The sequence below is a fragment of the Streptomyces sp. NPDC104313 genome, assembly GCF_055583985.1.
In genome coordinates this window covers 1-112,980 of record NZ_JBVJMW010000019.1, presented here as the reverse complement: position 1 = coordinate 112,980, position 112,980 = coordinate 1, and the positions used below count along the sequence as shown (strand labels likewise).

Here is a 112,980-nt window from a genome sequence, read left to right as displayed (position 1 = left end):
AAGTTCATCCAGCTCGCCCCACCCCCCGAGGGCACCGCACACGGGTCGCTCGCCGCCGACGGCCGCATCCCGCACTCCCGCACCAACCGGAACCCGGAGGTCGAAGAGGTATTCGGGGCCCTGTCCCTGCTCCTCAACGGCGGCGGCGTCAACCAGCTCAAGACCATCACCACCGAACTCAACAAGGCGCTCGCCGGGCAGGAACCGCAGATCCGCTCCATGCTCAACCGGGTCGACATCCTCGTGACCAACCTGGACGACAACAAGGGCGACATCACCAAGGCCCTGGACGGCGTCAACCGCCTCGCCGCCACCCTCGCCACCCGTGAGCAGGACGTCGGCACGGTCCTCACCGGGCTCAGCCCCGGACTCAAGGTCCTGGAGAAGCAGCGCGGCTCGCTGCTGACCATGCTGCGCTCCCTCGACACCCTCTCCACCGTGGCCGTCGACACGATCAACCGGAGCAAAGCCGACATGATCGCCGACCTCAAGGCGCTCGCCCCGACCCTCAAGGCGCTCGCCGACTCCGGCCAGGACCTGCCCGACTCCCTCCAGGTGCTGCTGACCTACCCCTTCACGGACGAGGTGCTGCGCGGCGTCAAGGGCGACTACCTCAACGTCTACCTGGATGTGACGGCCCTGCCCGGTACGCAGATCATCCCCGCGCTCACCCCGGACCCTCCCGGGATCCCGCTGCCCCCGGCCGAGGGTGAGGGCGCGGCGGCCCGGGGCGCGCTGCCCCTGCCGCTGCCGGCCGTGCCGGGAACGCCGACGCCCGACGCCTCCGGGACGTCGAGGTCCACCGCGCCGGGGGCCTCGAACCCCGCGAAGGGGGCGACACCGTGATCACCCTCGCCATCCGGCTGAAGAACCTCGCCTTCCTCGTCATCGCCGCTCTGGTCCTCGGCTACCTGGGCGTGCGGTACGCCGATCTCGGCCACTACGTCGGACTGCGCAGCTACTACACCGTCACGGTCCAACTGCCGCAGACGGGAGGCCTGTACACCCACTCCAACGTCACCTACCGGGGCGTCTCGGTGGGCCGTGTCGGCCCCATCGAGCTGACCGGGGACGGGGTCGAGGCCGAACTGCGGATCGAGAACGACGCGCCGCCGATACCGGACGGCCTCACCGCCGTCGTCGCGAACCTCTCGGCGGTCGGCGAGCAGTACGTCGATCTGCGGCCGACCCGCAAGGACGGGCCCTTCCTGGGCAACGGCTCGGTCATCGACGAGGCCGACACCACCATCCCCGCACCCCCCACCGACGTCCTCACCAGCGTCGACGACCTGGCCGGCTCCGTGGACCTGGAGAGCCTGCGGACCGTCGTCGAGGAGTTCGGGGCCGCCTTCGAGGGGCGCGGCGACGACCTCCAGGTCCTGCTGGACACCGGAGGCGACTTCATCGAAACCGCCGACAGGGCCTTGCCGGTCACCACCCGGCTGATGGCCGACGGCGAGCGTGTCCTGCGCACCCAGGCCGAACAGGGACAGGCGCTCAAGGGCTTCGCCTCGGGGGCCAGGGAACTGGCCGCCGAACTCAAGGGATCCGACGCCGACCTGCGCCGCCTCATCGCGACCACCCCGGACGCCGCCGTCCAGATCAGCGGACTGCTGCGCGACCTCGACCCCGCCTTCGGCGTCGTCGTCGCCAACCTCCTCACCACGTCACAGGTGGCCGTCACCCGCCAACGCGGCCTGGAGGAACTCCTCGTGAAGCTGCCCGCCGTCGCCGCCGCCGGAGCGAGCGCGGTCGACGACGACGGCGCCCGGTTCGGGATGTCCGTCACCTTCTTCGAACCACTGCCCTGCACCGCCGGCTACGGCGGCACGGTCTATCGCAACGGCCTCAACACCTCCGCCGGGCCAGCCGTGAACACCGCCGCCCGCTGCACGTCCTCGCCCGGTACCGGCATCAACGTCCGGGGCAGCGCCAACGCCCCCGAGGGCGGTGCGGTGCCGAAGCCGGCCGTTCCGGGCTCGATGAAGCTGCCCGGAGCCATGGACGCCGGGTCCGCGACCGCACGGCCGCCGGCCGAGGGTATGGCCGGGCTGCTGGGTCTGGGAGGCGGCGCATGAACCCCCGCACCCGGCGCATGAACCCCCGCACCCGGCGCTTGGGCGGCTGGGCCGTCCTGCTCGTCGCCGCCCTGGTCTGCGGTCTGGGGGCCTGGTCGTACGGGCAGGCGCGCGGCGACCGCACCCTGTCCTACGCGAAGGCCCGCGACACGGCCCTGGCCGAGGGCAGAGCGCACCTCGCGACGCTGAACAGCCTGGACGGCGAGAGAGCCAAGCGGGTGGACGACGGGTTACGGGCCTGGCTGGACTCCTCCACGGGGCCGCTGCACGACCAGCTGGAGCGGACCCGTGAAGCCGACGCGAAGTCCCTGACGACCGCGGGCGACACGGCCCGGGGCAAGGTCACGTCGGCGGCGCTGACCGCACTGGACGAGCGCACGGGCACGGCGGAGCTGATCGCCACCGTGGACGTCGAGGTCACCCCGCGCTCCGGCGCGGCCGGCACCCAGCGCAAGCGGTTCGGGGCGACTCTCGCCCGTACGGCCGACGGCTGGAAGGTCAAGGCGCTCACAGCGATCGGGACGGGCGGCGGCCGATGAGACCGCGGGGAGGAACGACCACGGTGAACAGCACGGCCACGGACGACGTGACCGACGTGTCGGACCCGACGGACGCCACGGCGGAGAAGGCCGCGACGGCGGAGGCGGCAGCGACGGACCTGAGAGATGCCGTGGACGGGGCCCGCCGCCGGTGGCCGCGCGTCCTAGGGGCGCTTCTGGCGGTCGCCCTGATCGCCACGGGCGGCGCCCTGTACGCCGAGGGACGCCATCTGCGGGACACCCCGGCCACGGCGAACCTCGCGCTCACCGACGCGGAGGAGACCGCCCGCGTCGCCGGCGACGTCAGCGGCGCGCTCGGGAAGATCTTCAGTTACGGTCCCGGTGCCACCGCCGTCACCAGGGCGGCGGCGAAAGAGGTCCTGGCGGGCAAGGCGCTGAAGCAGTACGCGGCGCTGTTCGGCCAGGTCGAACGACAGTCCGCCGACCAGAAGCTGACGCTCACCACCGAAGTCGTCCGGGCCGGGGTGACCCGGCTGACGCGTGACAGCGCCCACCTCCTGGTCTTCCTCGACCAGGTGTACGAGCGCCGGGGCCGCGCTCCCACCACCGCCTCCGCACAGCTCACGGTGACCGCGGAACTGCGCGACGGGCGTTGGTGGATCGTCGAGATCGGCTCCACATGACGGCGGGCCGCCGGCGATGGCGCACCGGTCCGGTTCGGCAGGCAGGGGAGAGGCAGCACATGGCACGGCAGCGGACGGCACGACAGGACACGGCGCAGCGGGACACGACACAGGAGGGCCCGGCACAGCGCGACACGGCACAGGAGGGCCCGGTGTCGGCGGGGAGGGTACGAGCGGGAACGAGGAACCCGCTGGTGATCGTCGCGCTGGCCCTGGCGGTGTGCGCGGCCGGAGCGGCCGGCTGGGGCGGCTGGCTGCGCTACGAGGCCACGCACGACGAGGCGGCGTCCTTCGCGCGGACCCGGGACGACGCGTTGGCGGCGGGCGAACAGGCGGTGCAGAACATGAACACCCTGGACCACCGATCGCTGGAGAAGGGGCTCGACAGCTGGGAGCAGTCCACCACCGGCGATCTGCACCGCCAGCTCGTCGAAGGCCGGGACGCGTTCGCCGGGCAGATCGCCGAGGCGAAGACGGTGAGCACGGCCGAGGTCCTCTCCGGCGCGGTGACCGAGCTGGACCAACGGGCGGGCCGCGCAGGGGTGATGGTGGCGCTGAGGGTCACCGTGACCGCACCGAAGGGTGAACCGGCGGTGAAGGAGAGCCGGTTGCTCGGGAGCCTCACCCGTACCGCCGAGGGGTGGAAGCTCAGCGCGCTGGGCCAGGCGCCCGTCGGCGGCACGGGCGGCTGACCTCCGCCCCCGCATCCGCCCGTACCGCCTGCCCCGCACGTCCCGGAGAGGACCCCGCCCATGTCGACGACCCGCCACCTCGTGAACCGCCGCCGCCGGCTGGCCACGGCGCCGCCGCGTACGCCGGGGGCCGAGACGGAGCCGGCCTCCGAACAGGCCACCGCCACCTCTGTCGCCGCCGATACGGAACCGCGGGCGGCGACAGGTACGACAACCGATCCCGATGCCCACACCGACCCCGACACCGCTCCCGAGGCCCCGGCGGACGCTCCCCGTGACAAGCCGTCCCGTCTGCGCGTCGGACTCCCCGCCGTGTTGTGCGCCCTCACCGTCCTCCTCGGATCCTTCGCCGCCTGGGCGTTCACCTCGGCCGACGGCCTCCGCGAGGAACCGGCTCGGCAGAACACCGCGCTCACCGACATCGGCCGGACCAGTGAGGTGAAGGGCCGGATCAGCGAGGCGGTCGGCGCGGTGTTCTCGTACGACTACGCCTCGCCCACCCGGTCCGACCGCGCCGCGAGCACCTATCTGACCGGCCGGGCCGTGCGGCAGCACCAGGACATGCTCGCCGGCGTACGGGAGCAGGCGCCGCGGCAGAAGCTCGTCCTGACCACCACCGTGACCGGGAGCGGGGTCGAGTTCCTCGACGGCGACCGCGCCCGGCTGCTGATCTTCGCCGACCAGAGCAACACCCGTACCGGCAAGGACGAGGAGACGACGTACGCGGCGGCCATGTTCGCCGTGGACGCCATCCGCCGAGGAGACACCTGGCTGATCGCCGCCATCGACACGTTCACCCGCTGAGCCCCGGAGAGGGGAGCCCAGATGAGCTTCAACCGCACGGTGCGCCGTCGGCTCACCGGCACCGCCACCGCCGTCGCCGCGATGACCGCGCTCACCGCGTCCCAGGCCCCTGGGTTCGCGCTTCCCGAGCTCCGGCAGGGGACGGCGGCGGCGTCGGACGATGTCGTGTGGAGCGAGGTGCCGGGTGACGACGCCTACCACACCGAATTGCCTCCGCTGCGGTCCCCGAAGCCGCCCGCGCCCCTGAAGCCCGGGGCGAAGCCCGATCCGCTCCTGGCCCGTGCCTGGTCCCAGGCGGGCATTCCGGCGACCGTGCTGGCCGCCTACCGCAAGGCCGAGAGCGCGGTCGGCCGCGGCGACCCGGGCTGCGGGCTGCCGTGGCACCTGCTCGCGGCGATCGGCAAGGTCGAGTCGGGCCAGGCGTCCGGCGGGCGGGTCGACGCCCGCGGGACGACGCTCACCCCGATCCTCGGCCCCGCGCTCGACGGGAAGGGCTTCGCCCTGATCCGGGACACCGACGACGGGGCGTACGACGGCGACCGCGCCTACGACCGGGCCGTGGGGCCGATGCAGTTCATCCCCTCGACCTGGGCTGTCTGGGGTGCGGACGGCAACGGCGACGGGCGTCGGGACCCGAACAACATCTACGACGCGGCGCTCGCCGCCGGGCGCTACCTCTGCGCCGGGTCCCGCGATCTGACCCGCCGTGCCGACCTGGACCGGGCGATTCTCAGCTACAACCAGTCCGACACCTATCTGCGGACCGTGCTGTCCTGGCTGGAGTTCTACCGCGGCGGCAGCCACCCGGTCGCCGACGGCGAGGGCGTCTTCCCCGTCGGCCCCGGCCCCGGCGGGAAGACCCCGCCCAGGGCCCCGGTCGGCGGGCCCGGCGCGCCGGGGCGGCCCGGCGAGGGCGACGGAGGCGTCGTCGTCGGCCCGCAGCCCACCCGGCCGCCGAGTCCGAAGCCCACACCCCCTCCCACGGGCCCCGGCTCACCGAGCCCGAGCCCCGACCCGACGGACCCGGGGCCCACCGATCCGGGCCCGAGCCCCAGCCCCACCGGTCCGACCGACCCGGGGCCCACCGATCCGGGCCCGAGCCCCGACCCGACCGGCCCCACCACACCGCCCGACCCCGGCGAGACGGACCCGGGCTGCCCCGACGACACCCCGTCGCCGTCCCCGCCCGGTGACACGGGTACGGCGGAGCCGGGCGTGTCGGAAGGGCCCTGCGCCACGCCGACCGATGAGCCGGGGTCAGCCGCCTGACAGCACCTCGGACAGGTCGTAGGAGACGACCTCCTCCAACTGCGCGTACGTACAGCCGGCGGGGGACCGGTCCGGGCGCCACCGGCGGAACTGGGTGGTGTGCCGGAACCGGTCGCCCTCCATGTGGTCGTAGGCCACCTCGCACACCCGCTCCGGGCGCAGCGGCACCCAGGACTGGTCCTTCTTGCCCGACCAGCGGTTCTGCGTCCCCGGCAGGCGGGACCGCTCGTGCGCCGCCGCGTCCGCCCAGGCGCCCCACGGGTGCTCGGCGAACCCGACGCGCAGCGGCGCCAGTTCCTCGGCCAGCTCGGCGCGCCGCCTCATCGGGAAGGCCGCGCAGACCCCGACGTGCTGGAGTACGCCGTCGGCGTCGTACAGGCCGAGCAGGAGTGAGCCGACGACCGGGCCGCTCTTGTGCTCGCGGTAGCCCGCCACCACGACGTCGGCGGTCCGCTCGTGCTTGATCTTGTACATCGCCCGGGTGTCGGGCCGGTAGGGGAGATCGAGCGGTTTCGCCACGATCCCGTCGAGCCCGGCCCCCTCGTACCGGTCGAACCACTCCCGGGCGACCTCGATGTCCGTGGTGGCCGGAGCGAGGAACACGGGCGCGGACGCGCCGGAGAGCGCCGCCCTCAGCACCTCCCGCCGGTCCGCCTGCGGGGTGGGGAGCAGAGAGGTGTCGTCGATCGCGAGGACGTCGAAGGCGATCAGGCTCGCCGGGGTCCGCTCGGCGAGCAGCCGCACCCGCGAGTCCGCCGGATGGATCCGCTCGCCGAGCCGCTCGAAGTCGAGCCGCCCCTGGTGGGCGATGACGATCTCGCCGTCGATCACACAGCGCGGCGGGAGGTTCTCCCGTACGACGTCGAGGAGGTCGGGGAAGTAGCGGGTCAGCGACTTGCCCGTGCGGCTGCCGATCTCCACCTCGTCGCCGTCCCGGTACACGATCGCCCGGAAGCCGTCCCACTTCGCCTCGTAGCTCATGCCCGGCGGGATCTTGGCCACCGACTTGGCGAGCATCGGCTTCACGGGCGGCATCACCGGCAGGTCCATGGCCCGATTCTGACCCCCGCACCCACCCATGTCTCCCGATGTGCGGCATAGGTGCGACCGGCCTACGGTGGCCGTCATGGGAGCAGCGGTGGAGCTGGACGCGGGCGGACGGGCCGTGAGGTTGTCCAACCCGGACAAGGTGTACTTTCCGGAGAAGGGCTACACCAAGAGAGACGTGGCGGAGTACTTCCTGGCGGTGGGACCGGGGATCACCCGGGCCCTGAACCGCCGGCCGACCACGCTCCAGCGCTTCGTGGACGGGGTGGAGGGCGACTTCTTCTACCAGAAGCGCGCCCCGAAGAACCTCCCCGAGTGGATCCCCACCGCTCGCATCGCCTTCCCGAGCGGCCGTCCCGCCGACGAGATCTGCCCCACCGAACTGGCCGCGGTGATCTGGGCCGCCAACCTCGGCACCCTCACCTTCCACCCCTGGCCCGTCCGCGCCGGGGACACCGACCACCCGGACGAACTCCGCATCGACCTGGACCCGCAGCCGGGCACCGCCTACGCCGACGCCGTCACCGCCGCCCATGAACTGCGCTCCGTCCTGGAGGACCACGGAGTACGAGGCCGGCCCAAGACCTCCGGCGGGCGCGGCATCCACGTCTTCGTGCCCATCGAGCCCGCCTGGACCTTCACCGAGGTGCGCCGCGCCACCATCGCCGCGGGGCGCGAGCTGGAGCGGCGGATGCCCGAGCGGGTGACGACCGCCTGGTGGAAGGAGGAGCGCGGGGAGCGGATCTTCGTCGACTTCAACCAGACCGCCCGCGACCGCACCATCGCCTCCGCCTACTCCGTACGGCCCTTCCCGCACGCCCCGGTCTCCGCCCCGCTGCGCTGGGAGGAGATCGACGACGCCGAACCGCGCGACTTCGATATCCGTACCCTCCCGGTGCGCTACGCCGAACTCGGCGACGTGCACGCCGACATGGATCAGGAGGCGTTCCGGCTCGACGCCCTGCTGGAGCTGGCCGACCGGGACGAGAAGGAGCGCGGGCTCGGCGACATGCCCTATCCGCCGGAGTATCCGAAGATGCCCGGCGAGCCCAAGCGCGTCCAGCCCAGCCGCGCCCGCCACGACGACGATGACGATGACGACGAGAAGGCGTGAGCGCAAGCACGGAGCGGTGCGGCGCGGCGCGCACGGGGGACCCCGCGACCCACCGCGAGCGCTGGGAGGCGTACAGGCACAGCCCGCAAGCACAGCCCGTTCCTCCCCGCGACCGTCCTCGTCCTGGTGGCCGCGCCCGCACGCCGGAGCATGCGGCCGCGGCCACCTGAGGTTGCCGGAGTCCTACAGCTCCTTGATCCGGATGTCGCGGTACGAGATGACGTCGGTGACGCCGTGCACCTGGAGCCCGATGTGGCCGGAGGCGAACCGCCGGCCGTCGGTGCCCGGGTCGCCGCCCCGCGGCGGCTCGAAGAGCTGACCGCCGGTGTTGTCGAACTCGTTGATCAGGACACCGTTGCGGTAGATCTCGTAGTGCTGGTCCACCACCTTGATCTCGTAGTCGTTCCAGGTGCCCTTCGGCGTGACCCCGGCGCCGCCGAGACCCACCCGGTCGAAGCCGTACACCGAACCGGTCTTGTACATGTCGCCGTCCGGCCGGTCGTTGACCTGGATCTCATGGCCGTACTTGATGGCGACCCACTCCGGACGCGACTCCTCCGGGTGGTCGTGGACCTTCGGGAAGCGGACGAACACCCCGCCGTTGGCGTTGCCCGAGCCCGGGGCGTCGTCCCGCCACTGGAGCTTCAGCGAGAAGTCCCCGTACGCACGGGCCGGGAACCACAGCATGCCCATGCCGCCCACCGTGGTGGAGCTGGTGATCGAGCCGTCCTCCTCGTTCAGCCCGAACGCGCCGCCGCCCACCTGCTGCCACTTGGCGAGCGAGGCCGCCGTGCCGTCGAAGAGCTTGGTGTAGCCCTCGGACTGGCCCGGCTTGCCGATGCCCGACCGCTTGGCGGCCTGGTTGATCGCCCGGCGCTCGCGCTGGTCGATGACGCCGTCGGTCTTCAGCTTGTCGAGGACCGACGTCATGTGCTTGAGGAACAGCGCGTGGGAGGACCAGTCCTTCTCGTCCTCGATCAGCTCGTTGATCGTGCAGCGGTTACGGGTGATCCTGTTGGGCACGCCCGTGTCGATCGTGCCGACGAAGACGGTGTGCCGCTCGTCGAACTCCGCGCAGTTCGGCGCGGGGACCCCGCCGCCCCGGGCGATGGTGAACGACACCTTCTTCGCCTCGGAGGTGTTGCCCGCCTTGTCGGTCGCCCGGTGGGCGATGGAGTGGTGGCCGACCCGGTCGACGATCACCGGGGTGGTGTACGCCAGGTAGGGGCCGCCGTCGAGGGAGTACTCGACCTTGTCCACGCCCGAGTCGTCGTCGGTCGCGGAGACGGTGGCCCGGGCGCTGGTGATGAACGCGCCGTCGGAGTTCTTGTCGCCCGCCACCTTCACCGAGGTCTCCGGAGCCGTCCGGTCCTTGGACGGCGGCTCGATCACGGTGAAGTCGACCGCCTTCTCGTCCGCCACGTTGCCCGACCGGTCGGTGGCCCGGTAGCGGACCTTGTGCTCGCCCACCTCGTGGACCATCACCGGTGCGGTGTACGGCTGCCATGCGCCGTCCGCGCCGAGCGCGTACTCGATGGTGTTGACGCCGGACCCGGTGTCGGACGCGGTCACGGTGACCGTGGCCATCCCCAGGTACGCGCCCGCGTCGTCCTTCTCGCCCGAGACGGTCGCCGAGGTCTCCGGCGGCGTCCTGTCGTCGGTCGGTGGCGCGGCGACCGCGAAGTCGACGGATTTCTCCGCCGCCACGTTGCCCGCCTTGTCGGTGGCCCGGTAGCGGACCGTGTGGTCGCCGACCTCGTTCACCACGACGGGCGCCGTGTAGGGCTGCCACGCGCCGTCCGCTCCGAGGGCGAACTCGACGGTGTCGACGCCGGAGCCCCCGTCAGTGGCCTCGACGGTGACCGACGCCTGGCCGATGTACGCACCGTCGCCGTTCTTGTCGCCGTCGACCCTGGCCGAGGTCGCGGGGGCCTCGGTGTCCTCGCCGCTGCCCTCGGTGACGGTCAGGATGCCCTGCATCTGGCCGTGGCCGGGGATCGTGCAGTGGTAGAAGTACCGGCCGGGCGACAGCGTGACCTCCACGCTGTGCTTGCCGCCCTTGGCGTCGCCCGGGTTGGCCAGGATGTTCAGCTGGACGTCGTTGTTGAACTCCGGGTCCGACACGCCGAACGTCAGCGTGTGCGGCATGCTCGTCGTGTTCCCGGTGGCTGTGCTGTTCTCGAAGACGATGGTCGCCTTGCCGGCCACCGCCGTCTTCGGCGCGGACAGATAGCGGTCGATCGGGTCGCCCGCGGTCCAGGTCAGCACCTGGTCGGCGGCGGCCGCCCGGGGGGCGTCGTCCTCCTTGCCGTACGCGGCCGTCGAGGTCAGCCCGAGGACCATCAGGAGGGAGGCCAGCAGGGCCACCCAGAAGCTCGGCGGACGGTGCCGCCCGCGTGTCAGGAGCGAGTGGTGTCTCACTTCGCCGCCGCCTTTCCGACGAGATCCGCGGCGGCCGGGGTCGAGCCGCCGCCCTTGTACGTCACGCGCCACAGCGCCGACTTGGGGTCGGAGGTGAAGAAGCCGCGCCCGTAGTCCAGGACGTACAGCGATCCGTCCGGCGCGAACTTCCAGTCCATCAGGTTGCGGATGCCGTCGGACCCGACCGGAATGATCTTCTTCAACGACTCGGCGTGCGTGGGCAGTCCGCCCTTGCCGACCGTCTTCGGGTCGGTCAGCACGGCGTGCCGGGGCTGGGTTCCGTCGTAGAAGTCGCCGACGAACCACTTGCCGTCCCAGTAGGCGGGCCACTTGGCGGTGGACTCGCTCTGCGGGTCGTAGCGGTAGACCGGGCCGTTCATCGTGGCCTGCCCGCCGCCCTTGAGCCAGGGCAGCAGCTGCTTGCCCTCCTCCGGCTTGTAGCTCGGTACGCCGTTGGCGTCGCGCGGGTAGTCGACCCCGCCGCCCTGCGGGGAGTACCAGATGGTGTTCGGGGTCACCGGCGGCAGCTTGACCAGGCCGTCGTTGTGCGGCGACTCGTTCTTCGGGGCCTTGCAGTCGTACCAGCCCAGCGGCTTGGCCGGGTCGGGCAGATTGCGGTCCCGGTAGGGCTGGTTGTTGCCCATGCAGTACGGCCAGCCGTGGTTGCCCGCCTTGGTGATCGCGGCGAACGTGTCGTACTTCGCCGGACCCCAGGTGGTGGACGGCGAGCTCGCGTCGGGGCCGACCCAGCCCGCGTACAGGGTGTCCGTCGAGGTGTCGACCGAGATCCGGGCCGGGTTGCGCACGCCCATCACATAGATCTCGCCCCGGGTCTTCCCGCCGCCCTCGTCCGGCTCCTTGCCGGTGAAGAGGTTGCCCTCGGGCAGGGTGTACGTACCGTCGTCCTCCGGGTGGATCCGCAGGATCTTCCCGTTGAGGTTGTTGGTGTTGCCCGCGGTGCGCCGCGCGTCGGCGAAGGAGACGCCCTTGTAGTTCGGCTGCGGGTTGTTGCCGGAGTAACCGTCGCTGAAACCGGAGGAGTTGTTGTCGCCGGTCGCGATGTACAGGTTGTCCTTCGAGTCCCACGCCAGACCGCCGCCCGCGTGACAGCAGCTGTTGATCTGCACGGGCCAGCCGAGCAGCACCTTCTCCGAGGCCGGGTCCAGCTTGCCGGTCGCGGAGTCGAAGGTGAAGCGGGAGAGCTGACGGGTCGCCATGCGTCTGTCGCGGTCGATCTTCGCGTGCGGGGTGTAGTGCAGATACACCCACCCGTTGGAAGCGAAGTCCGGGTCCAGCTCGATGCCGAGCAACCCCTCCTCGACCTTGCGGAGTTCGTCGCCGCCGCCCTTGTTGCCGAAGACGTCCAGCGCACCCGCCAGGGTGACCTTCCCGGTCTTCGGGTCGTAGACGTGGATCTCGCCCTTGCCCTTGCCGATGTTCGGGTCGTTCCAGTCGATGACGACCGGGACGGAGCTGTCGGCCCCGCCGCGTCCGATGTAGAAGACCCGCCCGTCCGGCGCGGTCACCAGGCCGTGTGGTTCGCCGATCTGGTCGTTCTGGCCCGGCTGGTTGGGCTGGGTCAGGCGCTCGGCGGTGTAGTTGGAGGTGATCGTGGCCTTGCAGTCGGCCTGCGAGGTCCGGTTCGTCCAGGCGAGGGCGCCGCGCAGATGGTCGCGGAAGTCGGTCTCCGCGAAGCTGTCCGCCGTACCGCCCATCGCGGTGTAGAAGGACCGGCCTCCGTCGTAGTCGCGGCACCAGGAGACCGGGTGGTCCCAGCCGTTCGCGCTCGCACCCGGCTTGTAGGTCAGCTCCCTGACACGTGCCACGGTGTGCACGTCACCGGACGGGTTCTTCGTCCAGTTCAGCCACTTGTCGGGGCGCTTCCACTCCAGCGGCAGGTTCTTGGTGGCCGGGTGGACCCGGTCCCCGATCTCGACGGTCGCCCGCTGCGCGGACGTCGGGCTGTTCGCCGCGGGGCGGGCTCCGACCAGACCGGTGAACCAGTCCGAGTACGGCTCGGTGCGCGCCGCGTCATGGATGCCGAGGAAGCCGCCGCCCGCCTCCATGTACGCCTCCAGGCCCGCTTCCTGCTCCGGGTCGAGGACGTCACCCCCGCCGGTCAGGAAGACGACGGCGTGGAAGGAGCCGAGCCGCTTGCCGTTGGTGAAGACCTTCGGGTCGGCGGTGGCCACGGTGGTGAACCGTCCGGCCTCCGGGCCGCTCTGGCCGATCTTCTCGATCGCCGCGATGCCGGCGTCCGTGTACGAAGCCTCGTCGCCGGCCGACGCGTGGAACACCAGCACCTTGACCTGCTTCGCGGCGCCCGGCGGAGACGGCAGGGACAACGTTGTCGCCATCTTCTCCACGAGAGCCCGGTCCGGCGACGGATCCGCGCTGGCCGGGCCGCCGCTGCCCAGCATGGACACGGTCAGTGCGCCGGCCGCCACGGCCGCCGCGAGGCCGCGTCGTGATCTGGACCGGTGATGTGATGCGCGCTGCATGTGGTCACCCACCCTTCTGTGGTCACTGCACCTCTCGGTGACTGTGGCTTGCTCGCTCTTCGTCGGTACTTCTTGATTCACTGCGACAGCGCACGAAGCTAGACCTCTTTTCGCGGTCCGCCAATAGGTAGGGCAGCAATCGTGTGAACTTTGTCCTGGGTGTGGATAAACGGGGGTGCCCCAGCTACGGTGTGGCCCGTTCCGGGATCCCGTGAGCGCCGCTCGGTTTCGGCGGCATCGCCAGTTTCCTTATCGCAGTGAGGAGTTCGACATGGACCGAAGGACCTTCAGCCGACGGATGCTGGTCGGTGGCGCGGCTGCGGCCGCGACCGGCGTGACATCGTTGTCGCTCGGAGCGGTGGAGGCGAGCTCGGCCGAGAACCCGCCGCGCACCGCCCCGGCCGGCGGTGTGGTGCGCCGACTGAAGATGTACGCCGAGAAGCTGGCGGACGGCCAGCTCGGCTACGGCTTCGAGAAGGGCAAGGCCTCGATCCCCGGCCCCCTCATCGAGCTGAACGAGGGCGACACGGTCCACATCGAGTTCGAGAACCTCACCGACGTCGACGCCAGCCTCCATGTCCACGGCGTCGACTACGACATCGCCAACGACGGCACCCGGATGAACAAGAGCCACGTCGAGCCCGGCGGCACCCGGACGTACACCTGGCGCACCCACACCCCGGGCCGCCGCAAGGACGGCACCTACGAGCCGGGCAGTGCGGGCTACTGGCACTACCACGACCACGTCGTCGGCACGGACCACGGCACCGGCGGCATCCGCAAGGGGCTGTACGGGCCGGTCGTCGTGCGCCGCAAGGGCGACATCCTGCCCGACCAGACCTGCACGGTCGTCTTCAACGACATGATGATCAACAACAAGACGGCCCACAACAGCGTCAACTTCGAGGCCACGGTAGGTGATCGGCTCGAATTCGTGATGATCACGCACGGCGAGTACTACCACACCTTCCACATCCACGGGCACCGCTGGGCCGACAACCGGACCGGCATCCTCACGGGCCCCGACGACCCGAGCCGGGTGATCGACAACAAGATCTGCGGCCCCGCGGACTCCTTCGGCCTCCAGATCATCGCGGGCGAACGCGTGGGCGCGGGTGCGTGGATGTACCACTGCCATGTCCAGAGCCACTCGGACATGGGGATGGCGGGGCTCCTGCTGATCAAGAAGGCCGACGGCACGATCCCGGGCTACGAACCCCACCACATGGCGGGCGGCGCGGAGAAGAAGGCCGGAACGAAGGGCGCCGACAAGGGCGCCGACAAGGACGCGGCGAAGGACGCGGCGAAGGACGCCGACAAGGACGCGGCGAAGGACGCCGACAAGGACGCGGCGAAGGACGCCGACAAGGGCGCCGGGGAGCACCAGCACTGACCCCGTCCGTGACCTCGTCCGTGGCCCCGTCCGGCACGGGACCCGTCGGCGGGGGCGGGCCCGGTCAGGGGCGGCCGGTGTCCTCCGCGAGCCGCCGCTGTTCCTCCTCGACGATGCGCCGGGCCAGCTCGGCGTCGGAGACGTCCACCGCGTCCGGGGTTCCCTCCGCGAGGTCGCTGCGCCGGGCGTACGCGTCGAAGAGCCGGTCCTTGCGGGCCAGCAGCTCCACGAGTCGCTGGTCGACGCTGTCCGTGGCCAGCAGCCGGTGCACCTGGACCGTGCGCACCTGGCCCATCCGGTGGGCGCGGGCGACCGCCTGGTGCTCCAGCGTGGGCTTGATCTGCGGCTCGCACAGGATGATCACGGAGGCGGCCTGCATGTTCAGCCCGGTGCCCCCGGCCTGGATCTGGCTCAGCAGCACCGCGTGCCCGTCCACGGCGGAGAAGGCGTCGACGAGCTCCTGCCGCCGGGCCGGCGCGACGCTCCCGGAGAGCGGCCCGAAGGCGTCCGGCCCGAGGGCGTCCCCGACCGTCGCGAGGACTTCGCGGAAGTAGGAGAAGACGACCACCTTCAGGCCGTTGTCCCGTGCCTCGTCGACGAGCTCGCGCAGCCGCCCCAGCTTGGCGGAGGACCCGGGCACGGCGTACGCGGACCGGCGCATCCGCATGAACCGCCCGGAAGCGACCGCTTGGTGGTAGGCGTCCCGGTCCTCGGAACCGAACTCCTCCCATTCGTCCACCTGGACCAGCGCCGGGAGTTCGGCCAGCACGTCGACCTGGTTGCGGCGCAGATAGGCGGGGGCGACCGCCCGGCGGAAGGCCCGCGAACCGGCCGCGCCGTGCGTGCCGCTCACCGACGGTGCCAGTTCGGGGCGGAGTTGGCGCACCAGGCTGCGGAACTCCTCGACCCGGTTCTCCATCGGGGTGCCCGTGAGGAACAGCACCCGCTCCACGTGCTCCGCCCAGCCGGCGACCGCCCGCGACCGACGGGTCGCGGGGTTCTTCACGAAGTGGGCCTCGTCCACGACCAGCATCCCGGGCCGCACCGAGGCCCCCGCCTCGGGCAGCAGGTGCAGCGCGTCGAAGGTGGTCACCGCCACCCCGCCGTTCTCACGCCAGTCCGCGAACGCCTCGCTCCGCTCCGCGCCGTGCACCGGTAGCGCGCGGAGCGTGGAGCGGGCACGGATCTCCCGGGTCCAGTTGATCAGCACACTCGCCGGGCAGACCACGAGGAAGTGGGTCTCGCCGTGGGCGGCGAGATGGGCGAGCGCCGCGATGGCCTGCACGGTCTTGCCGAGCCCCATCTCGTCCCCGATGACGACCCGCTTCTGCGCCAGCGCGAAGCGCGCCCCGAACGCCTGGTACCCGCGCAGGGACACCCGCAGATGTGTGTCGTCGAGGCGGAGCGCGCGTACCCGGTCCGCGATCCCGGCGGGTAGGAACCCCTCGGCGGCGTCCCGGTCCGGACCGCTGCCGGACAGCTCGGCGAGCAGGCTGTAGTACTCGGCGGACCGCAGCTCGAAGTCCACCCAGGCCTCTGCGGGCGACGCCGGGGACCGCAGCAGGTCGGCCGACGCCTGTGCGAAGAGCACCGGCAGATCCCGCTCCACGGCGTCCGCCACGCCCGCGTGCACCGAGCCGACCGCCTCGCGCACCCGCGCCCGTGTCTCCCGCCCGGTGAACAGCATGCGCAGCCGGCTCCCGGCCGGTTCGGCCGCCGCCACCGGGGGACCGAGCCGCTCGGCGAGCCGGCGGGCCGCGTCCACCGCCCGCCGCGCGTCCGCACCGGCCTCGGCCAGCCGGTGCAGGGCGATCACCAGCGCGGTGCTGGTGTCGTCCGGGGCATCCACGTCGATCCGCACCGAGACGGTGTCACGCACGGCGTGGGCGAGCTGCGCGGCGGCCGCCAGCGCCTGGTCGGCGGTGTGCGCACCGACGCCGGGGAGCTGCCGGAGCTCGTAGCGGTTCGTGCCGTGCACCTGTCCGACCGTGCCGAACCCGGCCTGCTCCAGAGCCCCGAGACGCAGCCGCCCCTCGGTGACGTCCTTGAGCCGGGAGACGGGGATGGTGGCCAGCTCCCGGCCCACCAGGGAGTCGAGCAGCGGATCGAGCACGGAGTGCACGGCGGCCACGGCGTTCGCCCGGTCCGCCGGCACGGCACGGGCGCTCTCCAGGAGCCGCTCCGCCCGCGCCAGCAGCCCACGGACCGCGCCGCCGGTGGGCACCGGGTTCTCGGCGTCCTCGCGGCCGGGTGTCCCGAGGGCCGTGCCGCCCGCCGCCCCGCTCTGCTTCATGTGCGTCCTTCTGTTCCCGGAGGGGTGTCTCACCGCCCCGGGACCCCGCTCCGCCGACTTTCCCGCCATCGTGCCACGCACCGCCGACAGGCCCCGTGCGCGCACCGCTGGTCCCGCCCCCGACAGCCGCGCGACGCGCCGGTCCAACGCTTCGCCCCGGCAGGCACACGATGCCTGACCTGAGCGCACGGCGGGCGCGAGCACCGCCGGTGGACCGCGCCCGGTCGGCCCCGCGCGGACTGCGGTCGTCGGTGCCCGGTGCAAGACTCGGAACGAGAGGAACCCCCCCCGGCAGCACAGGCCGAGCGGGATCACCCGGACCGACTGAGGAGCACGTCATGATCAACCCCACCTTCCTCGACGGAGCGCCCAACTGGGTCGATCTCGGCACCCCCGATATCGACGGGGCCACCGCCTTCTACCGGGAGCTGTTCGGGTGGGGCCTGGTCCCCGGCGGCCCCGAGGTCGGCGGCTACGGGATGCTCACCCTGGACGGCCGGTTCGTCGGCGGTGTGATGACGGTGTCGGAGGAGGAATCGCCGAGCGCCTGGTCGGTCTCCTTTCAGTCGCCCGACATCGCCGCCACCGCCGCGGCGGTGGCGCGGGCGGGCGGCAGCGCCGCGTTCGAGCCGATGAACGTCCTGGACTTCGGCAGCATGGGCGGCTTCACGGACCCGGCCGGAGCGTATTTCGGCGCCTGGCAGCCGAAGGAACACCCCGGCTTCGGCGTCGTCCAGGAGCCCGGCTCGTTCCTCTGGGCCGAGCTGTACACCCCCGACGTCCCGGGGGCGGCCGGGTTCTTCGAGAGCGTCTTCGGCTGGGGGACCGACCAGTTGAAGGTGGAGGGCGCCGACTACACCTACACCACCGTCCACCCGGCCGGCGCCGGTCCGGAGGCGTCGTTCGGCGGACTGGTCCGGATGGGCGACGTGCCGTCCGAGGCCGCCCGCGGCCCCCACTGGCTGCCGTATTTCGCGGTGGCCGACGTCGACGCCACGGTGGCCGGGGCGAAGCGGCTCGGCGGCACGGAGACCCTGGCCGCCATGGAGGTGCCCGGCGTCGGCAAGATGGCCAACGTCGCCGACCCGTACGGGGCCCCCTTCGCGGTCATGAGGCCTGAGCCGAGGCAGTAGACATGGGCGGAGACCACGGTCCCGGTCCCGGTGACGGTGACTCCGCGGACGCCCCGGAACGGATTGATGAATCGTTGATCAGTCGTTTATCGCCACCGGGCACCGTGTGCACCATGCTGATGAACACCGTGACCGACGACGCGCTCGCCTGGCAGGAGACCGCGTTGTGCGCGCAGGCCGGGCCCGAATTCTTCTTCCCGGCCCCGGGCAGTTCGACCCGCGAGGCCAAGCAGCTGTGCAACGCTTGCGAAGGTCGGCCGGCCTGCCTGGAGTACGCACTCGCCAACGACGAGCGGTTCGGCGTCTGGGGCGGGCTGTCGGAGAAGGAGCGCGAGCGGCTGCGCAGGGAAGGCCGCGACCGGCGCTGACCGCCCCCGGTCGCACACACGCACCGTAAACCCCTGGGTGTTCGGGTCGGGCCCGGCACGATCGGGCAGCCCGCGTGGCCGCCGGTACGCCGCTGCTCGCAGACGTACGCGTGACTGACCGTGGCGTGCGGCCTGCGCGCCGGGTGGACCGGGCCGTGGCGCACCCAGCTGCGGATGCTCCGCCGGCACTCCTCGGACGACGTACGCGACGTGGCGTACGCCGAGGCCACCGCCGAGGAGTGACGTCCCGGACCCGGCGGGCCATGACCCCTGACGGATCAGGGCCCCGGGTGGCGATCAGGCGCGGCCGCGTGCCACCATCCGGGCCTTGCGGGCCGCGAGCTTCTCGTCGAACTTCGACGCCTCGCTGTCCAGCCCGCCCATGTACAGACCGAGCTCCTCCTGGGCCTTCGCGCCCATTGGGCCGAGCCCGTCGATGTCCATGACCTTCAGGAAGCGCAGCACGGGCTGGATCACGTCGTCGTGGTGGATGCGCATGTTGTAGATCTCGCCGATCGCCATCTGTGCGGCGGCCCGCTCGAAGCCCGGCATGCCGTGTCCGGGCATCCGGAAGCCGACGACGACGTCGCGCACGGCCTGCATGGTCAGGTCCGGGGCCAGCTCGAAGGCGGCGCCCAGGAGGTTGCGGTAGAAGACCATGTGGAGGTTCTCGTCCGTCGCGATCCGAGCCAGCATCCGGTCGCAGACCGGGTCGCCGGACTGGTGGCCGGTGTTGCGGTGCGAGACGCGGGTGGCCAGCTCCTGGAAGGCGACGTACGCGACGGAGTGCAGCATCGAGTGCCGGTTGTCCGACTCGAAGCCCTCCGCCATGTGCGCCATGCGGAACTGCTCCAGCTTGTCCGGGTCCACGGCGCGCGAGGTGAGCAGATAGTCGCGCATCACGATGCCATGGCGCCCCTCCTCGGCGGTCCAGCGGTGCACCCAGGTGCCCCACGCGCCGTCGCGGCCGAAGAGGGAGGCGATCTCGTGGTGGTAGCTGGGGAGGTTGTCCTCGGTGAGGAGGTTCACCACGAGGGCGATCTTGCCGATGTCGGTGACCTTGGACTGGTCGGCCGCCCACGCCTCGCCGTCCTCGAAGACTCCGGGGAAGTTCCGGCCGTCGGAGAAGGGGACGTACTCGTGGGGCATCCAGTCCTTGGCGACCTTGAGATGGCGGTTGAGTTCCGTCTCCACCACCTCTTCCAGCGCGTACAGCAGCTGGGCGTCGGTCCACGCCTTCGAACTGCCGAGGTGGGGAGAGGTGATCGTCACGGGGAGCTCCTGGGGACGGGAGAATTACCTACGGCTTCGTAGGTTACGTGACCGTAGGTTAAGGCGGCCGTAAGGCCAAAGCCAAGCCCGCCCCCGGGATCGAGCGGATACGCGGAGTCATACGACGAGGTGGGGAGATGTGCGCGAGCCCTCCTGGGGCCCTTCCGGGCCGCGCTTCACCGTTCCGGAATGGATTGCTCCGATTCTGGGTTCCGAGGCTGTTCCACGCCGGGACCCAGGAGTGGTGCCATCCCCGGGTCCCGGCGCAGATAGCGGCCGGTGACGGACGTCGGATGCGCGAGCAGACCGGCGGGCGTCCCCTCGAAGACCAGCTCCCCGCCGCCCCTGCCGCCGTCCGGACCGAGGTCGATCACCCAGTCCGCCCGCTTGACCACATCCAGGTTGTGCTCCACGCAGATCACCGTGTTCCCCGCGTCCACCAGCCGGTCCAGCAGATCCACCAGCGCGCCCGTGTCCGCCAGGTGCAGTCCGGTCGTCGGCTCGTCCAGCACGTACACACTGGAGGTGCGGTGCAGTTGGGTGGCGAGCTTGATCCGCTGACGCTCACCGCCCGACAGCGAGGAGAGCGGCTGCCCCAGGGTGAGGTAGGTGAGGCCCACCGCGTCGAGGGTGCGCAGCCTCCGCAACAGCACCGGATCCTCGAACAGCCCGGCCGCCCGCTCCGCCGTCATGTCCAGGACGTCCACGATCGACCGGCCGCCGACCCGGTGCTTCAGCACGTCGTCATGGAAGCGGCGGCCCTCGCAATCCGGGCAGGTCGTGGTGACCGGATCCATGAACGCCAGATCGGTCGAGATCTCTCCGCGACCCGAGCAGCCCGCGCAGGCCCCGGCGGAGTTGAAGCTGAACAGCCCCGCGTCCACGCCGTTCTCCCGGGCGAACACCCTGCGGATGGCGTCCAGCGCGCCGATGTACGAGGCGGGGGTGGAGCGGGACGAGGCCGTGATCGCGTTCTGGTCGATCACCACCGCCTCCGGATACGCCGCCGTGAACACCCGCGACACCAGGGTCGACTTCCCGGATCCCGCCACCCCCGTCACCGCGGTCAGCACCCCGGCGGGGAACGACACGTCCAGGCCCTTGAGGTTGTGCAGATCCGCCCCGTACACCGGGAGCCGGCCGATGGGGGAGCGGACGGTCTCCTTGAGCGGGGTGCGGCCGCGCAACGACCTGCCGGTGAGCGTGTCGGTCTCGCGCAGCCGCTCGAAGGTTCCCTCGAAGACGATGTGACCGCCGTCGGAACCTGCCCGCGGCCCCATGTCGACGATATGGTCGGCGACGGCCATCACGTCCGGGTCGTGCTCGACGACCAGCACCGTGTTGCCCTTGTCGCGCAGCCGCACCAGCAGATCGCCCAGCCGCCCGACGTCGCGCGGATGCAGGCCGACGCTGGGCTCGTCGAAGACGAATGTCAGCCCGGTGAGCGAACTGCCCAGGTGTCGCACCATCTTGAGGCGCTGACCCTCGCCCCCCGACAGGGTCGTGGTCTCCCGGTCCAGGCTCAGATACCCGAGCCCGATGCCGACCAGCCGCTCCAGCCGTTCCCGGGCGGCGGCGGCGATGGGCCCGCCCACCGGATCGACGATCCGCTCCAGGACGCCGACGAGCTCGGAGACCTCCATCCGCCCGTAGTCGGCGGGCGAGAGCCCGTCGATCCGGGTGGCGAGCGCCGCCGCGTTCAGCCGTGCCCCACCGCAGGCCCCGCACACCCGCTCCACGGTGAACCGGGCGGCCGCCTCGCGCCGCTTCTCGGACAGCGAGGCGGTGTCGCGCTTGAGGTACAGGCGCTCGAAGCGCGTCACGACACCCTCGAACCGCATGTCGGCCGAGCCGGTCCGCATGTCGATGCGGACGGTGAACCCCGAGCCGTACAGCAGGACCCCGCGCTCCTCCTCGCCGAACTCGGACAGGGGCAGATCGTTGTCGAAGCGCCCCGAACCCCCGTACAGATTCCACTCCCAGCTGCCCACCGTCAGCCCGGGCAGCAGCAGTGCCCCCTCGTTCAACGACCTCGACCAGTCGATCGCCCGGTCGAGGTCCAGCTGGACCGTGCGCCCCACCCCGTCGCACTCCGGGCACATCCCGCTGGGGTCGTTGAACGAGTACGCGGTCGCCCCGCCCGCGCTCGGCGCCCCGCAACGGGAGAACAGCACCCGGATCACCGCCCAGATATCGGTCGCCGTGCCCACCGTGGAGCGGACGTTGCCGCCCAGGGGCTTCTGGTCGATCACGATCGCCACCGACAGGTCCTCGACCGACTCGACGTGCGGGCGCTCGTACTTCGGCAGCCGGTTGCGCAGGAACGAGGTGAAGGTCTCGTTCAGCTGCCGCTGCGACTCCACGGCGATCGTGTCGAAGACGACCGACGACTTGCCCGAACCGGACACGCCGGTGAAGACGGTGATCCGGCCCTTGGGGATCCGCAGGGAGACATCGCGCAGATTGTTCTCGCGCGCGCCGGTGATGACGATGTCGCGGTGTGCGGAGCCGGCGGTGCGGCGGGCCGGGTCGCGCTCGGAGAAGTGATCCATGAGCACGAAGCTAGGCGGGATACCCGACAGCTTCTGTCTCCTTTTCCCTGGAGATCCGAGGACCCGCTCGGACGGTGACCGCGCACCGCGGCCGGCCGGACGCCGGGCCGGTGGCGACATTCGTACAGGACCGAGGGCCGGCAGCCCGGTCATCCTCGCGTGCATGGGCATCCATGACAGCAAATACGCGCACGGAGTACACGTGGTCCACGACGGCCCGCAGGAGGCGCCCGGCGCTCCTGCTCATCCACGGATCGGGCGCCTCGGGCAGCTCCTGGGGTCCGGTGGTGCCGGCGCCGGCCCGCCGGTACCACGCCATCCGGTCGACCTGCCGGGTCACGGCCAGTCCCCGCCCCCACACGGGCACCCCCTCAGCGGCCCTCGCGCACCGCCTGCGCCGTCGTGTCCCGCAGTCCGCCCTCCAGCCGGAGCCAGCGGGTGATCCCGATCGACTCCAGGAACGGCACATCGTGGCTCGCCACGATCAACGCCCCCTCGTACGCCTCCAGCGCCTCGGTCAGCCGCCGGGCGCTCGCCAGATCGAGGCTGTTCGTCGGCTCGTCGAGCAGCAGCAGCCTGGGCGGCGGGTCGGCCAGCAGCAGCATCGCCAGCGTCGCCCGGAACCGCTCCCCGCCCGACAGGGTCCCCGCCGGGCGGTCCGCCGCGGCCCCCTTGAACAGGAAGTGGGCCAGCCGCGCCCGGACGGCGTTGTCCGTGGACCCGGGGGCCGAGCGCGCCACGTTCCGCGCCACCGACGACGCGTCGTCCAGCACATCCAGCCGCTGCGGCAGGAACCCCGTCACGACCAGGGCGTTCGCCTGGCCCGAGAGCGGTGTCAGCTGACCCGCGATGGTCCGGAGCAGCGCCGTCTTGCCCGCCCCGTTACGCCCGGTCAACGCGATCCGTTCCGGGCCCCGCACCATCAACTCACCTCGCAGCGGCGGCCCGTACGGCGGCACCGGGTCGCGCAGCAGCAGCACCTCGCTGCCCGGATGGACCCGGGTCCCCGGCAGCTCGACCCGGATCTCCTCGTCCTCCCGCACCGCCGACTCCGCCTTGTCCAGGCGCTCCTTGGCCGCCGCGAGCCGTTCGGTGTGCATGATGCGGTGCTTGCCGGCCGACTCCTGTGCGGAGCGCTTGCGCTGGCCCATCACGACCTTCGGCTCACGCCTGGTGTCCCACATCTTCTGCCCGTACCGCTTGCGCCGGGCCAACTTGATGTGGGCGTCGGCCAGTTCGCGCTTCTGACGCTGTACGTCCGACTCGGCGGCCCGCACCATGCGCTGCGCCGCCTCCTGCTCGACGGTGAGCGCCTCCTCGTACGCCGACAGATTCCCGCCGTACCAGCTGACCGCCCCCTCGCGCAGATCCGCGATCCGGTCCACCCGCTCCAGCAGCTCCCGGTCGTGGCTGACGACGAGCAGCGTCCCCGTCCAGGCGTCGACCGCGTCGTACAGCCGCCGCCGGGCGTACGCGTCCAGATTGTTCGTCGGCTCGTCCAGCAGCAGCACCCCGGGCCGGTCCAGCAGCAGCGCGGCCAGCCGCAACAGGACGCACTCGCCGCCGGACATCTCCCCGATGGCGCGCTCCAGCCCGATGTGCCCGAGGCCGAGCCTGTCCAGGGTGGCGAGAGACCTCTCCTCGATGTCCCAGTCGTCGCCGATCACGGCGAAGTGCTCCGCCCGGACGTCGCCGGACTCGACCGCGTCGAGCGCCGCGCGCCGGTCCGCGACGCCGAGGACCGTCTCGACCCGCAGTGCGGTGTCCAGGACAACGCTCTGGGGCAGATGGCCGAGCTCGCCGTGGATCCTGATCACACCGGACCGCGGGGTGAGTTCACCGGCGATCAAGCGCAACAGGGTCGATTTGCCACAGCCGTTGAGGCCGATGAGTCCGGTGCGGCCGGGGCCCACGGCGAGGTCGAAGCCGGTGAAGACCTCGCTCCCGTCGGGCCAGGAGAAGGCGAGCGAGGTACAGCTGATGTGGGTGTCGGAAGCAGACATACGGATCTCCCGTTGTTCGTCGGGAACGACAAGGACGGCTGAAGAAGCTGAGATCGCACACGGGCGCTCCGGGCCACGACAGGGCGCGGCGGGCGCTGCACGGTGTGCACAGGACCTCAGATCAGCAACGTCCTACTCCGATCGACGACAACAGGGACATCTCGAAGGTAGGGCCGGGGCACGGGCCCGGCAACCGGTTTACGGCGCGGTCAGCACGGACCGCCGAGCAGGTCGGTCAGACTCCGGTCCAGGTCCAGATACCGGTGCTCGTCGCCCACCGGCACCAGCTCCTGCGCGCGCTGGAGGAAGCGCCGCAGCTCCTCGGTGCGCACATGGACCATGGCGATGCCCTCGGGGGCGTGGAACTCCAGCACGGTCCGTTCGTACCCGAACGGCCGTACGCGTACGTCTCCCTGCCCGGCGGGTGAGTCCACCCCGGTGGCCAGCAGCTCACGGGAGAACTCCCAGGACACCTCGGTGCCTTCCAGGGTCGCCGGGGCCGGGAACGCGATGCGTACGGCGAAGGGGTACTGGCGGTCGTACTGAAGAGTGGCGGGCAGGGTCTCCATCCGCGGTGCGGACGCGACCATGCGGGCCTGCACGGACTGCTCGATAACGCTGGACAAGACCTGCTCCCTCTCGCGGCTGGGTGAACGGTTCCCGGCACTGGAGTAGACGACGGAACTCCTCGTTTCGTGCACCGGCGCGTGGCGTGAGCTGCGTCACCGGCTCCAGGCCGGTCCGGGCGCCGCGCAGCACCGCACGCCTGCCCCGTCGGCGGCTACGCACCCTGGACGGGCCCGGGCCCGTGGGCTAGCTTCCAGCGCCATGAAGGCCATGGGGAACACGAGACGGTTGATGGCACTGGTGACCGGCGGGGTGGCCCTGGCCGCCGCACTGGTCGCACCGGGCGCCCACGCGGCGCCGGCGGACGTCCCGGCCGGGGTAGCCGCCTCCCCGGAGGCGACCGGAGGCGGCTACCCCGGCTGGAAGCTCACCGCCACCGGCACGGAGGCCCGCTTCCGAGGGCTGGCCGCGGTCAGCCGCACCACCGCCTGGGTCGCCGGGTCCAAGGGCACGGTCCTGCGTACCGGCGACGGCGGCCGCACCTGGCGCGACGTGTCGCCGCCGGGAGCCGCCGAACTGGAACTGCGGGACATCGAGGCGTTCGACGGCCGCCGGGCCGTCGCCCTGGCCATCGGCGAGGGCGAGGCCTCCCGGGTCCTGCGCACCGACGACGGCGGGGCCACCTGGACCGAGTCCTTCCGGAACACCGATCCCCGCGCCTTCTTCAACTGCCTGACCTTCTTCGACAGTCGGCACGGTCTCGCGGCGGGCGACCCGGTGGACGGGAGGTTCCGGGTCCTGTCCACAGCGGACGGCGGCCGTTCCTGGCGGGTCCTGCCCGACGCCGGGATGCCCGCCGCCCAGCCCGGCGAGGCGGGCTTCGCCGCGAGCGGGCAGTGCCTGGTCAGCTCGGGGGCGAAGGACGTCTGGCTCACCACCGGGGGAGCGGCGACCGCTCGCGTCCTGCACTCCCGCGACCGGGGCCTCACCTGGACGGCGAGCGCGTCGATGCTCCCGGCGGGCGACCCGGCCCGCGGGGTATTCGCCGTCACCTTCCGCGACCGGGGGCACGGCATCGCCGTCGGCGGGGACTACCGCCCCGACCAGGCGTCCCCGAAGGCCGCCGCCGTCACCGGGGACGGCGGCCGGACCTGGCGGGCGTCCGCCACCCCGCCGCCCGCCTACCGCTCCGGCGTCACCTGGCTGCCCCACAGCCGCTCCGCCGCCCTGGCCGTCGGCCCGACGGGCACCGACCTCACCCTGGACGGCGGGCGCACCTGGCTAACGGTCGACTCCGGTTCGTACGACACGATCGACTGCACGCCCGACCTGGGCTGCTGGGCGGCGGGCGAGAAGGGGCGGGTGGCCCGGCTGGGGTTTTAGGGCGTGCTTCGAAAGTCCCGCCTGCCTGGCGACGCCTGGCACGCACGCTCACCGCGTTGTCGGGATCACCCCGATACATCCAGTATCGGGGCGACCCTCCGCCTTGCGATCGCACGCACCGGACGCCGCCAGGCCTGCCCTCCGGGCAGACGGCGCTACTTTCGCCCCAGACGCAGCCGACACCCGAAGGGCACCTCGTCGGGATCATGCCGGGCTCGAGGGGGCCGGCATGATCCGGGCGAAAGGTCTCAGGCGCCGTCGAGCACCTCCCGCAGCCGCTGCCCGAACTCGTCCGGCTTTCCCGGATAGCCGAACTCGCCGTCGAGGAAGCCGCCGTGATGGCTCGGGAAGACGCTCACCCGCTGCCCGAGCAGCTCGGCGGCAGCGACGGACGTCCGCCCGGTCAGCACGTCCCGGGACTCCTCGCCCACGGCGATCACCACACGGGTGGCGGCCGCGGTGAGGGCGTCCACGTCCGGCCGGTAGCCGCTGATCGGCCACGACCGGTCGGACAGCAGCGGGTCCTCGCGCGAGCCGTCGTCCTCGGTGGGCATGCCGAACGCGGCGGGATCGGGCGCGGGCTGCGCGAAGTACGCGTCGGTGAACTCGCCCTCCCACGAGGTCATGGCCACGAACGCGGCCATCCCGGCGCCCCACCCCCGCTCCTCGTACGCGTCCCGGACCCCGGCCCGCGCCCGGACGGCCGCCGGTCCGTCCGGGGTGAGCGTGATGAGCGGCGGCTCGTGCGCGACGAGGGTGGTCACATCACCGGGGTGGCGCGCCACGAGGGCGAGAGCGGTGATCGCTCCGCCACTGCTGGCGAACATCTCGACCGGCCCGGCCCCGAGCGCCTCGATGACGGCGTGCACGTCGTCGGCCTGGGTCTCGGGCACGTGGTCGGTCCGCCCGTCCTTACGGATGCTGCGGCCGAGCCCCCGCGGGTCGTAGGTCACAACGGTCCGCCCGGGGAAGCGTGCCGCGAGCGCGACGAATCCGGTGGCGTCCATGGGCTGCCCGATCATGAACAACGGCGGGCGGCCGTCAGCGGTCGGCAGGGGCCCGCGAACGTCGTGGACGAGGTCGGCGCCGGCTGTCTTGAGTGTGTTCGTTTCCATACCCGTGCAGACCGGTCCCGCCCCGGAAACTCATCGGTCGGCGCCGCCCGGAAACTCGTCGGCCGGTCCCGACCCGGAAACTCGTCGGCCGCGGCCGGACCGGCGGTCGGCGGGCCCGGCCGCCCGCTACGGCAACGGCTGCCGGTACGGAGCGAGTCCGGGCGCCGTCCTGGTGGCGACGAACTCGGTGATCCGGTACGCGCACACACCGTGCGCGGTGAAGGGATCGGCCGCAGCGATCCTCTCGATCGCCGCCCGGTCCTCCCCGACGGCCAGGATCACTCCGCCGTCCCGGGGGCTCTTGCGGCCCGAGGCGATGAAGACGCCCGCCGTGTACTGCTCGTCGAGCCAGGCGATGTGCTCCCGCATCAGCGCGTCGACGCGTTCGACCGGTGCCGTATAGGTCAATTCGAGTACGAACATGATCGTCAGGCTACGGGATTCCGGCCACCGCGAGCATGTACTGCATGGCCGTCAGCGGAGGGGCGGGCTCCTCCTGCGTAATCCCTCGATGCCGGTCAGGATCCGCGGGAGCACCGAGTTCCGGGGCGGCCGGACCGGCGCCGGGCCATCGAGACGTTCAAGGTCCGCTCTGTCCCGTCGCGCCGGTACGAGGATCCGGCCGCGACCGGTACACCCGGCCGGACCTGGGACCTCACGGCGCACCGGGTAACGGGCGCGAGCCCGTCACCGCATAAGCTTCCGGACATGACGACCTCCCCCACCCCCGCCCACGAGACCCCCGCCGACGAAGCCGAGGGCCGGGCGATCCAGGACCGGCTGCGCGGCCGGGTGATCCTGGACGAGGCGGGACCGGAGCCCGGAACCGGGCTGGTCACCGGGGTGGACGTGGCCTACGACGACGTGAAGGACGTCGTCGTCGCGGCCGCCGTGGTGCTGGACGCCGTGACCCTGAAGACGGTCGACGAGGCCACCGCCGTCGGCCGGATCACCTTCCCGTACGTCCCCGGGCTGCTGGCCTTCCGGGAGATCCCGACGGCGTTGGAGGCGCTGGAGGGGCTGAGCGTCGATCCGGGCCTCGTCATCTGTGACGGTTACGGTCTGGCGCACCCGCGCCGCTTCGGACTCGCCAGCCACCTGGGCGTGCTCACCGGTCTGCCGGTGATCGGCGTCGGCAAGAACCCGTTCACGTTCACGTACGAGGCCCCCGGCCCCCGGCGCGGAGACTTCTCCCCGCTGCTGGACGGCGAAGAGGAGGTCGGCCGAGCGCTGCGCACGCAGGAGAACACCAACCCGGTGTTCGTCTCGGTGGGCCACCGCATCAGCCTCGACAACGCCTGCGCCCACACGCTCCGCCTCGCCGGCCGGTTCCGCCAGCCGGAGAGCACCCGCCGGGCTGACGCCCTGTGCCGGCAGACCCTGCGGGAAGCGACCGCCTGACACGGGTCCCGCGGCTCCGGGCCGCCGACGGAGGCGAGAGGACCGCGCCGGCGTCCTCGTGACGGACCGTCCGCACACCGACCAGGACCCGTCGTGGGTGCGGGAACAGCTGCCGCCGGGCCGCGTGATGGTCCCGGGCGTGAAACAGTCCTGCAACTGAGTACCCGTACGGATGGCGTAGATCCGTACGGCTGGGCAGGCTGATACGCATGAACGCCTCTCGCACAGCCGTCCGCCCCGTGTCCTTCGACCCCGCTCAGCGCCGCATGGCCCTCGGCATGCTCCTGGGGAGCGCCGTCGGGCTCGTCTGGCTGGGCGCGATGCTCTACACGCTGGCCGGCTGGATCTTCTAGACGCCCTGGATTCGCCCCAGGGTGTCGGCTACCGTACCGCCGCCACCCGGAACCGCAGCCCCGCCGCCGTCAGCCGCTCCAGGAGCGCGTCGCCCATGGCCACCGCCGTGGTGACCTGCCCGGAGGACTCCGGCAGCTCGTCCAGGGCCAGGCACACCGCCGACTCGGCGAGGATCTTCGCCGTCTCGCCGTAACCCGGGTCGCCGCCGGACACCTCGGTGAAGACGCGCCGCCCGCCACCCTCGCCGACGAAGCGGATGGTGAACCAGCTCCGCCCACGGCGTTCCTCGTCCGGCCCCCGCCCCGGTTGGTAACGCCCCATCAGCCACTCCCGGGCGCCCTCCACCTGCGCGGCGGCCACCAGCGCGCCGATCGCCACCGGGGCGCCGAGGGCCATCGGCAGCGTCTTGACCGAGGCGAAGTGCCGGTAGCGGAAGTCGGGGCCGTACCGCTCCAGGGAGCGCGCGGAGCGGCCCACGATCGTCGGGTCCACCGTCGGCAGCGGCAGCGCCCAGGTGCCGATGGACCCGCTGAAGTGCGGGGAGCCCGCCGGGGTGCGGACACGCCGGCCCACCAGGCGCGGCTCGTGCAGTCGGCGTTCCCGTGCGGCGGCCAGCATCTGCGGGCCCCTGCCCATCGCGGTCAGTGCCGAGGCGAACGTCCCGCCGGAGAACACCGCGCCGGTGCGGACGAAGCCGTCGACGGTCAGGGGGACGTCCTCGGGCAGCTGCTTGACGGTGAAGTAGACCCCCAGGTCGTGGGGGACGGAGTCGAAGCCGCACGCGTGCACGATGCGCGCCCCCGTCTCGCGGGCCCGTGCGTCGTACTCCAGATACGTCCGGTCGATGAACTCCGCCTCGCCGGTGAGGTCCGCGTAGTCCGTCCCGGCCTCCGCGCAGGCGGCGACGAGCTTCTCGCCGTAACGGATGTACGGCCCCACCGTCGTGGCCACCATCCGGGTCGAGGCGGCCAGTTCGGCCAGGGCCTCCGCGTCGTCCGCGTCGGTCTCCAGCAGCGGCAGATCCGCGCAGCCGGGTGCGATCGCGGTGAGCTGTTCGCGCAGCCGCTCCAGCTTGGCCCGGCTGCGGCCGGCCAGCGCCCAGCGCAGGCCGGCGGGGGCGTGGGCCGCCAGGTACTCGGCCGTGAGCGTCCCCACGAAGCCGGTGGCACCGAAGAGGACGACGTCCAAGGGGCGTTTCGCGTCGTTCTGCCTGTTCACGAGTACCTCCGCTGCGATCCGGGTGCCGACGTGGCAGGCAGAGGGTAGCGGAGAGCGACGTGGCGGCGCCCGGCCGGGCGGGCCGAATGCGACAGGATCGGAGGAGAACTAAGCGCTTGCTCGGCCCGAGGGGTTGTGCGGAGCCGGGCTCGTTCCTAGCATCACTGATGTTACATCGGTTGTGTCACACCCCTGGGGGCTCACAGATGGCGAAAGGCCCAAGGACCGGGCACGGTCCGCTGACCGGTGTCCGTGTCGTCGAGCTGGCGGGCATCGGACCCGGACCGTTCGCCGCGATGCTGCTGGCGGACCTCGGGGCCGACGTCGTACGCGTCGACCGGCCCGGCGGCACGGCGCTCGGCGTCGATCCCGCGTCCGACCTCACCAACCGCAACAAGCGCTCCGTGCTCCTGGACCTCAAGAGCGACGAGGGACCGGCCCGTGTCCTGGACCTCGTCGAACGCGCCGACATCCTGGTCGAGGGTCTCCGCCCCGGCGTCGCCGAACGCCTCGGCGTCGGGCCCGGCGCCTGCCTCGACCGCAACCCGAGGCTCGTCTACGGCCGGATGACCGGCTGGGGCCAGGAAGGGCCGCTCGCCGAGCGCGCCGGACACGACATCGCCTACCTCGCGATCACCGGCACCCTGTCCATGATCGGCAGGCCGGACGAGCCGCCCGTGGTCCCCGCCAATCTGGTCGGCGACTACGCGGGCGGCTCGCTCTACCTCGTCGTCGGCGTCCTCGCCGCCCTCCAGCACGCCCGTGCCCACGGTGAGGGGCAGGTCGTCGACGCCGCCATCGTGGACGGTGCCGCCCACCTCGCCACGATGATCCACGGCATGCTGGCGGCCGGGAGCTGGCAGGACCGGCGCGGCACGAACCTTCTCGACGGCGGCTGCCCGTTCTACGGCACCTACGCCACGTCCGACGGCGGCCACATGGCGGTCGGCGCGCTGGAGGAGAAGTTCTACGCGGAGTTCATCGGCCTCCTCGGCCTCGCGGACGCCTTCCCCGACCGGTGGGACCTCGCCCGCTGGGAGAAGCTGCGCGCCGCCGTCACCGAGCGCTTCCTGACCCGTACGCGCGCCGAGTGGACCGAGGTGTTCGACGGCACCGACGCCTGCGTTGCCCCCGTGCTCTCCCTCACCGAAGCACCGCACCACCCGCACCTCGCCGCCCGCTCCACCTTCGTCGAGCACAGCGGCCTCACGCAGCCCGCGCCCGCCCCCCGCTTCTCGGCCACCCCCGTCTCCGTACGCGGCGGGCCCGCCCTGCCCGGCGGCGACACGGCCGCTGTCGCCGCTGACTGGGACATACCGGCACTGTGGCCCGCAGACTCCCCCGACACCTACTAGGAGACCCGTGCGACGGCAGATCTTCACCGAGGAGCACGACGCCTTCCGCGAGACCGTCCGGGCCTTCCTGGTCAAGGAGGTCATCCCCTACTACGAGCAGTGGGAGCAGGACGGTATCGTCTCCCGCGACGCCTGGCTCGCCGCCGGACGCGCGGGACTGCTGGGCCTCGCCGTCCCGGAGGAGTACGGAGGCGGCGGCAGCGACGACTTCCGCTACAGCGCCGTCCTCGCCGAGGAGTTCACCCGGGCCGGGGCCCCCGGACTCGCGATCGGCCTGCACAACGACATCATCGGCCCCTACCTCACGGGCCTGGCCACCGACGAGCAGAAGAGGCGCTGGCTCCCCGGCTTCTGCTCCGGCGCGACCATCACCGCGATCGCGATGACCGAACCGGGTGCGGGCTCCGACCTCCAGGGCATCCGCACCACCGCCGAGGACAAGGGCGACCACTGGCTGCTCAACGGGTCCAAGACCTTCATCTCCAACGGCATCCTCGCCGACCTGGTCGTCGTCGTCGCGAAGACGACCCCCGACGGCGGGGCCAAGGGCCTCTCCCTGATCGTCGTCGAGCGCGGGGCGGAGGGCTTCGAGCGGGGCCGCAACCTCGACAAGATCGGCCAGAAGTCCCAGGACACCGCCGAACTGTTCTTCGACGACGTCCGCGTCCCCAAGGAGAACCTCCTCGGCGAACTCGACGGCGCGTTCATCCACCTGATGACCAACCTGGCCCAGGAACGCCTGGGCATAGCGGTCGCCGGGATCGCCGCCGCCGAACACCTGCTGGAGATCACCACCCGGTACGTCAAGGAACGCGAAGCCTTCGGGCGCCCGCTCTCGGGGCTCCAGCACATCCGCTTCGAGATCGCCGAGATGGCCACCGAGTGCGCCGTCACCCGGACCTTCCTCGACCGGTGCATCGTCGACCACTCCGACGGCGTCCTGGACGCCGTACACGCCTCCATGGCCAAGTGGTGGGCCACCGAGCTGCAAAAGCGCGTCGCCGACCGCTGCCTTCAACTGCACGGAGGCTACGGCTACATGAGCGAGTACAAGGTCGCCAGGGCGTTCACCGACGGCCGCGTCCAGACCATCTACGGCGGCACGACCGAGATCATGAAGGAGATCATCGGTCGCTCGCTGCTCGCCTGAGCCCCCGGGCCCCTGTCGTCCAACCGCCCTCGAAAGGCAGCTGTCTTGAGTACCGAAGCATTCGTCTACGACGCGATCCGCACCCCGAGGGGCCGCGGCAAGGCCAACGGGGCCCTGCACGGGACCAAGCCGATCGACCTGGTCGTCGGCCTCATCCACGAGATCCGGGGCCGCCTCCCGGACCTCGACCCGGCCGCGATCGACGACATCGTCCTCGGCGTGGTCAGCCCGCTCGGCGATCAGGGCTCCGACATCGCCCGCATCGCCGCCATCGCGGCCGGCCTGCCCGACTCCGTCGCCGGGGTCCAGGAGAACCGCTTCTGTGCCTCGGGGCTGGAAGCGGTCAACCTGGCCGCCGCCAAGGTCCGTTCCGGCTGGGAGGACCTCGTCCTCGCCGGTGGCGTCGAGTCGATGTCCCGGGTACCGATGGGCTCCGACGGCGGGGCCTGGGCGATGGACCCGATGACCAGCTTCGAGACCGGCTTCGCCCCGCAGGGCATCGGCGCCGACCTCATCGCCACCATCGAGGGCTTCGGCCGACGCGATGTCGACGAGTACGCCGCGCTCTCCCAGGAGCGCGCCGCCGCCGCCTGGAAGGACGGCCGCTTCGCCCGCTCCGTCGTCCCGGTCAAGGACCGCAACGGCCTGCTCGTCCTCGACCACGACGAACACCTGCGCCCCGGCACCACCGCCGACTCCCTCGCCGGTCTCAAGCCCTCCTTCGCGGGCATCGGCGAGATGGGCGGCTTCGACGCGGTGGCCCTCCAGAAGTACCACTGGGTGGAGAAGATCGACCACGTCCACCACGCCGGCAACTCCTCCGGCATCGTGGACGGCGCGTCGCTCGTCGCCATCGGCTCCAAGGAGGTCGGCGAGCGCTACGGCATGACCCCGCGCGCCCGTATCGTCTCCGCCGCCGTCTCCGGCTCCGAGCCCACCATCATGCTCACCGGCCCCGCCCCCGCCACCCGCAAGGCGCTCGCCAAGGCCGGGCTGACCATCGACGACATCGACCTCGTCGAGATCAACGAAGCCTTCGCCGGAGTCGTCCTGCGCTTCGTCAGGGACATGGGCCTGACCCTGGACAAGGTCAACGTCAACGGCGGCGCGATCGCCCTCGGTCACCCGCTCGGCGCGACCGGCGCGATGATCCTCGGCACCGTCATCGACGAACTGGAGCGCCGCGACCAGCGGTTCGGCCTCGTCACCCTCTGCGTCGGCGGCGGCATGGGCGTCGCCACCGTCGTCGAACGCGTCTGACCGTCCCGTCCCGGCCACCTTCGCTCACGGAGAAGACACCGACATGACCGACAGCACCACCATCCGCTGGGAACAGGACGAGACCGGCGTCGTCACTCTCGTCCTTGACGACCCGAACCAGTCGGCCAACACGATGAACCAGGCCTTCAAGGACTCCATCGCCGCCGTCGCGGACCGCGCCGAGGCGGAGAAGGACTCCATCCGCGGCATCATCTACACCTCCGCCAAGAAGACCTTCTTCGCGGGCGGCGACCTCAAGGACATGATCAAGGTCGGCCCGGAGAACGCCCAGGACGCCTTCGACGCCGGCAATGCCATCAAGGCCTCGCTCCGCCGCATCGAGACCCTCGGCAAGCCCGTCGTCGCCGCCATCAACGGCGCTGCCCTCGGCGGCGGTTACGAGATCGCGCTCGCCTCCCACCACCGCGTCGCCCTCGACGCCCCCGGCTCCCGCATCGGCCTGCCCGAGGTCACTCTCGGCCTGCTCCCGGCGGGCGGTGGCGTCACCCGGACCGTACGTCTCATGGGCATCGCCGACGCCCTGCTCAAGGTGCTGCTCCAGGGCACCCAGTACACCCCGCGGCGGGCGCTGGAGAACGGTCTCGTCCACGAAGTCGCCGCCACCCGCGAGGAGATGACCGAGAAGGCCCGCGCCTTCATCGACGCCCACCCCGAGTCCCAGCAGCCCTGGGACGTCAAGGGCTACAAGATCCCCGGCGGCACCCCGTCCCACCCGCGCTTCGCCGCCAACCTGCCCGCCTTCCCGGCCAACCTGAAGAAGCAGCTCGCGGGCGCGCCGATGCCCGCGCCGCGCAACATCCTGGCGGCGGCGGTCGAAGGCTCCCAGGTCGACTTCGAGACAGCCCTGACCATCGAGGCCCGGTACTTCACCGAGCTGGTCACCGGCCAGGTCTCCAAGAACATGATCCAGGCGTTCTTCTTCGACCTCCAGGCCGTCAACTCCGGTGCCAACCGCCCCAAGAGCATCCCCGAGCGGCCCGTCCGCAAGGTCGCCGTCCTCGGCGCCGGGATGATGGGCGCGGGCATCGCCTACTCCTGCGCCAAGGCCGGGATCGAGGTCGTCCTCAAGGACGTCTCCAGCGAGACGGCCGCCAAGGGCAAGGCGTACAGCGAGAAACTTCTCGCCAAGGCGCTCTCCCGGGGCCGGACGACCGAGGCGAAGCGCGACGAACTGCTGGCCCGGATCACCCCCACCGGCGACGCTGCCGACCTCGCGGGCTGCGACGCGGTCATCGAGGCGGTCTTCGAGGACACCGCCCTCAAGCACCAGGTGTTCCAGGAGATCAGGGACGTCATCGAGCCGGACGCGCTGCTCTGCTCCAACACCTCCACCCTCCCGATCACGGTCCTCGCCGAAGGGGTCTCGCGCCCCGTCGACTTCATCGGGCTGCACTTCTTCTCGCCTGTCGACAAGATGCCCCTCGTCGAGATCATCAAGGGCGAGCGCACCGGCGACGAGGCGCTCGCCCGCGCCTTCGACCTGGTGCGCCGCATCAAGAAGACGCCGATCGTCGTCAACGACTCGCGTGGCTTCTTCACCTCGCGCGTCATCGGCCAGTTCATCAACGAGGGCGTCGCCATGGTCGGCGAGGGCGTGGAGCCCGCGTCGATCGAGCAGGCCGCCGCCCAGTCCGGCTACCCGGCCAAGGTGCTCTCCCTGATGGACGAGCTGACCCTGACCCTGCCGCGCAAGATCCGCGACGAGACGAAGCGTGCGGTGGAGGAGGCCGGAGGCAGCTGGCCCGGCCACCCCTCCGACGAGGTCATCGACCGGATGGTCGACGAGTTCGGCCGCCCGGGGCGCAGCGGGGGAGCGGGCTTCTACGACTACGACGAGGACGGCAGGCGCGTCGGCCTCTGGCCCGGGCTGCGCGAGCATTTCGGGGGTTCTGGAAGTCGCCCCCCGGGCAAGCACAGCACGAATCCCGACGCCGATGTGCCCTTCGAGGACATGAAGGAGCGGATGCTCTTCTCCGAGGCCCTGGACAGTGTCCGCTGCCTGGGGGAGAACGTCCTCATCTCCGTCGCCGACGCCAACATCGGCTCCATCATGGGCATCGGCTTCCCGCCGTGGACCGGCGGCGTCCTCCAGTACATCAACGGGTACGAGGGCGGTCTGCCCGGCTTCGTGGCCCGCGCCCGCGAACTCGCCGAGCGTTACGGCGACCGCTTCCTGCCGCCCGCCCTGCTGGTGGAGAAGGCGGAGAAGGGCGAGACCTTCCACGACTGACGGCCCGAACGGGCCGTGTTCACCGTCACTCGGCGGTGAACGCGGCCCGCAGCTCCTCCTTCAACGATCGCTGAAAAGCCGTCACCAGTGCCTGCACCACGATCGGCTGCATATCGGCGGACAGCGACTTCATCGCCGCCACATGCTCCGGGTCGCCCTCGCGCTCCCGATAGGGGTTCCACACCTCGTCCCGGAACAGCCGGGTCATCTCCTGGGCGGCCGAGCGGGTGTGCTCCAGCAGAACCGTCCGCGCCGCCAGGATCGTCTCGTGCGCGATCGGCATGTCCAGCAGCTCCACCCCGAGCCGCAACAGCCCCAGGTCCACCCGGTGCCGCCCGCCGGGCTCCTGCGGCCGGACCAGCACGCCCATCGCCGCCAGCCGCTCCACGTCCGCCTCCGACAGCGCCCGCCCGGCCCGCCGCTCCAGCTCGGCCCGGGAGAGGTCCTCGGTCCGGTCCGGCGCCCAGGACGCGACCAGCGCCCGGTGGATCGCCAGATCGTGGGCGCTCAGGTCGGGCGGCAACTGTTCCAGATAGCGTTCGATCGCCGCCAGCGTCATGCCCTGCTGCTGGAGCTCCTCGATCAGCGCGAGCCGCGAGAGATGGTCAGGCCCGTAGTGTCCGACCCGGCGGGGCCCGATGACCGGGGGCGGCAACAGGCCCCGGGTGCTGTAGAACCGCACGGTGCGCACGGTGACCCCGGCACGCGCCGCCAGCTCGTCCACCGTGAACGTCGGCTCGTCGGTCCCCGTCGCCATCTCTGCTCCCCGCCGTCGAACCCTCGTGTCGGACAGTGCCGCTGTCTCACCATTACTGTGAAAGTCTCCGGCACCATCGCCCCGCCGTCCACCCCGGCCCCGTTGTCAGTAGCGGCCCGTACGGTGAGGGAATGACGGAGATCAACTATGTGCGGGGGGACGCCACCGCTCCGCAGGGCAAGGGCGTCAAGGTGATCGTCCACGTCTGCAATGACCTCGGCGGCTGGGGCAAGGGTTTCGTCCTGGCCCTCTCCCGCCGCTGGCCGGAGCCCGAGGCCGCCTACCGGCGCTGGCACCGGGAGCGCGCGGGCAACGACTTCGCGCTGGGCGCGGCGCAGTTCGTGCGGGTGGAGCCCTGCCTCTGGGTGGCCAACACGGTCGGCCAGCGGGGTATGCGCACCGGCAGCAAAGGGGCGCCCGTGCGGTACGAGGCGATCGACGCGGCGCTCGGCGAGGTGGCCGTCACGGCGGGCGAGCTGGGGGCCTCGGTCCATATGCCCCGGATCGGCTGTGGGCTCGCGGGCGGCACGTGGGCCAGGATCGAACCGCTGGTCGAGCGACGCCTGATATCCGCCGGCCTACCGGTGACGGTGTACGACCACGACTGACAGGGCGGCCGGCGGTCCCCGACCCCCGGTTCTCCGGAGGACGAGGGATCATGGATGGGCAGGGGACGGGCAGCGCACGGCAGGCCCGCCGGGACCACGCCCTGACGCCCGCCGACCATGTCTGGGTGCATGCCACCGGCTTCCCCGTGTACCAGCACGCGGCCCGCGCCGCGTCGCGTACGGCGGGACACGACGCCCGCGTCGCGTACGGCGGGACACGACGCCCGCGCCGCCGAGGCGCGTCGGAACGGAACGGCTCAACGCCCGCCGTTCCGACGCCCCGGGACATGTCAGGGGTGGCCGTGACCCGCGTGCCCCCGGCCGGCTTCGTCGCCGCGGTCGCCGCGGTCGTGCACGGTGTTCGTCGCCGCGATCTTCTGCCAGGATGCGGGGCGCTCGACCCGCGCCGCCGTCCGCGCCGACAGCGCGGCCTCGCCGACACCCGCGTCGGCCGCGGCCGGAAGCGGGGGCCGCGACGGCTGGTAGAGCCAGGTGTCGAAGAGCGCGGCGAGCGGCCGGCCCGAGACCCGCTCCGCGTACCGGACGAAGTCTCCGACGTTCGCGTTCCCGTACGCGTGCTCGGCCGGCCAGCCCTTCAGCAGCTCGAAGAAGGTGTCGTCGCCCACCTCGTTGCGCAGCGCCTGGAGCGTCAGCGCCCCCCGGTCGTAGACGGCGATGTCGAACTGGTCGTCCGGGCCCGGGTCGCCCGGCTTCACCTTCCAGAACGGGTCGTCGGCCGGGTGCTGGGCATACGTGTAGTCCGCCAGCTCCTGCGTGGTGCCCTCGCCCTCCTTCTCCGACCAGAGCCACTGGCTGTAGCGGGCGAAGCCCTCGTTGATCCAGATGTCCTTCCAGCCGTCGACCGAGACACTGTCGCCGTACCACTGGTGGGCCAGCTCGTGCACGACGACGGAGACGTTGGCGCCGTTCGCGAACTGCTTCGGGCTGTAGAAGGGCCTGGTCTGGGTCTCCAGGGCGAAGCCGCTCGTCACGTTCGGCACGTAACCGCCCAGCGCGTTGAACGGGTAGGGGCCGAACACCTCGGTCAGCCACTCGGCGACCTCGGTGGTCCGCTCGATGCTCGCGCGGGCCGCACCGGTGTTGGCGCCGAGGTCCTTGCTGTAGGCGTTGAGGACCGGCAGGCCGTCGGCGGTCCTGTCGGTCGTGATGTCGAACCTGCCGATGGCGAGCGTCGTCAGATAGGTCGCCTGCGGCTTGTCGGAGCGCCAGTTGAAGCGGGTCCAGCCGAGCTTCGAACTCTGCGACCGGAGAACCCCGTTGCTGATCGCCTGGGTGCCGTCCGGGACCGAGACCGACACGTCGTAGGTCGCCTTGTCCAGCGGATGGTCGTTGCTCGGGTACCACCACACGGCCGACTCCGGCTCCTGCGCGGCGACACCGCCGTCCGGGGTCCGCGCCCACGCGGTCCAGCCGTTGATCTTCAGCTCGGAGGGCTTCCCGGCGTACCGGACGACGACGGAGACGTCCTTGCCCTTCGTCAGGGGGGCCGCCGGGGTGATCTCCAGTTCGTGGTCGCCGCTCGTGGCGAACCGGGCCTTCCTGCCGTTCACCCGCACCTCGGAGACGTCGAGTCCGAAGTCGAGGTTGAAGCGGGACAGCTCCTGCGTGGTGGTGGCGAGTATCGTCGCCGTGCCCTCCAGCAGGTCGGTCGTCGGCCGGTACTTCAGCCGCAGGTCGTAGTGGGACACGTCATAGCCACCGTTTCCGCTGGCCGGGTAGTAGGGGTCGCCGATACCCGGGGCGCCCACGGTGCCCGGTGAGGCCGCTGCCGGGATCGCCAGCAGAAGGGTGGCCGCCAGTGCGCTGGGGACGATGAATCTGCGGTGCACGCAAACTCCACATGGTCGGGTCGGATGATCTTCCGACCGGTCGTCACGAGGCTACGCACCAGCCGGAGCGGGGCGGGCCCTTTCGGGAACTCCTGTCACACGATCGCCATTTCGCCGTCACGGGCGGCCCCTACGACAGTGGTGATCGACCCCTGTCGCACGGGAGTTGACCGGGGTAACGTCCGCACATCGTCGACAGCCGGACGGGCGTCACGGCGCCCGCCCCCCATGTTCCGGAGGTAGTCGCTGATGACCCCTCGCATCGTTCGTGCGCTCCGCGTGCTCAGCCCGCATCCGTGGCTCGCCCCGGTCACCGGCTCCGCCCGGCCGCAGTCCGCGCCCGCGCGCCGCGGGGCGAAGGCGTTGCGCCGGACGGCCGTGGCGGCGACGCTCCTCGGCCTGGCCCTCCCGTTGGCCATCGCGCCCGCCGAGGCCGCGCACCGCCCGCCACGCACCGGGTTCGAGACGAGTGAGGGGGACCGCTGGACCGGCGAGGCGGAGGAGCGGTCCTTCCTCGCCGCGGTGGACCGGGGGAGCGACCGGGTCGCCGTGGACCGCGTCGGCACGACCGGTCAGGGCCGGCCCCTGCGGCTCGTACGCGTCGGCCAGGAGCGCCCCGGGGCCACCACGGTGCTCCTGGTCTGCAGCCAGCACGGTGACGAGCCCGCGGGGCGCGAGGCCTGTCTGACCACCATCCGTGACCTGGCGTTCGCCGAGGACCGGGCGACCCGCGCCTTCCTGGCCCGTACGACCCTGCTGGTGCTGCCCACGGCCAACCCCGACGGACGTGCCGCCGACACCCGCGGCAACGCCGACGGGGTCGACGTCAACCGCGACCACATCGCCCTGGAGACCGCCGAGGCGCGGGCCCTCGCCACCGTCGTACGCGACGAACGGCCCCAGGTGATCTACGACTTGCACGAGTACGGCGCGACCCCGCCCTACTACAGCAAGGACCTCTTCGCGCTGTGGCCACGGAACCTCAACGTCGACGACCGGGTGCACGAGGTCTCGCGTACCCTCTCCGAGCGGTACGTCCGCCCCGCCGCGACGGCGGGCGGCTACAGCAGCGGCCACTACGGCATCTGGACCGATCCGGCCACCGGGGAGCCCGTCAAGCAGGTCGCCGGCGACGGCCAGGAGCGCATCCTGCGCAACACCTCCGGACTCAAACACGCCGTCGGCCTGCTCATCGAGTCCCGGATCGACGCGCTGAGCGACGCGGAGAAGGTGGATCAGGCACTCAACCACCGGCGCAGGGTCCACTCCCAGCAGACCGCGCTCGGCGGTCTCCTCGCCTTCACCGACGAGCAGCGCGCCCGGCTCCGGAGCGCCACCGCCCTCGCGCGCCTGACCGGCCTCGCGGACCGGGGGCCGGTGTACCTCGGCGGCGCCGACAACGACCCGGCCGAGCCCGCCGAGATCCTCGCCGACCCGCCGTGCGGCTACCGGCTGGACGCGGCCCAGTACGCGGCGGTGAAGGATCGGCTGGCTCTGCACGGTGTCCGGTCCCGACCGGACGGGGATGGCGCATTTGTGCCTTTGCGTCAATTTGCCCGTAACCTGATTCCTCTCCTTCTCGATCAGCGGGCGACATTTCACCTCACAAGCGGTCAAGCAAGAACCGTTTGTTGATCCTTCGGGATTTCGGGCAGGTGTGGTACTGCCTAGAAGGAGCGTTTTTCAGACTCGGTGAAAGGTGCCATCAGTGTCCCAGGACGACCAGACGACGGACGGGCGGGAAGCGCTGTCGGTCACGGCTGATCTTCCCCCCGAACCGGTCGGTGCCAGGACTCCCACCACCGATCGAGTGGTGTTCGGCGTCACCGCGGTCCTCACGCTGGCCTTCGTCGTATGGGGGGCGACCGCCACCGACTCCTTGCAGAACGTTTCCAGCAAGCTGCTCGACGGGCTGATCCACAACGGCGGCTGGGCCTTCATGCTCGCCGCCACCGGCTTCGTCATCTTCGCGCTCTGGCTGGCGGTCAGCCGGTACGGCAAGATCTGCCTGGGCCAGGAGGGCGAGGAACCGGAGTTCCGGACCGTCTCCTGGGTCGCGATGATGTTCAGCGCGGGCATGGGCATCGGCTTGATGTTCTACGGCGTGAGCGAGCCGCTCGCCCACTTCCGTACCCCGCCGCCGGGCACCGACCCCGCCGACGCCGCCGAGGCCATGCAGACGGCGATGGCCACCACGCTCTTCCACTGGACCCTGCATCCCTGGGCCATCTACGCGGTCGTCGGGCTCGCCATCGCCTACAGCACCTATCGGCGGCGCCGGCGGCAGACGATCAGCGCCGTCTTCGTGCCGCTGATCGGCGAGCGGCACGCCCACGGAGGTTTCGGCCGTTTCATCGACATCCTGGCCATCTTCGCGACGCTGTTCGGCTCGGCCGCCTCCCTCGGCCTTGGCGCGCTCCAGATCGGCAGCGGCTTCGAGGAACTGAACTGGATGGAGAAGACCGGCACCGGTCTCCTCATCGCGATCATCGCCGTACTGACGGTCTGCTTCGTCATCTCCGCGGTGTCCGGCGTGGAGAAGGGCATCCAGTGGCTCTCCAACACCAACATGGTGCTGGCGCTGGTTCTCGTCCTGTTCGTGTTCATCGCCGGACCCACGATCTTCATGCTCGACCTGCTGCCCACGTCCATCGGGGCCTACGTGAGCGACCTGGGACAGCTCGTCGGACGCACGGAGGCGACCGGCGGCAGTGCCGTGGCCGACTGGCTAGGCAGCTGGACGGTCTTCTACTGGGCCTGGTGGATCTCCTGGACGCCCTTCGTCGGTATGTTCATCGCCAGGATCAGCCGGGGCCGGACGATCCGTCAGTTCGTCGGCGGCGTCATCCTGGTGCCCAGCACGGTCAGCCTCATCTGGTTCGCCGTCTTCGGCGGCTCGGCCATGAGGCTGGACGAGGCGGGCAAGCTCGCGGGTGCGGACACTCCCGAGGCGCAGCTCTTCGGAGTCCTCCAGGAGTTCCCGATCGCCACGGTGATGAGCATCCTGGTGATGGTTCTGGTGGGCATCTTCTTCGTCTCCGGGGCGGACGCCGCATCGATCGTCATGGGCACGCTCTCGCAGAAGGGCGTTCTGGAGCCGGGCCGTTGGGTGATCATCTTCTGGGGCGTCGTCACCGGTGCCGTCGCCGCGATCATGCTCCTCATCGGGGACGGTCAGGGCGACGCGCTGGCCGGGCTCCAGAACCTCACCATCCTGGTCGCCGCCCCCTTCACCATCGTGATGCTCGGCATGTGCGTGGCCCTGATGCGGGACCTGCGCAAGGACCCGCAGATCGTCCGGCAGGAGTTCGGCGTGGAGGCGGTCGAGTCCGCGGTGATCGAGGGGCACGCCAAGTACGACGGCGACTTCGAGATCCGCATCGGTCCCGGGACCATCACGGACGAGCGCCACAAGCCCGACCCCACCGGTTCGGGCACCACGGCCACGGAGAAGGGCTCCTCCGGCTGACCGGGGAACCGCCCATCCGTTCCGTACCAGTAGCCAGTAGCCAGTAGCCAGTAGCCGGTAGCCGGTAGCCAGTACCCGTGCCGGAGCCCGCGACCGCCGACCGGTCGTGGGCTCCGGCATGGCGTGTACCGCATACCACCGGGCGGGCCCGCTCCCGGCAGGTCCGCGCGCACCATCCGCACGGGCCCGCTCCCGGCGGCCCCCGGTCAGCCCACGAGCGCCGCCGCCGCCCGCGCGCATCCCCAGGCCACGGTCACGCCCGCGCCACCGTGACCGTAGTTGTGCACCAGCAGACCGCCGCCCGGCAGCGCCTCCGCCTCGATCCGCACCCCGGCCTCCCGCGCCGGCCGCAGCCCCACCCGGTGTCCGAGCACCCGGGCGCCGGCGATCTCCGGCCGGATCCGCGCACACCGCGCCACGATCGCCCGTGCCGTCTCCGGGGCGGGCTCCGTGCGCGGATCGTCCGCCTCGGCCGTACCACCCAGCACCAGGCGACCCGGCTGCGGGAAGAAGTACGTCGTCGCGGCCGACGCCGGATCCGCCTCCGTGTACCACTCCTCGATCCCCGGGTTCTCCACCGCGACCAACTGCCCCCGCACCGGCCGCACCCCGGCGTCGGGCACCAGCTCGCGCGCCCCGAGCCCCGTACAGTTCACCACCACCCCGCTCCGCTCCGCCGCCTCGCCGAACCCCGTCACCGCCCGCCGCTCCACCGCACCGCCGGCGGCCGCGAGCCGCCGCTCCAGCCACGCCAGGTGGACAGGCATGTCCAGCAGCGGCAGCGTCACCCGCAGCCCCTCGGGCACCTCCACGGCGTCCCTCAGTCCGGCCGACCAGTCACCCAGCGCCGCGAGCCGCTCCCCGCCGTGCAGCCCGGCCACCCGTCGTACGCCGGTCTCCTCCGGGGCGCCCGCCAGCTCCTCGTAGATCGCCAGCGTCGCCAGCGACCAGTCGCCCACCCGCTCCGCCGGCTCGATCCGGTACGGCCACCACAGGGCCCCCGCCACCGCCGACGTCGTCGCCCCGGCCGGATCGCGTGACCAGACCCGCACCCGCAGTCCGCGCTCCGCCAGCGTCACAGCGGTGGTCAGGCCGATGACTCCGCCGCCCACCACGATCACATCCGCCATCACGGTCACTCCTGTCACATCGGTACGGGTCCGTCGCTGCCCGGACGCTAGCCGAAACCGGAAACCCGGGGCCAGGGGTACAGGGCAAGGGGCACGGGGTGCCGGCGACTAGGATCGACACCCTGATGACTGCCACTCTCGTCGCCAAGGACCTCGCCGCCGGACACGGCGACCGCACGCTCTTCGCCGGGCTCGACCTCGTCGTCGCCCCCGGTGACGTGATCGGTCTCGTCGGAGTCAACGGCGCCGGCAAATCCTCCCTGCTCCGGCTGCTCGCCGGCCTCGACCGCCCGGAGGAGGGCGAGCTGCGGCTCTCCCCGCCCACCGCCACCGTCGGCCACCTCCCGCAGGAGCCCGAGCGCCGGGACGGTGAGACGGTGTCCGCGTTCCTGGCCCGACGCACCGGCGTCACCGACGCCCAGCGCGCGATGGACGAGGCGACCGAGGCCCTGGTCGCGGGCGCCCCGGGCGCGGACGACGCGTACTCCGAGTCCCTGGAGCGCTGGCTCGCCCTCGGCGGCGCGGACCTGGAGGAACGGGCCGGGCAGATCGCCGCCGAGCTGGGCCTGACCGTGGGCCTCGACCGGCCCATGACCGCGCTCTCCGGCGGCCAGGCCGCCCGCGCCGGACTCGCCTCGCTGCTCCTCTCCCGCTACGACGTCTTCCTGCTGGACGAGCCCACCAACGACCTCGACCTCGACGGACTCGATCGCCTGGAGCGCTTCGTGTCCGGCCTGCGCGCGGGCACCGTCGTCATCAGCCACGACCGTGAGTTCCTGATGCGCACGGTCACCAAGGTGCTGGAGCTGGACCTCGCCCAGCAGCAGATCAACCTGTACGGCGGTGGCTACGCGGCCTATCTGGAGGAGCGGGAGACCGCCCGGCGGCATGCCCGGGAGGGCTTCGAGGAGTACGCCGACAAGAAGGCGTCCCTCGAGGCGCGCGGCCATATGCAGCGCTCCTGGATGGACAAGGGCGTCAAGAACGCCCGCCGCAAGGCGACCGACGGCGACAAGCTCGGCCGCAACGCCCGCAGCGAGGCCAGCGAGAAGCAGGCCGCCAAGGCCCGGCAGACCCAGCGCATGATCGAACGTCTCGACGTCGTCGAGGAGCCGCGCAAGGAGTGGGAGCTGCGGATGGAGATCGCCTCCGCCCCGCGCTCCGGATCCGTCGTCGCGACCCTGCGCGAGGCTCGTGCGGTACGCGGCGGCTTCTCCTTCGGCCCCGCCTCGCTCCAGATCGACTGGGCGGACCGGGTCGCCATCACCGGGGCCAACGGCGCCGGCAAGTCCACCCTGCTGGCCGCCCTGTTGGAGCGGCTGCCGCTGGACTCCGGGAACGCCACGCTCGGTTCGGGCGTCGTCGTCGGCGAAGTGGACCAGGCCCGCAAGCTGTTCCTCGGAGCGCAGTCGCTGCTGGACGCCTTCTGCGCGGCCGTGCCCGATACGGAACCGGCCGAAGTCCGCACCCTGCTCGCCAAGTTCGGCCTCCGTGCCGACCACGTGATGCGACCGGCGACCAGCCTGTCGCCCGGGGAGCGCACCCGCGCCGCCCTCGCCCTGCTCCAGGGCCGGGGCGTCAACCTCTTGGTGCTCGACGAGCCGACGAACCACCTCGACCTGCCCGCCATCGAGCAGCTGGAAGCGGCCCTGGAGACGTACACGGGCACCCTGTTGCTGGTCACGCACGACCGTCGGATGCTGGAGGCGGTCAGGACGACTCGCCGCATCGAGGTGGCCGACGGCCAGGTCAAGGAAGTCTGAGCGGAGTTACGGGGGCGGGGGCGGGCCGCACGCGGCGACCCGTCCCCACTCGCTTCGCTCAGCGTCCCCGGCCGCCGCCCTGCTTCGGGTTGGTCAGTCCGGCCCGCCGCAGCGCGTCCGCCATCGCGCTGTTCGCCGGAGCCGGTCCCCCCTGGCCCTGGCCTTGCCGGGACGTGCCGCCGCCCCCGTCGCGCCGGTCCCTGCCGCCGCCGCCCTGCCGGCCCTGGCCGCCACCGGACGGCTGTCCCTGGCTCTGCCCCTGGCGCTGCTTCGGGGGACGGCCGCCCCGCTCGCCCCGGCCCTGCTGCCCGCCGCCCGCGCCGGGCTCGTCGTCAAGACGCAGCGTCAGCGAGATCCGCTTGCGCTCCACGTCGACGTCCATGACCTTGACCTTCACGATGTCCCCGGGCTTCACGACGTCGCGCGGATCCTTCACGAACGTCTTCGACAGCGCCGAGACGTGCGCCAGGCCGTCCTGGTGGACGCCGACGTCGACGAACGCGCCGAACGCGGCCACGTTGGTCACCACGCCTTCCAGCACCATGCCGGGCTCCAGGTCGCCGAGCTTCTCGACGCCCTCCTTGAAGGTCGCCGCCCGGAAGCCGGGGCGCGGGTCGCGCCCCGGCTTCTCCAGCTCCTTGAGGATGTCCGTCACGGTCGGCAGCCCGAACATGTCGTCCACGAAGTCCGCCGCGCGCAGCGCCCGCAGGGTCTCCGCGTTGCCGATCAGCGAGGCCACCTCGCCACCCGCGCTCTTCCCCATCCGCCGCACCACCGGGTAGGCCTCGGGGTGCACGCTGGAACCGTCCAGCGGATCGTCGCCGCCCCGGATCCGGAGGAAGCCCGCGCACTGCTCGTACGCCTTCGGGCCGAGCCGCGCCACGTCCTTGAGGGCCTTGCGGGACCGGAAGGGGCCGTGGGAGTCCCGGTGGGCGACGATGTTCTCGGCGAGCCCCGAGCTGATGCCCGATACGCGGGAAAGCAGCGGCGCCGACGCGGTGTTGACGTCCACACCGACCCCGTTCACACAGTCCTCGACGACCGTGTCCAGCGAACGCGACAGCTTCACCTCGGACAGGTCGTGCTGGTACTGCCCGACGCCGATCGACTTCGGGTCGATCTTCACCAGCTCGGCCAGCGGGTCCTGGAGCCGTCGTGCGATGGACACGGCGCCGCGCAACGTCACGTCCATGTCGGGCAGTTCCTGCGAGGCGAATGCTGAGGCGGAGTACACCGAGGCGCCCGCCTCCGAGACCATCACCTTGGTGAGCTTCAACTCCGGATGCCTGTCGATCAGTTCACCGGCGAGCTTGTCCGTCTCACGGGATGCCGTGCCGTTGCCGATCGCGATCAGGTCGACCGTGTGCTCCTTCGCGAGGTGCGCGAGCTTCGCCAGTGCCTGGTCCCACTTGTTCGCGGGCACGTGCGGGTGGATCACATCGGTGGCCACCACCTTGCCGGTGGCGTCGACGACCGCGACCTTCACCCCCGTACGGAATCCGGGGTCCAGGCCCAGCGTGGCCCGGGTCCCGGCGGGGGCGGCGAGCAGCAGGTCGCGCAGGTTCGAGGCGAAGACGCGCACCGCCTCGTCCTCCGCCGCCGTGCGCAGCCGCAGCCGCAGGTCGATGCCGAGGTGTACCTGGATCCGGGTCCGCCATGCCCAACGCACGGTGTCGCCGAGCCACTTGTCGCCGGGGCGGCCCCGGTCGGCGATCTCGAAGCGGCGGGCGATCATGTTCTCGTACGCGGACGGGCCCGGCCGCTCGGCCGCCTGCGGCTCCTCCGGTTCCAGGGCCAGGTCGAGCACGTTCTCCTTCTCGCCGCGCAGCATCGCTAGCACCCGGTGCGAGGGCAGTGCGGTGAACGGCTCAGCGAAGTCGAAGTAGTCGGCGAACTTCGCGCCGGCCTCCTCCTGGCCTTCGCGCACCTTCGCCGCCAGCCGACCGCGCGTCCACATGCGTTCGCGCAGCTCGCCGGTCAGGTCGGCGTCCTCGGAGAACCGCTCGGTGAGGATCGACCGGGCCCCGTCCAGGGCGGCGGCCGAGTCCGCCACTCCCTTGTCGCCGTCCACGAACGCGGCGGCCGCTGCGAGGGGATCGACCGACGGGTCGCCGAGCAGGCCGTCCGCCAGTGGTTCGAGCCCCGCCTCCCGGGCGATCTGCGCCTTCGTCCGCCGCTTCGGCTTGAACGGCAGGTAGATGTCCTCCAAGCGCGCCTTGGTCTCGGCGGCCCGGATGCTCGCCTCCAGCGCCGCGTCGAGCTTGCCCTGTTCGCGTACGGAGTCAAGGATCGACGTACGCCGCTCCTCCAGCTCCCGCAGATAGCGCAGCCGTTCCTCCAGGGTGCGCAGCTGCGCATCGTCGAGGGATTCGGTCGCCTCCTTGCGGTAGCGCGCGATGAACGGCACGGTCGATCCGCCGTCGAGCAACTCGACGGCCGCCCTGACCTGTCGCTCACGTACGCCGAGCTCCTCGGCGATCCTGCCTTCGATGGACGTCGTCACGGTTTTCCCGACTCGCCTTCTCGTACTGGCTGTGCTGGCCGTGCTCGTGTCGCGAATGAGCACGTTCTTGCTTGCCGGGGGGCATCCCCCCTGGTCTGCATTGTGCCGGGTGGCCGGGGGCCGTGTCGCGTGACCTCGGGCAACACGCCCGGGGCCCCCGGCGGCGCCGGGGCAATCCTCGGGTCAGCCCCGGCCGGTCGCCGAGGCCGGGAAGGCGCCCGCGGCGGCGGCCGTGAAGAGGAAGCCGCGCGCGAGTTCGGTGAGGCGGTCCACGCCCTCCGCGCCCAGGTGTTCGTACGGGGCGGTGTCCATGCGGTCCGTCGCCTCCTCGATCTCCGCGCGCAGCGCCGTGCCCGCCTCGGTCAGCGCCGCTTCCTCGCCCGCGTCGAGCAGACCGCGCAGCCGCAGCCGGTCGGAGGCCGCCTCCCAGTCGGTGCGGCGCCAGCCCCGGGTGGACAGGACCCAGCCGATCGCCATGCCCTTGCCGGTGGCCGTGTGGCTGACGAGCGATTCGAGCGGGTCCAGGCCGGCCGCGAGCAGGACGGCGAGATGCGCGTCGCCCCGGTGCTCGCGCAGCAGGGTCGCGGCGTGCCAGAACGCCAGGTGCGGTTCGTCGGGCACCGGCAGGTCCGCGTGCGCGGCGTACAGCGGGCGGGCGTGCGGGGTGCAGGCCTCAGTGGCGCGCAACGCGAGCCGGGCCGCCTCCGCCATCTCGTCGGAGGCGATGATCTCCTCGCCGAGCAACCGCCGCAGCGTCGAGTCCGCCGCCCGCATCCGGGCGCCGAGGACCACGTCGGGGGAGGCCATCTCCCAGACGGCGGGCACGTGGCGGGCCACCAGCGCGGGGTTGAAGTTGTAGAAGGTGGCGCCGACCGTCCCCGCGCCCACCGCGCCGAGCGCGGCGGCCCGGGTCGCGAAGTAGGCGGCGGCGGGGTCCTCGATGCCGATCTTCGCCATCTCCGCACCCAGGTCGGGGGAGAAGAAGAGGCAGGAGTGCAGAGGGTTGACGGCGTTGTGGCAGCGGCGCTCCGCGCGAGCCGGGAGAGTACTCATACCAGCACGCTACCGACTGGTCGGTACGACGCGGAACCCTGGGGGAGCAGGTCGATCCTTCGGAACAGGTCCCGTGCGGGTCCAGGACCTGTCCAGTATGGGTCGAGGGCGGGAGGATGGCAGGAAAGGTGGGGTACTCGTCATTGCGGCCATCGTCGCCCACCGCCCAGGATGGCCGACGTGATGCGGCGAACCGTGCTCGTCGTCCTCTTCGAACGTACGGGACGGGCGACTGGCCACCTCGGCGGGCGTCACCGCGGGCATCGACCTCGCCCTCGCGCTCGTCGAGGAGGACCACGGGCGGGACCTCGCCCTGGACCTCGCCCGGCACCTCGTGGTGTTCCTGCGCCGTCCCGGAAACCAGGCCCAGTTCAGCGCCCAGCTCAGCGTCCAGATCGCCCGGCGCGAACCGCTGCGCGAGGTCCAGCACTGGATCACCCAGCACCCCGACGCCGACCTCGGGGTCGACGCCCACCGTGACCGCCGACCGCCGACAGCACCGCCACCGACCGAACCGAGAGGCAGTTCCCGTGCAGATAGCCATCCTGCTCTTCGACCGTTTCACCGCCCTGGACGCGGTGGGCCCCTACGAGATCCTCGGACGTGCGCCCGGCGCCGAGCCCGTCTTCGTCGCCGAACGGACCGGTCCCGTCCGCAACGACCGGGGGAGCCTCACGCTCGTCGCGGAGAGGACACTCACCGAGGTGCCCTCCCCGGACCTGGTGATCGTCCCGGGCGGCCCGGGCCAGAGCGACCAGATGGAGAACGAGGCCCTGCTCGGCTGGCTGCGCTCGGTCGACGCCACCAGCACCTGGACGACCTCCGTCTGCACCGGCTCGCTGCTGCTGGCCGCGGCCGGGCTCCTGAAGGACAGGCGGGCCACCTCGCACTGGCTGGCGTTGGAGACGCTGAAGCAGTTCGGCGTCGAGCCCACCGGGGAGCGCGTCGTCTTCGACGGTAAGTACGTCACCGCCGCCGGGGTCTCCTCCGGCATCGATATGGGGCTGACCCTGCTCGGCCGGATCGCGGGCGACGACGTGGCGCGCTCGGTGCAACTGCTCACGGAGTACGACCCGCAACCGCCCTACGACTGCGGGTCGCCGGAGAAGGCCCCCGCGGCCCTCGTCGAGGAATGGCGGGCCAAGAGTCGTCACATCACCCGGTAGGGCCCGTCGTCCAGGTGAACCGGGGTGCACGCCGCTCCAGGAAGGCGGCGATGCCCTCAGCCGTGTCGCCGCTGCCCCGCGCCTCATGGGCCCAGTGGGCGTCCCGGTCCGTCCGGCCCGCGACGAATTCCTTCGTCGAGGCCTGGGTGAGCAGGGACCGGGAGGCCAGGACCCGTACGTACTCCTCGACCCGCTTGTCCAGGCCACCCGAGGGCAGCACCTCGTCGACCAGGCCGGTGCGCAGCGCCCGGTCCGTGCCGATCAGCTCGCCGGAGAACAGCAGGTGCTTGGCCGTGGCCGGACCGACGAGGGCGACCAGCCGCCGGGTCGAGGAGGCGGGGTAGACGATGCCGAGCTTGGCCGGGGTGACCCCGAAGGAGGCCCCCTCCTCCGCGAACCGCAGATCGCAGGCGGCCGCGAGCTGGCCGCCGCCGCCCACGCAGTAGCCGCGCACCGCGGCAAGCGTCGGCAGCGGGAACGCGGCGAGCGCTTCCTCGGCCAGCACCGCCAGACCCTGGGCGGACTCCGGGATCTCCGGCGCCGTGGAGATGGTGGAGATGTCGGCACCTGCGCAGAAGGTGTCCCCGGCTCCGGTCAGCACCAGCACCCGGACCGCCGGATCGGCCGCGAGCCGCTCCAGCGACTCCGGCAGACTCCGCCACATCGCGGTGGTCATCGCGTTGCGCTTGGCGGGGTTCGCGATCACGACGGTGGCGACGCCGCGCTCGACGGACGTGATCAGGCGGGGTTGCGTACGGTCCATGCGCCGGATGCTATCCGGGGGGTTCGAACCTATGATCAAGAAGGGGTCGCGGGGCGGGCACGCACCGTAAGGAGACGTCGATGAACGAAGCCACCGCCGAAGGCCGGAAGCTCAGCCGCAGTTTCGGCCGACTCGCGCTGCTCGGCACGCTGCTGGTGATCGCGGGTGTCATCGGCCTCGTCTACACCGGCGTCGCCACGCTCACCTCGATGCTGCTCTTCGGCTGGCTGCTGCTGGTCGGCGGCCTGGTCGGGCTGCTGCACGCGATCGAGTCACGCGGTACGAACTACTTCTGGCTGGGTGTGGTGGTCGCGGCCCTCAACATCGCCGCGGGCGTCGTCGTCATCAAGCACCCCGAGGGCACGGCCGAGGCGCTGACCATGTTCGCCGCCCTGCTCTTCCTGACCGGCGGGGTCTTCCGGCTGGTCGGCAGCATCGTCGTGCGCGGCCCGCAGATGGGCTGGACGCTGCTGCAGGGAGCCTTCGGCCTGCTGCTGGGCCTGCTGGTGCTGTTCGACTGGCCGCACAGCAGTCTCTACGTTCTCGGCTGTTTCTTCTCGCTGGCCCTGCTGTTCGACGGGCTCGGTCTGATCGCCTTCGGCGTCGGCGGCCGACGCATCGTCAGCATGGTCTCGGAGCAACGCGATGAAACTGCCCCGACCCCGGACGAGTCGATCACGTCACCAGAAGACGAGCGGAAGTAGTCCCTGGTACGCCAGAGGTGCGCATGTTTGGTCAAATGGCGCCGATACCTGGCTACTTCCGATCAGTGCCACGGTCCGGACCAGGCCGTTCCCAACACTCTTTACTCGACGGTCAGTGCAGTGCGAGTGAGAGCTGGTGCCGGACGATGGAGAGCCTCGGGAGTGCCCCTGCCGACCCCGTGCCGTACGAGGGGGTATGGCGCTTCACCACCTCCGCCGTGGACGCGTCCGTGCCGAGCGCCCGGCACGCCGTACGTGACCTCCTCGACCGGCAGGGCGTGCCGATCGAGGACGACATCCTCCAGGGACTCCTGCTGATCGTCTCGGAACTGGTCACCAACGCCGTCAAGCACGCGGCGCTCCTCTCGCCCGAGCTGGCCGTCGAGGTGGCCCTTGCCGCCGACCGGGTCAGAGTCTCGGTCGAGGACAACCACCCCTACCGCCCCACCGCGCTGGAGACGAACTACGCGCAGACCGGCGGCCGGGGCCTGCTGCTGGTCAAGGTGATCACCGAGGAGGCGGGCGGCACCTGCGACGTCGAGCACACCGCGAGCGGCGGGAAGATCATCTGGGCGGCGCTGCCGTTGAAGACGCAGCTCTGACCGCCCCGTACGGATACGAGCCAGTGTTCACCAGCCCGCGGAGGGGCCCGTCAGCTCACGGATCGCCGGCCGTGCCGCGTCCAGCACCGTCATGAACCACGCCGAGAACGGCGCCTGCGCGTGCCGCTCCGCAAGCTCCGCCGCCGTCACGAAGGCCGTCTCCCCGACCTCCTCGGGGTCAGGCTTCAGCGCCGTCTGCGCCATCCCCACGAACAGGTGGTTGAACTCCTGCTCCACCAGACCCGATGCGGGGTCCGGGTGGTTGTAGCGGACCGTACCGGCCTCGGCCAGCAGCGAGGGGGAGAGCCCCAGTTCCTCGTACGTACGCCGGGCGGCGGCCGCGAACGGGGCCTCGCCCGGATAGGGGTGCCCGCAGCAGGTGTTCGACCAGACGCCGGGGGAGTGGTACTTGCCAAGTGCCCGGCGCTGGAGCAGGAGGCGCCCCTGCTCGTCGAAGAGGAACACGGAGAACGCGCGGTGCAGCTGCCCGGGGGCCTGGTGGGCCGCCAACTTCTCCGCGGTGCCGATCGTGGTGCCGTTCTCGTCGACCAGTTCGAGCATGATCGCTTCTGCGGTGCCGTTCGACGAGCTGTGCGTCGCGGTGGCTGGTGTGGTCGGCATACCCATCCTTCGCTTTGGTCCCCGGCCTTGTGCGCCGGACCCCTGGAGTCCGGTCAAGTCTGCCGTACAAAAGCCGCTTGTCCGCACTGCGGGTCCGGGGATGTCCGGCCCGCCGCGGCCCCCGAGCGCGGCGGGACGGACGGGTCATCAGACCCCGAAGGCCGCCGGATAACGGATCATGCCCGCCGGAACAGGGACGGAATCGTCCAGTACGAGGGCCATCATGGCCTCGTCCGGCACCTCGAAACCTGGCCGGATTCCGTACCGTGAGGCCGGCACGAAACCGAAGCGCGGGTAGTACTCGGGATGACCGAGCACCAGCACCAGCGCCTCACCGCGCACCCGGGCGGCATCCAGGACCGCCCGCACCACTGCCTGCCCCGCACCCTGCCGCTGGTACGCGGGAGAGGTGGCCACCGGGGCCAGGGCGAGCGCCGGGGCGTCGCCGACCCGGCAGCGGGTCAGCAGCGCGTACGCCGCGACGGACCCGTCCGGGGCCTCGGCGACGTGGCTCAGCTCCGGCAGCCAGGCCTCCGCGTCGGCCCGCAGGGAGTCCACGAGGTCCGCCTCGTCCGGGGTCGGGAACGCGGCCGTGTTGACCGCGTGCACGGCCGCACGGTCGGCCGGTGTCTCCGGACGGGTGGTCCACCGGGGATCGGCGGGGCGCAGCACATACGCGGCGTAGCCGTACTCCGTGCCGTGCTCCCGCCGCACCGCCAGCTCCTCACGGGTGGCCGCGAGCGCCCACGCCATGCCGGGAGCGCCCGGGTCGGCGCTCCCGACCCGTTCGGCCAGCGGTACGTAGTACTCGTCCCAGTCGCTCTCGGGCTGGACCAGTACGGCGCCGACGGCGCAGCCACCGGCGACGGCCGCCGCGATGGTCTCCGGCAGAGTGCGCAGGGAGCCGTTGCGGTCCCAGAATCCGCGCGCCCCGGCGGACGGCGCGTCCGTGGTCCAGACGCACTCGGAGATCATCATCGTGCCGCCCGGGGCCAGTAGGCGCTGCCAGTCGCGGACGGCGGTGTCGAATCCGACGCAGTACGCGGAGCCCTCGGCCCAGATCAGGTCGAAGGACCCCGCAGGGAACTCGGGCCCGGTGAGGTCGCCCATGTCCGCCCGGACGGTACGGACGCGATCGTCGAGGCCACGGGCCCCGGCCGCCTCGCGCAGCTGGTCCAGGAACGGCTGGTGCAGGTCGACCGCGGTCACCTCGGCGCCCGCCTCGGCGGCGAGCAGCAGGGCGGCCCGGCCCGGACCGCAGCCCAGGTCGAGGACGCGCGGGCGGTCGGGCAGTGGGCCGGCGAGAGCGAGCAGCCGACGCGTGGTCGCGTCGGAGCCGGGGCTCTGCCGGGGAAGACGGTGGTGCAGTGTGAAGAAGGCCTCGGTGCGCGAGGCGTTGTCCGTGTGGTCGGTCAACGTGGGAACCCTTGGGTGTGAGGGCTCCGACCCGATCCGAGAAGAAGGACCTAGCCGGAAACCCGGGAGATGAGGAAGGACCGATTGCCGTGCCGGGCAGGCGTCGTCGCGACCGTCATCAACCTCAGCTCCTCTCGAAAGGGTCCCGGTGACACCGGGTTCCACTCCACCGCGAGACTCGAACGTCTCAGCGAATCCACACTAACACTGCCCCGGCGCGGGTCGGCCCGCCCCGCCCCGCGCCGGGCGCCTCAGTGGCAGAGCCGCGCCTCGTGCTCCGCGTGGCCGCTCGGCTCCAGCTGGAAGGTGCAGTGCTCCACGTCGAAGTGGTCCCCGAGGCAGCCCTGCAACTCGTGCAGCACCTTCTCGTGCCCTATCGAGTCGAGCATCTCCTGACGCACCACCACATGGGCGGAGAGCACCGGCATCCCCGAGGTGATCGTCCAGGCGTGCAGGTCGTGGACGTCCAGGACCCCGGGCAGCTCCGTGATGTGGGCCCGCACCTCCGCCATGTCCACACCCTTGGGCGCCGCCTCCAGGAGTACGTTCAGGGTCTCCCGCAGCAGCTTCACGGTCCGGGGGACGATCATCAGGCCGATCACCAGGGAGGCGATCGGGTCGGCGGGCTGCCAGCCGGTCGCCATGATGACGCCCGCCGAGATGATCACGGCGAGCGAGCCCAGAGTGTCGGCCAGCACCTCCAGATAGGCGCCCCGCACATTCAGGCTCTCCTTCTGCCCGCGCGTCAGCAGGGAGAGCGAGACGATGTTGGCCACCAGGCCGACGGCGGCGAACGCGATGGCGAGACCGCCCTTCGTCTCGGCGGGAGTGATGAACCGCTCGACCGCCTCGAAGACCAGAAAGGCGCCGACGCCCAACAGCAGCAGACAGTTCGCGAGCGCCGCCAGGATCTCCGCGCGGGCGAAGCCGAAGGTGCGGTTCGGCCCGGCCGGACGGTTGGCGAAGTGGATGGCGAGCAGCGCCATCCCGAGCCCCAGGGCGTCGGTGGCCATGTGGGCGGCGTCCGCGATCAGGGCCAGCGAGTCGGAGAGCACCCCACCGATGATCTCCATGACCATCACGCTCAGCGTGATCGCCAGGGCCACCCGGAGCCTGCCCCGGTACGCGGCGGCCGCCGTGCCCGTCGGAGGCGGACCGCCGTGCGTATGCCCGTGATCGTGGCCAACCCCCATGCGAAACGCCTCCAGGTCCGTGCGACGGCGCCGGGATGAAACCGCCCCGGCATGGCCAGTGAACTACGGGTGGGGGGTACCGGGCAACACGGCACTGAACACCGTTGTCATATGCTCTGACCTGCGGAAACGTTTCGCAGGTCAGAGCGTTGGCACGATCATCGACGCCACGCGGGACCGATCACGGACGAGCCTCGGGGTGGCGCAGGCACCAGCCTTCCCAGGCCGACTCCACCATCTCGCGTACGCCCCGGCGCGCCGTCCAGCCCAGCTCCTCGGTGATCCGCGCGGCGGACGCCACCGCCTTCGGCGCGTCACCGGCCCGGCGCGCCTCGACCACCGGCTTCGGGCCGTGGCCCGTCACCTCCCCGATCACCTCGGCCAGCTCCCGCACCGAGACGCCCCTGCCCCGGCCGACGTTCAGCGTCAGATCGCCGGCGCCCGCTCCCTCCAGCCGCCGGGCGACGGCGAGATGCGCCTCCGCCAGATCGGCGACATGGATGTAGTCACGGACGCAGGTGCCGTCCGGCGTCGGGTAGTCGTCACCGAAGATCCGCGGGGCCTCGCCGCGCGTCAGCCGCTCGAACATCATCGGCACGATGTTGAACACCCCGGTGTCCGCGAGCTCCGGTGCGGCGGCACCCGCCACGTTGAAGTACCGCAGACAGGCGGTCGAGAGCCCGTGCGCCTTCCCGGCGGCCCGCACCAGCCACTCACCGGCGAGCTTGGTCTCGCCGTACGGGTTGATCGGGAGACAGGGCGTCTCCTCCGTGATGAGGTCCACGTCCGGTACGCCGTAGACGGCCGCCGAGGACGAGAACAGGAAACGCGGCACCCCCGCCGCGACCACGGCCTCCAGCAGGACGGCCAGCCCGGCCACGTTCTCCCGGTAGTAGAGCAGCGGCTTCTCCACGGACTCGCCGACCTGCTTCTTCGCCGCGAGATGCACCACACCGCTCACCGGGTGGCCGGCCAGCACCCGGTCCAGCAGGGTCCGGTCGGAGGCCGAACCCTCCACCAACGTGACGGCGTCCGGCAACCGGTCCACGACGCCGCTGGAGCGGTCGTCGAGCACCACGACCCGCTCGCCCGCCGCGACCATGGCCCGCGCCACATGTGCCCCGATGTATCCAGCCCCGCCCGTGATCAGCCATGTCATGACCGTCAGCCTAAGGGTCCCGCTCACCGGCATCGGCCGACGGTTTGTGGGCCGGGCCCCCGATCGATGATGATGATCGCCAACGCCGTCCGGGCCCGCAGGTCCACCCGTACAGCGCACAAACGGGCGGTGAACTCAGCCTTCCGTTCATCCGATAGCCTCAGCCGACACGCCGCCGGCCCGCCTCATGGCTGTGCCGCCGCGTGTGTGTCGTCCACGTCAGTGCCAAGGAGTGAGTTCGTCTGTCGACCGCCATTCTCACCGGTACGCCGGTACCCGGGTCGCCGCTCGCGGACGATCTGCGGTCCCTGGGCTTCGACGTGCAGAGCGCCGCCGACGCCGGTGACGCCGCAACGCTCCTCGCCGCCGTCCCGGCCGGCCGCCGGGTCGCCCTCGTCGACCCGCGTTTCGTGGGCCACGTCCACGCGCTGCGGCTCGGGCTGACCGACCCGCGCTTCCCCGCCGCCACCGTTCCCGGCGCTCTCACCGCCCAGCCCGAGGCGCGCGGAGCCCTGCTGCGCGCCCTGCACCGCACGGCCGCCGCGGTCGGCGCGGGCGCGCCGGTCGTCGAGCCGGAGGCCGACCCCGCGCCCGAGGACCGCACCGTCCCCGGCCGGATCGCCGTCGCGCTGGAGGCCGAGGGCACCGCCGTACAGCGCCCCGCCCTCGGCTCGCTCGTCGCGGCCGTCCCCACGGACCCGGAGCAGCAGGCCGCCGCCGAGGCGGGCCTCTCCTCGGTCGACGACGAGGCGGTACGGCTGCGTAACGCGGTGAAGGCCCACGACGGCTTCTTCACCACGTACTGCATCAGCCCCTACTCCCGCTACATCGCCCGCTGGTGCGCCCGCCGCAACCTCACCCCGAACCAGGTCACCACCGCGTCCCTGATCACCGCCCTCATCGCGGCGGGCGCGGCGGCCACCGGAACCCGGGGCGGTTACGTCGCCGCCGGGATCCTGCTCCTGGTCTCCTTCGTCCTGGACTGCACCGACGGGCAGCTCGCCCGCTACTCGCTGCGGTACTCCACGATGGGCGCCTGGCTGGACGCCACCTTCGACCGGGCCAAGGAGTACGCGTACTACGCCGGGCTCGCCATCGGCGCCGTACGCGGCGGAGGTGACGATGTATGGGTCCTCGCGCTCGGCGCGATGGTCCTCCAGGCCTGTCGCCATGTCGTGGACTTCTCGTTCAACGAGGCCAACCACGACGCGGTCGCCAACACCAGTCCCACCGCCGCCCTCTCCGACAAGCTCGACAACGTCGGCTGGACGGTCTGGTTGCGGCGGATGATCGTGCTGCCGATCGGTGAGCGCTGGGCCATGATCGCCGTGCTCACCGCGCTCACCACCCCCCGTATCGTCTTCTACGCCCTGCTCGTCGGCTGCTCCCTGGCCGCCTGCTACACCACGGCGGGCCGCCTGCTGCGCTCGCTGACCCGCCGGGCCAGTCGCACCGATCGTGCCGCACGGGCGCTGGCGGAGCTCGCCGACTCGGGCCCGCTAGCCCAGGCCGTCGCCGCCGTCGCCCCCGGGCTCCGGGGCGCGTTCACGGCCCCGGCGCTCGCCCTGCTCGCCACCCTCGTGATGGTCGGCGGCGCCCTCTTCCTCCCGTACGGCAGTTGGCTCACCGTCGCTGCCGCGGCGGTGTACGTCCTGCTCTCCGGCCTCGCCGTCGCCCGCCCGCTCAAGGGTGCGCTGGACTGGCTCGTGCCCCCGTTCTTCCGGGCCGCGGAGTACGTCACGATCCTCGTGCTGGCAGCCCGCAGCGACGTCCCGCACGCCGTTCCGGCGGCCTTCGGACTCGTCTCGGCCGTCGCCTACCATCACTACGACACGGTGTACCGCATTCGCGGGGGCACCGGCGCGCCGCCCCAGTGGCTGGTGCGGACGATCGGTGGACACGAGGGCCGCACCGCGCTGGTGGCCGTCCTCGCCGCCGTACTCACCCACACCTCAGGTTTCACCACGGCCCTGACCGCGCTCGCGGTCGCCGTGGCTCTGGTGGTGCTCGTGGAGTCCATCCGCTTCTGGGTGTCCTCCTCGGCCCCCGCCGTACACGACGAAGGAGAACTCGCATGATCGGCCTCGTACTGGCAGCCGGTGCAGGACGACGTCTGCGCCCCTACACGGACACGCTTCCCAAGGCGCTCGTCCCTGTCGACGGCGACAAGACGGTCCTCGACCTCACGCTCGCCAACTTCGCCGAGGTCGGGCTCACCGAGGTCGCGATCGTCGTCGGCTACCGCAAGGAGGCCGTCTACGCCCGCAAGGCCGAGCTGGAAGCGACCTACGGCGTCACCCTCACGCTCATCGACAACGACAAGGCCGAGGAGTGGAACAACGCCTACTCCCTGTGGTGCGCCCGTGACGTCATCAAGCGTGGCGTGATCCTCGCCAACGGCGACACCGTGCACCCGGTCTCCGTCGAGAAGACCCTCCTGGACGCCCGCGGCAAGGGTCAGAAGATCATCCTCGCCCTGGACACCGAGAAGGTCCTCGCCGACGAGGAGATGAAGGTCATCACCGAGGAGGGCAAGGGCGTCCGGCGCGTCACCAAGCTGATGGACCCGGCCACCGCGACCGGTGAGTACATCGGTGTCACCCTCATCGAGGCCGAGGCCGCCGAGGAGCTGGCGGACGCGCTGAGGACCACCTTCGAGCGCGACCCCGACCTCTACTACGAGGACGGCTACCAGGAGCTCGTGAACCGCGGCTTCACCGTCGACGTGGCCCCCATCGGCACCGTGACCTGGGTCGAGATCGACAACCACGACGACCTCGAGAAGGGCCGTGAGATCGCGTGCCAGTACTGACCCGGCTCATTCCGTCCCCGGTCGTCGTCGACATCCGGCGCGGCGCCATGGACGATCTGGCGGGTCTCCTGGCCGATCAGCGGATCTCCTCCTCCGGCAAGCTCGCCATCGCGATCAGTGACGGCTCCGGGCGCGCCCTGCGGGAGAGGCTCGCCCCGGTCCTGCCCGGTGCCGACTGGTATCCGGTGTCCGACGGCACGATCGACTCGGCGGTGAAGCTCGCCGACGGCATCAAGGGCAACCGGTACGACGCCGTCGTCGGCCTCGGCGGCGGCAAGATCATCGACGTGGCGAAGTACGCCGCGGCGCGGGTCGGGCTGCCCATGGTCGCCGTCGCGACGAACCTCTCGCACGACGGACTGTGCTCGCCGGTCGCCACGCTGGACAATGACAACGGGCGCGGCTCCTACGGGGTCCCCACCCCGATCGCCGTGGTCATCGACCTCGACGTGATCCGTGAGGCGCCCGCCCGTTACGTCCGTTCAGGCATCGGTGACGCGATCTCGAACATCTCCTGCGTCGCCGACTGGGAGCTGGCCCACGAGGTCAACGGCGAGGAGATCGACGGTCTGGCGGCCGCGATGGCCCGCCAGGCGGGCGAGGCCGTGCTGCGCCACCCCGGCGGGGTCGGCGACGACGCCTTCCTGAAGGTGCTGGCCGAGGGGCTCGTGCTGACCGGCATCTCGATGTCGGTCGCGGGCGACTCCCGCCCGGCTTCCGGCGCCTGCCACGAGATCAACCACGCCTTCGACCTTCTCTACCCCCAGCGCGCGGCCAGCCACGGCGAACAGGTCGGCCTCGGCGCCTGCTTCGCCATGCATCTGCGCGGTGCCCATCAGGAGTCCCTCCTGATGGCATCGATACTGCGCCGCCACGGTCTGCCGGTCCTGCCGGAGGAGATCGGGTTCAGCGTCGACGAGTTCGTGAAGGCCGTCGACTACGCGCCGCAGACGCGCCCGGGACGCTTCACGGTCCTGGAGCACCTCAACCTGTCCACCGACCAGATCAGGGACGCGTACGCCGACTATGCCTCGACCATCAGTAGCTGAACTCCGTCCGGTCGTTCACCCCCCGGGCGTGAAGGACCGGCGCAGCGGCGAGCACTGGGCCGGGCGCATGTACATGCGCGAGGTCTCGTTGCGCGTGGACCGCTACCTGGTCAACACCCGCATCACGCCCAACCAGGTCACGTACGTGATGACGCTGGCCGGTGCCCTGGCCGCCCCGGCGCTGCTGGTGCCGGGCGTCTGGGGCGCCGTGCTCGGCGTGGTGATGGTCCAGCTCTACCTGCTGTTCGACTGCGTGGACGGCGAGCTGGCCCGCTGGAAGAAGCAGTACTCACTCAGCGGGGTCTACCTGGACCGGGTCGCCGCCTATCTCTGCGACGCGGCGGTGCTCGTCGGCCTCGGCCTGCGCGCCGCCGACATCTGGGGCGAGGGCCGGATCGACTGGCTCTGGGCGTTCCTCGGGACGCTCGCCGCGCTCGGCGCGATCCTGATCAAGGCCGAGACGGACCTGGTCGGCGTGGCCCGCCACCAGGGCGGGATGCCGCCGGTCAAGGAGGCGGCCTCCGAGCCGCGCTCCTCCGGCATGGCGCTGGCCCGCCGGGCGGCCGGGGCGCTCAAGTTCCACCGGCTGATCCTCGGCATCGAGGCCTCGCTGGTGATCCTCCTGGTGGCCGTGATCGACGCGATCGGGGGCGACCTCTTCTACACCCGTCTGACCGTGGCGGTGATGGCCGGCATCGCGCTGCTGCAGACCCTGCTGCATCTGGTGTCCGTCCTCGCGTCCAGCAGGCTGAAGTGACCTTCCCCATGAAACTGGGCGCGGTGATCATCACCATGGGCAACCGCCCGGACGAGCTCCGCGCCCTCCTCGATTCGGTCACCGCCCAGCACGGTGAGCGGATCGAGGTCGTGGTGGTCGGCAACGGAGCACCGGTCCCCGAGGTGCCCGCCGGGGTGCGCACGGTGGAACTGCCCGAGAACCTGGGCATCCCCGGCGGCCGCAATGTCGGCATCGAGGCGTTCGGCCCCTGCGGGACGGACGTGGAAGCGCTGCTCTTCCTGGACGACGACGGGCTGCTCCCGAACCGGGACACCGCCGAGCTGTGCCGGCAGGCGTTCGCGGCCGATCCGAAGCTCGGGATCGTCACCTTCCGGATCGCCGACCCGGACACCGGCGCCACCCAGCGGCGGCACGTGCCCCGGCTGCGGGCCGCCGACCCGCTGCGTTCCTCGCGCGTGACGACGTTCCTGGGCGGCGCCAACGCCGTACGCACCCGGGTCATCGCCGAGGTGGGCCCGCTGCCGGAGGACTTCTTCTACGCCCACGAGGAGACGGACCTGGCCTGGCGGGCGCTGGACGCGGGCTGGATGATCGACTACCGGGCGGACATGGTGCTGAACCACCCCACCACCGCCCCGTCCCGGCACGCGGTTTACCACCGCATGGTCGCCCGCAACCGGGTCTGGCTCGCCCGCCGGAACCTGCCCGCCCCGCTGGTCCCCCTCTACCTGGGGGTCTGGTTGCTGCTGACCCTGGTCAGACGTCCTTCGACACCCGCGCTGAAGGCATGGTTCGGCGGATTTCGGGAAGGCTGGTCGACCCCCTGCGGGCCCCGGCGCCCGATGAAGTGGCGTACGGTGTGGCGGCTGACGAGGCTGGGCCGACCTCCGGTCATCTGAGAGGCTTTCCTCTGAGAGCATGAGGCGTATTTTCTTTCCGGAACCTGTCCGCCTGAGCCGCGCCCGCGACTGGCTGCGCGTGAAGACGAGAGTTTCAACTTGTGAGTGACACGACCCACGACGGTGGGGTAGCCCTCGGGACCCCTCCGTCCGCCGACGAGGGCCTCGGCGCGGCCCAGCTGGCCGCCAAGTACGGCCTGACCGTGAGCGGCGCCCGGCCGGGGCTGTTCGCATACCTGCGACAGCTCTGGGGCCGACGCCACTTCATCCTGGCCTTCTCCCGGGCGAAGCTGACCGCGCAGTACAGCCAGGCCAAACTGGGCCAGCTGTGGCAAGTGGTCACGCCTCTGCTGAACGCCGCGGTCTATTACCTGATCTTCGGGCTGATCCTGGGGACCAGGGAGGGGATTCCCCAAGACGTCTTCGTGCCGTTCCTGGTCACCGGCGTCTTCGTCTTCACCTTCACCCAGAGCTCGGTGATGGCGGGTGTCCGCGCGATCTCCGGAAACCTCGGACTGGTGCGGGCGCTCCACTTCCCCCGGGCCTCGCTGCCCATCTCCTTCTCGCTCCAGCAGCTCCAGCAGCTGTTGTTCTCGATGATCGTGCTGGTCGTGGTCGCCGTCGTCTTCGGCAGCTACCCCTCGCTGTCGTGGCTGCTGGTGATTCCCGCCCTGATTCTCCAGTTCTTCTTCAACACCGGCCTGGCCCTTGTCATGGCGCGGTTCGGCTCCAAGACCCCCGACCTCGCGCAGCTGATGCCGTTCGTCATGCGGACCTGGATGTACGCCTCGGGCGTCATGTTCTCCATCCCGGTGATGCTCAAGGACAAGCCGGCCTGGATCGCCGACGTGCTCCAGTACAACCCCGCGGCGATCTACATGGACCTGGTCCGCTTCGCCCTGATCGACGGATACGGCTCCGAGAACCTGCCGGACCACGTCTGGGCCGTCGGCCTCGGCTGGGCCCTGCTGTTCGGGGTCGTGGGATTCGTGTATTTCTGGAAGGCAGAGGAACGGTACGGCCGTGGCTGAGGACAACGCACAGGGGCGCATCCCCACGGTGATCGCCGACGATGTGCACATCGTGTACCGGGTCAACGGCACGGGCGGCGGCCGGGGCAGCGCCACGGCCGCGCTGAGCCGCATGATGCGCCGGGGCAAGGGCGAGCCGCGCGGCGTCCGGAAGGTGCATGCCGTGCGCGGCGTCTCCTTCACCGCCTACCGCGGCGAGGCCATCGGCCTCATCGGCACCAACGGCTCCGGCAAGTCGACGCTGCTGCGTGCCATCGCCGGCCTGCTGCCGACCGAATCCGGCCAGGTGTACACGGACGGTCAGCCCTCGCTGCTCGGCGTGAACGCCGCGCTGATGAGCGATCTGACCGGTGAGCGCAACGTCGTGCTCGGCGGTCTGGCGATGGGCATGAGCCAGGAGGAGATCCGCCAGCGCTACCAGGACATCGTGGAATTCTCCGGCATCAACGAGAAGGGCGACTTCATCACCCTGCCGATGCGGACGTACTCCTCCGGCATGGCGGCGCGGCTGCGCTTCTCGATCGCCGCCGCCAAGAACCACGACGTCCTGATGATCGACGAGGCGCTCGCCACCGGTGACCGCAAGTTCCGGGTCCGCTCCGAGGAGCGGATCCGCGAGCTGCGCAAGGAGGCGGGCACCGTCTTCCTGGTCAGCCACAACAACAAGTCGATCAGGGACACCTGCGACCGCGCGCTGTGGCTGGAGAAGGGCGAACTCCTGATGGACGGCCCCACCGAGGAAGTCCTCAAGGCCTACGAACGCGAAACGGGCAAGTAGCCCGAAGGTTCTCCGTGGCCCCCGCCGGACCCGATCCGGCGGGGGCCACGCGGTGCCCGGCACCGTGCGGACCGTCCGCAGTAGGGCCCAGGGGTGATCTCCTCCCGGCGGATGACGTCAATTCCGCCGCGCGCGGGGAAGGTTGACGGAAGCGGCCGGGAAGCGGTGGCGGGCGCTCCACCCCGCCGATCTCCTGTGAGCTGTACAACGTAAGCTGTAGCGGTGCTGATTCATGGCAAGTAGGGCGATACGCCCCGGCACCGGCCGCTCTGCCGCAGTGCACTCGGAAGGCTGAGCGGCGTGTCCGAAAAGGGTTGTTTTGGGTCGGCAGTGTAGAACGGGATATGTGACGGCAATGACGGAAGATCTCCAGCTCCGGCGTGGTCTCGCCGTCCCCGCGCCGGGCGGTCGGCAGTGACCTCGACCCCCGATACGCGCATCGGCGACGCCACCCTCGGCAAGGCCGCGGACGAGAACTTCCCCGTGGCGCCCTTCTTCCTGCCCCGCGCCTGGCGCGACGACCTGATGGCGGTCTACGGCTTCGCCCGGCTCGTCGACGACATCGGCGACGGCGACCTCGCCCCCGGCGGCGCCGACGCCCGCCACCTCGGCCTGGAGCCGGAGCGCGGCGACGACCGCCTCGCCATGCTCGACGCCTTCGAGACCGACCTCCACCGGGTCTTCGCCACCACCGCCGAGGAGCCGCACCACCCGCTGCTGCGCAACCTGCGCCCCACCGTGCGGCGCCGCGCGCTCACCCCCGAGCCCTTCCTCGGCCTGATCGAGGCCAACCGCCAGGACCAGAAGATCCGCCGCTACGGCACCTACGCCGATCTCGCCGCCTACTGCGAGCTCTCGGCGAACCCGGTCGGCCGCCTGGTCCTCGCCCTCACCGGCACCGCGAGCCCGGAACGTATCCGCCGCTCCGACGCGGTCTGCACCGCGCTCCAGATCGTCGAGCATCTTCAGGACGTGGCCGAGGACCTGGAACGTGACCGGATCTACCTGCCCGCCGAGGACATGGAACGCTTCCGGGTCACCGAATCCGACCTGGCCGCGCCCTCCGCCGGAGCCTCCGTGCGCGCCCTGATCGCCTACGAGGCCCAGCGCGCGAGCGAACTGCTGGACGAAGGCCCCCCGCTGGTGGGCAGTGTCAACGGCAGGCTCAAACTGCTCCTCGCCGGGTTCGTCGGGGGCGGCCGCAGCGCGCTCACGGCGATCTCGGCCGCCGGGTTCGACGTACTGCCCGGACCGCCCAAGCCCACCAAGCCCAGCCTGCTGCGCGAAGTGGGAATCGTCTTGCGAAGAGCGCGTGAAGAGAGGTGAGCCGGACCGTGGAGGGACAGACGACGTACATGTCGCCGCCGGTGCAGGCCGCATACAGTTACTGCGAGGCCGTCACCGGACAGCAGGCCCGTAACTTCGCCTACGGCATCAGACTGCTGCCGTACGAGAAGCGGCAGGCCATGTCGGCGCTGTACGCCTTCTCCCGTCGTGTCGACGACATCGGCGACGGGGAGCTGGACCCGGAGATCAAGCGGACCCGGCTGGAGGGCACCCGCGAGCTGCTGGAGCGGATCCGCAAGGACGCGGTCGACGAGGACGACACCGACCCGGTCGCCGTCGCGCTCGCCGACGCCGCCCAGCGGTTCCCGCTGCCGCTCGGCGGGCTCGACGAACTGATCGACGGCGTCCTGATGGACGTCAGGGGCGCGACCTACGAGACCTGGGACGACCTGAAAGCCTACTGCCGGTGCGTCGCCGGAGCCATCGGGCGCCTCAGCCTCGGCGTCTTCGGCACCGCGCCGGGCATCCGCGGGGCCGAGCGCGCCGCGGAGTACGCCGACACCCTCGGCCTCGCCCTCCAGCTCACCAACATCCTGCGCGACGTCCGCGAGGACGCCGGCAACGGGCGCACCTACCTGCCCGCCGACGACCTGGCCAAATTCGGCTGCTCGGCCGGCTTCCACCGGACCACCCCGCCCCCCGGCTCCGACTTCGCGGGCCTCATCCACTTCGAGGTCCGCCGCGCCCGAGCCCTGTTCGCGGAGGGCTACCGGCTGCTGCCGATGCTCGACCGCCGCAGCGGCGCCTGTGTCGCGGCGATGGCCGGGATCTACCGCCGCCTCCTCGACCGGATCGAGCGCGACCCCGAGGCCGTGCTGCGCGGACGGGTCTCGCTGCCCGGCCACGAGAAGGCCTACGTCGCGGTGCGCGGCCTGTCCGGACTGGACGCCCGCCACATCTCGCGGCTCACCGCCAGGGGGCGAGCCTGATGCGTCTTCGCGGCTCCGGCTCCTGGGCAACCCTCCAGTGGCCCGACGCGTCACTGACTGCGACGATCTTCAGGGTGAGAACCCGGCGGACGGCACCGACCCGGCGAGAGGGGCACGCATGAACGACGAGAGCCCGCGCCCTGCCGCCGTCGTCGTCGGCGGTGGCCTCGCCGGTGTCACGGCGGCGCTCCGCCTCGCCGACGCCGGACTCGACGTGACCCTCCTGGAAGGACGGCCCCGCCTCGGCGGCCTCGCCTTCTCCTTCCAGCGCGGCGACCTCACCGTCGACAACGGCCAGCACGTCTATCTGCGCTGCTGCACCGGCTACCGCTGGTTCCTCGACCGGATCGACGCCGCCCGCCTGGCCCCGCTCCAGGACCGCCTGGACGTGCCCGTGCTGGACGTCGGCCGGACCGCGGGACCGCGCCTGGGACGGCTGCGCCGCACCAACCTGCCGGTGCCACTGCACCTGGCCGGCGGCCTCGCCGCCTATCCCCACCTCTCGCTCGTCGAGAAGGCGAGCGTGGGCCGCGCCGCCCTCGCGCTCTCCCGCCTGGACCCCGCCGACCCCGAGCTCGACCGCGTCGACTTCGCGACCTGGCTGCGGCGGCACGGCCAGTCGGAGCGCACGATCGAGGCCCTCTGGGACCTCGTCGGCGTCGCCACCCTGAACGCCACCGCCCCGAACGCCTCCATGGCGCTCGCGGCGAAGGTCTTCAAGACCGGCCTGCTCTCCGAGCCCGGCGCCGCCGACATCGGCTGGGCCACCGTGCCGCTCGGCGAGCTGCACGACACCCTCGCCCGCAAGGCCCTGGACACCGCGGGCGTCCGCACCGAACTGCGCGCCAAGGCCGGCTCCCTGACCCGCACCGAGGACGGCCGCTGGAGCGTCGAGAGCGCGGGGGAGCGGATCACCGCCGACACTGTCGTGCTGGCCGTGCCGCAGACCGAGACCCACGACCTGCTGCCCAAGGGCGCGCTGGACGAACCGGACCTGCTGCTCGACATCGACAACGCGCCCATTCTCAACGTGCACGTCGTCTACGACCGCAAGGTGCTGAGTAGGCCGTTCTTCGCCGCCATCGGCTCCCCGGTCCAGTGGGTCTTCGACCGCACCCACTCCTCGGGCCTCACCGGACCCGGGCAGTACCTGGCCCTCTCGCAGTCGGCCGCCCAGGACGAGATCGACCTCCCCGTCGCCGAACTGCGCTCCCGCTACCTGCCGGAGCTGGAGCGGCTGCTCCCCGCCGCCCGCGGCGCCGGCATCCGCGACTTCTTCGTCACCCGGGAGCGCACCGCCACCTTCGCGCCCGCCCCGGGCGTCGGGCGGCTGCGCCCCGGCCCCCGTACCCGGCTGCCCGGCCTCCAGCTGGCGGGGGCCTGGACCGACACCGGCTGGCCCGCGACGATGGAGGGTGCCGTGCGCAGCGGCGCCGGCGCCGCCGACGCGGCGCTCCACGGCCTCGGCCGCCCCCCAGGACATCCGCTGCAGGAGGCGGCATGAGCAGTACCACCGGAACAAGAGGAGAGTCTGTGACCCCGGCGAATCCGGCTTTCGACACCGTGGCGGACACCGCGGACGTCACCGCGCTTCTGGAGCGTGGACGAGCCCTGTCAGCGCCGGTCCTGCGGGCTGCCGTGGGCCGGCTCGCGCCGCCCATGGACACCGTCGCCGCCTACCACTTCGGCTGGATCGACGCGGAGGGACGGCCCTCGGACGGCGACGGCGGCAAGGCCGTGCGCCCCGCGCTCGCCCTGCTGTCCGCCGAGGCGGCGGGCGCCCCCGCCGAGGCCGGCATCCCCGGCGCGGTGGCCGTCGAACTCGTGCACAACTTCTCGCTGCTGCACGACGACCTGATGGACGGCGACGAGCAGCGCCGCCACCGCGACACCGTGTGGAAGGTGCACGGCCCGGCCCAGGCGATCCTGGTCGGCGACGCGCTCTTCGCGCTCGCCTACGACCTGCTGCTGGAGCTCGGCACCGTCGAGGCGGGCCGCGCGGCCCGTCGGCTGACCACCGCCACCCGCAAGCTCATCGACGGGCAGGCCCAGGACATCTCCTACGAGCACCGGGAACGGGTCACCGTCGAGGAGTGCCTGGAGATGGAGGGCAACAAGACCGGCGCCCTGCTGGCCTGCGCCGTCTCCATCGGCGCGGTGCTCGGCGGCGCCGACGACCGTACCGCCGACACCCTGGAGGCGTACGGCTACCACCTCGGGCTCGCCTTCCAGGCCGTCGACGATCTCCTCGGCATCTGGGGCGACCCGGAGGCCACCGGCAAGCAGACCTGGAGCGACCTGCGCCAGCGCAAGAAGTCCCTGCCCGTCGTCGCGGCGCTCGCCGCGGGCGGCGCGGCCTCCGACCGGCTGGGCGAACTGCTCGCCGCCGACGCCAGGAGCAACCACTTCGACAGCTTCTCCGAAGAGGAGTTCGCCGCCCGCGCGGCACTCATCGAGGAGGCGGGCGGCCGCGAGTGGACCGCCGAGGAAGCCCGTCGTCAGCACGCGATCGCCATCGAGGCGCTGCACGCCGTCGACATGCCCCACCGGGTGAGGGAACAGCTCACCGGGCTCGCCGACTTCGTGGTGGTACGAAAGAGATGACAACGCTTCGCATATGACTCGCAGTCGCCGGTCGGCGCCCCTCACCGGGCGTCGGCCGACGGTGACCCCAGCACAGCAGAGAACCGACTGCACGTAAGGGGAAGCTCATGACAGCGACGACCGACGGATCGACCGGGGCCGCGAACCCCTCCGAGGCCACGGCCCACGATCCGATCGACACGACAACCGCCGCGGCCGACGTGACCGCCGCCGCGCGACGGGCCGCGGAACGCTCGGTGGAGCACCTTCTCGGCAGACAGGACGAGCAGGGCTGGTGGAAGGGCGACCTCGCCACCAACGTCACGATGGACGCGGAGGACCTGCTCCTGCGTCAGTTCCTCTCCATCCAGGACCCCGGGACCACCCGGGCGGCCGCCCTCTTCATCCGCGGCGAACAGCTCGGCGACGGCACCTGGAACACCTTCTACGGCGGCCCGGGCGACCTCTCCGCCACCATCGAGGCGTACGTCGCCCTGCGGCTGGCCGGGGACCGCCCCGACGAACCGCACATGGCACGTGCCTCCGGCTGGATCAGGGAGCAGGGCGGCATCGCGGCCGCCCGCGTCTTCACCCGCATCTGGCTGGCCCTGTTCGGCTGGTGGAAATGGGACGACCTCCCCGAGCTGCCGCCCGAGCTGATGTTCTTCCCCAAGTGGGTCCCGCTCAACATCTACGACTTCGGCTGCTGGGCCCGGCAGACCATCGTGCCGCTCACCATCGTCTCCGCGAAGCGACCGGTGCGCCCCGCGCCCTTCCCCCTGGACGAGCTGCACACCGACCCGGCCCACCCCAACCCGCCCAGGAAGCTCGCCCCGCCCACCAGTTGGGACGGTCTGTTCCAGCGCCTCGACAAAGGGCTGCACCTCTACCACAAGGTCGCCCCGCGCCCGCTGCGCCGCATCGCGATGAACGTGGCTGCCCGGTGGATCATCGAGCGCCAGGAGAACGACGGCTGCTGGGGCGGGATCCAGCCTCCCGCCGTCTACTCGATCATCGCGCTGCACCTGCTCGGCTACGACCTCGACCACCCGGTGATGAAGGCGGGCCTGGCCTCGCTCGACCGGTTCGCCGTCCGGCGCGAGGACGGCGCGCGCATGGTCGAGGCCTGCCAGTCGCCCGTCTGGGACACCTGCCTCGCCACCATCGCGCTGGCCGACGCCGGACTCAGACCCGACCACCCCGCCCTGGTGAAGGCCGCCGACTGGATGCTTGCCGAGGAGATCACCCGCCCCGGTGACTGGTCGGTGCGCAAGCCCGAACTCGCCCCCGGAGGCTGGGCGTTCGAATTCCACAACGACAACTATCCGGACATCGACGACACCGCCGAAGTCGTCCTGGCGCTGCGCCGGGTGCGCCACCCCGACCCCGCCCGGCTGAACGCCGCCATCGAGCGCGGGGTCCGCTGGAACCTCGGGATGCAGTCCCGCAACGGAGCCTGGGGTGCGTTCGACGCCGACAACACCAGTGCCTTCCCCAACCGCCTGCCCTTCTGCGACTTCGGCGAGGTCATCGACCCGCCGTCGGCCGACGTCACCGGCCATGTCGTGGAGATGCTCGCCGTCGAAGGACTGGCGCGCCACCCGCGTACCCGCGAGGGCATCGAGTGGCTGCTCGCCGATCAGGAGGCGTGCGGGGCCTGGTTCGGCCGCTGGGGCGTGAATTACGTGTACGGCACCGGTTCCGTGGTGCCGGCACTGATCACCGCCGGACTGCCCGCCCGGCATCCCGCGATCCGCCGGGCCGTCACCTGGCTGGAGTCCGTCCAGAACGACGACGGCGGCTGGGGGGAGGACCTGCGCTCCTACCACGAGGAGAAGTGGATCGGGCACGGTGAGTCCACGGCCTCCCAGACGGCCTGGGCGCTGCTCGCCCTCCTCGCCGCCGGCCGCCGTGACACCCGCTCGGTCGCCCGCGGCGTCACCTGGTTGACCGAGGGGCAGCAGGCCGACGGCTCCTGGGACGAGCCGTATTTCACCGGGACCGGTTTTCCCTGGGACTTCTCCATCAACTACCACCTCTACCGTCAGGTCTTCCCTCTCACCGCACTCGGTCGCTATGTGTACGGCGACCCGTTCGCCGACCGCGCGGACGCCTCAGAGGGGGCCTGATGGGCGATCGGGGAGGGCCCGGGAACCCTGTGACGCCCCTGTTGGTCGCCTGTGCCCTCGGCATCGAGCAGGTGGCCCTGCGCAGCGGCAGAGGCGCCCCGGGCCCGGTTCGCGTGCTGCGCACCGGAATGGGCCCCCGGGCGGCGGAGGCGGCTGTGGCGCGTCTCCTGGGCCCCGGCGGGGTCCCCGACGCCGCCGTGATCGCCTCCGGCTTCTGTGCCGGCCTCGCCCCGGGGATGCACCCCGGGGACCTGATCGTCGCCGAGGAGACCCGGGACGCGGACGGCACCACACCCTGCACGGGCATCGGCGTCCTGGTCGCCGCGCTCACCAGGGCCGTTCCGGGCCGCACGGTGCACACCGGCCCGCTGACCGGCTCCGACCACGTCGTACGGGGCTCCGAGCGGGCCGCGCTGCGGGCGGGCGGGGCCATCGCGGTGGACATGGAGTCCGCCGCGACGCTGCGTACCGCCCTGTGTCACGGACCCCGCCCGGTTGCGGCCGTCCGGGTGGTCGTGGACGCTCCAGAGCATGAGCTCGTCCGTATCGGCACCGTACGCGGTGGAATATCGGCGTTCCGCGTTCTTCGTTCCGTCCTTCCGGCTTTCTACGAATGGCACCGATCTTTACTGCTCCCCAGGAGGTGAGCCAGATGGCCATGCCGCTCCGTCAGTCCATCAAGGTTGCGACGTATCTCTTCGAACAGAAGCTCCGCAGGCGTGAGAAGTTCCCGCTGATCGTCGAGCTGGAGCCGTTGTTCGCCTGTAACCTCGCTTGCGAGGGCTGCGGGAAGATCCAGCACCCGGCCGGTGTCCTGAAGCAGCGCATGCCGGTCGCCCAGGCGGTGGGCGCGGTGCTCGAATCCGGCGCCCCCATGGTGTCCATCGCCGGTGGCGAACCACTGATGCACCCCCAGATCGACGAGATCGTGCGCCAGCTCGTCGCGAGGAAGAAGTACGTCTTCCTCTGCACCAACGCGATGCTGATGCGGAAGAAGCTCGACAAGTTCACCCCGTCCCCCTACTTCGCCTTCGCCGTGCACATCGACGGACTGCGCGAACGGCACGACGAGTCGGTCGCCAAGGAAGGCGTCTTCGACGAGGCCGTCGCCGCGATGAAGGAGGCCAAGCGGCGCGGCTTCCGCGTCACCACCAACTCCACCTTCTTCAACACCGACACCCCGCAGACGATCATCGAGGTCCTCAACTACCTCAACGACGACCTGCACGTCGACGAGATGATGATCTCTCCCGCCTACGCCTACGAGAAGGCCCCGGACCAGGAGCACTTCCTCGGCGTCGAGCAGACCCGCGAGCTGTTCAAGAAGGCCTTCGCGGGCGGTAACCGGGCCCGCTGGCGGCTCAACCACTCACCGCTCTTCCTGGACTTCCTGGAAGGCAAGGCGGACTTCCCGTGCACCGCGTGGGCGATCCCCAACTACTCGCTCTTCGGCTGGCAGCGCCCCTGCTACCTGATGAACGACGGCTATGTGCCGACGTACCGTCAGCTCATCGAGGAGACCGACTGGGAGAAGTACGGCCGCGGCAAGGACCCGCGCTGCGCCAACTGCATGGCGCACTGCGGTTACGAGCCCACGGCGGTGCTCGCCACCATCGGGTCCCTGAAGGAATCCCTGCGAGCGGCGCGGGAGACCATCAGCAGCAACCGCTGAGGCGGTGTCCGACGAGGTACGGCCGGCCGCCACGGGTCTCCCGGGGCGGCCGGCCCCCCTGGCGCAGCACACCCGAAGGGAAGAGCGGGCGATGACGGACGGCGGATCCCAGGGCTTCGACCTGGCTCGGCTCCTCGCCGAGCGCGGGGCCGAACGATACGACCTGCACGCGCGCCACCTCAACCACCAGCTGCCGCGCATGCTGCACACCATCGGCTTCGACAAGGTCTACGAGCGGGCCGAGGGCGCGTACTTCTGGGACGCGGAGGGCAACGACTACCTCGACATGCTCGCCGGGTTCGGCGTCATGGGCCTCGGCCGCCACCACCCCGTCGTCCGCCGGGCCCTGCACGACGTCCTGGATGCCCAGCTCGCCGACCTCACCCGCTTCGACTGCCAGCCGCTGCCCGGACTGCTCGCCGAGAAGCTGCTGACCCACAGCCCGCACCTGGACCGCGTCTTCTTCGGGAACAGCGGCACGGAGGCGGTCGAGACGGCGCTGAAATTCGCCCGCTACGCCACCGGGAAGCCGCGGGTCCTCTACTGCGACCACGCCTTCCACGGGCTCACCACCGGCTCCCTCTCGGTCAATGGGGAGAGCGGCTTCCGCGAAGGCTTCGCCCCCCTGCTGCCGGACACGGCGCTTCCGCTCGGCGACCTGGACGCGCTGCGCCGTGAGCTGAGGCGCGGCGACGTCGCGGCCCTTGTCGTGGAGCCCGTCCAGGGGAAAGGCGTGCACGCCGCGCCGCCCGGCTATCTGCGCGGGGCGCAGGAGCTGCTGCACCGGCACAAGGCGCTTCTGATCGTCGACGAGGTGCAGACGGGCCTCGGCCGGACCGGGGACTTCTACGCCTACCAGCACGAGGAGGGTGTGGAGCCCGATCTGGTGTGCGTCGCCAAGGCGCTCTCCGGCGGCTATGTGCCCGTCGGCGCGACCCTCGGCAAGGACTGGATCTTCCGCAAGGTCTACTCCTCGATGGACCGGGTCCTCGTCCACTCCGCGAGCTTCGGCTCCAACGCCCAGGCGATGGCGGCCGGGCTCGCCGTCCTGACGGTGATGGAGGATGAGGAGACCGTCGCGAACGCCCGGCGCACCGGTGACCTGCTGCGCGAGCGGCTGGCGGCCCTGGTGGACCGCTACGAGCTGCTGCACGAGGTCCGTGGGCGGGGGCTGATGATCGGCATCGAGTTCGGCCGGCCGGCCTCGCTCAAGCTCCGCAGCCGCTGGACCATGCTCCAGGCGGCCCGCAAGGGCCTCTTCGCCCAGATGGTCGTGGTGCCGCTGCTCCAGAAGCACCGGATCCTCACACAGGTCTCCGGCGACCACCTGGAAGTGATCAAACTGATTCCGCCGCTGGTCATCGGGGAGGAGGAGGTGGACCGCTTCGTGGCGGCCTTCACGTCCGTCATGGACGACGCGCACAGCGGCGGCGGACTGATGTGGGACTTCGGCCGGACGCTGGTCAAGCAGGCCGTGGCCAACCGCTGACCGGCCGGGGAGCCGAGAATTGCCTCTGAGGTAAGTTATTTGCCTCAGAGGAAAGATCCTGGCCCAATGGAGACATGAACCCTCTGGACGAAGGGGTGCCGGACGAGCTCCCCGGCGTCGCACCCCGACTGCGCGACCTGCGCCGCGACCGCGGCCTCACCCTGGAGACCGCCGCCGGCCGGGCCGGACTCTCCCCGGCCCATCTCTCCCGGCTGGAGACCGGCCGCAGGCAGCCCTCGCTGCCGATGCTGCTGGGCCTCGCCCGTATCTACGGTACGACGGTCTCCGAGCTGCTCGGCGAGCAGCCGCCCGAACGTGACGCGATCGTGCGCGGCGGCGGCTTCGACGGGGCGGAGGCCGACGGCTGGATGTACCGGCAGGCGGGCGGCTCCGGCCGCGCGATGCAGGCGCTGCGGGTGCGCGTTCCGTACGGGGCCCAGGGCGACCTGGTCCGGGTCCATCCCGGCGAGGAGTGGCTGTACGTCCTGGAAGGGCGGCTGCGGATCGCGCTCGGCGACACCGTCCACGACCTCGAACCCGGCGACAGCGCCCACTTCGACTCGCTCACCCCGCACCGGATCGCGGCTGTGGACCGCTGCGGCACGGAGCTGCTCTTCGTCCACACCTTGCTGCAGAGTCCCGCCGCCGAGCTGTGCCTCGGCAACGCCCTCCACGCGCGCTGACCGGCCGACCCGGCCGGCTCCCTCCTTCGCTCCACCGGCCGCGAGGCCGACAGAGAGGACCGTCATGTCAGATTCCGAACACTACGACCCGCTGGGCCCCGGCCGCCGCGCGAACGAGGACCCGCAGGAGAAGCGGATGCCGCGCGGCGTCGTCATCCGGCTCTTCGCCTATCTGGTGGCGGGCCACATCATCGCGGGCTTCCTCTACCTGCTCTTCGTGGTGGCCGCAGGCAAGTGAGGGCCCGTCCGGGTCAGCCCTCCTCGAGCAGGCGTTCGCGCAGCCGCTCCCGGGTCTCGGGGGATACCTTCAGCCCCCGCGCCAGGTAGCGGTCCGTCGTTCCCCAGTTCTCCTCGATGGCGGTGAAGGCCGCCGCGAGGTAGGCGGGCCGCGCCCCGAAGAGCGGGTCCAGCAGCTCCATCACCTCCGGCGGCATGCCGGTCCCGGGGGCGTCGGAGCGCTTCACGGCGTAGCGGCGGTGGAGGTCGTCGGACTTGAGGTAGTCCTCCTCGATCGCCTCCGGCTCGACGCCGACCGCCAGCAGGGCGACCGCGATCGAGAGACCGGCCCGGTCCTTGCCCGCCGCGCAGTGCATCAGGGCGGGGACGCTGTCCTCGGCCAGGGAGTGCAGCACCCGGCTGTGCTCGGCGGTGCGGTCCTCGATCGTCGCGCGGTACATCCGGATCATGCGGTCGGCGCCCTTGCCGTTCGCGAGGACCGAGCGCAGCTGCTCGATGTTCCCGTCGCGCACCAGTCGCCAGAACTCCGCGCCGTCGGCCGGGTCCGAGAGTGGAATGCTGACATTGCGGACACCGGCCAGCTCGATGTCGTAACCGTCGAGCCGGTGGTCGGTGGAGTGGCGGAAGTCGAAGATCGTGTGCAGTCCGAGCCCGCCGAGAAAGACCGCGTCCTCGGCGGTGGCGTGCGCCAGGTGGCCACTTCGGTAGAGCCGCCCGAAGGCGGTGCGCCGCCCGTCCGCGGTGGGGAGCCCGCCCACGTCGCGGAAGTTGCGGACTCCGCTCAGCACGGTCTCTGTCGGCGGGACCTGCGGCACCTGCTGCGTCACGGTGGCTCCTGGGATCTCTGGCGTCGGCGCCCCTCGCCGGCGAGAGGCGCTCCTGTGACGATACGACATCGATCAGACGGAAAATCAGCACGGCCGCGCACCCTGGTGAGGTGTCGGGACGGCCGGGCTGACCCGGCGTCAGGAGCGAAGCGAGCCAGGTGTCCGTATTGGTGCGTTTCGTAGAACATGCCCCGCTAATGGGGGAGATGAGATTTGAGGGGTGAGCGGGATCATACCCGTGACGGTCCGTGGTGAGAGTGCCCCGGAGTATTCCCGTTGCCCGCACGGAAACCCAAGATCCGTAATCCACGGAGGGTGACGGGAAAACCGGAGCGATATCGAACCGATGATTCCGATGCGCAACCGACGGCTTGTTCCGCTCGTCCTGACTCGTTTACGGTCGCCGCAATCCGGACGGACCGCCTAATCCTGCCGCCGCCCGGAATTCGCACCCACCCACTCACACGTGGCAGGAGCGGGGGAACCAGGTAAGCCGCCGATCCGGAGCGATCCGGACCGGCTCGGGGTGAAGTCGTGGCAACGCGACCGGGCATCTCCAGCCCGAACCCGACAGCTCACCTCGCAGGCGCCGGAGAGGAACTTCCCCATGCCCGCACAGGGTAAGCACCGTCGTCCGAAGTCCGGCCCGATCTCCCGCGGCGTACTCGCCGCAGGGACCGGCGGGGCCGTACTCGCCCTTCCGTTCATCGGCGCCACCGTCGCGAACGCCGCGGACCAGGCCGCCCCGGCCTCGAAGCCCGCCGCCTCGGTCGCCGCCGCGCACACCGCGCCGGCCACCGCCCCCGCAGCGTCGAAGGCCACCCCGAAGACGTACGCCGTCGTATCCGGCGACTACCTGGCGAAGATCGCGGCCGAGCACCAGCTCAAGGGCGGGTGGGAGAAGCTGTACCAGGACAACCGCTCCACCGTCGGCGAGAACCCCGGCCTGATCCACCCGGGCATGAAGCTGACCCTCGGCGCCAAGGGCTCCGCCCCGGCCGAGAAGTCCGCGGCTCCGAAGGCCGCCCCGAAGCAGGCCGAACCGGCCCCGAAGGCCGCGCCGAAGGAGGCCCCGAAGGCGGACACCGTCTCCGCCGACGACTCCGGCAGCTCGGCGCGGACCGGCTCCTCCGAGGCCACCGGCTCCGGCTGGTCCGCCCCGCTGGCAGGCGCCAACGTCACCACCCAGTACCGGGCTTCCGGCGCCAGCTGGTCCAGCGGCTACCACACCGGCTCGGACTTCCAGGCAGCCTCCGGCACCCCCGTGCTCGCCATCGGCCCGGGCACCGTGGTCTCGGCCGGCAACAGCGGCTCCTACGGCAACGAGGTCGTCATCCAGCACGAGGACGGCATGTACTCCCAGTACGCCCACCAGTCCTCGCTCAGCGTCTCCGTCGGCCAGACCGTCACCGGCGGCCAGCAGATCGGCCTCTCCGGCTCCACCGGCAACTCCACCGGCCCGCACCTGCACTTCGAGGTCCGCACCGGCCCGGGCTACGGCTCGGACGTCGACCCGATCGCGTACCTGCGTCAGCACGGCGTCTCGGTCTGACCGGGCCCGGCGAGAAGTGATCGAGGGGCGGTGCGCGGCGGCGCACCGCCCCTCGACTTATTCCGGCTTTACCCAAACTGACCAGGTGGTCTATCTCACCACCAGTCAACCCCGTATTACGGTCGCGTAGGTCACATCGCACGATGCAGGATAAACGCTTGTGGCAGACGATTCGAGAAACACCCAGCAGCACACCATCGGGTCGTACGCGGCGATCGGCGACAGTTTCACGGAGGGCGTCGGCGACCCCGGCCCCGCCGGGACATATCTCGGCTGGGCGGACCGCTTCGCGGTGCTCCTCGCCGACCGGCTCCCGGCCCCCGACGCGGTGGCCGGCTCCGAGGACTCCCCGCACGGGGACTTCCGCTACGCCAATCTCGCCGTACGAGGACGTCTCCTCGACCAGATCGTCCAGGAGCAGATCCCGCGTGCCAAGGAACTGGCCCCCGACCTGGTCAGCTTCTGCGCGGGCGGCAACGACATCATCCGGCCCGGCACCGACCCCGACGACCTCGCCGAGCGCTTCGAGCGGGCGGTCGCCGACCTGAGCAACGCCGTCGGCACGGTCATGGTCACCACCGGCTTCGATACCCGGGGCGTTCCGGTGCTGCGCCACATGCGCGGCAAGATCGCCACGTACAACGTCCATCTGCGGGCCATCGCCGACCGTTACCACTGCCCCGTGCTGGACCTGTGGTCACTGCGTTCCGTGCAGGACCGGCGCGCGTGGGACAACGACCGGCTGCACCTGTCGCCCGAGGGCCACACCCGCGTAGCGCTGCGTGCCGCACAGGTACTCGGCCACGACGTGCCCGCCGATCCCGACCAGCCCTGGCCGCCCCAGGCCCGGCGCACCCCCTTCGACGCACGGCGCGACAACATCCAGTGGGCCCGCGAATACCTCGTGCCCTGGATCGGCCGACGGCTGCGCGGAGAGTCCTCCGGCGACCACGTCGAGGCGAAGCGCCCGGACCTGCTGCCGCTGTAGCGGTCCAGCCGGTCAGGGCTCCAGCAGGGGAAGCGCACGCCGGGACGGGCTCGGCACCACGACTGCCTCCGCCGGCCTGCCCGCACCGAAGGGATGCCCCGCCGGTATGCGCTCCAGGACACCGCCCGCGAACACGTCGTACAGCGGCAGCGACTCCAGGTGCGCATAGCCGATGTGGCAGTCGCAGACGGCGAGCGGACAGGTTCGCGGGCCGAGCGCCCGGCGATAGCTGCCGTCGTAGAGATTTCCCAGCTCCGTCTTGACGAAGTGACAGCGTCGCACCGTGCCGTCGCCGTCCACCGAGATCACCGACTCGCCGGTCCGGCAGGGCAGCCCCGCCGAACGGTGCGGATCACGGCTGTAGGGGAACAGCGGATCCAGCTCCGTCCACCGCGCCGCCTCCTCGTCGGTGTAGGTGTGCCCCTCGGCGGCGTTCACCCAGAGATAGACCTCCTCCGGCAGCGCGGCCCGCAACCGTCGCGCCTCCTCCAGATGGGCGTCGAAGCCCACCACCCCCACGCTGTAGCGGATCCCGAGCCCGGACAGCTCCCGGCACCGGCCGAGGAACCGCTCGTAAGGTGTCTGCCCCGGGTGGTATGTGCACCAGAGCGCGATCCGTTCCGGATCCGCGTCCGCCAGCCAGCCGGTACGGCAGCTCAGGTTCGTCTGGATCGCCACCCGCCCGATGTGCGGCACCCGCGACAGCTCGGTCAGCGCCCGCCGGTACCAGGAACGCACCAGGCCCTCGCCCCACGGGGTGAACAGCACGGACAGCCGGTCACCGGTCCGCGCCGCGGCCCAGCCGGTGAACCGCTCCAGCGCCTCCTGGTCGGCCGTGAGCTGCGCGCGGCTGTCCCGCCGCTTGGCGAACGGGCAGTACGGACAGTCGTAGTCGCAGGAGGCGAGCGGCCCCCGGTAGAGAATCGTCAGGTCCATGGCCCGGTCACTTCCGCTCGTACGCGGCCATCGCGGCCCGCACCCCGGGGGAGAACAGTGCGGGGCCCAGCGCGTCGGAGTGGGCGAGGCCCGACGGGGACAGCCTGAGCAGACCGTCCGGCGCCGACGCGTCCAGCCAGCCCCGGGCCGCGAACCCCGCCAGCTCGGCCGGGAAGTCAGCGCCCGGATCCGTGCCGAACCGTGCCCGGTAGTCCACCACCGGCAACCCCGCCGCCTGGAGCAGCGACTGCAGCAGATGCCTCCGTCGCGCCTCGCCGGCGTCGACGTACCGGCCGACCTCGGCCCGGGAGAAGTCATCGACAGCGGTGAAGCGGTCGATGATCGACCGGATCTCCCGCATGTCCACCGCGTAGTCGAAGGAGTAGTGCAGGGCCGCCGTGTACGAACGAGCCCCGCAGCCGAGGCCGATCATGCCGTCGGTCTGGCAGGCGTAGTCCTCAGGACCCTCCTGCTCCCGCGCGGCATCGGTCCGCCGGAACATCCTCATCGACACCTGCTCGTAGCCGTGCGCCAGCAGTTGGTCCCGCCCCACCGCGTACAGCCGCAGCCGCTGCTCGTCCCAGGCGGCCTGCTCCAGGGCCTTTGCCTCGGCGTCGGCCGCCGCGCCAAGGCGGTGCAGACCGGTGAGCGGGCGGACATACAGCGGATAGAGATACAGCTCCTCCGGCCGCCAGGCCAGCGCCGCGTCGAGCGAGGCCAGCCAGCTGCGTTCGGTCTGCCCGTCGATCCCGTAGATCAGGTCGATGTTCAGCACCGGGATGCGGGCCTCGCGGATCCGGCCGAGCGCGGCCTCCACATCGGCGCGGCGCTGCGGGCGGACCGCCGCCCGTGCCTCCTCGTCCACGAAACTCTGCACACCGATGCTGATCCTCGTCGTGCCCCGGTCGGCCAGCACCGCCAGCCGGTCCGCCGTCGCCGTGGACGGGGAGGTCTCCACCGACAGCGGCACCGAGCGCAGTTCGGCCCCCATCCGCTTCTCCGCTATGTCGCAGAGCCGCTCCAGCTCCCCGGCGGTCAGGAACGTCGGCGTGCCGCCGCCGAACGCCGCCGCGGCGAACCGCACCGGCCCCTCGTCACCCAGCGCGTCCCGTACGGAATCGGCCTGCCGCTCCAGCGCGTCCAGATAGCGCGTCGTCAGCTCCTCGGGCGCGCCGATCCGGGTGAAGAGGTTGCAGAAGCCGCAGCGGACTTCGCAGAACGGTATGTGGAGATAGAGGGAGAGCGCGTCCTTGGGCTCAGCCGCCCACAGCGACCGCAGCGACGGGCGGTCCACCAGCGGCCGGTAGGCCGTCTTGTGCGGATAGGCGTAGACGTAACTGTCGTAAGGCCGGACTGCGGGGAGCGTGGCGGCGCCCGTGTCCGCGGCGGCGGTGGTCATCGGGCGGCCCCTTGGTCGAGTGGTGCGAGTGGTTCTACAGGGTGGAGTGGTGCGAGCGGTTCTACAGGGTCGGGTGGTTCGAGGAAGAAGTGGGCGTACGGGACGGTCCAGACGGTCGGGTGGCCGAGCCGGTGACCGGTGTAGCCGTCGTCGCCGTAGGCGGTGCCGTGGTCGGAGCAGACGATGGCGAAACACCGGCGGCGGCTGCTCGCAGCGGCGAAGAGCCGGCCGATGTGCCGGTCCACGTACTCCAGGGCCGCCGCGTGCGTGGCCCGGGAGTCGCCCGCCTCACGGGTCGCCCCGGGCAGATGGAACCAGTTCGGTTGATGCAGGGCGGACACGTTGACGAAGAGGAACAGCCGCTGCTCCCGGGGGAGCGCCGCGACGACCCGCTCCGCCCGGGCGACCTGCTCCTCGAACGAGGTCGGCGAGGCGACGCCGAAGCCGGGCTCCCAGTGGCTCTCCTGGAACATCCCGGGCAGCACCGAACCGAGCGGCCCCTGACGGTTGAAGAAGCCGACGCCGCCGACGCACACCGTGCGGTAGCCCTCGGCGGCCAGCCCCGACACCAGATCCGGCGTGTCGAACACGAACGTGCCGTCCGCCGTCGTCTCACTGCCCGCGAACCGCGCCGCGAACAACCGGGGATGCGGCCCCGGGGAGGCGGGCGTCGGCAGAAACCCGGCGAACATCGCCTGGTGCGAGGCGTAGGTGAAGCTGCCCGGAGCGTGCCGCTCCTCCCAACCGCCCCCGGGCAGCTGCCGGGCGAGGTTGGGGATGCGCCCGGCGGCCGCCAGCTCGACGGCGACGTCGTGGCGCAGGGTGTCCAGGGTGACCAGCAGCAGATCGTGGCTGCCCACGACCGCGCCCATGTCGGGCCGGCCGGACCCGCCGGGCAGCGGGGACGTGTCGGGGTCAGGAAGAGGTGACGGCACGGTGGTTCCTTGCTCGGTCCAGTACGTCGGCGACCTGCGCCGCATAGGTGTCCAGGCCCTCGGCGCCACTGCCCGGCAGACCGGTCAGTCCGGGCAGCAGATCGCCGAAGGCGTTGACCTCGCCGACAGCGAAGCGCCGCCAGCCGGCCGTGGGCAGAAGGTCGACGCCCACGCAGGGCGTCGCGGGGAAGCAGGCCGCCGCCCGCTCGCACATCGTCAGCGCCTCGCGCCAGCAGCCGCCGACGGCCGCCATGGCGGCCCGGACCTCGTCGAGGTCGCCCCGCGCCCCGCCCAGATGCAGATTGGTCATGGGGCTCGTGCTCGTCCGCACCACGGCGTGCGTCGCCCGGCCGCCGACCACCACGATCCGCAGATCCGCGGCCCGACCCCGCTGGGACGCCTTCGGCAGCCAGCGCTCGATGTGCAGCCCGTCCGGGGCCAGCGCGTCCACGACCGCGCCGACCTCCGCCTCAGAGGTGTAGCGCCGCACCCGAAGCGAGTTGAACAGCCGCCCCGACGCGTCCCGCTCCACGGAGGTGCTCGCCCGGATCCGGCCGGGACCCGCCGTCTCCACCGCCAGCACCCCTGAGGCGGAGGAGCCGTGCGCGAGTTTCACGAACGCCCGGGGCATCCGGTGCTCGCGCAGCAACTCCCGTACGTCCGACCAGCCGCGCACCGGGACCGCCCCCGGTCCGGACGTCGGTGAGGCGGGCACGGGGACGCCCGCGCGGTCGAGAAGCCCGTGGCACAGCCGCTTGTCGAAGAGCACGGCGATGTCACCGGTCGAGCCCAGCACCTCGGCGCCCGCGGCCGATGCCGCGCCCGCCACCGCGTCCACCGCCGCGGTGAAGCGCGCGTACCACCGGGCCGAACCCTCCACCCGGGTCGGATCGTCGACCCCGCGGAGCAGCCGCTCCACCTCGGCGTCCTCACCGGGCGAATCGATCCGTACGCTCTCGCCCGCCGCGAACACCGCCCCGCCGCGCAGCACCTGGAGCCAGGGCACCACCCGGGCCGACGGCAGTCCTGCGGAGCGCACGGCCTCCTCGAAGAAGGAGACCCGGCGGTTGTCCGGATTGCCGACGACGGCGAAGCGCGGCACCGGGCCGTCCCCGCCGCTACTCACTGACCGCGACATAGCGTTCCGGTTCGTCGTCCGGGTCACCGTAGTCCTCCTCGGCCTCGCCGGCCTCGACTACGGCCGGGGCGCACGCGGTCCTGACGCGGTTCAGCAGTGGCTCGGTGAGGTAGTGGTGGCGCAGGTCGAGCGTGGACAGGTGGTTCAGGGGCTGCCCGTTGAGCAGGGCCTCACCGCCGGTGTCGCTCAGGGTGCCCATCGACAACGCCAGGGTCTCCAACTGGGCGACGACGGGCGCGGAACCCAACGCGACGGCGATCTCGTCCTGGATCTCGCTGTTCTGCAGTCCCAGGTGGCGCAGCCGGGGGAACACGCCGCCCGACAGGACCGGCCGGATGTCGTCAATGGTGGCATCGCCGCCGTACCACGAACTGCCGAACCACAGCTCCAGCCGCTCCAGCGCGGGCAGTTCGCTCGCGGCGACCGCCCGCACCAGCTCGCCCGGCAGACCTCCGGACTCGAAGCGCAGCGACTTCAGTGACCCATGGCTCAGTGGGCTCAGCTCCAGCCCCTCCTGGCCACAACCGCGCACGGCGAACTCCTCCAGCAGCGGCAGCGCTTCGAGCACCGGGGTGATGTCGCACATCCGCAGCCAGGACACCTCGCACTCCTCGCCCACCACATCGGCGAGGAAGAGCCCGCGCAGCGCCGGGAAGCGGACCGCGTGGGAGACGATCAGCTCCATCACCGGGGCGAACGGCGTGTACTCCTCGTTCCACCAGGGGCCGATGACGAGTGCCCGGACCCGGGTCGTGTCCACCGTGTCCAGGAACTGCTCCCACCGGGTGGCGAAGCCGGCCTCCTCGCCGTAGTCGCACACCAGCCGCCAGGCCACGGAGTCGGCGGCGGGCAGGGACCCGGACGACGGCTCCGGGGTGTGGACCGGCAGCCCGTGGAAGCGGTCGAGGTGCTGGATGCCGAGATTCGTCATGACACCTACTCCGATACGGCGGTGTAGCGGCCCTCGGCGCCCCGGTCGCCCCAGGGCTCGCACTTCTCGGAGAGATCGACGCGCACCCCGTGCGGCTCCAGCGCTGAACGGACCCGCTCCGCCATCGCGTCGGTGAGGAAGTGGTGGTGAAGATCGAGAAGTTCCAGCTGGGTCAGCGGCTGCCCTTCGAGGAGGGCGGCCGCTCCTTCGTCCCCCAGTGTCCCGTTCGACAGGTCGAGAACCCGCAGTCGGGCGACGACCGGAGCCGAGGCGATGGCCGAGGCGATCTCGTTCTGGATCTCGCTGTTGCGTACGCCCAGGTGGTTCAGCCGGGGGAAACGGGTGCCGGAGAGCAGCGGAGCGAGGTCGGTGACGTCGGTGTCCCCTTCGTAGGAGGACACTCCGAGCCAGAGGTCCAGCCGCTCCAACGCGGGCAGTTCGCTGTCCAGCACACCGCGCACCACCTCGACGGGCAATCCACCCGCCTGGAGGGTCAGCGACCGCAGCCGCCCGTGTTTCGTCGGTGGGAACACCAGGTCGGAGCCGCCGCGCGCGCCGAGCTCCGTCAGGGCGGGGAAGGCGGTCAGCAGCGCGGTCACGTCCGACTGCTGGATCCAGGTGATCTCGGCCTGCTCCGCCTCCAGGTCCCCGACGAACACCGCCTCCAGCGAGGTCAGCCGGTCGGCGGCGGCGATCACCAGGCGGACCGGCACGGAGGAGTTCTCCTCGTACGCCTCGCCCCACTGGCCGATGATCAGGGCCCGGACGCCGGCCGGATCGACCGCTCCGAGGAAATCGGCGAACTCCTCCTCCCAGGGCCGGTCCTGGCCGTCGTCGCCGTACGGGTCGACGGAGACACGCCAGGCCACAGCATCCGCGGCGGGCCGGGAGCCCCCGTCGGGTGTGTGCTGGAAGTCGACGACCGGAAGGCCCCCGAACTCGTGCAGATGCTGCGCACCGTACATGGCCCTGAACTCCTGATCCTGGGGACGGCTGATGTCCGCAAGGTGTATCAAGCCGCACTGACAACGCCGCGACCGGGACCCGTCCACGGGCGTCGCGAGGGCCCGTTGTCAGACCCTGTCCGTAGCGTTTTCCCATGGTCGGCACAGCGGGTGCCGCGACCGAGGGGAGACGTCTGTGTACCGGCAGGGCGATGTACTGATCATGGAGTTGGAGGAGTCGGCGGTGCCTACCCCCTTCCTGGAGGCTCCGGGCGAACTGCGCGACGGGCGGGGTCGGCTGGTGCTCGCGCTGGGCGAGGTCACCGGACACGCGCACGCCGTGCAGGGCCCGGGTCGGCTGATCCGGGAAGCGGGTCCGTTCGGCCCGATGCTGCTCCATCTCCCCGAGGGCGGGCGGGTGGTGCACGAGGAGCACGCGGTGATCCCGCTCCCCAAGGGCTGGTTCCGCGTCGTGCGGCAGCGGGAGTACGCACCCGGCGCGATCCGCATCGTGGCCGACTGACCGCTCGGCCGTGCCGGAGCCGGCACGGTTCTCCACAACGAGCACGGCGTATCCAGAGCGAACAGGGCCTTTCAGAGCGAGCACGGCCCATGCAGAACGAGCACAGCCATGCAGAACGAGCACAGCAGAGGACGGGGACAACCGATGCAGAACGTGAATTCCTGGCGGAGCGTGGCGGCGGCGACCGGCCGGGCGGACCGGGCGGCGGCCGAGGCCGGCGTGCGGCTCGCCTATCGCACCGCCGGCCTGGCCGAGCCGGACCGGATCATCTGGGCCGCATCGCCCCGGGCCGCCGTCGAAATGGTGGAGAAGCTGGCCGACGCCGGACGGTCGGTGCGCGAGGAGATCCGCACCCGCCCGTGGGCCGATGAGCGCCGCCGGATGTACGACGAGCTGGGCCCGGCCGGCTGGTCGGCGCTCTGGTCCGCCACCGGAGCCCAGCTCTGGGAAACCACGGGCGCACTCGCCGAGCGCATACGGACCGGTGTCGTCGCCGGCCTGGCGCCCCGGCCGGAGGACGAGGGGGCCGTCCGGCTGGTGCTCCTGGACGCCGTGCTCGGCCAGCACGACGCCGCCTGGCTTGCCGCCTTCGACGGGCGGGGCGACCGGCTGACGGGCCTCGCGGAGGTGGCCCGCAACGCCGGCTGGTGGTGGCCCTACGAACACGCCGTCGTCATCAGCGAGCGGCCCGACGTCCTCCACCGTGACGAGGCGGGTCGGCTCGACCACGGCGAGGGACCGGCCCTCGCCTACGGGGACGGATTCGCTCTCCACGCCTGGCGCGGTATGCCCGTTCCCGCCGCGTTCCTGGCCGAGCTGTCCTCCCTCACGCCCGAGCGGATACGCGCCGAGGAGAACGCGGAGCTGCGCCGCGTGATGCTGGAGTACTACGGCTACGACCGGTATCTCACCGAGTCGGGCGCCGAACCCGTCCACCGCGACGAGACGGGCATCCTCTGGCGCATCGCACTCGAAGGCGACGAGGACGTGGTGATGGTCGAGGTGGTCAATTCCACCCCCGAGCCGGATGGCACGTACCGCACCTACTGGCTGCGCGTACCGCCCGCCACCCGGACCGCGAAGGACGGGGTCGCCTGGACGTTCGGACTGGAGGGAGCGGTCTACGCACCGGTGCGCCAGACCTGACCCGAGGAGCCGGGGCAGAGGACCGGGCCGAGCAGCGGAGACCGAGGGACCGGGGGCCGGGGAGGGGTCGGCCGGGGCGACAACGGCGCGGCCGGTGCGCCGGGCGTTCGGGCGCGGACCTCAGCCGGTGGCGGAAGGGCCCGTTCCGTGGGGATCGGCGGCCGGCGAACCGGTCAGGTCCGCCAGGTCGATGCCCACCGAGGCCACATCGGCGATCCGCACGGAAGAGACCCCACGGGCCTCGATCTGCCCGACCGCCGCGCGCAGCAGCTCCTCACGCCGCTCCGCCACGTTCAACCGGACTCTGGCCACCGGGCCACCCCAGCCAATACGCCAGGTCAGCGACGGTGGGACGGCATCCGACGGAGGTAGGGCGGATGCCGCGCACCGGAATCCTCCGGACCGTCCGGACGTTGCATCCTGCATGACGCGAATCGAACCGGCACAGGAAGCACTGCTCCGTCTCTTCGGCGAGCACGACGGTGGAGTTCTGGTCACTCTGAAACAGGACGGACGCCCTCAGCTGTCCAACGTCAATCACGCCTTCTACCCCGAGGAGAGGGTGGTCCGCGTCTCGATCACCGAGGACCGCGCCAAGACCCGTAACCTGCGGCGCGACCCCCGGGCGAGCTATCACGTCACCAGTGACGACCGCTGGGCCTGGACCGTCGCCGACGGAACCGCCGAACTGACCCCGCCCGCCGCGGCGCCGGACGACGCCGCGGTGGAGGCGCTGATCACGCTCTACCGGGACGTCAGGGGCGAGCACCCCGACTGGGACGACTACCGGCGGGCCATGGTCGAGGACCGCAGGGTGCTGCTCACTCTGCGCATCGACCACGTCTACGGGCAACCGCGTGGCTGAAACAGCCGCCGGCCGTACCGGTTGCCCCGTTCAGCATCTTCTGGTCGCCCTGTCGTACAGGCCGACCATAATGAGACGACACCGACTCCCTCAGGAGATGTTGTGACCGGCGCTGACTACTTGCTTCCGTTCCGCACGAAACTGCGCTCGATGCGCACCGAGTCCTTCGGGGCCGATCCGGCCGGAGCGCGGATGGAGCGCATCCGCCGCTCGCCTCATTTCGTCGACGGAGCGTTCCAGAACCCGGTGGGGGCCCGGACCAGGCCCTCCGGATCCACCGTCGAATTCGCCAAGATCTACTTCCACAAGGAGCAGCGGGTCCGCAGAACGCCGACGGGCACTGTGCCCGTCCACGCCACGACCCTCGCCGATCTGGCGGCGCCCTCCGCCACCGGGCTCCGGTTGACCTGGATGGGCCATTCCAGTGTGCTGGCGGAGATCGACGGACGGCGGATCCTGTTCGACCCGGTCTGGGGCGAGCGCTGTTCCCCGTTCCCCTTCGCCGGGCCCAAGCGCCTGCACCCCACTCCGCTGCCGCTGGCCGCGCTCGGACCCGTCGACGTGGTCGTCATCTCCCACGACCACTACGACCACCTCGACCTGCCGACGATCCGCGCCCTGGCCGGTACCGACACGGTCTTCGCCGTGCCGCTCGGGGTCGGAGCCCATCTGGAGCGCTGGGGCGTCCCCGCGAGCCGGATGCACGAGCTCGACTGGAACGAGACCGCGACCGTCGCCGGAATCAGCCTCACCGCCACCCCCGCCCGCCACTTCTGCGGTCGCGGGCTGCGCAACCAACAGCACACCCTCTGGGCGTCGTGGGTCGTCACCGGCCCGGAGCACCGGGTCTACCACAGCGGGGACACCGGCTATTTCCCCGGTTTCCGGGACATCGGGGCCGAGCACGGGCCCTTCGACGCCACCATGATCCAGATCGGCGCCTACTCGGAGTACTGGCCGGACATCCACATGACCCCCGCCGAAGGCATGCGCGCCCACCTGGACCTCCAGGGCGGCCGCCCGCACGGTGTGCTGTTGCCGATCCACTGGGGCACCTTCAATCTGGCGCCGCACGCCTGGGCGGAGCCGGGCGAGTGGACGAAGGACGCCGGTGAGGAGGCCGGGCAGTCGGTGGCGTTCCCCCGGCCGGGCGAGCCGTTCGAGCCGGCGGGGAAGCTGCCGGCCGCGCCATGGTGGCGCGATGTGTCCTATCCGATGGCGCACCCGTGGCGGCGCCCGCAGGGTGCTGAGAGCGTGGCCGAGACGAGCAGGGGGGATATGGACCTCGCGGGTGAGCGGTGATGTCGGTCGGGGTGGTCGGGTGGTCGGGGACGAGCTCGGCCACCTCTCGTTGATATCGGCCGACGGCGAGAGCCGGTCGAGGTGAGGAAGACCGCACCGGCGGCAACCGAAACGACGTCCCCCAACTGCTCCCGCTGGTCCGAGCCGTCCCGCCGGCTCCACATCGCCCAGAGCCCTGGACGACCGCTACGAGACCGCCGCTGCGGCCACACCGCGCGTGCTCTGTACGAGCGCCCGGGCCCGCTGCACCTCGTCGGCGTCCTGGCAGCGAGTGACCGATTCGGAGGTCGGTGTCCGGGGCGGGCGCCACCATCCCGAGGCATGAGCAGAGTGGTCTGCGACCGTCCGTGCGCCGTTCGGGGGACGGACGGCATCCCCCCCCAGCGTTCCTCGGAGTCCTCGTCGCTCCACGGGCCGCTGAGGCAGTCCCGGGTGGTCACGGGTCCACGGGGCCGGCGGCGCAGGGGAGTACTCGCGTCGGCTTCGCCTCAGCGAGAGGGCGGGTCAACAGGAGGCCGAGCACGTGGCGGGCATCGTCGCGGCGGGCGGGATCGTGGGCCAGAACCGCGACGGCGGTGGCCAGGAGCAGAACCCAGTGCGTCCAGCTCCAGGTCGACCAAGGCACGGGCCGCGCGCCGCAAGGAGAACGACGCGCCTTCTGAAGCAGGACAACAGCCGGCGAACCGCCGCGCTCGCACCCAGCCGAGAACAGCGAGAGCGCCAGGAGCGCACCGCGCCTCGTCTCCACCAACAGGGAGGGATCCCCTGGGCGACCAGGACCCATGATCACTCAGCCGTCAGTGCACCGAGCGCAGTCGATCCAATTCTCCGCCTATCGCTTCGCGCATCAGGTCGTGCTGGGAGCCCAGCGCGAACTGCCCGTCGCTCCATCTGTCTCGGGGGTAGAGCCACACCGGCATACCCACCAGGCGGGACGGCTCCCACTGGAATCGCGGCCACACATGCGCATGCAGAAACCCGTCGGTGTTGCCCAGGATTTCCAGGTTGACCCGACGGAAGGCAGGGTCCAGACGGCGGCAGGCCCGCTCGACTGCTTCCCCGAGCCGGTCCATATCGGACAGGAATGCCAGCCGCTTGTCCCTGGGAAGGTCCGACAGTCTCCCTACCTCCGGATCATCCACCAGGAGCACCGAGTAGCCCGGCAGGAACTGCACATCACCGATCACCGCGAACCCCGCGTCCAAGCGCCGCAGCACCGTGGGGTTCTCACCTCGCAGTGCACTACCGATCCGATCTGTTTGCCAGTCATTGAGCATGGCCAGAACCTATCCGGCCGCGACCAGGCGATCGAGGACCTGTACGGGGCGGACACGTCCTTCGGTTCTGTCCTGCGGGGAGCGCTGACCGGATACGCGGCGAAGCGGCCCGCCCACGCCGCTCACCGCTGAAGGCCACCGCCGGGCCGCTCTTCCGGCCCTTGTCATGACCGTAGAAGCTGCCGCGACGGCAACTTCAAGCGCTGCGGCGAACAGCAGGGATCCGATGGGGAGGGCGGCACCGATCGGATGGTTCAGGTTGTAGACGTATCGACTTTGTTCCCAGTTGGAGCGGACTATCGGCTCGTCGCCATGGTCCTTGCTCATGTCCGGGAACCAAAGCGGTCGGCGCCGAAAGCCCTTCGGGGGTTGATGTGGTGTCAGGGTGTGTGCGGGGATCGGCTTGGGGGAGGTAGGGGCCGCAGGCGGCTCAGGTCGGTGAAGCGGCCAAGCCGTGGTCGTGCCGTCTTCGGCGGTACGGGTCAGAATCCTCGGGCTTCAACCTGAGGAGCACGTGAATCAACGGGGGCAGGGCCGGCCCGCGTTCCTGGCCGTGGCAGCCGTGGCAGCCGTGGCAGCCGTGGCAGCCGTGGCAGCCGTGGTGATGATGGCGTCGAGCCGGTCCCGGGTCTTCACCAGCGTGCTGACCTGGGCGTCGATGCGGCCCCGTTCGGCCGACAACCGGTCGAGCATCGCGGGGGTCACGTCACCTGTCTCGACGCACGGCAGCAGTTCCACGATCGCCCTGCTCGGCACCCCTGCGGCGTACAGCTGCTGAATCAGCTGGACGCGGTCGACCGCGCTGTCCTGGTACTGCCGCTGGCCGCTGGGGCTGCGTACCGAGGCCAGCAGATTCTGCTCTTCGTAGTAGCGCAGTGCCCGCACGCTCACGCCCGCCCTGGTGGCCAGCTCGCCGATGCGCATCAACGCCTCCTCCGTGACCTGGATCACGTTCCTTGCCTCTCACGTCAACGTCAGGTTTTAGCTTAGGCCGTGAACAGCCCGGACAGGAATCACCCCACCACTGCCAGGAGACCTCCATGAAGATCAACGGTTCCGTCGCCCTCGTCACCGGCGCCAACCGCGGCATCGGCAGGCACTTCGCCCAACAACTCCTGCAGCGGGGCGCCACCAAGGTCTACGCGACCGCGCGCACCCCCCAGCTCGTCAACCTCCCTGGTCTGGAGGTGCTGAGGCTCGACATCACCGATCCGGAGTCGGTCGCCGAAGCGGCGGGCGCAGCCTCGGACGTCACTCTCCTGATCAACAATGCCGGCGTCTTCACCCAGCAGAACCTCGTCACCGGGGACCCCGAGAAGATCCGGCTGGAGATGGACACCAACTACTTCGGCACCCTCAACGTGGTCCGGGCGTTCGCCCCCGTCCTGGCCGCCAACGGCGGCGGGGCGATTCTCAACGTCCTGTCGGCGATGTCCTGGCTCTCCTACGACGGGGCCAACGCCTACAGCGCGTCGAAGGCGGCGGCGTGGAGCCTCACCAACGGCATCCGCCTCGAACTCGCGGGCCAGGGGACCACGGTGACAGGTCTGCACCTGGCCAGCACCGACACGGACATGATGGCCGGGTGGGACGTGGAGAAGAACGACCCCGCCGACGTCGTACGCGCCGCCCTCGACGGCATCGAGGCCGGGAGGATGGAGATCCTCGCCGACGACAACTCCGTCCAGCTCAAGGCCGCCCTGTCCGTCGACCCGAGCGTGCTCTATCCGCAGACGGTTCCCGCCGCCTGACCGTTCAGCGGTCGCCTGACTGTCAGGGCACCGGGCTGCACCTGGACACGGTGCGCACCTGGCGGGGCCGCTTCGCCGACGGCGGCCTGCCGGCCCTGGCCGACCGCAAGCGAAGCGGGCGACCTGTCCGCTTCACCCCCGTGCGGGTCGCCGAGGTCAAGGCCCTGGCCTGCCGGCTCCCGGGCCGAGACCGGGGTCCCGCTCTCCGACCTGGACGATCTGCTGGCCCGGCTCGACCGGCACACGCTCACCGATCGCTGCCAAGAACCCTCCGTCGCCCTGGCTGCCTGATCAACCCCGAAGGACTTCCGGCACCGACCACTGAAGACTGTCCGGCGAGGCCGGGGGCAGTGATGAAGGTTTCGACATGCTCCCGACACCGCCCGCGACGCAACGATCGGCGGCCGGTGAGCGTCTCATCGGGTGTGATGGATCTTCCTGAGACCAGCAACCCCGTCGACGCCCAGGACGAGCACGAGTACGAGCGAGTGCGGTCCGGCCCACTGTGGCGCCATGCGCTGTGGATGGCGCTCGTCACCGCCGCCGGGCTGACGCTCGGGTGGCTGGGCGCCCTGTTCCGCATCGGCCCGGAGGAGTACGGCCTGCCGCCCGCTGCTCCGGGAGCGCTCTGGCCCTATCTGCTCGCCTGGGCCGTGATCGGCCTGGTGCTGGGCGCCATCCTGCGGTATGTGGCGGCCAAGGTGCCGGTCTACTCGCCGTCGGAGGTCCTCCTCGGCACTGTCATGATCGGCACCCGGTTGTCCCTCGGCTGGCGGCCGGAGCCCCTCGAAGTCGCGGGCCTGGCCGCGGTCGCGCTGTTCCTGGTGGCTCTCTGGTGCGGTGTCGCTCTGCGCGGGGCAGCCGTCGTACGACGGCCCCGGGGCGCTTCCGACGTGGCCTAGGTGTACTGACCTGTGAGGTCGGGGACGCGGCTGGCGGGTGGCTGGCCTTTGAGCGACACGCCGCGCGCTCCGGTGCCGGTGATGGGAGACAAGCCCGGAGCCCGGTGCACACTGGAACAGTCCCCGAATCGCCGTACGAAGGAGCGTGCAGTGGCACTCACCCGTGAAGAGCGCGAACAATTCCTCGCCGAACCCCACGTCGCAGCCCTGGCCGTCGTGTCGCGGGACAGTGACCGGGCCCCGCTCAACGTTCCCATCTGGTACCAGTACGCGCCGGGCGGCGACGTGCGTATCCTCACCGGCCGCACCTCCCGAAAGGCCGAACTGATCGGTGCGGCGGGCCGGTTCACGCTTCTGGTCGACCGGCTGGAGCCGACCGTCCGCTATGTGTCCGTCGAGGGGCCCGTCGTCGACACCCGCCCCGCCGTGCGCGCGGACCTGGAGGAGGTGTCGGCGCGCTACCTTCCGGCCGAGAAGGTCGCCGGTTACGTGGACTTCGCCTGGGAGAACCACGGCGAGCAGGTGGTGATCACCCTGCGCCCCGAGCGCTGGGTCAGCTCGGACCTCGGCCAGGTCTGAACCTCGGCCGTGCGGCCCGTGCACGTGGGGGCTCCCGGCGGACGGGGCCTTCCACGTGTGCCGACGCCGACACGCGGGGGAGGTGTACCCCATGCGTTCCTGGACCCTCGAGGACATGCCCTACCTCGGCGGTACCACCGCCGTGGTCACCGGTGCCAACAGTGGCATCGGCGCGGTGACCGTCCTCGTGCTGGCCCGCTCGGGCGCCCGTACCCTTCTCGCCTGCCGAGATCAGGAGCGCGGCCGATGTGCCGTGGAGGCGGTCCGTCGAAGCGCCCCGGGCTCGGACGTGCGGCTCGCCCGCCTCGATCTGGCGGATCTGAGGAGCGTGGCCGAGGCGGCGGAGGCCATCGCCAAGGAGGCGGACGGGCGGCTCGACCCGCTGGTGAACAACGCCGGAGTGATGGCCCTGCCGCCACTTCGTACGGCGGACGGCTTCGAGATGCAGTTCGGCACCGACCACGTGGGGCACTTCGCCCTGACGCTCCGGCTGCTACCGGTCCTCGGAGTCGAGGGTCCGGCACGCGTGGCGACTCTCTCCTCGCTCGGCCACCGTATCGGCCGGATCGCTCTCGACGACCTCAACGTCGAGCGTTCGTACAGCAAGTCGCGGGCCTACGGACAGTCCAAGCTCGCCAACCTGCTGTTCACGAACGAGCTGGACCGGCGGGCCCGTGCGACCGGTCGTGACGTGGTCGCGCTGGCGGCCCATCCCGGGCTGTCCGCCACGGAGTTGGGCCAGGCCGGGCCGCTTCCGGCCGGGCGGAACCGGGCCGCGAAGCTGGAGAGGATCTCGGGCCTTTACACCCAGCCGGCCTCGGCGGGAGCCCTGCCCGCCCTGAACGCGGCGACGCTGCCGGACGCCCCGGGGGCGGCGCCTACTACCGCCCCGCCCGCCGGGGCGAGACCCGGGGAGCCCCCGGCACCCGCCCGGAAGTCGCACCGTGCCCGGGACGCGTCCATGGCGCGGGCGTTGTGGGAGGAATCGGCCCGGCCGGCCGGACTGGACGCGGACGCCGTATGACGCTCACCCGGGCCGGTCCGGGGGGCATCGAAAACACGTCGTGCTTCCCCGAGGCGAGTTGGTAGGAAGTGGTGATGGAAACCAATGCGCTGGACCCCCTGGACCCTCTGGACGCCCTGGGCCGTCTGATCGCCGAGCGAGCCTGTGAGCGGCTGGTCATCGAGTTCGTCCGCACCCTCGATCTGGGCGAACCCGGTGACGTGGCCGAGCTGTTCACCCCCGACGGAGTGTGGGGATGGGCCGAGGGGGACCGGCGGATCGAGGGCCGCGACGCGCTGCGCACCTACTTCGGAGGCCGCCCCGCCAACCGCCTCTCGCGCCGCCTGTGCACCAACATCCTCGTGACCCTCAGGTCTGCTTCGACGGCGACCGCGAGCACGTACTTCACGACGTACCGCGTCGACGGTCACACCGGTGGCATGCTGTCGCCGCGCCTTCCCGTGCAGGTCGGGCACTACGAGGACACGTTCCGCAAGGCCGAGGGCCGGTGGCTTCTCGCCGAGCGGGCCCTGTTCCTCGACTTCGGAGGCCCGACCGAACGGCTGGGCCCGGGCGACCACCCCGCGCGAGGCGTAAAGCGCGAGGCGCTGAAGTCGGGGCCGCCCGGTGTGGCGAACGCCCGGTGCCCCTGCCCGGCCGAAGAATCTGCCGGGCAGGGGCGACGTACCGGACGAGCGTGCCGGGGGTCAGACCGCCGGAGCCGGGTAGGTCGGGTACTCCACCCCGGAGACATGCTGGACGACCCGGATGACCTGGCACGAGTAGCCGAACTCGTTGTCGTACCAGAGGTAGAGGATCGCGTTGTCGCCGTCGACCTTGGTGGCGCCCGCGTCGACGATCGAGGCGTGGCGCGAGCCGATGAAGTCGCTGGAGACGGCGTCGGGCGCGCTGATGAAGTCGATCTGACGCTTGAGCGGCGAGGCCAGCGACACGTTGCGGAGGTAGTCGAGGACCTCTTCCCGGGTGGTCTCGCGCTCCAGCCGCAGACTGAGGATCGCGATCGAGACGTCCGGTACCGGTACGCGGATGGAGCTGCCGGTGATCGGGGCGTGGAGGTCGGGCAGCGCTTTCGCCACGGCCGAGGCGGCACCGGTCTCGGTGATGACCATGTTGAGCGCCGCCGAACGGCCACGGCGGTCGGAGCTGTGGTAATTGTCCAGCAGGTTCTGGTCGTTGGTGTACGAGTGGACGGTCTCCACGTGCCCGCGCAGAACGCCGTACTCGTCCGCCATCGCCTTCAGCGGCGGGACGATCGCGTTGGTCGTGCAGGACGCGCAGGACAGGATCCGCTCGTCCGGCTTGACCGTGTCGTGGTTGACGCCGTGCACGATGTTGGGGACGTCGCCCTTGCCCGGTGCGGTCAGCACGACCTTGGCGATGCCCGCCCGGAGGTGCTTGGAGAGGCCCTCGCGGTCGCGCCACCGGCCGGTGTTGTCGATCAGGATGGCGTCCTTGATGCCGTACGCCGTGTAGTCGACCTCTCTCGGGTCGTCGGAGTAGATCACCTTGATCTCGTTGCCGTTGGCGATGATCTTGCTGTTCGCCTCGTCGACGGTGATCGTGCCCTGGAACTGGCCGTGGATCGAATCGCGCCGCAGCAGCGAGGCACGCTTGACGATGTCCTGGCCGGAGCCCTTGCGGACGACGATGGCCCGCAGTCGCAGGCCGTTGCCCGAGCCGGCCTTCTCGATGAGCAGGCGGGCCAGGAGCCGGCCGATGCGGCCGAAGCCGTAGAGCACCACGTCACGCGAGGCGCGGCGCTCGATCTTGTTGTCGCCCGTCGCGCCGGCGACGGCCTGCGCGGTGAACTCCTCGACGGAGAGTCCGCGCCCGTCGGCCCGGTACGTCGCGGCCAGCATGCCTATGTCGATCTGGGAGGGACCGAGGTCGAGCGTCGTCAGCGCCCGCAGGAACGGCATCGTCTCGGTGACGACGAGTTCCTCACCGGCGATCTGCCGGGCGAAACGGTGGGTCTTGAGGATGCTGACCACCGACTTGTTCACCAGGGAGCGGCTGTGCAGCAGGACGTTGACGTCCTGCTCGCGGTGCAGCTTCCCGATGATCGGGATCATCGACTCCGCGATCTCCTCGCGGTGCATCCAGTTGGTGAACGAGTCGTCATTGACAGTCACAAGTTTATCTTTCGAGCTAGGCGGCGCTCATATGGTAGCTGGCCGCGCCCTCGCCCCTTCGGGTGGTCCCCTGCCTGCGGGTGGACCCCGCGCCGGGGCTCCTTGTGCGGCCCCGGCAGGCCCGAAGTGTCCAGCATGTGGGCGGCCCGCAGGCGCCCTGGGGCGATTCGGGGTCAAGGCGGCGTAATCGGACGCGCGTGCGAGAGGTCATACCAGAGTGGGACGGATGGCGGGCAAGTTCGACAACTGCCCGTCGCGCATACGTCATTGACGACTACCGTGTGTGCCCGGTGATCAACGGTGGGCTCATAACGTTCGGGCCTGCCCGATCGATGACCCGCGCCTGACCGACCACCGTAGGGGCCACCGCATGGACGCCGGCACGACCGCCGATCCCCGGTGCCCTCTGTACCGAGGACGCTGATGTCTCAACTTCGCGCACCCGACGCGCGACCGGACCGCCGTGAAGGCGGGCGGCACGGCCGCCCCGGCACGCGCGCCCACTCGGCCACGAGCAGGCCGCGCGCCGCAGGGCCTCCAACCGACGCCCGCATACGCCCCCAGCTGTTGCGGACCGCACTGCTCCCGGCCATCGCCGCCGTGCTCAGCGGCGCCGCTGCCGTCATCTTCACCGTCCGCGCCGGAGCCGTCGCCGCCTCGCCCAGCCTCTGGGCGGCCCTCGGCGGATCCGGTGCACTCGCCGTCGCGGCCGTCGCCGCTGCCTACCTCGGCGCCAACCGCGTCGCGGGTCAGGTGCTCGACCGGGTCCTCGCGCTCCGGCGTGCCGGCGCCCAGGGCCAGGCCGAGCTGCAACGGGTGGTGGAACAGCTCCGCAACGGGGACGCCGTCACCGCCCTGCCGCCCGCGCAGCCCCCCGCACCCGGGGCCGATGCCTTCGACCTGCTCGGGCAGGAGATGGCGCGGGCCCAGGAAGCCGCCGTCGCCGCCGTCGTCCAGGCGTCCCAGCTCTTCAGCAGCACCGGCAACGAACAGAAGGTCGAGGTCTTCGTCAACCTCGCACGCCGGCTGCAATCCCTCGTCCACCGCGAGATCCAGATCCTCGACGAGCTGGAGAACGAGGTCGAGGACCCCGACCTCCTCAAGGGCCTCTTCCAGGTCGACCACCTCGCCACCCGGATCCGCCGCCACGCGGAGAACCTCGCCGTTCTCGGCGGGGCCGTCTCCCGGCGGCAGTGGAGCAACCCGGTCACCATGACCGAGGTGCTCCGCTCGGCCATCGCCGAGGTCGAGCAGTACCCCCGGGTCAAGCTGGTCCCGCCGATGGACGGCACCCTGCGCGGCCACGCCGTCGCCGACGTGATCCACCTGCTGGCCGAGCTGGTCGAGAACGCCACGGTGTTCTCCGCCCCGCACACCCAGGTGCTGCTGCGCGTCCAGCGCGTCACCGCCGGCCTCGCCCTGGAGGTGGAGGACCGCGGACTGGGGATGCCGGACCGCGAGCAGAGGCGGATGAACGCCCTGCTCTCCGACCCCGACCAGGTCAACGTCGCCCACCTGCTCCAGGACGGCCGGATCGGCCTGTTCGTCGTCTCGGCCCTGGCCCGCCGCCACGGCATCGCCGTCCGGCTGCAGAGCAACATCTACGGCGGTACGCAGGCGGTGCTGGTCCTTCCGCAGTCGCTGCTCGGGGCCGACCCCGACGCTCCGCAGCCGCCCGACGCCGTGCCCGTGCCGCCCCCCGGCGCCGTGCACCGGCCGCCCGTCGAGGCGGGGATCCCCGCCGCCCCGCCGCAGAGCGGTACGACCCGGCCGGCGGTTCCGGCCCAGGAGTCCTCGGACGGCTCGCACCAGGGGACCGGCCGCAGGCGCAACGGCAGCCCGCAGTCGTCGGCGGGCGATCACCGGCGGAACGGCGGCCCGCCACCGTCGGCGGGAGAGGCCCCGCCCCTCCCGCTGCGCGCCGAACGCATCGACCGCCCGATTCCGCACGCCTCCCCGCCCGAGCACGACGGCCGGCCCGCCCCGACTGCCGCCCACGAGTGCGACGACCGCCCCGATCCGTCCCGGTCCCGGCCCGAACTGCCCAAGCGGACGAACCAGGAGTCCCTCGTCCCGCAGCTGCGCGAAGCGCCCGCCCCGCGCGTCGAGGACGAGCATGCCCTGCACGATCCGGGTCTCATGGCGGCCTTCCGGCGCGGCGTCGATCTCGCCGAGGCCCAGACCGCCCAGGAGGAGAGCGCCGACGGCGGATACCGGGGCCCCGGCGGGACGGGGACCGGGGGGCAGACCGCCCTCGACGCCCCGCTGGAGTCCCTCTCGCCCCTTCCCGTACGCGGAGCCACCGCCACGCCCGACCTTCCCGGCCCGGCCGAGGCGTCGCGGCCGGACCAAGCGCTGCCCGCGACAGGCCTGCCCGTACCGGACAGCTACCCGCCCGACGCGTACCCGCACGACAGTCCCGCATACCAGCGCGGTACCTACGCCGAGAGCGCCCACGGCCGCGAACCGGGCGGGCCCGGAGCGTTCGCGGCCGACCCCTTCCTGCCGGGCCGGGTTGTCCCGGAACCCCGAAAAGACGCCACCTCCAAGGAGCAGACACCATGACGACCGAAATGCCGTCCGGTCAGGTCTCGGACCTGGACTGGCTGCTGAGCGGACTGGTCCAACGCGTGCCCTATGCACGCAGCGCGGTCCTGCTCTCCGCCGACGGGCTGGTGAAATCCGTGCACGGCCTGGACCACGACAGCGCCGACCACATGGCGGCCCTGGCCGCGGGCCTGTACTCGCTGGGCCGCAGTGCCGGGGCCCGCTTCGGCGACAACGGGGACGTACGGCAGGTGGTCGTCGAACTGGACTCCACGCTCCTGTTCGTCTCCACCGCCGGGTCCGGCACCTGTCTCGCCGTTCTCTCCGGGCGCGAGGCGGACGCCGCGGTGCTCGGCTACGAGATGGCGATGCTGGTCAAGAGCGTCCGCCCCTATCTGACGACCCCGCTGCGGCAGCCGGCCGGGGCGCCGTTCTCCGCGGGGCACTGAGGTGCCGGCCCCGCAGGACGGGCCGCTGCTCGATGACGCGGCCGGGCGGCTGATCCGGCCGTACACGATCAGCAACGGCCGCACCCGGCCGTCGACCGCGTTCGACCTGCTGTCCCTGATCATGGCCACGGGCATCGAGCCGGACATTCCGCTCGGCCCGGAGCACACCGTGGCCCTCGGCATGTGCGAAGGGCCGATGTCCGTCGCCGAGATCGCCGCGCACCTCCGGCTGCCCGCGGTCGTCGCCAAGGTCATCCTCTCCGACCTGGTCGCCTGCGGCGCGGTCACCGCGCACGCTCCCGCTTTCCACGACATGCCCACCGACCGATCCCTGCTGGAGGCAGTGCTCGATGGTTTACGACGACAGCTCTGATCGCACCCGAACCTCCGAGTTCTTCCCCGTGGCACTCAAGGTCCTGGTCGCCGGTGGATTCGGCGTCGGCAAAACGACGTTCGTGGGCGCGGTCAGCGAGATCGCCCCGCTGAGCACCGAGGAACTGCTGACCCAGGTCAGTGTGGGGACGGACAATCTGGAGGGTGTCGAATCCAAGACGGCCACCACCGTCGCCATGGACTTCGGCCGCATCACGCTCTCCGAGCAGCACGTGCTCTACCTGTTCGGCACACCGGGCCAGGAGCGCTTCTGGTTCATGTGGGACGAACTCTCCCAGGGTGCGCTCGGGGCCGTGGTGCTGGCCGACACGCGGCGCCTCGCCGAATGCTTCGCCGCCGTGGACTTCTTCGAACGGCGCGGCATCGGATTCATCGTCGCCGTCAACGAGTTCGACGGCGCCTACCGCTACGAACCGGACGAGGTCCGCGCGGCGCTCGACCTCGGGCCCGAGGTGCCCGTAGTCCTGTGCGACGCCAGGATCGCCAGCTCCGGTACGGGCGCCCTCGTCACCCTCGTACAACACCTCATCAACGCCACCACGGCGCCCGCCCCACTGCAGACATTCGGAGCCCACCCGTGACATCCTTCGCCACCGGCCGGATGCTCCTGACACCCACCGACCGGCATGGCCCGGCCCGCGCACAGCGGCTGCGCAAACTGGATCTCGGCGAACGCCCCGACGCCTCCTACGACACCTTCGACGCCTTCGCCGACAAGGTGGCCGAAGTCACCGCCACACCCTTCTCGATGGTCAACTTCATCGACGAGAACCGGCAGTTCTTCGCGGGACTGCACACCCCGGCGGGCAACCGCGCCGGCCAGGACCTCGGTTCGGCCGCGGCGGGCAGCCACCGCAGCAGCCGGTACATGGCCCGCGATCACGGCTACTGCCCGCACGTCCTCGTCCGGCGCAAGGCCCTCGTCCTGGACGACGTCTGCGACTACCCGCGCTTCGCGGGCAATCCGGTAGTGGACGACATAGGCATCCGCTCCTACCTCGGGGCGCCGCTGATCGACCGTACCGGCATCGCGCTGGGCACCGTCTGTGCCGTCGACACCGTGCCGCGCCCCTGGGGGCGGGCCGGGCTCGACACCATCAAGTCGCTCGCCCATGAACTCGTCCGCCAGATCGACGACCGGGAGTGCCACCACCCTCTCTGACGGCCCTCCGGGCGGTGCCGTGCTTCAACTCCCGTGCGGAGCGGCGGTGCTGCTCCGAAGAACCACGTTCCCCTCGATCCGCAGCACCCGGGAGCGCCCCGCACCCGACGGTGTCCGCAACGCGAGGGCGATCACCTGCTCGCCCATCTCCGTGAGCGGCAGCGCCACCGTGGTCAGCGGCGGAGACACCTCACATACGACAGGGATGTCGTCGAACCCCGCGAGCGACGTGTCCCCGGGGACGCGCACGCCGGCCTTCCGCGGCGCGGCGAGCGCGCCGACGGCCATCACGTCGGTCACCGCGAACACACAGGTCGGCCGCGAGCCCCCAGAGCCATGTAGCTGCCGTGCCGCCGCGTGTCCGCCCTCCCGGGTGAACGCGCCGCGCACCACCCGCTCCAGGGTGATGCCCGCCCGGGCGAGTCCCTCGCGCAAGCCCGTCAACCGGTCAGCCACCATGGTCAGTTCGGGAGGTCCGCTCAGCACCGCGAAGTCCCGGTGACCCAGCGCCACCAGCGACGCCGCGACGTTGGGGATGTAGCCGAGGAGTTCGGCCGCCGCGCGCACCCGCCCGCGCAGGTCGTCGCGGACCCGGGTGGTGGCGTTCAGTGCCCGGGACGCGGTGGCCAGCGAGACGCCCGCCTCACGCGCCACCGCGTCGAGCGTCACCTGGGCGGCGGGGGCCCGTCGTCGCGTATCGGGGTGGACCGGTGCTTCCCGTTCACTCAACTCGACCCCAGGGGTGCGGTGGTGGCAGGGCCCCGAAACCTCGGGACGACCTCTTGACCGTGTGAGGGAGCAGTCATTAGCGTGGCGGCACCTTGCCAGAAAGCGCTTTCTGCAAGCGCCTTCACGGGAAGAGTCCACAGCGTCGAAGCATGCACAGGTCTCCACAACTGCCCCCGAAGTCCAGGGAGTTCATCGTGAGCCAGAGTGCGTTGGCCAAGCGCCCCGCCGATGTGGCGGGCGTCGCCCGTCGGGACGGCCCCACGACCGGGGAACGGATCGCCCGCGCGGCGGAGCAGAGCTGGCGGCCCCTCACCCTGCTGCTGGCCGCCCTGGTGGTCTGGTGGGTGATCGCGGCCGTCGAGCTGATCGAGCCCTACCTCGTGCCGTCGCCCGGCGCCACGCTCGACGTCCTCACCTCGAAGACCGGGTACCTCTGGCAGCACACCTGGGTGACGACGTACGAGACGCTCCTCGGCTTCGTCATCGCGGTCGCCGTCGGTGTGTTCGCCGCGGTGGTGATGGTCCACTCCTCGACGGTGGAGCGCACGCTCTACCCGATCCTCCTCTTCGCCCAGGTCGTGCCGAAGATCGCCATCGCCCCGCTGTTCGTGGTGTGGCTCGGGTTCGGCATCGCCCCCAAGATCCTCATCGCCGTCCTCATCGCCTTCTTCCCGGTGGTGATCTCGATGGTCACCGGGCTCAAGGCGGTCGACCCCGAGATGCTCCAACTGTCCGCCACCATGGGGGCGAAGCCCTGGCAGACCTTCGTGAAGATCCGGTTTCCGGCGTCCTTGCCGCACCTGTTCTCCGGGCTCAAGGTGGCCGTCACCCTCGCGGTGACCGGTGCGGTCGTCGGCGAGTTCGTCGGGGCGAACGAAGGGCTCGGCTACGTCATTCTCCAGGCCAACGGCAACCTCGACACCCCGATGCTCTTCGCGGGGCTACTGGCGATGTCGCTGATCGGCGTCGTGCTGTTCGTCATCGTCGAGATCGCCGAGAAGCTGCTCCTGCCATGGCACGCCGGCCGGCGTGAGTCCTCGGCCACCACGTTCTGAACCCCCGTCGCGAGAAGGGCCAGCCCATGCATGCGCGCAGACTCCTGATCGGTGTCGTACCCCTCGCCCTGGTGGCCGCCACCGCCTGCGGCGGCGAGGACGCGTCGACCAGCACCAGTGACTCCGGCGAGGAGCTGGACAAGGTCACGCTGACGCTCAACTGGTATCCGTACGGCGAGCACGCGCCGTTCTACTACGGCAAGCAGCAGAGAATCTTCGAGAAGCACGGTATCGACCTGGACATCCGGGCGGGCCAGGGCTCCCAGAAGACGGTCCAGGCGACGGCCGCCGGGCAGAGTGACTTCGGCTGGGCCGATACCCCGGCCCTGCTCGCGGGCGTCGACCAGGGCGTCAAGGTGAAGAGCCTCGGCGTCTTTCTCCAGACCACCCCTGCCTCCGTGCAGTCCTTCGACGCCAAGGGCATCGACGGGCCGGCCGATCTGAAGGGGCGGACGATCGCCGGGACGGCCGGGGACGCGCTGTCCAAGACCTTCCCGATCTTCCTGAAGAAGAACGGCATGGGGGAATCGGACGTCACCGTCCAGAACACCGACCCGGCGGGCAAGATCGCCGCGGTGATCTCGGGGAAGACCGATGGGCTGCTCGGCTACGCGAGCGACCAGGGGCCGATCATGCGGGACAAGGCGAAGAAGCCGGTCTCCTACATCCGGTTCTCCGAGCACGGACTGAACTTCTACTCCAACGGGCTGCTCGCCGGGCAGAAGGTCCTCAGCTCCAAGCCGGAGGTGGCGGAGCGCATGGTGAAGGCGGTCAGCGAGGCGTGGTCGGCCGCCGCGACCGCGCCCGAGCCGGCCGTGGCGGCGATGCGAGGGGCGTCCGAGCAACTGCCGCCGAAGGCCGTGCTGTCCGAGCAGTTCGCGACGACGCTGACCCTGCTCCACACGGCGGCGACCGAGGGCAAGGCGCCCGGCGTCAACACCGAGGCGGACTGGCAGCAGACCATCGACGTGTTCGCCGAGGCCGGCATGGTCACGAAGCCGCGGGCCGTGGCGGATTACTGGGACACCGAGAAGGCGCTGAAGGGATGACGACGCAGCGGCGGCAGGCGACGCCGCGCACCGGGTCGGCCGCCGGGGCGGACCCGGCAGCGGCGGTCCGGCTCGCGGACGTGTCGGTCCGCTTCCGCGGCAGGAAGCGTGAAGTGACCGCGATCGGGGATGTCTCGCTGGACGTGACGCCGGGCGAGTTCGTCGCCATCGTCGGACCGTCGGGGTGCGGCAAGTCCACCCTCCTCAAGCTGGTTGCCGGCCTGCTCACCGCCTCCTCGGGACAGGTCCTGCTCGGTGGCGAGCGTGTCACCGGGCCCCGGCACGACATCGGTTACGTCTTCCAGCGCGCGGCCCTGCTGGAATGGCGCTCGGCGCTGCGCAACATCCTGCTCCAGGCCGAGATCCGCCACATGGAGCCGAAGCCCGCGCGCGGCCGGGCCGACGAGCTGATCCGGATGACCGGCCTGACGGGCTTCGAGGACGCCTACCCGCACGAACTCTCCGGCGGCATGCAGCAACGCGTCGCGCTCTGCCGGGCGTTGCTCCACGAACCGCCGGTCCTCCTGATGGACGAGCCCTTCGGCGCGCTCGACGCCCTCACCCGCGAGCAGATGAACACCGAGCTGAACCGGATCTGGCGGACCACCGGCACCACGGTCCTGCTGGTCACCCACTCCATCTCGGAGGCCGTCTACCTGGCCGACCGGGTCGTGGTGATGAGCCCGCGCCCCGGTACCGTCACGGAGATCATCGAGGTGGGCCTGCCCGCCGAGCGCGACTACAGCGAGACGCTGGGCCGCCCGGAGTTCCGCGCCGCGGCGGCGCACATCCGGGATCTGCTGGGCGCGGTGTCCGCGCACGACTGAGGGGGCCCTCGGGCCGACAAGGACCAGCGAGCGGTACGTGCCGGGCAGGCCTCCTGCCCGGCACGGTCGCGTTACGGGTGCCGTGACACGACGCTTCCGCGGGAAGGACGCGTCGTTCCCGCGCGAGGGCTACGGCTGCCGCACCGCTTCGGCCGCGACGCCGGCCGCGCGCAGCCTCCGCGCCAGCAGTTCGATCTCGGGCCCGGTGCCGTGGTGGCCGCCACCGAGTATCAGCTCCAGCAGTGCCCGCGCCTGGGGGAGCGTCCGCCCGCCGTCGATCCGCAGGACGCGGAGGACCGGCAGCCGCCGGACAGGGGCTTCCGACAGGACCAATCGGGCTGCGCCGTGCTCGGCGAGTACCCGGGCGCGCAGATGATCGGGAAGGGCGCCGCCGCACACCAGCACCGTCGATTCGCAGCGGGAGCACCGGTGCTCCTCGTCCCACCGCACGTGGTCGCCCATCACCGCCTGGGTTCCCGAACAGTGAAGATCCGCCGCGCAGTTGTCGCAGGCGGCCGACCAGTGGACCGTAGCGATGTCCATCTCGGCACCCTTCCCGGTAGGGGAACTCCTTGCCCTCAAGCACGGAACGCGGCCCCGGCCCCGGGCGCGGTGCCGCGCACCCCGGGCCGGACCGCTCGCACCGTCGCTCAGTAGCGTAGCCGGGACAGATACCGGAAACTGGCCCGGGCGGAGGCGAACGGGTCGGCCGGAGCGTCGTGCTCCACCAGCCACTGCTCGACCCCACCCTGCCGGGCGGTGTCGAACATGGCCGGGAAGTCCAGGATCCCCGACCCGACGTCCGCGAAGTCCCCGTTCGGCGCCATGTCCTTCACATGGAGCGCGGGGAAGCGGCCCCGGTGCCGGACGAACAGCTCGCCCGGGTGGGAGGAGCCGCCGTCGGCCGCCCAGTACAGGTCCAGCTCGAAGCCGACGAGCTCCGGATCGGTCTCGTTCAGCAGGGTGTCGTACAGGCTGACGCCGTCCACCACTTCGTGGTCGTAGCCGTGATTGTGGTAAAGCAGCTTCAGTCCGGACTCCCGGGCGGCCAGCCCCGCCCGGTTGAACTGCCGTGCCACCTCCCGGTATCCGTCCGGTGAATGCAGCGAACCCGGCAGGCTCGGCACCACGATCCACTTGCCGCCCAGCGTACGGACGTCCTCCAGCGCCTGCGGCAGCCCGGAGCCGGTCACGATGTCGTAGCCGACATGCTCCAGGACCGCCTTGAGCCGGTTCCGGTCCAGCATCTGCCGTATCGCGGAAGGGGAGTTGCCGTGCCGGCCGCTGACGCCGACCGTCGCGTACCCCATCTCCGCGAGCTGCTCCAGCGTCCCGGCGAAGTCCGCCGCGAGCGGCGTCCGCATGGTGTACAGGTGCATCCCGATCCCCGACGGGGGGATGCGCCGGCAGCCCCGCCGGCCGGCCGCGGCGGCCGGGGCCGCGCCGAGCCCGGCGGCAGCCACCGCCCCCAACGCCGCACCGAGAAAGGCCCTTCGGGCTCCGTTCGCGTGGTTCGATCCCACGGGGCTCCTCACTTGACGTCGATGCGGACGGCGCCGGTGCTCGTGTCGCCCTTGTCGTCGGTGACCGTCAGACGCGCGGTGTAGGCGCCCTTGCGGTCGTAGGTGTGCGTCGCCTTCGCGCCCTCGGGTCCGGACGGCTTCACGTTGTCGCCGAAGTCCCAGTGGTACGAGACGATCGTGCGGCCCTGCGCGGCCTTGACCGTGCTGCTCAGCGACACGGTGAGGGGAACGGTGCCGGATGCGGGCCCGGCCTTCACCGTCACCTTGGTCCCGGCCTTCTTCTCCACACCCGAACCGTTGAAGTGCAGCCAGTCGACCGAGAGCAGATCGGCCTTGCCGGGACCCCAGTCCGGGTTGGTGAAGACGGCGTACAGCGTGGTCGTGCCGCCCGGATTCCTGAGCTTCGTCGTCGGAGAGACCAGCTTCTCGTAGCCGCCGGTGTTCGGAATCCTCACCGAGCCCAGCAGCGCGCCGGTGGGGGAGCCGGCCCGGAACTCCACCGTGCCGCCGAGCCCACCGGAGGAAGCGCCGACCGTCACGGAATCGACGCTCTTGAGATTCACCGGGTCGAAGGCGACCCAGTCCCCGTCCTCGATCTCGATCAGCCGCTTCCCGCCGGACGCGTCGGCCCGACTGCCGATGTCCGCACCGCCGCCCGCGCCGCCCGTCGCCGTGCGGTGCTCGGCCTCACGGAAGGAGGCCCGCAGGGTCAGCGAGGCGGAGCCGGTCAGCGCCGGGGCGTCGGGAGCGCCCTTGTCCTCGTACTGTGCGGTGATCCCGTAGTAGAGGTTCTGTCCCGGGCCATGGCTGTCCCCGGCGTCCGTGACGATCTCGCCCGTGCAGCCGGTGTAGTTGTCCAGCGGATGCAGATGGGCGTCATGACCGAGCTGCGACTGCACCACGACCCGCGAGCAGTCGATCGGACCGCTCCGGCCGTCCTCCTCGTCGGTCACCTTCACCGTGAACGGGATGGTGTCCCCGAAGCTGAACATCCCACCGTCCGGCGGCCTGTGGACCGTCACCTCCGGCCGGGTGTTGCCCACCGTGATGTCCCGCACCGCGAGCGCCGTCAGTTCGTCGGGGCCGGTCACGGTCAGCCGCGCGGTGTGGAGCCCCTTGGCGGTGTACGTGTGCGAGGGGTCGGGCTGCGTCGAGTCCGTGGTGCCGTCGCCGTCGAAATCCCAGGCGTAACCCACCGGTTGATCTCCGGGCAGGCCCGAGCCCGCACTGGAGAACCTCACGGTCAGCGGGGCCGTTCCGCTGTCCCGGTCGACGGAGATCTTGGCGTCGGGCAGCCGGCCGTCTCCGACGTAGTCGATCCGGTAGACGCCCGCGCCCTCGTTGCTGCCCCCGCGTCCGGTGCCGCTGCCGAGGCCGAAGTCGATGACGTACATCGCTCCGTCAGGGCCGAAGTCCGCGTCGAAGGGCTGGTTCCACTCCATGTCCTCGAAGATGCCGTTGATCGACTGGAGGTCCCCCGCCTGCACGGGGGCGAACCGGGGATCGGTGAAGGTCTGGTCCTCGCTCTGAAACGAGAACGTCTTGAACCAGCGCCGGGTCAGCTCGTAGTTGAACGCCTTTCCCTCGAAGTACTCCGGGAACTTGGTGCGGTAGGTGTTGTCCGGGTCGTAGTCGTAGACCGGGCCGCCCATCGGGCCACCCCCGCCGGTTCCCACCTCCGGGAACTCGGCCGAGGCGGAATAGGCGTACCAGACCGTGGCGGGCTGGGCGGGCGGCAGCTCCCGCAGGCCGGAGTTGTTCGGCGAGTCGTTGACCAGTGCCGAGCAGTCGAACTTCGGCCCGGACGTCCTCGTCGCGAAGTCGTAGTCGTTGAAGGGGGTGTTGTTCCCGACGCAGTACGGCCAGCCGAAGTTCCCCGGCTCCGTGATGCGCGTGTACTCCACCGTGCCCTCCGGCCCCCGGTCCGCCTTCGCCTGGCGGGCGTCGGGGCCGTAGTCCGCGACCATCAGGGCTCCGCTCAGCGGATCGGTGGTGATCCGGAACGGGTTGCGCATGCCCATCGCGTAGATCTCGGACCGCGTCCTCTCCGTCCCCGGGGCGAAGAGGTTCCCCTCGGGGACCGAGTACGTGCCGTCGTCCTCGGGAGTGATCCGCAGGACCTTGCCGCGCAGATCGTTGGTGTTGCCCGCGGTCAGCTGCGCGTCCCAGGCGCGGCGGCCCTCGCCCTCGTCGATCGGGGTGAAACCGTCCGAGGCGAACGGGTCGGTGTTGTCGCCGGTCGCCGCGTACAGGTCGCCGTCCTTGTCGAAGGCGAGCGAACCGGCCATGTGCGAGTTGGCCCGGCCCTCACCGCGCAGCGTCGGCACGGTCAGCAGCCGCTTCTCGGACGCCGGGTCGACGGTGTTGCCGTCGGCGGTGAAACGGGACAGGTTGAGCCGCTTCTCGACCTTGTCGGAGTACAGGAGATAGAGCCAGTTGTTCTCCGCGAATCCGGGGTCGAGCGTCAGCCCCAGCAGCCCGTCCGACTGGCTGGTCATCTCCGGGGTGTACGCGAAGTCCAGTGCGGTGGAGACCTTCATCGTCTCCTGGTCGATCACCTTCAGCTTTCCGGTCCGCTGGGCGAAGAACACCCGGCGGTCGGGAGCGACGGCCAGCTCGAACGGGTCGGCCAGATCACTCGTGGCGAGCGGGGTCCGCTGGAAGGACCCCGTGCGCGTCGCGGTGCAGTCGCCCTCCGCGGCGCCGGCCGCCCACTGGATGCCGCCGAGGAGGTGCTTGACGAACCCCTCCTCCTGGAAGGACGCCTCCTCGTGTCCGCCCGCCGTGAACCAGGAGCGGCCCCCGTCGTAGTTCTGGCACCAGGAGAACGGGTGGTCCACGCCCTCGTCGAGCCCGTCGATCCCGTCGCGCACCTTGATCTGGGCGAGGGTGTGCACCTTGGACGTGGGGTTGGCGCGCCAGTTGTACCACTCCTCCTGGCGCTCCCAGAGGTCGGGAAGGTGCTGGGTCGAGGGGTGCGTGTGGTCGAGGACCTTGATCCGGCCGGTCTGGGGGGTGGGGTGCTTGTCGAAGATCGCGCCGACCAGTCCTTCGTACCACTTCCAGTCGCGTTCACTGGCGGACGCGGAGTGCAGACCCACCCAGCCGCCGCCCGCGCGGATGTACCGCTGGAGAGCTGCCCGTTCCTCGGCGTTGAGCAGGTCACCGGTCTCCGGGGTGGAGTTGGTGTTGTTGAAGACGATCGCCTGGAACCGGCCGAGGCCGGCGTCGTTGAAGACCGAGGAGTCGGCGGTCGCCTCCACCTCGAAGCCGTGCTCGGCTCCGAGCTTGCGCACCGCCTCGATCCCGGCCGGGATCGAGGGGTGGTCGGAGTTGGTGACCTCGGAGTAGACGAGTACCCGGTACGAGGCGGCCGCCTGCGCGCCGGTCGGCGACGCCACCAGCAGGGCGAGGACCAGCGCCAGGAGCGAGGTGACGGCGATGAGGGGGGACGGGCCGCCGGGGGATCGGCCGACGCGGCCGGCCCGGCGTAACGAACGGCGTCTCATGGAGCGCTCCCTGTGCGGTAGATGCCGACGGCGGAGTGTAGAAAGCGCTTGCTGAAGTACGCCGTTCAGAGTAGGTTCAGCCCTCCGACGGGGTCAATGGGTCTGCGGGGCCCACCGCGCGGGGCGGGGCGCGGGGCCCGGTCGCGGGTGGATGTCGGTGCCGGGCGTTACGGTCGAATCCCGGCGAGAAGCCGCCGGGGCCCCTCGAAACGGAGGCCCGGGATGACCGCCGACGCCGCGCTCACCGCCGCCGATGTCCGCTCGGCCGCGCTGTCCCTGCCCGACACCACGGAGAAGCTCGCCTGGGGGCAGCCCACCTTCCGGGTGGCGGGCAAGATCTTCGCCTCGCTCGGCGACGACGAGACGTCGATGGGCGTGAAGTGCCCCAAGGAGGACCGTGCCGAGCTGATCGCCGCCGAGCCGGAGAAGTTCTTCCTCCGCGAGGGGCACGACGACCACTACGCCTGGCTGCGCGTCCGGCTGTCCGCCCTGGAGGACGCGGGTGAGCTGGCCGCCGTCCTCGCCGACTCCTGGCGGCAGGCCGCCCCGCGCCGACTGGTGGCGGCGCACCCGGAGCTGGACGTGCCGGGCGACGGGGTGGCGGGGGCGGGGGAGGGGTGAGCGCTGCGGGCGGCCGGTTTCGGGGGTGGCCCGGGGGTGTGCGGTGCGCGCGTGCGGGCGGAGCTGATGGTGTCGTGACCCGCAAGGGGGCATCGTCGGAGCGGTCCGCGCGTGCGGGCGGGGCTGATGGTGCGGGTGCGCGGGCCGAGCCATCGGGCCGGGTGAGCGGGTCCTGCGGATCAGGGGCGCAGAAATCCGGTGATCCGCTTCCGCAGGCCCTGCGCGTCCAGGCCGTGTGCCGCGAGGTGCTCCTCCAGCAGCCCGTACCGGCGCAGCTCGGCGCGGCGCACCCCCAGCCCGAGCACCCGGTGGGGCAGGTCGATCAGTGCTTCGCCCGCCACGGCGGCGGAGGTGCCCGCCAGATACGGCTCCACGATCACCACGTCGGCGGTGGTGGCCGCGCCGACAGCCCGGCGCACCCCGGCCGCGTCGAACGGCCGCACGGTCGTCGCGTACAACACGGTGGCGTCCAGTCCCTCGGTGGCGGCGAGGACATTGTCGAGCATGGGGCCGACCGCGATCACGGTTCCGTGCCGCCCTTCGCGCACCACGGTGAACCCGGCCGTGCCGCTCACCGCCAGCGCCTCCCGGTTCGCCTGGAGCGAGAGCCGTACGTACACCCGGTCGTCGCCGGCGACCGACTCCCGCAGCAGGGCCTCGGCCTCGTCCGGATGGCCCGGCACGTGCACCGTCCAGCCGTCGAGCGTGTCCAGGAGGGCGACGTCTCCGGGGGACATGTGCGTGAAGCCCCCGGCCGGCCAGTCGTACGACCCGCCCGCGCTCACCAGGATCCCGCCGACGCCCTGATGCCCGAAATCCAGCTTGACCTGCTCGAACGGTCGCTCGACCAGGAAGCTGGCGAAGGTGTGCACGATCGGCCGCATTCCCGTCAGCGCCATTCCCGCGCCGGCCCCGACCAGCAGTTGCTCCCGGATTCCCACGTTGATCACCCGGTCCGGGTGGGCGTGCCGGGCCGGGTCGAAGCCGTCGGCGCTGATGTCGGCGAGCACGACGGCCAGCCGGGGCTCCTCGTCCAGGAGCTGTGAGGCGGTGCTGATGAATCGGTCACGCATGGTGTCCATGAAGGGGTCCCTTCCGGGGGCTCCGGTCTGCGAAGCGGCGGTTGTGCGGCGGTTATGCGGTGGTGGTCGTGCGGGGCGGTCGGTGCGGTCAGCTCTTGGGCTCGACGCGGGCGACGACGGCCAGCGGTTTTCCCGGGTGCGGTGCGGTGAACGCCGCGTACAGGGCCTCGTGATCGCGACCGTCCACGGTCACCGCCGCCCACCCGGCGGATGTGAAGCGGGAGGCGATCCCGCCGGGCCAGCCGTGGGTGGCGGACGCGTTGTCGATCACCAGTGTGTGCAGCTGTTCGAGCCCGGCCGGGCCCGCGTGGGCGATGGCTTCGTGATTGCTGCCCTCGTCCAGCTCGGCGTCGCCGATCAGGACCCATACCCGGGGATCGGTGAGGCCCTGGGCACGCAGCCCCAGCACGGTGCCGACGGCGAGCGGCAGCCCGTGTCCCAGGGACCCGCTGCCGATCTCCGCCCCCGGCACCAGCAGCCGGTCCGGGTGGTGGCCGAGCGGTGAGTCGTACGCTCCGAAGCCGGGCAGCAGCTCCTCCCCGAAGAAGCCGTGCGCGGCGAGGACGGCGTAGTACGCCATCGGCCCGTGCCCCTTGGACAGCAGGAAGCGGTCCCGCCCGGGGGCGTCGGCCGTGTCCGGTGTGACTCGGAGCACCCTGTCGTAGAGCACCCACAGGGCGTCGAGTGTGGAATGGGCGGCGGGGGCGTGCTTCTCGGCGCCGGTCATCAGGGCGATCAGGCGGCCGAGGTCATGGAATTCGTGGGGGCCGCGTGCCGACGCGGAGGTCGTGTTCGTCATGTCACCGATCGTTCAACATCAACCGTGGTTGAGGTCAAGCCCGGAATGGTGTTGGTGACCACCTGCTGGAGTGCGGTATTGTTCTCATGCACGTTCGGACAGGGGAAACCCCAGGTCAGACGGGCAGCGGGACGTGGCGCAGCTTGGTAGCGCACTTGACTGGGGGTCAAGGGGTCGCAGGTTCAAATCCTGTCGTCCCGACTGGAGACAGTCACAGATCAGGGCCGGTTTCGGAACAATCCGAAACCGGCCCTTGATCATTTTTTGGGGACCGGTTGGGGACCAGTTAGGGTCTGGCGTCCTTGACCGGGCCTGCGGGGCAGCGGGTCATGACGATGGGGATTGGCAGCGAGTGAGGTGACCCCCGGAGTGTGGACACAGGGGTTCATGCTGCGAGTCTGAGTTTTAGCTGTCTTGTGGTGCTGTTGTTCGAATTCCATCGGAGAGAGGTAGCCCAGCGCGCTGTGGCGTCGGCGGGCGTTGTAGTAGGTGAGCCACTGGAAGATCTCCAGTCTCGCCTGTTGCATGGTCGAGAACAGCTTCCCGTGCATCGCCTCTCGCTTCAGGCCCTGCCAGAAGCTCTCGGCGAGGGCGTTGTCGTAGCTCGAGCCGACTCTGCCCATGCTCCTGCGGATGCCGTACCGGTCGCAGACCTGCGCGAACGCGGCCGACGTATATTGGGTGGATTCAACTGATCGTCGCAACACCTCGATCTTGGAGGTGCTGGATGGGCCGGCCGACGGGATGGGCCACTCGGATGACGGGGCGTCCGG

General features: G+C 71.3%; 99 protein-coding genes, 1 tRNA gene, 6 pseudogenes and 1 riboswitch (1 of these 107 only partly in view). Of the genes and pseudogenes, 67 read left to right on the top strand and 39 right to left on the bottom strand.

The annotated features are described in order from the left end of the window. The 7 genes from ACZ60Q_RS32150 to ACZ60Q_RS32120 all read left to right on the top strand — a co-directional run. Nucleotides 1-846, top strand: the 3' portion of a protein-coding gene (locus tag ACZ60Q_RS32150) for an MCE family protein (RefSeq protein WP_469641085.1). Its footprint begins 378 nt before the window's first position; only the last 846 of its 1,224 coding nucleotides appear in the window; its start codon lies beyond the left edge, outside the window; the stop codon is at nt 844-846. After that, nucleotides 843-2,078, top strand: a complete 1,236-nt coding sequence (locus tag ACZ60Q_RS32145; protein ID WP_469641084.1) for an MCE family protein — start codon at nt 843-845, stop codon at nt 2,076-2,078. Before ACZ60Q_RS32150 ends, ACZ60Q_RS32145 begins: the two co-directional genes overlap by 4 nt. A gap of 17 nt (nt 2,079-2,095) precedes the next feature. Beyond that, complete coding sequence (locus tag ACZ60Q_RS32140; RefSeq protein WP_469641101.1) at nt 2,096-2,617, top strand: hypothetical protein; 522 nt, start codon at nt 2,096-2,098, stop codon at nt 2,615-2,617. Nucleotides 2,618-2,640: 23 nt separating this feature from the next. Continuing rightward, nucleotides 2,641-3,261: a hypothetical protein gene (locus tag ACZ60Q_RS32135; RefSeq protein WP_469641083.1), complete on the top strand. Its 621-nt coding sequence runs from the start codon at nt 2,641-2,643 to the stop codon at nt 3,259-3,261. A gap of 194 nt (nt 3,262-3,455) precedes the next feature. Beyond that, nucleotides 3,456-3,953: a hypothetical protein gene (locus tag ACZ60Q_RS32130; protein WP_469641100.1), complete on the top strand. Its 498-nt coding sequence runs from the start codon at nt 3,456-3,458 to the stop codon at nt 3,951-3,953. Nucleotides 3,954-4,013: 60 nt separating this feature from the next. Beyond that, nucleotides 4,014-4,757: a hypothetical protein gene (locus ACZ60Q_RS32125; protein WP_469641082.1), complete on the top strand. Its 744-nt coding sequence runs from the start codon at nt 4,014-4,016 to the stop codon at nt 4,755-4,757. A gap of 21 nt (nt 4,758-4,778) precedes the next feature. Next, nucleotides 4,779-6,026, top strand: coding sequence for a lytic transglycosylase domain-containing protein (locus tag ACZ60Q_RS32120; protein WP_469641081.1), 1,248 nt, complete (start codon nt 4,779-4,781; stop codon nt 6,024-6,026). Here the strand turns inward: ACZ60Q_RS32120 and ACZ60Q_RS32115 are convergent. Then, nucleotides 6,015-7,076, bottom strand: a complete 1,062-nt coding sequence (locus tag ACZ60Q_RS32115; RefSeq protein ID WP_469641080.1) for an ATP-dependent DNA ligase — start codon at nt 7,074-7,076, stop codon at nt 6,015-6,017. The genes ACZ60Q_RS32120 and ACZ60Q_RS32115 overlap by 12 nt on opposite strands. A gap of 76 nt (nt 7,077-7,152) precedes the next feature. Here ACZ60Q_RS32115 and ligD point away from each other — a divergent pair, with 76 nt between their 5' ends. Continuing rightward, nucleotides 7,153-8,187 (top strand): non-homologous end-joining DNA ligase, encoded by a 1,035-nt coding sequence (gene ligD / locus ACZ60Q_RS32110; RefSeq protein ID WP_469641079.1) that lies wholly within the window; start codon nt 7,153-7,155, stop codon nt 8,185-8,187. 183 nt (nt 8,188-8,370) lie between these two features. Here the strand turns inward: ligD and ACZ60Q_RS32105 are convergent, their stop codons facing one another. Continuing rightward, a complete protein-coding gene (locus tag ACZ60Q_RS32105; RefSeq protein WP_469641078.1) occupies nt 8,371-10,608 on the bottom strand; it encodes an OmpL47-type beta-barrel domain-containing protein in 2,238 nt (745 codons plus the stop codon). Next, nucleotides 10,605-13,109, bottom strand: coding sequence for a ThuA domain-containing protein (locus ACZ60Q_RS32100; protein ID WP_469641077.1), 2,505 nt, complete (start codon nt 13,107-13,109; stop codon nt 10,605-10,607). Before ACZ60Q_RS32100 ends, ACZ60Q_RS32105 begins: the two co-directional genes overlap by 4 nt. 271 nt (nt 13,110-13,380) lie before the next feature. Between ACZ60Q_RS32100 and ACZ60Q_RS32095 the strand changes: the two genes are divergently transcribed. Further along, nucleotides 13,381-14,502 (top strand): multicopper oxidase domain-containing protein, encoded by a 1,122-nt coding sequence (locus ACZ60Q_RS32095; protein WP_469641076.1) that lies wholly within the window; start codon nt 13,381-13,383, stop codon nt 14,500-14,502. A 64-nt stretch (nt 14,503-14,566) separates the two neighbouring features. Here ACZ60Q_RS32095 and ACZ60Q_RS32090 read toward each other — a convergent pair whose 3' ends face one another. Further along, nucleotides 14,567-16,795, bottom strand: a complete 2,229-nt coding sequence (locus tag ACZ60Q_RS32090) for a DEAD/DEAH box helicase (protein ID WP_469641075.1) — start codon at nt 16,793-16,795, stop codon at nt 14,567-14,569. A gap of 338 nt (nt 16,796-17,133) precedes the next feature. On the opposite strand from ACZ60Q_RS32090, the gene ACZ60Q_RS32085 reads away from it, so the two are divergent. The 3 genes from ACZ60Q_RS32085 (at nt 17,134) to ACZ60Q_RS32075 (ending at nt 18,539) form a co-directional block, all read left to right on the top strand. Next, the gene (locus ACZ60Q_RS32085; RefSeq protein ID WP_469641074.1) at nt 17,134-17,928 is read left to right on the top strand and encodes a VOC family protein; all 795 of its coding nucleotides are present in this window, start codon (nt 17,134-17,136) and stop codon (nt 17,926-17,928) included. Nucleotides 17,929-18,041: 113 nt separating this feature from the next. Then, the gene (locus ACZ60Q_RS32080; protein WP_469641073.1) at nt 18,042-18,296 is read left to right on the top strand and encodes a WhiB family transcriptional regulator; all 255 of its coding nucleotides are present in this window, start codon (nt 18,042-18,044) and stop codon (nt 18,294-18,296) included. A 120-nt stretch (nt 18,297-18,416) separates the two neighbouring features. Continuing rightward, the gene (locus ACZ60Q_RS32075; RefSeq protein WP_469641072.1) at nt 18,417-18,539 is read left to right on the top strand and encodes a hypothetical protein; all 123 of its coding nucleotides are present in this window, start codon (nt 18,417-18,419) and stop codon (nt 18,537-18,539) included. A 54-nt stretch (nt 18,540-18,593) separates the two neighbouring features. On the opposite strand, the gene ACZ60Q_RS32070 is transcribed toward ACZ60Q_RS32075, so the two are convergent. Next, nucleotides 18,594-19,568, bottom strand: coding sequence for an acyl-ACP desaturase (locus ACZ60Q_RS32070; protein WP_469641071.1), 975 nt, complete (start codon nt 19,566-19,568; stop codon nt 18,594-18,596). Between the two features lie 176 nt (nt 19,569-19,744). Further along, nucleotides 19,745-22,120 (bottom strand): ATP-binding cassette domain-containing protein, encoded by a 2,376-nt coding sequence (locus ACZ60Q_RS32065; protein WP_469641070.1) that lies wholly within the window; start codon nt 22,118-22,120, stop codon nt 19,745-19,747. Between the two features lie 163 nt (nt 22,121-22,283). On the opposite strand from ACZ60Q_RS32065, the pseudogene ACZ60Q_RS32060 reads away from it, so the two are divergent. Next, a pseudogene (locus ACZ60Q_RS32060) lies at nt 22,284-22,475 on the top strand (alpha/beta fold hydrolase); the annotation flags it as partial. A 16-nt stretch (nt 22,476-22,491) separates the two neighbouring features. Here the strand turns inward: ACZ60Q_RS32060 and ACZ60Q_RS32055 are convergent. Continuing rightward, nucleotides 22,492-24,123 (bottom strand): ABC-F family ATP-binding cassette domain-containing protein, encoded by a 1,632-nt coding sequence (locus tag ACZ60Q_RS32055; RefSeq protein ID WP_469641069.1) that lies wholly within the window; start codon nt 24,121-24,123, stop codon nt 22,492-22,494. Nucleotides 24,124-24,332: 209 nt separating this feature from the next. Next, entirely contained in the window at nt 24,333-24,749 is a 417-nt protein-coding gene (ssgD, locus tag ACZ60Q_RS32050) for a spore wall synthesis regulator SsgD (RefSeq protein WP_469641068.1), read from the bottom strand. A gap of 202 nt (nt 24,750-24,951) precedes the next feature. Here ssgD and ACZ60Q_RS32045 point away from each other — a divergent pair, with 202 nt between their 5' ends. Further along, nucleotides 24,952-26,073 carry a WD40/YVTN/BNR-like repeat-containing protein gene (locus ACZ60Q_RS32045; protein WP_469641067.1) on the top strand — a complete coding sequence of 374 codons (1,122 nt, stop codon included), beginning with the start codon at nt 24,952-24,954 and terminating at the stop codon, nt 26,071-26,073. 248 nt (nt 26,074-26,321) lie between these two features. Here ACZ60Q_RS32045 and ACZ60Q_RS32040 read toward each other — a convergent pair whose 3' ends face one another. Further along, nucleotides 26,322-27,188 (bottom strand): alpha/beta fold hydrolase, encoded by an 867-nt coding sequence (locus tag ACZ60Q_RS32040; protein WP_469641066.1) that lies wholly within the window; start codon nt 27,186-27,188, stop codon nt 26,322-26,324. Between the two features lie 126 nt (nt 27,189-27,314). Beyond that, a complete protein-coding gene (locus tag ACZ60Q_RS32035; RefSeq protein WP_469641065.1) occupies nt 27,315-27,611 on the bottom strand; it encodes a YciI family protein in 297 nt (98 codons plus the stop codon). Nucleotides 27,612-27,896: 285 nt separating this feature from the next. Here ACZ60Q_RS32035 and ACZ60Q_RS32030 point away from each other — a divergent pair, with 285 nt between their 5' ends. Further along, nucleotides 27,897-28,589, top strand: a complete 693-nt coding sequence (locus tag ACZ60Q_RS32030; protein ID WP_469641064.1) for an endonuclease V — start codon at nt 27,897-27,899, stop codon at nt 28,587-28,589. Nucleotides 28,590-28,798: 209 nt separating this feature from the next. Further along, on the top strand, nt 28,799-28,942 hold the full coding sequence (mmpA, locus tag ACZ60Q_RS32025) for a morphogenic membrane protein MmpA (protein WP_469641063.1): 144 nt from the start codon (nt 28,799-28,801) through the stop codon (nt 28,940-28,942). Nucleotides 28,943-28,970: 28 nt separating this feature from the next. Here mmpA and ACZ60Q_RS32020 read toward each other — a convergent pair whose 3' ends face one another. Beyond that, nucleotides 28,971-30,161 carry a saccharopine dehydrogenase family protein gene (locus ACZ60Q_RS32020; RefSeq protein WP_469641062.1) on the bottom strand — a complete coding sequence of 397 codons (1,191 nt, stop codon included), beginning with the start codon at nt 30,159-30,161 and terminating at the stop codon, nt 28,971-28,973. A 206-nt stretch (nt 30,162-30,367) separates the two neighbouring features. Between ACZ60Q_RS32020 and ACZ60Q_RS32015 the strand changes: the two genes are divergently transcribed. From ACZ60Q_RS32015 to ACZ60Q_RS32000, 4 genes are read left to right on the top strand one after another with little or no spacing between them, the layout of a single operon-like run. Then, complete coding sequence (locus ACZ60Q_RS32015; RefSeq protein ID WP_469641061.1) at nt 30,368-31,516, top strand: CaiB/BaiF CoA transferase family protein; 1,149 nt, start codon at nt 30,368-30,370, stop codon at nt 31,514-31,516. A gap of 7 nt (nt 31,517-31,523) precedes the next feature. Next, nucleotides 31,524-32,666 carry an acyl-CoA dehydrogenase family protein gene (locus tag ACZ60Q_RS32010; RefSeq protein ID WP_469641060.1) on the top strand — a complete coding sequence of 381 codons (1,143 nt, stop codon included), beginning with the start codon at nt 31,524-31,526 and terminating at the stop codon, nt 32,664-32,666. A 45-nt stretch (nt 32,667-32,711) separates the two neighbouring features. Continuing rightward, complete coding sequence (locus ACZ60Q_RS32005; RefSeq protein WP_469641059.1) at nt 32,712-33,926, top strand: acetyl-CoA C-acetyltransferase; 1,215 nt, start codon at nt 32,712-32,714, stop codon at nt 33,924-33,926. A 43-nt stretch (nt 33,927-33,969) separates the two neighbouring features. Further along, nucleotides 33,970-36,177 carry a 3-hydroxyacyl-CoA dehydrogenase NAD-binding domain-containing protein gene (locus ACZ60Q_RS32000; RefSeq protein ID WP_469641058.1) on the top strand — a complete coding sequence of 736 codons (2,208 nt, stop codon included), beginning with the start codon at nt 33,970-33,972 and terminating at the stop codon, nt 36,175-36,177. A gap of 25 nt (nt 36,178-36,202) precedes the next feature. On the opposite strand, the gene ACZ60Q_RS31995 is transcribed toward ACZ60Q_RS32000, so the two are convergent. After that, nucleotides 36,203-36,934 (bottom strand): MerR family transcriptional regulator, encoded by a 732-nt coding sequence (locus ACZ60Q_RS31995; RefSeq protein ID WP_469641057.1) that lies wholly within the window; start codon nt 36,932-36,934, stop codon nt 36,203-36,205. Nucleotides 36,935-37,065: 131 nt separating this feature from the next. Here ACZ60Q_RS31995 and ACZ60Q_RS31990 point away from each other — a divergent pair, with 131 nt between their 5' ends. Next, nucleotides 37,066-37,542, top strand: coding sequence for a macro domain-containing protein (locus tag ACZ60Q_RS31990; protein WP_469641056.1), 477 nt, complete (start codon nt 37,066-37,068; stop codon nt 37,540-37,542). Between the two features lie 290 nt (nt 37,543-37,832). On the opposite strand, the gene ACZ60Q_RS31985 is transcribed toward ACZ60Q_RS31990, so the two are convergent. Next, entirely contained in the window at nt 37,833-39,392 is a 1,560-nt protein-coding gene (locus ACZ60Q_RS31985; protein ID WP_469641055.1) for a M1 family metallopeptidase, read from the bottom strand. Nucleotides 39,393-39,641: 249 nt separating this feature from the next. On the opposite strand from ACZ60Q_RS31985, the gene ACZ60Q_RS31980 reads away from it, so the two are divergent. Continuing rightward, entirely contained in the window at nt 39,642-41,027 is a 1,386-nt protein-coding gene (locus tag ACZ60Q_RS31980) for a M14 family metallopeptidase (protein WP_469641054.1), read from the top strand. A 73-nt stretch (nt 41,028-41,100) separates the two neighbouring features. Continuing rightward, nucleotides 41,101-42,861 (top strand): BCCT family transporter, encoded by a 1,761-nt coding sequence (locus ACZ60Q_RS31975; protein ID WP_469641053.1) that lies wholly within the window; start codon nt 41,101-41,103, stop codon nt 42,859-42,861. 206 nt (nt 42,862-43,067) lie between these two features. Here ACZ60Q_RS31975 and ACZ60Q_RS31970 read toward each other — a convergent pair whose 3' ends face one another. Then, nucleotides 43,068-43,991, bottom strand: a complete 924-nt coding sequence (locus tag ACZ60Q_RS31970; RefSeq protein WP_469641052.1) for an FAD-dependent oxidoreductase — start codon at nt 43,989-43,991, stop codon at nt 43,068-43,070. A gap of 125 nt (nt 43,992-44,116) precedes the next feature. Here ACZ60Q_RS31970 and ACZ60Q_RS31965 point away from each other — a divergent pair, with 125 nt between their 5' ends. Further along, a complete protein-coding gene (locus ACZ60Q_RS31965) occupies nt 44,117-45,754 on the top strand; it encodes an ABC-F family ATP-binding cassette domain-containing protein (RefSeq protein WP_469641051.1) in 1,638 nt (545 codons plus the stop codon). Between the two features lie 58 nt (nt 45,755-45,812). Here ACZ60Q_RS31965 and ACZ60Q_RS31960 read toward each other — a convergent pair whose 3' ends face one another. Together ACZ60Q_RS31960 and ACZ60Q_RS31955 are read right to left on the bottom strand one after the other, a co-directional pair. Beyond that, nucleotides 45,813-48,257, bottom strand: a complete 2,445-nt coding sequence (locus tag ACZ60Q_RS31960; RefSeq protein WP_469641050.1) for a Tex family protein — start codon at nt 48,255-48,257, stop codon at nt 45,813-45,815. Nucleotides 48,258-48,440: 183 nt separating this feature from the next. Next, nucleotides 48,441-49,310 (bottom strand): SCO6745 family protein, encoded by an 870-nt coding sequence (locus tag ACZ60Q_RS31955; protein WP_469641049.1) that lies wholly within the window; start codon nt 49,308-49,310, stop codon nt 48,441-48,443. Nucleotides 49,311-49,527: 217 nt separating this feature from the next. Between ACZ60Q_RS31955 and ACZ60Q_RS31950 the strand changes: the two are divergent. Together ACZ60Q_RS31950 and ACZ60Q_RS31945 are read left to right on the top strand one after the other, a co-directional pair. Next, nucleotides 49,528-49,782 (top strand): annotated as a pseudogene (locus ACZ60Q_RS31950) (GlxA family transcriptional regulator); the annotation flags it as partial. Between the two features lie 58 nt (nt 49,783-49,840). After that, nucleotides 49,841-50,476 carry a DJ-1/PfpI family protein gene (locus ACZ60Q_RS31945; RefSeq protein ID WP_469641048.1) on the top strand — a complete coding sequence of 212 codons (636 nt, stop codon included), beginning with the start codon at nt 49,841-49,843 and terminating at the stop codon, nt 50,474-50,476. Here ACZ60Q_RS31945 and ACZ60Q_RS31940 read toward each other — a convergent pair. After that, nucleotides 50,466-51,239 (bottom strand): enoyl-CoA hydratase/isomerase family protein, encoded by a 774-nt coding sequence (locus ACZ60Q_RS31940; protein ID WP_469641047.1) that lies wholly within the window; start codon nt 51,237-51,239, stop codon nt 50,466-50,468. The two genes, ACZ60Q_RS31945 and ACZ60Q_RS31940, sit on opposite strands and share 11 nt — an antisense overlap. 80 nt (nt 51,240-51,319) lie before the next feature. Here ACZ60Q_RS31940 and ACZ60Q_RS31935 point away from each other — a divergent pair, with 80 nt between their 5' ends. Further along, nucleotides 51,320-51,943, top strand: a complete 624-nt coding sequence (locus ACZ60Q_RS31935; protein WP_469641046.1) for an HdeD family acid-resistance protein — start codon at nt 51,320-51,322, stop codon at nt 51,941-51,943. Nucleotides 51,944-52,089: 146 nt separating this feature from the next. Beyond that, a complete protein-coding gene (locus ACZ60Q_RS31930; protein WP_469641045.1) occupies nt 52,090-52,545 on the top strand; it encodes an ATP-binding protein in 456 nt (151 codons plus the stop codon). 27 nt (nt 52,546-52,572) lie between these two features. Here the strand turns inward: ACZ60Q_RS31930 and idi are convergent, their stop codons facing one another. From idi to galE, 4 genes are all read right to left on the bottom strand, one after another. Continuing rightward, nucleotides 52,573-53,166 (bottom strand): isopentenyl-diphosphate Delta-isomerase, encoded by a 594-nt coding sequence (gene idi / locus ACZ60Q_RS31925; RefSeq protein ID WP_469641044.1) that lies wholly within the window; start codon nt 53,164-53,166, stop codon nt 52,573-52,575. Between the two features lie 147 nt (nt 53,167-53,313). Continuing rightward, complete coding sequence (locus ACZ60Q_RS31920) at nt 53,314-54,582, bottom strand: GNAT family N-acetyltransferase (RefSeq protein ID WP_469641043.1); 1,269 nt, start codon at nt 54,580-54,582, stop codon at nt 53,314-53,316. A gap of 251 nt (nt 54,583-54,833) precedes the next feature. After that, nucleotides 54,834-55,775 (bottom strand): cation diffusion facilitator family transporter, encoded by a 942-nt coding sequence (locus ACZ60Q_RS31915; RefSeq protein ID WP_469641042.1) that lies wholly within the window; start codon nt 55,773-55,775, stop codon nt 54,834-54,836. 181 nt (nt 55,776-55,956) lie between these two features. After that, a complete protein-coding gene (gene galE, locus ACZ60Q_RS31910; protein WP_469641041.1) occupies nt 55,957-56,934 on the bottom strand; it encodes a UDP-glucose 4-epimerase GalE in 978 nt (325 codons plus the stop codon). A 320-nt stretch (nt 56,935-57,254) separates the two neighbouring features. On the opposite strand from galE, the gene ACZ60Q_RS31905 reads away from it, so the two are divergent. The 17 genes from ACZ60Q_RS31905 (at nt 57,255) to ACZ60Q_RS31825 (ending at nt 75,312) form a co-directional block, all read left to right on the top strand. After that, nucleotides 57,255-59,012 carry a DUF5941 domain-containing protein gene (locus tag ACZ60Q_RS31905; RefSeq protein WP_469641040.1) on the top strand — a complete coding sequence of 586 codons (1,758 nt, stop codon included), beginning with the start codon at nt 57,255-57,257 and terminating at the stop codon, nt 59,010-59,012. Beyond that, nucleotides 59,009-59,746 (top strand): phosphocholine cytidylyltransferase family protein, encoded by a 738-nt coding sequence (locus ACZ60Q_RS31900; RefSeq protein ID WP_469641039.1) that lies wholly within the window; start codon nt 59,009-59,011, stop codon nt 59,744-59,746. Before ACZ60Q_RS31905 ends, ACZ60Q_RS31900 begins: the two co-directional genes overlap by 4 nt. Beyond that, nucleotides 59,734-60,795, top strand: a complete 1,062-nt coding sequence (locus tag ACZ60Q_RS31895; RefSeq protein ID WP_469641038.1) for an iron-containing alcohol dehydrogenase family protein — start codon at nt 59,734-59,736, stop codon at nt 60,793-60,795. Before ACZ60Q_RS31900 ends, ACZ60Q_RS31895 begins: the two co-directional genes overlap by 13 nt. Further along, a complete protein-coding gene (locus ACZ60Q_RS31890; protein WP_469641037.1) occupies nt 60,773-61,552 on the top strand; it encodes a CDP-alcohol phosphatidyltransferase family protein in 780 nt (259 codons plus the stop codon). Before ACZ60Q_RS31895 ends, ACZ60Q_RS31890 begins: the two co-directional genes overlap by 23 nt. Nucleotides 61,553-61,560: 8 nt before the next feature. Then, nucleotides 61,561-62,433, top strand: a complete 873-nt coding sequence (locus ACZ60Q_RS31885; protein ID WP_469641099.1) for a glycosyltransferase family 2 protein — start codon at nt 61,561-61,563, stop codon at nt 62,431-62,433. Nucleotides 62,434-62,534: 101 nt separating this feature from the next. Continuing rightward, nucleotides 62,535-63,464 carry an ABC transporter permease gene (locus ACZ60Q_RS31880; RefSeq protein WP_469641036.1) on the top strand — a complete coding sequence of 310 codons (930 nt, stop codon included), beginning with the start codon at nt 62,535-62,537 and terminating at the stop codon, nt 63,462-63,464. Next, entirely contained in the window at nt 63,457-64,242 is a 786-nt protein-coding gene (locus ACZ60Q_RS31875) for an ABC transporter ATP-binding protein (protein ID WP_469641035.1), read from the top strand. Before ACZ60Q_RS31880 ends, ACZ60Q_RS31875 begins: the two co-directional genes overlap by 8 nt. Nucleotides 64,243-64,656: 414 nt before the next feature. Then, a complete protein-coding gene (gene hpnC / locus ACZ60Q_RS31870; protein ID WP_469641034.1) occupies nt 64,657-65,568 on the top strand; it encodes a squalene synthase HpnC in 912 nt (303 codons plus the stop codon). Nucleotides 65,569-65,597: 29 nt separating this feature from the next. Further along, nucleotides 65,598-66,518: a presqualene diphosphate synthase HpnD gene (gene hpnD / locus ACZ60Q_RS31865; RefSeq protein ID WP_469641098.1), complete on the top strand. Its 921-nt coding sequence runs from the start codon at nt 65,598-65,600 to the stop codon at nt 66,516-66,518. 118 nt (nt 66,519-66,636) lie between these two features. Beyond that, on the top strand, nt 66,637-68,022 hold the full coding sequence (hpnE, locus tag ACZ60Q_RS31860; RefSeq protein ID WP_469641033.1) for a hydroxysqualene dehydroxylase HpnE: 1,386 nt from the start codon (nt 66,637-66,639) through the stop codon (nt 68,020-68,022). Continuing rightward, nucleotides 68,019-69,122 carry a polyprenyl synthetase family protein gene (locus ACZ60Q_RS31855; RefSeq protein ID WP_469641032.1) on the top strand — a complete coding sequence of 368 codons (1,104 nt, stop codon included), beginning with the start codon at nt 68,019-68,021 and terminating at the stop codon, nt 69,120-69,122. Before hpnE ends, ACZ60Q_RS31855 begins: the two co-directional genes overlap by 4 nt. 107 nt (nt 69,123-69,229) lie before the next feature. Next, entirely contained in the window at nt 69,230-71,230 is a 2,001-nt protein-coding gene (shc, locus tag ACZ60Q_RS31850) for a squalene--hopene cyclase (protein WP_469641031.1), read from the top strand. Beyond that, nucleotides 71,230-71,877, top strand: a complete 648-nt coding sequence (locus tag ACZ60Q_RS31845; RefSeq protein ID WP_469641030.1) for a phosphorylase family protein — start codon at nt 71,230-71,232, stop codon at nt 71,875-71,877. Before shc ends, ACZ60Q_RS31845 begins: the two co-directional genes overlap by 1 nt. Nucleotides 71,878-71,882: 5 nt before the next feature. Beyond that, a complete protein-coding gene (gene hpnH, locus ACZ60Q_RS31840) occupies nt 71,883-72,902 on the top strand; it encodes an adenosyl-hopene transferase HpnH (protein WP_469641029.1) in 1,020 nt (339 codons plus the stop codon). A gap of 91 nt (nt 72,903-72,993) precedes the next feature. Next, entirely contained in the window at nt 72,994-74,391 is a 1,398-nt protein-coding gene (locus ACZ60Q_RS31835) for an aspartate aminotransferase family protein (protein ID WP_469641028.1), read from the top strand. 74 nt (nt 74,392-74,465) lie between these two features. Continuing rightward, a complete protein-coding gene (locus tag ACZ60Q_RS31830; protein ID WP_469641027.1) occupies nt 74,466-75,074 on the top strand; it encodes a helix-turn-helix domain-containing protein in 609 nt (202 codons plus the stop codon). A gap of 64 nt (nt 75,075-75,138) precedes the next feature. Then, complete coding sequence (locus ACZ60Q_RS31825; protein ID WP_469641026.1) at nt 75,139-75,312, top strand: DUF6126 family protein; 174 nt, start codon at nt 75,139-75,141, stop codon at nt 75,310-75,312. A gap of 13 nt (nt 75,313-75,325) precedes the next feature. Here ACZ60Q_RS31825 and ACZ60Q_RS31820 read toward each other — a convergent pair whose 3' ends face one another. Further along, nucleotides 75,326-76,138, bottom strand: coding sequence for a tyrosine-protein phosphatase (locus ACZ60Q_RS31820; RefSeq protein WP_469641025.1), 813 nt, complete (start codon nt 76,136-76,138; stop codon nt 75,326-75,328). Between the two features lie 443 nt (nt 76,139-76,581). Then, nucleotides 76,582-76,742: riboswitch (cyclic di-AMP (ydaO/yuaA leader) on the top strand. Between the two features lie 3 nt (nt 76,743-76,745). On the opposite strand from ACZ60Q_RS31820, the gene ACZ60Q_RS31815 reads away from it, so the two are divergent. After that, nucleotides 76,746-77,690, top strand: coding sequence for a M23 family metallopeptidase (locus tag ACZ60Q_RS31815; RefSeq protein ID WP_469641024.1), 945 nt, complete (start codon nt 76,746-76,748; stop codon nt 77,688-77,690). 160 nt (nt 77,691-77,850) lie between these two features. Beyond that, nucleotides 77,851-78,678 (top strand): SGNH/GDSL hydrolase family protein, encoded by an 828-nt coding sequence (locus ACZ60Q_RS31810; RefSeq protein WP_469641023.1) that lies wholly within the window; start codon nt 77,851-77,853, stop codon nt 78,676-78,678. 12 nt (nt 78,679-78,690) lie between these two features. Here ACZ60Q_RS31810 and ACZ60Q_RS31805 read toward each other — a convergent pair whose 3' ends face one another. From ACZ60Q_RS31805 to ACZ60Q_RS31780, 6 genes are read right to left on the bottom strand one after another with little or no spacing between them, the layout of a single operon-like run. After that, on the bottom strand, nt 78,691-79,614 hold the full coding sequence (locus ACZ60Q_RS31805; RefSeq protein ID WP_469641022.1) for an STM4011 family radical SAM protein: 924 nt from the start codon (nt 79,612-79,614) through the stop codon (nt 78,691-78,693). Between the two features lie 7 nt (nt 79,615-79,621). Then, nucleotides 79,622-81,013, bottom strand: a complete 1,392-nt coding sequence (locus ACZ60Q_RS31800; protein ID WP_469641021.1) for an STM4012 family radical SAM protein — start codon at nt 81,011-81,013, stop codon at nt 79,622-79,624. Then, the gene (locus ACZ60Q_RS31795) at nt 81,010-81,885 is read right to left on the bottom strand and encodes an STM4013/SEN3800 family hydrolase (RefSeq protein WP_469641097.1); all 876 of its coding nucleotides are present in this window, start codon (nt 81,883-81,885) and stop codon (nt 81,010-81,012) included. Before ACZ60Q_RS31795 ends, ACZ60Q_RS31800 begins: the two co-directional genes overlap by 4 nt. 43 nt (nt 81,886-81,928) lie before the next feature. Next, nucleotides 81,929-83,086 (bottom strand): STM4014 family protein, encoded by a 1,158-nt coding sequence (locus ACZ60Q_RS31790; protein WP_469641020.1) that lies wholly within the window; start codon nt 83,084-83,086, stop codon nt 81,929-81,931. Further along, nucleotides 83,067-84,017: an STM4015 family protein gene (locus ACZ60Q_RS31785; RefSeq protein ID WP_469641019.1), complete on the bottom strand. Its 951-nt coding sequence runs from the start codon at nt 84,015-84,017 to the stop codon at nt 83,067-83,069. The genes ACZ60Q_RS31790 and ACZ60Q_RS31785 overlap by 20 nt, the downstream gene beginning before the upstream one ends. 5 nt (nt 84,018-84,022) lie before the next feature. Next, on the bottom strand, nt 84,023-84,982 hold the full coding sequence (locus ACZ60Q_RS31780) for an STM4015 family protein (protein ID WP_469641018.1): 960 nt from the start codon (nt 84,980-84,982) through the stop codon (nt 84,023-84,025). A 175-nt stretch (nt 84,983-85,157) separates the two neighbouring features. Between ACZ60Q_RS31780 and ACZ60Q_RS31775 the strand changes: the two genes are divergently transcribed. Continuing rightward, a complete protein-coding gene (locus ACZ60Q_RS31775) occupies nt 85,158-85,484 on the top strand; it encodes a hypothetical protein (RefSeq protein ID WP_469641017.1) in 327 nt (108 codons plus the stop codon). Nucleotides 85,485-85,628: 144 nt separating this feature from the next. Continuing rightward, nucleotides 85,629-86,630, top strand: coding sequence for a DUF6745 domain-containing protein (locus tag ACZ60Q_RS31770; protein WP_469641016.1), 1,002 nt, complete (start codon nt 85,629-85,631; stop codon nt 86,628-86,630). A 195-nt stretch (nt 86,631-86,825) separates the two neighbouring features. On the opposite strand, the pseudogene ACZ60Q_RS31765 reads toward ACZ60Q_RS31770, so the two are convergent. After that, nucleotides 86,826-86,942, bottom strand: a pseudogene (locus ACZ60Q_RS31765) (TetR family transcriptional regulator); the annotation flags it as partial. Nucleotides 86,943-87,054: 112 nt separating this feature from the next. Here ACZ60Q_RS31765 and ACZ60Q_RS31760 point away from each other — a divergent pair. Both ACZ60Q_RS31760 and ACZ60Q_RS31755 read left to right on the top strand, forming a co-directional pair. After that, nucleotides 87,055-87,495: a PPOX class F420-dependent oxidoreductase gene (locus tag ACZ60Q_RS31760; RefSeq protein ID WP_469641015.1), complete on the top strand. Its 441-nt coding sequence runs from the start codon at nt 87,055-87,057 to the stop codon at nt 87,493-87,495. A gap of 102 nt (nt 87,496-87,597) precedes the next feature. After that, nucleotides 87,598-88,797, top strand: a complete 1,200-nt coding sequence (locus ACZ60Q_RS31755) for an MBL fold metallo-hydrolase (RefSeq protein WP_469641014.1) — start codon at nt 87,598-87,600, stop codon at nt 88,795-88,797. A gap of 797 nt (nt 88,798-89,594) precedes the next feature. Here the strand turns inward: ACZ60Q_RS31755 and ACZ60Q_RS31750 are convergent. Together ACZ60Q_RS31750 and ACZ60Q_RS31745 are read right to left on the bottom strand one after the other, a co-directional pair. Beyond that, complete coding sequence (locus ACZ60Q_RS31750) at nt 89,595-90,074, bottom strand: HIT family protein (protein ID WP_469641013.1); 480 nt, start codon at nt 90,072-90,074, stop codon at nt 89,595-89,597. 519 nt (nt 90,075-90,593) lie between these two features. Further along, nucleotides 90,594-90,998, bottom strand: coding sequence for a MerR family transcriptional regulator (locus ACZ60Q_RS31745; protein ID WP_469641096.1), 405 nt, complete (start codon nt 90,996-90,998; stop codon nt 90,594-90,596). Nucleotides 90,999-91,114: 116 nt separating this feature from the next. Between ACZ60Q_RS31745 and ACZ60Q_RS31740 the strand changes: the two genes are divergently transcribed. The 6 genes and pseudogenes from ACZ60Q_RS31740 to ACZ60Q_RS31715 all read left to right on the top strand — a co-directional run. After that, a complete protein-coding gene (locus ACZ60Q_RS31740) occupies nt 91,115-91,825 on the top strand; it encodes an SDR family oxidoreductase (protein ID WP_469641012.1) in 711 nt (236 codons plus the stop codon). After that, nucleotides 91,822-91,995: pseudogene (locus tag ACZ60Q_RS31735) on the top strand (helix-turn-helix domain-containing protein); the annotation flags it as partial. The gene ACZ60Q_RS31740 and the pseudogene ACZ60Q_RS31735, both read left to right, overlap by 4 nt. 258 nt (nt 91,996-92,253) lie before the next feature. Further along, a complete protein-coding gene (locus tag ACZ60Q_RS31730; RefSeq protein ID WP_469641095.1) occupies nt 92,254-92,727 on the top strand; it encodes a hypothetical protein in 474 nt (157 codons plus the stop codon). A 150-nt stretch (nt 92,728-92,877) separates the two neighbouring features. After that, nucleotides 92,878-93,306, top strand: coding sequence for a pyridoxamine 5'-phosphate oxidase family protein (locus tag ACZ60Q_RS31725; protein ID WP_469641011.1), 429 nt, complete (start codon nt 92,878-92,880; stop codon nt 93,304-93,306). A gap of 91 nt (nt 93,307-93,397) precedes the next feature. Beyond that, nucleotides 93,398-94,330, top strand: a complete 933-nt coding sequence (locus tag ACZ60Q_RS31720) for an oxidoreductase (RefSeq protein ID WP_469641010.1) — start codon at nt 93,398-93,400, stop codon at nt 94,328-94,330. 74 nt (nt 94,331-94,404) lie between these two features. Next, nucleotides 94,405-94,881, top strand: a pseudogene (locus ACZ60Q_RS31715) (nuclear transport factor 2 family protein); the annotation flags it as partial. A gap of 135 nt (nt 94,882-95,016) precedes the next feature. Here ACZ60Q_RS31715 and ACZ60Q_RS31710 read toward each other — a convergent pair. Then, nucleotides 95,017-96,462: a glyceraldehyde-3-phosphate dehydrogenase gene (locus ACZ60Q_RS31710; RefSeq protein ID WP_469641009.1), complete on the bottom strand. Its 1,446-nt coding sequence runs from the start codon at nt 96,460-96,462 to the stop codon at nt 95,017-95,019. Nucleotides 96,463-96,885: 423 nt separating this feature from the next. On the opposite strand from ACZ60Q_RS31710, the gene ACZ60Q_RS31705 reads away from it, so the two are divergent. Genes ACZ60Q_RS31705 through ACZ60Q_RS31685 form a run of 5 tightly spaced genes read left to right on the top strand, consistent with a single transcriptional unit; the run spans nt 96,886 to nt 101,013 of the window. Further along, nucleotides 96,886-99,027 carry an ATP-binding protein gene (locus ACZ60Q_RS31705; RefSeq protein ID WP_469641008.1) on the top strand — a complete coding sequence of 714 codons (2,142 nt, stop codon included), beginning with the start codon at nt 96,886-96,888 and terminating at the stop codon, nt 99,025-99,027. Continuing rightward, entirely contained in the window at nt 99,024-99,458 is a 435-nt protein-coding gene (locus tag ACZ60Q_RS31700) for a roadblock/LC7 domain-containing protein (protein ID WP_469641007.1), read from the top strand. The genes ACZ60Q_RS31705 and ACZ60Q_RS31700 overlap by 4 nt, the downstream gene beginning before the upstream one ends. 1 nt (nt 99,459) lies before the next feature. Continuing rightward, nucleotides 99,460-99,831 (top strand): DUF742 domain-containing protein, encoded by a 372-nt coding sequence (locus ACZ60Q_RS31695; protein ID WP_006128964.1) that lies wholly within the window; start codon nt 99,460-99,462, stop codon nt 99,829-99,831. Beyond that, nucleotides 99,809-100,432: a GTP-binding protein gene (locus ACZ60Q_RS31690; RefSeq protein ID WP_050362084.1), complete on the top strand. Its 624-nt coding sequence runs from the start codon at nt 99,809-99,811 to the stop codon at nt 100,430-100,432. Before ACZ60Q_RS31695 ends, ACZ60Q_RS31690 begins: the two co-directional genes overlap by 23 nt. Continuing rightward, nucleotides 100,429-101,013, top strand: a complete 585-nt coding sequence (locus ACZ60Q_RS31685) for a GAF domain-containing protein (protein ID WP_469641006.1) — start codon at nt 100,429-100,431, stop codon at nt 101,011-101,013. Before ACZ60Q_RS31690 ends, ACZ60Q_RS31685 begins: the two co-directional genes overlap by 4 nt. A 24-nt stretch (nt 101,014-101,037) precedes the next feature. On the opposite strand, the gene ACZ60Q_RS31680 is transcribed toward ACZ60Q_RS31685, so the two are convergent. Beyond that, entirely contained in the window at nt 101,038-101,682 is a 645-nt protein-coding gene (locus ACZ60Q_RS31680) for a LacI family DNA-binding transcriptional regulator (protein WP_469641094.1), read from the bottom strand. 254 nt (nt 101,683-101,936) lie between these two features. Between ACZ60Q_RS31680 and ACZ60Q_RS31675 the strand changes: the two genes are divergently transcribed. Genes ACZ60Q_RS31675 through ACZ60Q_RS31665 form a run of 3 tightly spaced genes read left to right on the top strand, consistent with a single transcriptional unit; the run spans nt 101,937 to nt 104,673 of the window. Then, the gene (locus ACZ60Q_RS31675; RefSeq protein WP_469641005.1) at nt 101,937-102,797 is read left to right on the top strand and encodes an ABC transporter permease; all 861 of its coding nucleotides are present in this window, start codon (nt 101,937-101,939) and stop codon (nt 102,795-102,797) included. 26 nt (nt 102,798-102,823) lie between these two features. Beyond that, nucleotides 102,824-103,846, top strand: coding sequence for an ABC transporter substrate-binding protein (locus tag ACZ60Q_RS31670; protein WP_469641004.1), 1,023 nt, complete (start codon nt 102,824-102,826; stop codon nt 103,844-103,846). Beyond that, nucleotides 103,843-104,673: an ABC transporter ATP-binding protein gene (locus tag ACZ60Q_RS31665; protein WP_469641003.1), complete on the top strand. Its 831-nt coding sequence runs from the start codon at nt 103,843-103,845 to the stop codon at nt 104,671-104,673. Before ACZ60Q_RS31670 ends, ACZ60Q_RS31665 begins: the two co-directional genes overlap by 4 nt. Nucleotides 104,674-104,802: 129 nt before the next feature. Here ACZ60Q_RS31665 and ACZ60Q_RS31660 read toward each other — a convergent pair whose 3' ends face one another. The 3 genes from ACZ60Q_RS31660 to ACZ60Q_RS31650 all read right to left on the bottom strand — a co-directional run bounded on the left by ACZ60Q_RS31660 (nt 104,803) and on the right by ACZ60Q_RS31650 (nt 109,705). Next, a complete protein-coding gene (locus ACZ60Q_RS31660; protein ID WP_469641002.1) occupies nt 104,803-105,216 on the bottom strand; it encodes a hypothetical protein in 414 nt (137 codons plus the stop codon). A gap of 107 nt (nt 105,217-105,323) precedes the next feature. Then, nucleotides 105,324-106,052, bottom strand: coding sequence for a sugar phosphate isomerase/epimerase family protein (locus ACZ60Q_RS31655; RefSeq protein ID WP_469641001.1), 729 nt, complete (start codon nt 106,050-106,052; stop codon nt 105,324-105,326). Between the two features lie 152 nt (nt 106,053-106,204). Beyond that, entirely contained in the window at nt 106,205-109,705 is a 3,501-nt protein-coding gene (locus tag ACZ60Q_RS31650) for a ThuA domain-containing protein (protein ID WP_469641000.1), read from the bottom strand. Between the two features lie 222 nt (nt 109,706-109,927). Between ACZ60Q_RS31650 and ACZ60Q_RS31645 the strand changes: the two genes are divergently transcribed. Next, a complete protein-coding gene (locus ACZ60Q_RS31645) occupies nt 109,928-110,326 on the top strand; it encodes an MmcQ/YjbR family DNA-binding protein (RefSeq protein WP_469640999.1) in 399 nt (132 codons plus the stop codon). Nucleotides 110,327-110,505: 179 nt separating this feature from the next. On the opposite strand, the gene ACZ60Q_RS31640 is transcribed toward ACZ60Q_RS31645, so the two are convergent. Next, nucleotides 110,506-111,408: a transketolase family protein gene (locus tag ACZ60Q_RS31640; protein ID WP_469640998.1), complete on the bottom strand. Its 903-nt coding sequence runs from the start codon at nt 111,406-111,408 to the stop codon at nt 110,506-110,508. Between the two features lie 88 nt (nt 111,409-111,496). Continuing rightward, a complete protein-coding gene (locus tag ACZ60Q_RS31635) occupies nt 111,497-112,207 on the bottom strand; it encodes a transketolase (RefSeq protein ID WP_469640997.1) in 711 nt (236 codons plus the stop codon). A 127-nt stretch (nt 112,208-112,334) separates the two neighbouring features. On the opposite strand from ACZ60Q_RS31635, the gene ACZ60Q_RS31630 reads away from it, so the two are divergent. Further along, nucleotides 112,335-112,408 (top strand) — tRNA-Pro (locus ACZ60Q_RS31630). Nucleotides 112,409-112,629: 221 nt separating this feature from the next. Here the strand turns inward: ACZ60Q_RS31630 and ACZ60Q_RS31625 are convergent. Further along, nucleotides 112,630-112,980: pseudogene (locus tag ACZ60Q_RS31625) on the bottom strand (integrase core domain-containing protein); the annotation flags it as partial.

What these genes read in the sequence shown, in the direction of transcription:
- ACZ60Q_RS32140 (WP_469641101.1), top strand. Translation starts at nt 2,096, where the DNA reads ATGAACCCCCGCACCCGGCGCTTGGGCGGCTGGGCCGTCCTGCTCGTC.
- ACZ60Q_RS32125 (WP_469641082.1), top strand. Translation starts at nt 4,014, where the DNA reads ATGTCGACGACCCGCCACCTCGTGAACCGCCGCCGCCGGCTGGCCACG.
- ACZ60Q_RS32120 (WP_469641081.1), top strand. Translation starts at nt 4,779, where the DNA reads ATGAGCTTCAACCGCACGGTGCGCCGTCGGCTCACCGGCACCGCCACC.
- ACZ60Q_RS32115 (WP_469641080.1), bottom strand. Translation starts at nt 7,076, where the DNA reads ATGGACCTGCCGGTGATGCCGCCCGTGAAGCCGATGCTCGCCAAGTCG.
- ligD (WP_469641079.1), top strand. Translation starts at nt 7,153, where the DNA reads ATGGGAGCAGCGGTGGAGCTGGACGCGGGCGGACGGGCCGTGAGGTTG.
- ACZ60Q_RS32100 (WP_469641077.1), bottom strand. Translation starts at nt 13,109, where the DNA reads ATGCAGCGCGCATCACATCACCGGTCCAGATCACGACGCGGCCTCGCG.
- ACZ60Q_RS32095 (WP_469641076.1), top strand. Translation starts at nt 13,381, where the DNA reads ATGGACCGAAGGACCTTCAGCCGACGGATGCTGGTCGGTGGCGCGGCT.
- ACZ60Q_RS32090 (WP_469641075.1), bottom strand. Translation starts at nt 16,795, where the DNA reads ATGAAGCAGAGCGGGGCGGCGGGCGGCACGGCCCTCGGGACACCCGGC.
- ACZ60Q_RS32085 (WP_469641074.1), top strand. Translation starts at nt 17,134, where the DNA reads ATGATCAACCCCACCTTCCTCGACGGAGCGCCCAACTGGGTCGATCTC.
- ACZ60Q_RS32080 (WP_469641073.1), top strand. Translation starts at nt 18,042, where the DNA reads ATGCTGATGAACACCGTGACCGACGACGCGCTCGCCTGGCAGGAGACC.
- ACZ60Q_RS32065 (WP_469641070.1), bottom strand. Translation starts at nt 22,120, where the DNA reads ATGGATCACTTCTCCGAGCGCGACCCGGCCCGCCGCACCGCCGGCTCC.
- ACZ60Q_RS32055 (WP_469641069.1), bottom strand. Translation starts at nt 24,123, where the DNA reads ATGTCTGCTTCCGACACCCACATCAGCTGTACCTCGCTCGCCTTCTCC.
- ACZ60Q_RS32045 (WP_469641067.1), top strand. Translation starts at nt 24,952, where the DNA reads ATGAAGGCCATGGGGAACACGAGACGGTTGATGGCACTGGTGACCGGC.
- ACZ60Q_RS32040 (WP_469641066.1), bottom strand. Translation starts at nt 27,188, where the DNA reads ATGGAAACGAACACACTCAAGACAGCCGGCGCCGACCTCGTCCACGAC.
- ACZ60Q_RS32035 (WP_469641065.1), bottom strand. Translation starts at nt 27,611, where the DNA reads ATGTTCGTACTCGAATTGACCTATACGGCACCGGTCGAACGCGTCGAC.
- ACZ60Q_RS32030 (WP_469641064.1), top strand. Translation starts at nt 27,897, where the DNA reads ATGACGACCTCCCCCACCCCCGCCCACGAGACCCCCGCCGACGAAGCC.
- mmpA (WP_469641063.1), top strand. Translation starts at nt 28,799, where the DNA reads ATGAACGCCTCTCGCACAGCCGTCCGCCCCGTGTCCTTCGACCCCGCT.
- ACZ60Q_RS32015 (WP_469641061.1), top strand. Translation starts at nt 30,368, where the DNA reads ATGGCGAAAGGCCCAAGGACCGGGCACGGTCCGCTGACCGGTGTCCGT.
- ACZ60Q_RS32000 (WP_469641058.1), top strand. Translation starts at nt 33,970, where the DNA reads ATGACCGACAGCACCACCATCCGCTGGGAACAGGACGAGACCGGCGTC.
- ACZ60Q_RS31995 (WP_469641057.1), bottom strand. Translation starts at nt 36,934, where the DNA reads ATGGCGACGGGGACCGACGAGCCGACGTTCACGGTGGACGAGCTGGCG.
- ACZ60Q_RS31990 (WP_469641056.1), top strand. Translation starts at nt 37,066, where the DNA reads ATGACGGAGATCAACTATGTGCGGGGGGACGCCACCGCTCCGCAGGGC.
- ACZ60Q_RS31980 (WP_469641054.1), top strand. Translation starts at nt 39,642, where the DNA reads ATGACCCCTCGCATCGTTCGTGCGCTCCGCGTGCTCAGCCCGCATCCG.
- ACZ60Q_RS31970 (WP_469641052.1), bottom strand. Translation starts at nt 43,991, where the DNA reads ATGGCGGATGTGATCGTGGTGGGCGGCGGAGTCATCGGCCTGACCACC.
- ACZ60Q_RS31965 (WP_469641051.1), top strand. Translation starts at nt 44,117, where the DNA reads ATGACTGCCACTCTCGTCGCCAAGGACCTCGCCGCCGGACACGGCGAC.
- ACZ60Q_RS31955 (WP_469641049.1), bottom strand. Translation starts at nt 49,310, where the DNA reads ATGAGTACTCTCCCGGCTCGCGCGGAGCGCCGCTGCCACAACGCCGTC.
- ACZ60Q_RS31940 (WP_469641047.1), bottom strand. Translation starts at nt 51,239, where the DNA reads ATGGACCGTACGCAACCCCGCCTGATCACGTCCGTCGAGCGCGGCGTC.
- ACZ60Q_RS31935 (WP_469641046.1), top strand. Translation starts at nt 51,320, where the DNA reads ATGAACGAAGCCACCGCCGAAGGCCGGAAGCTCAGCCGCAGTTTCGGC.
- ACZ60Q_RS31930 (WP_469641045.1), top strand. Translation starts at nt 52,090, where the DNA reads ATGGAGAGCCTCGGGAGTGCCCCTGCCGACCCCGTGCCGTACGAGGGG.
- idi (WP_469641044.1), bottom strand. Translation starts at nt 53,166, where the DNA reads ATGCCGACCACACCAGCCACCGCGACGCACAGCTCGTCGAACGGCACC.
- ACZ60Q_RS31915 (WP_469641042.1), bottom strand. Translation starts at nt 55,775, where the DNA reads ATGGGGGTTGGCCACGATCACGGGCATACGCACGGCGGTCCGCCTCCG.
- galE (WP_469641041.1), bottom strand. Translation starts at nt 56,934, where the DNA reads ATGACATGGCTGATCACGGGCGGGGCTGGATACATCGGGGCACATGTG.
- ACZ60Q_RS31900 (WP_469641039.1), top strand. Translation starts at nt 59,009, where the DNA reads ATGATCGGCCTCGTACTGGCAGCCGGTGCAGGACGACGTCTGCGCCCC.
- ACZ60Q_RS31890 (WP_469641037.1), top strand. Translation starts at nt 60,773, where the DNA reads ATGCCTCGACCATCAGTAGCTGAACTCCGTCCGGTCGTTCACCCCCCG.
- ACZ60Q_RS31885 (WP_469641099.1), top strand. Translation starts at nt 61,561, where the DNA reads ATGAAACTGGGCGCGGTGATCATCACCATGGGCAACCGCCCGGACGAG.
- hpnD (WP_469641098.1), top strand. Translation starts at nt 65,598, where the DNA reads ATGTCGCCGCCGGTGCAGGCCGCATACAGTTACTGCGAGGCCGTCACC.
- hpnE (WP_469641033.1), top strand. Translation starts at nt 66,637, where the DNA reads ATGAACGACGAGAGCCCGCGCCCTGCCGCCGTCGTCGTCGGCGGTGGC.
- ACZ60Q_RS31855 (WP_469641032.1), top strand. Translation starts at nt 68,019, where the DNA reads ATGAGCAGTACCACCGGAACAAGAGGAGAGTCTGTGACCCCGGCGAAT.
- shc (WP_469641031.1), top strand. Translation starts at nt 69,230, where the DNA reads ATGACAGCGACGACCGACGGATCGACCGGGGCCGCGAACCCCTCCGAG.
- ACZ60Q_RS31845 (WP_469641030.1), top strand. Translation starts at nt 71,230, where the DNA reads ATGGGCGATCGGGGAGGGCCCGGGAACCCTGTGACGCCCCTGTTGGTC.
- hpnH (WP_469641029.1), top strand. Translation starts at nt 71,883, where the DNA reads ATGGCCATGCCGCTCCGTCAGTCCATCAAGGTTGCGACGTATCTCTTC.
- ACZ60Q_RS31835 (WP_469641028.1), top strand. Translation starts at nt 72,994, where the DNA reads ATGACGGACGGCGGATCCCAGGGCTTCGACCTGGCTCGGCTCCTCGCC.
- ACZ60Q_RS31830 (WP_469641027.1), top strand. Translation starts at nt 74,466, where the DNA reads ATGAACCCTCTGGACGAAGGGGTGCCGGACGAGCTCCCCGGCGTCGCA.
- ACZ60Q_RS31825 (WP_469641026.1), top strand. Translation starts at nt 75,139, where the DNA reads ATGTCAGATTCCGAACACTACGACCCGCTGGGCCCCGGCCGCCGCGCG.
- ACZ60Q_RS31815 (WP_469641024.1), top strand. Translation starts at nt 76,746, where the DNA reads ATGCCCGCACAGGGTAAGCACCGTCGTCCGAAGTCCGGCCCGATCTCC.
- ACZ60Q_RS31805 (WP_469641022.1), bottom strand. Translation starts at nt 79,614, where the DNA reads ATGGACCTGACGATTCTCTACCGGGGGCCGCTCGCCTCCTGCGACTAC.
- ACZ60Q_RS31800 (WP_469641021.1), bottom strand. Translation starts at nt 81,013, where the DNA reads ATGACCACCGCCGCCGCGGACACGGGCGCCGCCACGCTCCCCGCAGTC.
- ACZ60Q_RS31795 (WP_469641097.1), bottom strand. Translation starts at nt 81,885, where the DNA reads ATGGGCGCGGTCGTGGGCAGCCACGATCTGCTGCTGGTCACCCTGGAC.
- ACZ60Q_RS31790 (WP_469641020.1), bottom strand. Translation starts at nt 83,086, where the DNA reads ATGTCGCGGTCAGTGAGTAGCGGCGGGGACGGCCCGGTGCCGCGCTTC.
- ACZ60Q_RS31785 (WP_469641019.1), bottom strand. Translation starts at nt 84,017, where the DNA reads ATGACGAATCTCGGCATCCAGCACCTCGACCGCTTCCACGGGCTGCCG.
- ACZ60Q_RS31780 (WP_469641018.1), bottom strand. Translation starts at nt 84,982, where the DNA reads ATGTACGGTGCGCAGCATCTGCACGAGTTCGGGGGCCTTCCGGTCGTC.
- ACZ60Q_RS31770 (WP_469641016.1), top strand. Translation starts at nt 85,629, where the DNA reads ATGCAGAACGTGAATTCCTGGCGGAGCGTGGCGGCGGCGACCGGCCGG.
- ACZ60Q_RS31760 (WP_469641015.1), top strand. Translation starts at nt 87,055, where the DNA reads ATGACGCGAATCGAACCGGCACAGGAAGCACTGCTCCGTCTCTTCGGC.
- ACZ60Q_RS31750 (WP_469641013.1), bottom strand. Translation starts at nt 90,074, where the DNA reads ATGCTCAATGACTGGCAAACAGATCGGATCGGTAGTGCACTGCGAGGT.
- ACZ60Q_RS31745 (WP_469641096.1), bottom strand. Translation starts at nt 90,998, where the DNA reads ATGCGCATCGGCGAGCTGGCCACCAGGGCGGGCGTGAGCGTGCGGGCA.
- ACZ60Q_RS31740 (WP_469641012.1), top strand. Translation starts at nt 91,115, where the DNA reads ATGAAGATCAACGGTTCCGTCGCCCTCGTCACCGGCGCCAACCGCGGC.
- ACZ60Q_RS31730 (WP_469641095.1), top strand. Translation starts at nt 92,254, where the DNA reads ATGGATCTTCCTGAGACCAGCAACCCCGTCGACGCCCAGGACGAGCAC.
- ACZ60Q_RS31720 (WP_469641010.1), top strand. Translation starts at nt 93,398, where the DNA reads ATGCGTTCCTGGACCCTCGAGGACATGCCCTACCTCGGCGGTACCACC.
- ACZ60Q_RS31705 (WP_469641008.1), top strand. Translation starts at nt 96,886, where the DNA reads ATGTCTCAACTTCGCGCACCCGACGCGCGACCGGACCGCCGTGAAGGC.
- ACZ60Q_RS31700 (WP_469641007.1), top strand. Translation starts at nt 99,024, where the DNA reads ATGACGACCGAAATGCCGTCCGGTCAGGTCTCGGACCTGGACTGGCTG.
- ACZ60Q_RS31690 (WP_050362084.1), top strand. Translation starts at nt 99,809, where the DNA reads ATGGTTTACGACGACAGCTCTGATCGCACCCGAACCTCCGAGTTCTTC.
- ACZ60Q_RS31670 (WP_469641004.1), top strand. Translation starts at nt 102,824, where the DNA reads ATGCATGCGCGCAGACTCCTGATCGGTGTCGTACCCCTCGCCCTGGTG.
- ACZ60Q_RS31665 (WP_469641003.1), top strand. Translation starts at nt 103,843, where the DNA reads ATGACGACGCAGCGGCGGCAGGCGACGCCGCGCACCGGGTCGGCCGCC.
- ACZ60Q_RS31660 (WP_469641002.1), bottom strand. Translation starts at nt 105,216, where the DNA reads ATGGACATCGCTACGGTCCACTGGTCGGCCGCCTGCGACAACTGCGCG.
- ACZ60Q_RS31655 (WP_469641001.1), bottom strand. Translation starts at nt 106,052, where the DNA reads ATGCACCTGTACACCATGCGGACGCCGCTCGCGGCGGACTTCGCCGGG.
- ACZ60Q_RS31650 (WP_469641000.1), bottom strand. Translation starts at nt 109,705, where the DNA reads ATGAGACGCCGTTCGTTACGCCGGGCCGGCCGCGTCGGCCGATCCCCC.
- ACZ60Q_RS31645 (WP_469640999.1), top strand. Translation starts at nt 109,928, where the DNA reads ATGACCGCCGACGCCGCGCTCACCGCCGCCGATGTCCGCTCGGCCGCG.
- ACZ60Q_RS31640 (WP_469640998.1), bottom strand. Translation starts at nt 111,408, where the DNA reads ATGGACACCATGCGTGACCGATTCATCAGCACCGCCTCACAGCTCCTG.
- ACZ60Q_RS31635 (WP_469640997.1), bottom strand. Translation starts at nt 112,207, where the DNA reads ATGACGAACACGACCTCCGCGTCGGCACGCGGCCCCCACGAATTCCAT.